This is a genomic window from Citrobacter sp. MNAZ 1397 (assembly GCF_023613995.1).
Lineage (GTDB): Bacteria > Pseudomonadota > Gammaproteobacteria > Enterobacterales > Enterobacteriaceae > Phytobacter > Phytobacter ursingii.
The window spans coordinates 345,495-460,837 of record NZ_JAKIVH010000002.1 but is presented as its reverse complement, the minus strand read 5'-3'; the positions used below and the strand labels follow the sequence as shown (position 1 = coordinate 460,837).

At 52.9% G+C, this 115,343-nt stretch carries 96 protein-coding genes and 1 riboswitch (2 of these 97 cut by a window edge); of the genes, 44 read left to right on the top strand and 52 right to left on the bottom strand.

Annotation, left to right across the window (positions count from 1 at the left end; genetic code table 11):
- The 6 genes from acnB to pdhR form a co-directional block, all read right to left on the bottom strand.
- A protein-coding gene (acnB, locus tag L2097_RS16850) for a bifunctional aconitate hydratase 2/2-methylisocitrate dehydratase (protein ID WP_250353333.1) crosses the window boundary here: on the bottom strand, window positions 1-474 show its 5' portion. The gene continues 2,124 nt to the left of window position 1, outside the view; only the first 474 of its 2,598 coding nucleotides appear in the window; its start codon is at window positions 472-474; the stop codon falls past the left edge of the window.
- 271 nt (window positions 475-745) lie between these two features.
- A complete protein-coding gene (locus L2097_RS16845; protein ID WP_223883562.1) occupies window positions 746-2,182 on the bottom strand; it encodes a hypothetical protein in 1,437 nt (478 codons plus the stop codon).
- Window positions 2,183-2,336: 154 nt separating this feature from the next.
- Window positions 2,337-3,761, bottom strand: a complete 1,425-nt coding sequence (gene lpdA / locus L2097_RS16840; protein WP_047373395.1) for a dihydrolipoyl dehydrogenase — start codon at window positions 3,759-3,761, stop codon at window positions 2,337-2,339.
- A gap of 196 nt (window positions 3,762-3,957) precedes the next feature.
- Window positions 3,958-5,856, bottom strand: coding sequence for a pyruvate dehydrogenase complex dihydrolipoyllysine-residue acetyltransferase (gene aceF / locus L2097_RS16835; protein ID WP_250353332.1), 1,899 nt, complete (start codon window positions 5,854-5,856; stop codon window positions 3,958-3,960).
- A 14-nt stretch (window positions 5,857-5,870) separates the two neighbouring features.
- Window positions 5,871-8,534: a pyruvate dehydrogenase (acetyl-transferring), homodimeric type gene (gene aceE, locus L2097_RS16830; RefSeq protein WP_039078391.1), complete on the bottom strand. Its 2,664-nt coding sequence runs from the start codon at window positions 8,532-8,534 to the stop codon at window positions 5,871-5,873.
- Between the two features lie 285 nt (window positions 8,535-8,819).
- Window positions 8,820-9,584 (bottom strand): pyruvate dehydrogenase complex transcriptional repressor PdhR, encoded by a 765-nt coding sequence (gene pdhR / locus L2097_RS16825; protein WP_039078390.1) that lies wholly within the window; start codon window positions 9,582-9,584, stop codon window positions 8,820-8,822.
- A 534-nt stretch (window positions 9,585-10,118) separates the two neighbouring features.
- Here pdhR and aroP point away from each other — a divergent pair.
- The 3 genes from aroP (at window position 10,119) to L2097_RS16810 (ending at window position 14,013) form a co-directional block, all read left to right on the top strand.
- Window positions 10,119-11,492, top strand: coding sequence for an aromatic amino acid transporter AroP (gene aroP, locus L2097_RS16820; protein WP_120785413.1), 1,374 nt, complete (start codon window positions 10,119-10,121; stop codon window positions 11,490-11,492).
- Window positions 11,493-11,659: 167 nt separating this feature from the next.
- Window positions 11,660-13,066: a glycoside-pentoside-hexuronide (GPH):cation symporter gene (locus L2097_RS16815; RefSeq protein WP_250353331.1), complete on the top strand. Its 1,407-nt coding sequence runs from the start codon at window positions 11,660-11,662 to the stop codon at window positions 13,064-13,066.
- Window positions 13,063-14,013, top strand: coding sequence for a glycoside hydrolase family 43 protein (locus L2097_RS16810; RefSeq protein WP_250353360.1), 951 nt, complete (start codon window positions 13,063-13,065; stop codon window positions 14,011-14,013). The genes L2097_RS16815 and L2097_RS16810 overlap by 4 nt, the downstream gene beginning before the upstream one ends.
- A gap of 141 nt (window positions 14,014-14,154) precedes the next feature.
- Here the strand turns inward: L2097_RS16810 and ampE are convergent, their stop codons facing one another.
- A complete protein-coding gene (gene ampE, locus L2097_RS16805) occupies window positions 14,155-15,009 on the bottom strand; it encodes a beta-lactamase regulator AmpE (protein ID WP_047371808.1) in 855 nt (284 codons plus the stop codon).
- Window positions 15,006-15,569, bottom strand: a complete 564-nt coding sequence (gene ampD, locus L2097_RS16800; RefSeq protein ID WP_047371809.1) for a 1,6-anhydro-N-acetylmuramyl-L-alanine amidase AmpD — start codon at window positions 15,567-15,569, stop codon at window positions 15,006-15,008. Before ampD ends, ampE begins: the two co-directional genes overlap by 4 nt.
- 142 nt (window positions 15,570-15,711) lie before the next feature.
- On the opposite strand from ampD, the gene nadC reads away from it, so the two are divergent.
- The 4 genes from nadC to hofC all read left to right on the top strand — a co-directional run bounded on the left by nadC (window position 15,712) and on the right by hofC (window position 19,865).
- Window positions 15,712-16,605: a carboxylating nicotinate-nucleotide diphosphorylase gene (gene nadC, locus L2097_RS16795; protein WP_047371810.1), complete on the top strand. Its 894-nt coding sequence runs from the start codon at window positions 15,712-15,714 to the stop codon at window positions 16,603-16,605.
- Between the two features lie 235 nt (window positions 16,606-16,840).
- The gene (gene ppdD / locus L2097_RS16790; protein WP_250353330.1) at window positions 16,841-17,278 is read left to right on the top strand and encodes a prepilin peptidase-dependent pilin; all 438 of its coding nucleotides are present in this window, start codon (window positions 16,841-16,843) and stop codon (window positions 17,276-17,278) included.
- Window positions 17,279-17,287: 9 nt separating this feature from the next.
- Window positions 17,288-18,673 (top strand): type II secretion system protein GspE, encoded by a 1,386-nt coding sequence (gene gspE / locus L2097_RS16785; RefSeq protein WP_250353329.1) that lies wholly within the window; start codon window positions 17,288-17,290, stop codon window positions 18,671-18,673.
- Window positions 18,663-19,865, top strand: a complete 1,203-nt coding sequence (gene hofC, locus L2097_RS16780) for a protein transport protein HofC (RefSeq protein ID WP_250353328.1) — start codon at window positions 18,663-18,665, stop codon at window positions 19,863-19,865. Before gspE ends, hofC begins: the two co-directional genes overlap by 11 nt.
- A 32-nt stretch (window positions 19,866-19,897) precedes the next feature.
- Here the strand turns inward: hofC and L2097_RS16775 are convergent, their stop codons facing one another.
- Window positions 19,898-20,941, bottom strand: coding sequence for a GMP reductase (locus L2097_RS16775; protein ID WP_085005549.1), 1,044 nt, complete (start codon window positions 20,939-20,941; stop codon window positions 19,898-19,900).
- A 328-nt stretch (window positions 20,942-21,269) separates the two neighbouring features.
- On the opposite strand from L2097_RS16775, the gene coaE reads away from it, so the two are divergent.
- Genes coaE through yacG form a run of 3 tightly spaced genes read left to right on the top strand, consistent with a single transcriptional unit; the run spans window position 21,270 to window position 22,837 of the window.
- Window positions 21,270-21,890, top strand: a complete 621-nt coding sequence (gene coaE, locus L2097_RS16770; RefSeq protein ID WP_047373396.1) for a dephospho-CoA kinase — start codon at window positions 21,270-21,272, stop codon at window positions 21,888-21,890.
- Window positions 21,890-22,633, top strand: a complete 744-nt coding sequence (gene zapD, locus L2097_RS16765) for a cell division protein ZapD (protein WP_250353327.1) — start codon at window positions 21,890-21,892, stop codon at window positions 22,631-22,633. The genes coaE and zapD overlap by 1 nt, the downstream gene beginning before the upstream one ends.
- 9 nt (window positions 22,634-22,642) lie before the next feature.
- Window positions 22,643-22,837 carry a DNA gyrase inhibitor YacG gene (yacG, locus tag L2097_RS16760; protein WP_039078377.1) on the top strand — a complete coding sequence of 65 codons (195 nt, stop codon included), beginning with the start codon at window positions 22,643-22,645 and terminating at the stop codon, window positions 22,835-22,837.
- 36 nt (window positions 22,838-22,873) lie between these two features.
- On the opposite strand, the gene mutT is transcribed toward yacG, so the two are convergent.
- The 23 genes from mutT to leuO form a co-directional block, all read right to left on the bottom strand.
- Complete coding sequence (gene mutT / locus L2097_RS16755) at window positions 22,874-23,263, bottom strand: 8-oxo-dGTP diphosphatase MutT (protein ID WP_142516599.1); 390 nt, start codon at window positions 23,261-23,263, stop codon at window positions 22,874-22,876.
- Between the two features lie 58 nt (window positions 23,264-23,321).
- Window positions 23,322-26,027, bottom strand: a complete 2,706-nt coding sequence (gene secA, locus L2097_RS16750) for a preprotein translocase subunit SecA (protein ID WP_047371817.1) — start codon at window positions 26,025-26,027, stop codon at window positions 23,322-23,324.
- Window positions 26,028-26,085: 58 nt separating this feature from the next.
- Window positions 26,086-26,586: a secA translation cis-regulator SecM gene (gene secM / locus L2097_RS16745; RefSeq protein WP_229220483.1), complete on the bottom strand. Its 501-nt coding sequence runs from the start codon at window positions 26,584-26,586 to the stop codon at window positions 26,086-26,088.
- Window positions 26,587-26,873: 287 nt separating this feature from the next.
- Window positions 26,874-27,791, bottom strand: coding sequence for a UDP-3-O-acyl-N-acetylglucosamine deacetylase (gene lpxC, locus L2097_RS16740; RefSeq protein ID WP_047371819.1), 918 nt, complete (start codon window positions 27,789-27,791; stop codon window positions 26,874-26,876).
- A gap of 100 nt (window positions 27,792-27,891) precedes the next feature.
- Window positions 27,892-29,043 (bottom strand): cell division protein FtsZ, encoded by a 1,152-nt coding sequence (gene ftsZ, locus L2097_RS16735; RefSeq protein WP_047371820.1) that lies wholly within the window; start codon window positions 29,041-29,043, stop codon window positions 27,892-27,894.
- Window positions 29,044-29,103: 60 nt separating this feature from the next.
- Window positions 29,104-30,360, bottom strand: coding sequence for a cell division protein FtsA (gene ftsA, locus L2097_RS16730; RefSeq protein ID WP_039078371.1), 1,257 nt, complete (start codon window positions 30,358-30,360; stop codon window positions 29,104-29,106).
- Window positions 30,360-31,190 (bottom strand): cell division protein FtsQ, encoded by an 831-nt coding sequence (gene ftsQ / locus L2097_RS16725; protein ID WP_047371821.1) that lies wholly within the window; start codon window positions 31,188-31,190, stop codon window positions 30,360-30,362. The genes ftsA and ftsQ overlap by 1 nt, the downstream gene beginning before the upstream one ends.
- A 1-nt stretch (window position 31,191) precedes the next feature.
- Window positions 31,192-32,112, bottom strand: a complete 921-nt coding sequence (locus L2097_RS16720; protein WP_047371822.1) for a D-alanine--D-alanine ligase — start codon at window positions 32,110-32,112, stop codon at window positions 31,192-31,194.
- Window positions 32,105-33,577, bottom strand: a complete 1,473-nt coding sequence (gene murC, locus L2097_RS16715; protein ID WP_142516604.1) for a UDP-N-acetylmuramate--L-alanine ligase — start codon at window positions 33,575-33,577, stop codon at window positions 32,105-32,107. Before murC ends, L2097_RS16720 begins: the two co-directional genes overlap by 8 nt.
- 56 nt (window positions 33,578-33,633) lie before the next feature.
- Complete coding sequence (gene murG, locus L2097_RS16710) at window positions 33,634-34,701, bottom strand: undecaprenyldiphospho-muramoylpentapeptide beta-N-acetylglucosaminyltransferase (RefSeq protein ID WP_250353326.1); 1,068 nt, start codon at window positions 34,699-34,701, stop codon at window positions 33,634-33,636.
- Window positions 34,698-35,942, bottom strand: a complete 1,245-nt coding sequence (gene ftsW, locus L2097_RS16705; protein WP_047371825.1) for a cell division protein FtsW — start codon at window positions 35,940-35,942, stop codon at window positions 34,698-34,700. The genes murG and ftsW overlap by 4 nt, the downstream gene beginning before the upstream one ends.
- Entirely contained in the window at window positions 35,942-37,258 is a 1,317-nt protein-coding gene (gene murD, locus L2097_RS16700; RefSeq protein ID WP_047371826.1) for a UDP-N-acetylmuramoyl-L-alanine--D-glutamate ligase, read from the bottom strand. The genes ftsW and murD overlap by 1 nt, the downstream gene beginning before the upstream one ends.
- A 2-nt stretch (window positions 37,259-37,260) precedes the next feature.
- Complete coding sequence (gene mraY / locus L2097_RS16695) at window positions 37,261-38,343, bottom strand: phospho-N-acetylmuramoyl-pentapeptide-transferase (protein ID WP_039078364.1); 1,083 nt, start codon at window positions 38,341-38,343, stop codon at window positions 37,261-37,263.
- The gene (gene murF / locus L2097_RS16690; protein ID WP_250353325.1) at window positions 38,337-39,695 is read right to left on the bottom strand and encodes a UDP-N-acetylmuramoyl-tripeptide--D-alanyl-D-alanine ligase; all 1,359 of its coding nucleotides are present in this window, start codon (window positions 39,693-39,695) and stop codon (window positions 38,337-38,339) included. The genes mraY and murF overlap by 7 nt, the downstream gene beginning before the upstream one ends.
- Window positions 39,692-41,179 (bottom strand): UDP-N-acetylmuramoyl-L-alanyl-D-glutamate--2,6-diaminopimelate ligase, encoded by a 1,488-nt coding sequence (gene murE / locus L2097_RS16685; protein WP_250353324.1) that lies wholly within the window; start codon window positions 41,177-41,179, stop codon window positions 39,692-39,694. The genes murF and murE overlap by 4 nt, the downstream gene beginning before the upstream one ends.
- The gene (gene ftsI / locus L2097_RS16680; protein ID WP_085005539.1) at window positions 41,166-42,935 is read right to left on the bottom strand and encodes a peptidoglycan DD-transpeptidase PBP3; all 1,770 of its coding nucleotides are present in this window, start codon (window positions 42,933-42,935) and stop codon (window positions 41,166-41,168) included. Before ftsI ends, murE begins: the two co-directional genes overlap by 14 nt.
- Window positions 42,936-42,950: 15 nt before the next feature.
- Window positions 42,951-43,316, bottom strand: a complete 366-nt coding sequence (gene ftsL, locus L2097_RS16675) for a cell division protein FtsL (protein ID WP_039078360.1) — start codon at window positions 43,314-43,316, stop codon at window positions 42,951-42,953.
- Window positions 43,313-44,254 carry a 16S rRNA (cytosine(1402)-N(4))-methyltransferase RsmH gene (rsmH, locus tag L2097_RS16670; protein WP_103281670.1) on the bottom strand — a complete coding sequence of 314 codons (942 nt, stop codon included), beginning with the start codon at window positions 44,252-44,254 and terminating at the stop codon, window positions 43,313-43,315. Before rsmH ends, ftsL begins: the two co-directional genes overlap by 4 nt.
- A 2-nt stretch (window positions 44,255-44,256) precedes the next feature.
- Entirely contained in the window at window positions 44,257-44,715 is a 459-nt protein-coding gene (mraZ, locus tag L2097_RS16665) for a division/cell wall cluster transcriptional repressor MraZ (protein ID WP_047371830.1), read from the bottom strand.
- A gap of 607 nt (window positions 44,716-45,322) precedes the next feature.
- Window positions 45,323-46,327, bottom strand: a complete 1,005-nt coding sequence (cra, locus tag L2097_RS16660; protein ID WP_085005538.1) for a catabolite repressor/activator — start codon at window positions 46,325-46,327, stop codon at window positions 45,323-45,325.
- Between the two features lie 182 nt (window positions 46,328-46,509).
- Window positions 46,510-47,001, bottom strand: a complete 492-nt coding sequence (ilvN, locus tag L2097_RS16655; protein WP_047371832.1) for an acetolactate synthase small subunit — start codon at window positions 46,999-47,001, stop codon at window positions 46,510-46,512.
- A 2-nt stretch (window positions 47,002-47,003) separates the two neighbouring features.
- Window positions 47,004-48,728 (bottom strand): acetolactate synthase 3 large subunit, encoded by a 1,725-nt coding sequence (ilvI, locus tag L2097_RS16650; protein WP_085005537.1) that lies wholly within the window; start codon window positions 48,726-48,728, stop codon window positions 47,004-47,006.
- A gap of 386 nt (window positions 48,729-49,114) precedes the next feature.
- The gene (leuO, locus tag L2097_RS16645) at window positions 49,115-50,059 is read right to left on the bottom strand and encodes a transcriptional regulator LeuO (RefSeq protein WP_085005536.1); all 945 of its coding nucleotides are present in this window, start codon (window positions 50,057-50,059) and stop codon (window positions 49,115-49,117) included.
- A gap of 629 nt (window positions 50,060-50,688) precedes the next feature.
- On the opposite strand from leuO, the gene leuL reads away from it, so the two are divergent.
- From leuL to aroD, 9 genes are all read left to right on the top strand, one after another.
- A complete protein-coding gene (gene leuL, locus L2097_RS25810; protein ID WP_350029007.1) occupies window positions 50,689-50,781 on the top strand; it encodes a leu operon leader peptide in 93 nt (30 codons plus the stop codon).
- Between the two features lie 91 nt (window positions 50,782-50,872).
- The gene (gene leuA / locus L2097_RS16640; protein ID WP_047371835.1) at window positions 50,873-52,444 is read left to right on the top strand and encodes a 2-isopropylmalate synthase; all 1,572 of its coding nucleotides are present in this window, start codon (window positions 50,873-50,875) and stop codon (window positions 52,442-52,444) included.
- A complete protein-coding gene (gene leuB / locus L2097_RS16635; protein WP_047371836.1) occupies window positions 52,444-53,535 on the top strand; it encodes a 3-isopropylmalate dehydrogenase in 1,092 nt (363 codons plus the stop codon). The genes leuA and leuB overlap by 1 nt, the downstream gene beginning before the upstream one ends.
- Window positions 53,536-53,537: 2 nt before the next feature.
- Complete coding sequence (gene leuC, locus L2097_RS16630; protein WP_047371837.1) at window positions 53,538-54,935, top strand: 3-isopropylmalate dehydratase large subunit; 1,398 nt, start codon at window positions 53,538-53,540, stop codon at window positions 54,933-54,935.
- Window positions 54,936-54,947: 12 nt separating this feature from the next.
- Entirely contained in the window at window positions 54,948-55,553 is a 606-nt protein-coding gene (leuD, locus tag L2097_RS16625) for a 3-isopropylmalate dehydratase small subunit (protein WP_047371838.1), read from the top strand.
- A gap of 399 nt (window positions 55,554-55,952) precedes the next feature.
- Window positions 55,953-57,986, top strand: coding sequence for an oxidoreductase (locus L2097_RS16620; protein ID WP_085005534.1), 2,034 nt, complete (start codon window positions 55,953-55,955; stop codon window positions 57,984-57,986).
- A gap of 10 nt (window positions 57,987-57,996) precedes the next feature.
- Window positions 57,997-58,860: a shikimate dehydrogenase gene (locus L2097_RS16615; protein WP_085005533.1), complete on the top strand. Its 864-nt coding sequence runs from the start codon at window positions 57,997-57,999 to the stop codon at window positions 58,858-58,860.
- Between the two features lie 11 nt (window positions 58,861-58,871).
- Window positions 58,872-60,083, top strand: a complete 1,212-nt coding sequence (locus tag L2097_RS16610; protein WP_047371841.1) for an MFS transporter — start codon at window positions 58,872-58,874, stop codon at window positions 60,081-60,083.
- A 30-nt stretch (window positions 60,084-60,113) separates the two neighbouring features.
- Entirely contained in the window at window positions 60,114-60,869 is a 756-nt protein-coding gene (aroD, locus tag L2097_RS16605) for a type I 3-dehydroquinate dehydratase (RefSeq protein ID WP_085005532.1), read from the top strand.
- A gap of 35 nt (window positions 60,870-60,904) precedes the next feature.
- On the opposite strand, the gene L2097_RS16600 is transcribed toward aroD, so the two are convergent.
- Window positions 60,905-61,801, bottom strand: a complete 897-nt coding sequence (locus tag L2097_RS16600; RefSeq protein ID WP_047371843.1) for a LysR family transcriptional regulator — start codon at window positions 61,799-61,801, stop codon at window positions 60,905-60,907.
- Window positions 61,802-62,032: 231 nt separating this feature from the next.
- On the opposite strand from L2097_RS16600, the gene L2097_RS16595 reads away from it, so the two are divergent.
- The gene (locus L2097_RS16595) at window positions 62,033-63,343 is read left to right on the top strand and encodes an MFS transporter (protein ID WP_250353323.1); all 1,311 of its coding nucleotides are present in this window, start codon (window positions 62,033-62,035) and stop codon (window positions 63,341-63,343) included.
- Window positions 63,344-63,386: 43 nt separating this feature from the next.
- Here the strand turns inward: L2097_RS16595 and L2097_RS16590 are convergent, their stop codons facing one another.
- On the bottom strand, window positions 63,387-64,565 hold the full coding sequence (locus L2097_RS16590; protein WP_085005531.1) for a sugar efflux transporter: 1,179 nt from the start codon (window positions 64,563-64,565) through the stop codon (window positions 63,387-63,389).
- A gap of 100 nt (window positions 64,566-64,665) precedes the next feature.
- Window positions 64,666-64,818 (bottom strand): glucose uptake inhibitor SgrT, encoded by a 153-nt coding sequence (gene sgrT, locus L2097_RS16585; RefSeq protein ID WP_071845930.1) that lies wholly within the window; start codon window positions 64,816-64,818, stop codon window positions 64,666-64,668.
- Window positions 64,819-64,905: 87 nt separating this feature from the next.
- Between sgrT and sgrR the strand changes: the two genes are divergently transcribed.
- The 4 genes from sgrR to thiQ all read left to right on the top strand — a co-directional run bounded on the left by sgrR (window position 64,906) and on the right by thiQ (window position 70,020).
- The gene (gene sgrR / locus L2097_RS16580; RefSeq protein WP_085005530.1) at window positions 64,906-66,561 is read left to right on the top strand and encodes an HTH-type transcriptional regulator SgrR; all 1,656 of its coding nucleotides are present in this window, start codon (window positions 64,906-64,908) and stop codon (window positions 66,559-66,561) included.
- A gap of 76 nt (window positions 66,562-66,637) precedes the next feature.
- Window positions 66,638-66,738: riboswitch (TPP riboswitch) on the top strand.
- 33 nt (window positions 66,739-66,771) lie between these two features.
- Window positions 66,772-67,755 carry a thiamine ABC transporter substrate binding subunit gene (thiB, locus tag L2097_RS16575; protein ID WP_047371847.1) on the top strand — a complete coding sequence of 328 codons (984 nt, stop codon included), beginning with the start codon at window positions 66,772-66,774 and terminating at the stop codon, window positions 67,753-67,755.
- Complete coding sequence (thiP, locus tag L2097_RS16570) at window positions 67,731-69,341, top strand: thiamine/thiamine pyrophosphate ABC transporter permease ThiP (RefSeq protein WP_250353322.1); 1,611 nt, start codon at window positions 67,731-67,733, stop codon at window positions 69,339-69,341. The genes thiB and thiP overlap by 25 nt, the downstream gene beginning before the upstream one ends.
- Entirely contained in the window at window positions 69,325-70,020 is a 696-nt protein-coding gene (gene thiQ, locus L2097_RS16565; protein ID WP_047371849.1) for a thiamine ABC transporter ATP-binding protein ThiQ, read from the top strand. Before thiP ends, thiQ begins: the two co-directional genes overlap by 17 nt.
- Here thiQ and L2097_RS16560 read toward each other — a convergent pair.
- Entirely contained in the window at window positions 70,013-70,777 is a 765-nt protein-coding gene (locus L2097_RS16560) for a DedA family protein (protein ID WP_047371850.1), read from the bottom strand. The genes thiQ and L2097_RS16560 overlap by 8 nt on opposite strands.
- Before the next feature lie 127 nt (window positions 70,778-70,904).
- A complete protein-coding gene (gene araC, locus L2097_RS16555) occupies window positions 70,905-71,750 on the bottom strand; it encodes an arabinose operon transcriptional regulator AraC (RefSeq protein WP_039078339.1) in 846 nt (281 codons plus the stop codon).
- A 335-nt stretch (window positions 71,751-72,085) separates the two neighbouring features.
- Between araC and araB the strand changes: the two genes are divergently transcribed.
- From araB to rluA, 7 genes are all read left to right on the top strand, one after another.
- A complete protein-coding gene (gene araB, locus L2097_RS16550; RefSeq protein ID WP_047371851.1) occupies window positions 72,086-73,780 on the top strand; it encodes a ribulokinase in 1,695 nt (564 codons plus the stop codon).
- A gap of 10 nt (window positions 73,781-73,790) precedes the next feature.
- Entirely contained in the window at window positions 73,791-75,293 is a 1,503-nt protein-coding gene (gene araA, locus L2097_RS16545; RefSeq protein WP_047371852.1) for an L-arabinose isomerase, read from the top strand.
- 51 nt (window positions 75,294-75,344) lie between these two features.
- Window positions 75,345-76,040 carry an L-ribulose-5-phosphate 4-epimerase gene (gene araD, locus L2097_RS16540; RefSeq protein WP_085005525.1) on the top strand — a complete coding sequence of 232 codons (696 nt, stop codon included), beginning with the start codon at window positions 75,345-75,347 and terminating at the stop codon, window positions 76,038-76,040.
- Between the two features lie 192 nt (window positions 76,041-76,232).
- Window positions 76,233-76,856: a YdcF family protein gene (locus L2097_RS16535; RefSeq protein WP_502799311.1), complete on the top strand. Its 624-nt coding sequence runs from the start codon at window positions 76,233-76,235 to the stop codon at window positions 76,854-76,856.
- Between the two features lie 110 nt (window positions 76,857-76,966).
- Window positions 76,967-79,324 (top strand): DNA polymerase II, encoded by a 2,358-nt coding sequence (gene polB / locus L2097_RS16530; protein WP_250353321.1) that lies wholly within the window; start codon window positions 76,967-76,969, stop codon window positions 79,322-79,324.
- Between the two features lie 286 nt (window positions 79,325-79,610).
- Window positions 79,611-82,517 (top strand): RNA polymerase-associated protein RapA, encoded by a 2,907-nt coding sequence (rapA, locus tag L2097_RS16525; protein ID WP_047371856.1) that lies wholly within the window; start codon window positions 79,611-79,613, stop codon window positions 82,515-82,517.
- Window positions 82,518-82,528: 11 nt separating this feature from the next.
- Window positions 82,529-83,188: a bifunctional tRNA pseudouridine(32) synthase/23S rRNA pseudouridine(746) synthase RluA gene (gene rluA / locus L2097_RS16520; RefSeq protein ID WP_047371857.1), complete on the top strand. Its 660-nt coding sequence runs from the start codon at window positions 82,529-82,531 to the stop codon at window positions 83,186-83,188.
- A 326-nt stretch (window positions 83,189-83,514) separates the two neighbouring features.
- On the opposite strand, the gene djlA is transcribed toward rluA, so the two are convergent.
- On the bottom strand, window positions 83,515-84,330 hold the full coding sequence (gene djlA / locus L2097_RS16515; RefSeq protein WP_047371858.1) for a co-chaperone DjlA: 816 nt from the start codon (window positions 84,328-84,330) through the stop codon (window positions 83,515-83,517).
- 195 nt (window positions 84,331-84,525) lie between these two features.
- Between djlA and lptD the strand changes: the two genes are divergently transcribed.
- From lptD to apaH, 6 genes are read left to right on the top strand one after another with little or no spacing between them, the layout of a single operon-like run.
- Complete coding sequence (lptD, locus tag L2097_RS16510; protein ID WP_250353320.1) at window positions 84,526-86,883, top strand: LPS assembly protein LptD; 2,358 nt, start codon at window positions 84,526-84,528, stop codon at window positions 86,881-86,883.
- 45 nt (window positions 86,884-86,928) lie between these two features.
- A complete protein-coding gene (gene surA, locus L2097_RS16505) occupies window positions 86,929-88,215 on the top strand; it encodes a peptidylprolyl isomerase SurA (protein ID WP_047371860.1) in 1,287 nt (428 codons plus the stop codon).
- Complete coding sequence (gene pdxA, locus L2097_RS16500) at window positions 88,215-89,201, top strand: 4-hydroxythreonine-4-phosphate dehydrogenase PdxA (protein ID WP_047371861.1); 987 nt, start codon at window positions 88,215-88,217, stop codon at window positions 89,199-89,201. Before surA ends, pdxA begins: the two co-directional genes overlap by 1 nt.
- Window positions 89,198-90,019 (top strand): 16S rRNA (adenine(1518)-N(6)/adenine(1519)-N(6))-dimethyltransferase RsmA, encoded by an 822-nt coding sequence (gene rsmA / locus L2097_RS16495; protein ID WP_047371862.1) that lies wholly within the window; start codon window positions 89,198-89,200, stop codon window positions 90,017-90,019. The genes pdxA and rsmA overlap by 4 nt, the downstream gene beginning before the upstream one ends.
- A gap of 3 nt (window positions 90,020-90,022) precedes the next feature.
- Entirely contained in the window at window positions 90,023-90,400 is a 378-nt protein-coding gene (gene apaG / locus L2097_RS16490; RefSeq protein WP_039078326.1) for a Co2+/Mg2+ efflux facilitator ApaG/CorD, read from the top strand.
- Window positions 90,401-90,404: 4 nt separating this feature from the next.
- Window positions 90,405-91,253, top strand: a complete 849-nt coding sequence (gene apaH, locus L2097_RS16485; RefSeq protein WP_047371863.1) for a bis(5'-nucleosyl)-tetraphosphatase (symmetrical) ApaH — start codon at window positions 90,405-90,407, stop codon at window positions 91,251-91,253.
- A gap of 47 nt (window positions 91,254-91,300) precedes the next feature.
- On the opposite strand, the gene folA is transcribed toward apaH, so the two are convergent.
- The 9 genes from folA to L2097_RS16440 form a co-directional block, all read right to left on the bottom strand.
- On the bottom strand, window positions 91,301-91,780 hold the full coding sequence (folA, locus tag L2097_RS16480) for a type 3 dihydrofolate reductase (protein WP_047371864.1): 480 nt from the start codon (window positions 91,778-91,780) through the stop codon (window positions 91,301-91,303).
- A gap of 189 nt (window positions 91,781-91,969) precedes the next feature.
- Entirely contained in the window at window positions 91,970-93,832 is a 1,863-nt protein-coding gene (kefC, locus tag L2097_RS16475) for a glutathione-regulated potassium-efflux system protein KefC (protein WP_250353319.1), read from the bottom strand.
- The gene (gene kefF / locus L2097_RS16470; RefSeq protein ID WP_047371866.1) at window positions 93,825-94,355 is read right to left on the bottom strand and encodes a glutathione-regulated potassium-efflux system oxidoreductase KefF; all 531 of its coding nucleotides are present in this window, start codon (window positions 94,353-94,355) and stop codon (window positions 93,825-93,827) included. The genes kefC and kefF overlap by 8 nt, the downstream gene beginning before the upstream one ends.
- Window positions 94,356-94,590: 235 nt before the next feature.
- Window positions 94,591-94,824: a YgdI/YgdR family lipoprotein gene (locus L2097_RS16465; protein ID WP_047371867.1), complete on the bottom strand. Its 234-nt coding sequence runs from the start codon at window positions 94,822-94,824 to the stop codon at window positions 94,591-94,593.
- A gap of 103 nt (window positions 94,825-94,927) precedes the next feature.
- Window positions 94,928-96,259, bottom strand: a complete 1,332-nt coding sequence (locus L2097_RS16460) for an MFS transporter (protein ID WP_047371868.1) — start codon at window positions 96,257-96,259, stop codon at window positions 94,928-94,930.
- Window positions 96,260-96,398: 139 nt separating this feature from the next.
- A complete protein-coding gene (fixX, locus tag L2097_RS16455; protein WP_047371869.1) occupies window positions 96,399-96,686 on the bottom strand; it encodes a ferredoxin-like protein FixX in 288 nt (95 codons plus the stop codon).
- Window positions 96,683-97,969 (bottom strand): FAD-dependent oxidoreductase, encoded by a 1,287-nt coding sequence (locus tag L2097_RS16450; protein ID WP_250353318.1) that lies wholly within the window; start codon window positions 97,967-97,969, stop codon window positions 96,683-96,685. Before L2097_RS16450 ends, fixX begins: the two co-directional genes overlap by 4 nt.
- Before the next feature lie 50 nt (window positions 97,970-98,019).
- Window positions 98,020-98,961, bottom strand: a complete 942-nt coding sequence (locus tag L2097_RS16445) for an electron transfer flavoprotein subunit alpha/FixB family protein (RefSeq protein WP_250353317.1) — start codon at window positions 98,959-98,961, stop codon at window positions 98,020-98,022.
- 15 nt (window positions 98,962-98,976) lie between these two features.
- Window positions 98,977-99,747, bottom strand: coding sequence for an electron transfer flavoprotein FixA (locus L2097_RS16440; protein ID WP_047371872.1), 771 nt, complete (start codon window positions 99,745-99,747; stop codon window positions 98,977-98,979).
- Between the two features lie 478 nt (window positions 99,748-100,225).
- On the opposite strand from L2097_RS16440, the gene caiT reads away from it, so the two are divergent.
- The 6 genes from caiT (at window position 100,226) to caiE (ending at window position 107,325) form a co-directional block, all read left to right on the top strand.
- On the top strand, window positions 100,226-101,743 hold the full coding sequence (caiT, locus tag L2097_RS16435; RefSeq protein ID WP_250353316.1) for an L-carnitine/gamma-butyrobetaine antiporter: 1,518 nt from the start codon (window positions 100,226-100,228) through the stop codon (window positions 101,741-101,743).
- 30 nt (window positions 101,744-101,773) lie between these two features.
- Window positions 101,774-102,916: a crotonobetainyl-CoA dehydrogenase gene (gene caiA, locus L2097_RS16430; protein WP_103280514.1), complete on the top strand. Its 1,143-nt coding sequence runs from the start codon at window positions 101,774-101,776 to the stop codon at window positions 102,914-102,916.
- A 60-nt stretch (window positions 102,917-102,976) separates the two neighbouring features.
- A complete protein-coding gene (caiB, locus tag L2097_RS16425; RefSeq protein WP_085005516.1) occupies window positions 102,977-104,197 on the top strand; it encodes an L-carnitine CoA-transferase in 1,221 nt (406 codons plus the stop codon).
- Between the two features lie 72 nt (window positions 104,198-104,269).
- Window positions 104,270-105,826, top strand: a complete 1,557-nt coding sequence (caiC, locus tag L2097_RS16420; protein ID WP_250353315.1) for a crotonobetaine/carnitine-CoA ligase — start codon at window positions 104,270-104,272, stop codon at window positions 105,824-105,826.
- A gap of 110 nt (window positions 105,827-105,936) precedes the next feature.
- Window positions 105,937-106,722 (top strand): crotonobetainyl-CoA hydratase, encoded by a 786-nt coding sequence (gene caiD, locus L2097_RS16415; protein ID WP_085005514.1) that lies wholly within the window; start codon window positions 105,937-105,939, stop codon window positions 106,720-106,722.
- 6 nt (window positions 106,723-106,728) lie between these two features.
- Window positions 106,729-107,325, top strand: coding sequence for a carnitine operon protein CaiE (gene caiE / locus L2097_RS16410; RefSeq protein ID WP_047371878.1), 597 nt, complete (start codon window positions 106,729-106,731; stop codon window positions 107,323-107,325).
- Between the two features lie 40 nt (window positions 107,326-107,365).
- On the opposite strand, the gene caiF is transcribed toward caiE, so the two are convergent.
- The 5 genes from caiF to L2097_RS16385 form a co-directional block, all read right to left on the bottom strand.
- Window positions 107,366-107,761, bottom strand: coding sequence for a carnitine metabolism transcriptional regulator CaiF (gene caiF / locus L2097_RS16405; RefSeq protein ID WP_047371879.1), 396 nt, complete (start codon window positions 107,759-107,761; stop codon window positions 107,366-107,368).
- Window positions 107,762-108,033: 272 nt separating this feature from the next.
- The gene (gene carB, locus L2097_RS16400) at window positions 108,034-111,258 is read right to left on the bottom strand and encodes a carbamoyl-phosphate synthase large subunit (RefSeq protein WP_047371880.1); all 3,225 of its coding nucleotides are present in this window, start codon (window positions 111,256-111,258) and stop codon (window positions 108,034-108,036) included.
- A gap of 19 nt (window positions 111,259-111,277) precedes the next feature.
- Window positions 111,278-112,426 carry a glutamine-hydrolyzing carbamoyl-phosphate synthase small subunit gene (carA, locus tag L2097_RS16395; RefSeq protein WP_085005513.1) on the bottom strand — a complete coding sequence of 383 codons (1,149 nt, stop codon included), beginning with the start codon at window positions 112,424-112,426 and terminating at the stop codon, window positions 111,278-111,280.
- 456 nt (window positions 112,427-112,882) lie between these two features.
- The gene (gene dapB, locus L2097_RS16390) at window positions 112,883-113,704 is read right to left on the bottom strand and encodes a 4-hydroxy-tetrahydrodipicolinate reductase (protein ID WP_250353314.1); all 822 of its coding nucleotides are present in this window, start codon (window positions 113,702-113,704) and stop codon (window positions 112,883-112,885) included.
- 270 nt (window positions 113,705-113,974) lie between these two features.
- The gene (locus L2097_RS16385; RefSeq protein WP_250353313.1) at window positions 113,975-114,601 is read right to left on the bottom strand and encodes an alanyl-tRNA editing protein; all 627 of its coding nucleotides are present in this window, start codon (window positions 114,599-114,601) and stop codon (window positions 113,975-113,977) included.
- A gap of 91 nt (window positions 114,602-114,692) precedes the next feature.
- On the opposite strand from L2097_RS16385, the gene L2097_RS16380 reads away from it, so the two are divergent.
- Window positions 114,693-115,343, top strand: the 5' portion of a protein-coding gene (locus tag L2097_RS16380) for a LysR family transcriptional regulator (RefSeq protein ID WP_250353312.1). The gene runs 270 nt beyond the window's last position; 651 of the gene's 921 nt are visible here — the first part of the coding sequence; its start codon is at window positions 114,693-114,695; its stop codon lies off the right edge, out of view.

Below are 115,343 nucleotides of genomic sequence, written 5' to 3'. Positions count from 1 at the left end.
GCTCAGGAACCACTCGGCATCCGCCCAGGATTTCAGTACCTGCTGCGCGTATGCATTGCCCGCCTTCGCTTTTTCTTCGACATCATAGAAGTTATCGAACATCAGCAGTGTAGAAGAGAGCGCTTTAGCGGCAATCGGTGCCAGTTTGTCGTTATCCAGCGCGTCAATCAGCGGATGAATGTTGTAACCACCCTGCATGGTGCCGAGCAGTTCAATGGCTTTTTCAGGAGTAACCAGTGGGGAGGTGGCTTCGCCTTTGGCGATAGCAGCAAGGAATCCGGCTTTTACGTAGGCAGCTTCATCTACACCAGGCGGTACGCGGTTGATCAACAGATCTAACAGGAATTCTTCTTCGCCCTTAGGCGGGTTCTTCAGCAGCTCGACGAGCGCGGCCATTTGGGTTGCATCTAAAGGTTTGGGTACAATTCCCTCGGCGGCACGTTCTGCTACGTGCTTACGGTATTCTTCTAGCACGACGGTTCTCCTCGCTCTCATTGTCATAATGCGGCAGGCGATTCTCTTCACGCTCCTGTGAGACAGCAGTTTGTAGGGTAAATCCGCAATACCGCAACGGGCAGGATAGCAGGATTTTCAGGGGGTGTTAATCTGTTTACAAAAAAGCAACATTAAAAATTGGCTGAATCGTTAAGGGCAGGATAAAGCAGAGGAAATCGTCTTTTAAAGACAGAGAAAAAACGGTAGAAACCACGCAATACGGCCCCGCAGGGCCGTACCAGAAGAAACGTTACTTGTCTTTTGACATATTGAGTAAGTTATTGCGCTCATACTTTTCTGGGGTGATGGTTTTATCCACCAGCTCGCCCAACACATACTTACGCACCGTTTCGACGTTATTCACCTGCGTATGGTTACCGATACTGGTCAGGAAGCCTTTCGCATTGTAATTGAAGGTGGTGGCATTGGTTTCTTCATTATCCACCGTATGGTACAGATAATTCTGTGAATTTTTGCTTGAATTAAGCGAAAGCGGCGTGGCCGGGTCCAGCGCCTGATACCAGGACGCGGTCAGGTGGGTATGCAGCGTCTGCTTAACGCTCAACGAACCATCATGCGACGTACTCTCTTGTGTCGATTGCGATGCCTGGTACGCGAAGCTCTCTTTCTCATCCATACGATACGGGTTAATGGCTTTCTCCGTTTCCGTCAGCGACAGGGAGAAATCACTCAGACCGCGGATCTGTACCTTGCCATCGCCGCCCATCTGAATTGCGCCCGTTGAGCTCGCCTTGCTGCTCTCTTTGGGCTGCGTCTTATTCAGCGCATGGAAGGCGGATTTAAGCATCGCCATTTGATCGCTATCGCCGTGGCCATCACGACGTGCTTTATCAAACTTGCTATCCCAGGCGTTTAAGGCCGCCTGTTGTTCCGCCGCATTGCCCACCAGAGACGGATTAGACGTATCGCTGGTCATTTTCAGCGAGAAATTATTGTCCTGATAGCCAATCCAGCGTTCACTCCCATCCGCATGGAAGTTAAGGGATTGCTGTGACAAATCGCCACGGCTGAGATCGGTTTTCAGATCGACGGATTTGATAAGAGAGCTGTCAAACTGCGTCAGGCCAGAAACGTCCATTCTCGGAGGCTTCTCGCTCAAACCGTTAAGCGCAGACTGGAAAGCATTGCCTAATTTCGCTATCTCTGCCGCTTCGTCATTGCTGGCTTTGCCGCCTTCGGTTGTGAGTTCCACGGCAATACCATCACTCTGACGCGTCAGATTCAGATGGACAACAGAACCTGATTGCGTCGTGATATTCAGCGACACGGCAGATTTAGTGGGGAAAGTTATGTTGTTATCCAGCCCGAGGCTGGTCAGCGCCTGACTCACATCGCCCTGATTATCGGCGTAGTTACTGAGCAGTAACCCCCCCAGCCCACTTAACGAGGATACGCCTTCACTGCTCAACCCCAGATGCATCAGCCCCGAAAGCGCACTGTCCGCTTGCGTTGACGCTTTCGCAGCATCGCTAATTTTGGTTGGCGACATGGAGTACACGGCGGCAATTTCTGCCGTCTGGCTGCCGAAAATCACTTTCGCAGAAGCGGATGCCGCGGCAGGCAATGCCGAGCCGTTGGATTTCACTGTCGGTGAGGAGTTGCCGACAGAAGACGCCAGATGTGACAGCGTGGTCAGAAACGTCTTGTTGTTGATGCCAGTGATCATGACGATGAAACTCCCTCTCTCATCGATAAGGTATGGAGTATATACATCGGCAGATCGCGCGCATTATTTATACCAAAATGGAGAAATTATGAATTTATTCTCAAACGGCGGGCAAAAAAAACGCCTCCGAAGAGGCGCTTAACAGGAAGCGAAATTATTTTTTCTTCGCTTTCGGGTTCGGCAGGTCAGTGATGCTACCTTCGAACACTTCGGCTGCCAGGCCTACAGACTCGTGCAGCGTCGGGTGTGCGTGGATGGTCAGCGCGATGTCTTCTGCGTCACAGCCCATTTCGATAGCCAGACCGATCTCACCCAGCAGCTCGCCGCCGTTGGTACCAACAATCGCACCACCGATGACACGGTGAGTCTCTTTGTCGAAAATCAGTTTGGTCATACCGTCTGCACAGTCAGAAGCGATTGCACGGCCAGAAGCAGCCCACGGGAAGGTGGCGGTTTCGTAGCTGATGCCTTTCTCTTTCGCTTCTTTCTCAGTCAGGCCTACCCATGCCACTTCTGGTTCGGTGTAAGCAATAGACGGGATAACTTTCGGGTCGAAATAGTGTTTTTTACCGGCGATAACTTCGGCGGCAACGTGACCTTCGTGAACACCTTTGTGCGCCAGCATCGGCTGACCGACGATATCGCCGATAGCATAGATGTGCGGTACGTTGGTGCGCAGCTGTTTGTCAACGCGAATAAAGCCACGCTCGTCAACTTCAACACCCGCCTGGCCTGCATCAAGCAGTTTGCCGTTCGGTACGCGACCGATAGCCACCAGCACCGCATCATAACGCTGTGCTTCCGCAGGCGCTTTTTTGCCTTCCATGGAAACGTAGATACCGTCTTCTTTCGCTTCAACGGCAGTCACTTTGGTTTCCAGCATCAGGTTGAATTTCTGACTGATGCGTTTGGTGAAGACTTTCACGATGTCTTTATCAGCAGCCGGGATAACCTGGTCGAACATTTCAACCACGTCAATTTCTGAACCCAGCGCATGGTAAACGGTACCCATTTCCAGACCGATGATACCGCCACCCATAACCAGCAGGCGTTTAGGAACGGTTTTCAGTTCCAGTGCGTCGGTGGAGTCCCATACGCGCGGATCTTCATGCGGAATGAACGGCAGTTCGATCGGACGGGAACCTGCGGCGATGATCGCGTTGTCGAAGTTGATCACGGTTTTGCCGTTTTCGCCTTCAACTTCCAGGGTGTTTGCCCCGGTGAATTTACCCAGACCGTTGACCACTTTCACTTTACGACCTTTCGCCATGCCTGCCAGGCCGCCAGTCAGTTGAGTGATAACTTTTTCTTTCCAGGTACGGATTTTATCGATATCAGTCTGCGGCTCACCAAATACGATACCGTGAGTCGCCAGCGCTTTCGCTTCTTCGATGACTTTCGCTACGTGCAGCAGCGCTTTAGAAGGGATACAGCCGACGTTCAGACAAACACCGCCGAGGGTGTTGTAACGTTCTACGATGACGGTTTCCAGACCTAAATCAGCGCAACGGAAGGCAGCAGAGTAACCTGCCGGGCCTGCCCCAAGTACCACGACCTGAGTTTTGATTTCAGTACTCATCATGACCTCTTATTGATTTCCGGCAGTCAGGTACTTGTCGCCCTTTATCCACCGGGACGTTCTATCCGCCCGCAGTTTACAAAAATGTTAACAATTTTGAAACAACAAACGGCTCACGAATGCTCGTTTCGCTAATAACCTCACAGACATTATGAGGTTAAAAGGAAAAAAGCCGGCCGTCAGGCCGGCCTTTCGATTACATCACCAGACGACGGATGTCAGACAGCATGTTGTTGATGATGGTAATAAAGCGCGCACCATCAGCACCGTCAATCACGCGGTGGTCGAAGGACAGAGAGATCGGCATCATCAGACGCGGAACGAACTCTTTACCGTTCCAGACCGGCTCCATCGCAGACTTGGAGACACCCAGAATAGCCACTTCCGGCGCGTTAACAATCGGTGCGAAGTGGGTCGTGCCCAGGCCGCCGATGCTGGAGATGGTGAAGCAACCGCCCTGCATTTCGCCAGCCGTCAACTTGCCATCACGCGCTTTTTTGGAAATCACCGTCAACTCGCGAGACAGCTCGGTAACACTCTTCTTATTCACGTCTTTAAAGACCGGAACAACCAGACCGTTCGGGGTATCAACCGCAACACCGATGTTGATGTATTTCTTCAGGGTCAGGCGCTGACCGTCTTCAGACAGAGAGCTGTTGAAGCGCGGCATCTGTTCCAGAGCGGCGGCAACGGCTTTCATGATGAAGACAACCGGGGTGAATTTCACGTCCAGTTTACGTTTTTCAGCTTCGGCGTTCTGCTGTTTACGGAACGCTTCCAGATCGGTGATATCGGTTTTATCAAAGTGCGTAACATGCGGGATCATCACCCAGTTACGGCTCAGGTTGGCACCCGAGATTTTCTGGATACGGCCCAGCTCCACTTCTTCGATTTCGCCGAACTTGCTGAAGTCGACTTTCGGCCACGGCAGCATGCCCGGGATACCGCCGCCAGCGGCAGCAGCAGGTGCGGCTTCTGCGCGCTTGATAGCTTCTTTGACGTAAGTCTGGACGTCTTCGCGCAGGATACGACCTTTACGGCCAGTGCCCTTCACTTTCGCCAGGTTCACACCAAATTCGCGCGCCAGGCGGCGAATCAGCGGAGTCGCGTGAATGTAAGCGTCGTTTTCTGCAAACTCAGATTTGCCTTCTGCTTTGGCAGCAGGCGCAGCAGCCGGTTTAGCAGCCTGAGCCGGTGCAGCAGCAGGGGCTGGAGCAGCCGCGGCAGCCGGAGCTGCGGCAGGCGCAGCGCCTTCCACTTCGAAGACCATGATCAGAGAGCCGGTAGAGACTTTGTCGCCTACGTTAACTTTCAGCTCTTTCACCACGCCCGCGAACGGAGCAGGGACTTCCATAGAAGCCTTGTCGCCTTCAACGGTGATCAGTGACTGTTCAGCGGCAACTTTGTCGCCCACTTTCACCATCACTTCAGTCACTTCAACTTCATCACCGCCGATATCCGGTACGTTAACGTCTTTTGCACCGCCAGCCGCAGCTGGAGCAGCGGCAGGTGCCGGAGCAGCCGCCTGAGCCGGGGCAGCAGCAGGCGCAGCGCCCGCCACTTCGAAGACCATGATCAAAGAACCGGTAGACACTTTGTCGCCGGTGCTGATTTTGATCTCTTTCACCACGCCCGCAAACGGCGCCGGTACTTCCATAGAGGCTTTATCGCCTTCTACGGTGATCAGAGACTGCTCAGCGGCAACGGTGTCGCCCACTTTCACCATAATTTCAGTGACTTCTACTTCGTCGCCACCGATGTCAGGTACGTTAACGTCTTTTGCCGCTGCCGCAGCAGGTGCTGCTGCCGGAGCCGCTTCTTTCTTCTCTTCTGCCTTAGCAGGTGCAGCGGCTGCTGCACCGTCGGCGGAATCGAAAATCATGATCAGTTTGCCAGTCTCGGTTTTGTCGCCAACAGAGACTTTGATCTCTTTAACAACGCCAGCCTGCGGAGACGGGACTTCCATAGAGGCTTTGTCGCCTTCTACGGTGATCAGCGACTGTTCTGCTTCAACCTTGTCGCCCACTTTGACCAGAATCTCGGTGATTTCAACTTCGTCAGACCCGATGTCCGGTACTTTGATTTCGATAGCCATTATCTCTTTACCTCTTACGCCAGACGCGGGTTAACTTTTTCTGCATCGATGTTGAATTTGGTAATTGCTTCCGCAACCACTTTCTTATCGATTTCGCCACGTTTAGCCAGTTCGCCCAGTGCTGCAACAACCACATAAGAAGCATCAACTTCGAAGTGGTGACGCAGATTTTCACGGCTGTCAGAGCGGCCGAAGCCGTCGGTACCCAGTACGCGGTAATCATCCGCCGGTACATAAGTACGAACCTGCTCTGCGAACAGTTTCATATAGTCAGTAGACGCAACAGCCGGGGCATCGTTCATCACCTGAGCGATGTACGGAACGCGCGGCGTTTCCAGCGGGTGCAGCATGTTCCAGCGCTCACAATCCTGGCCATCACGCGCCAGTTCAGTGAAGGAGGTGACGCTGTATACATCAGAACCTACGCCGTAGTCTTTCGCCAGGATCTGTGCCGCTTCACGTACGTGACGCAGGATAGAGCCGGAGCCCAGCAGCTGAACTTTACCTTTGCTACCTTCGAGGGTTTCGAGTTTGTAGATACCTTTACGGATACCTTCCTCGGCACCTGCTGGCATCGCCGGCATGTGGTAGTTTTCGTTCAGGGTGGTGATGTAGTAGTAAACGTTCTCTTGTGCTTCACCGTACATACGGGTCAGACCGTCATGCATGATGACCGCCACTTCGTATGCGTAAGACGGGTCATAAGAGATACAGTTCGGGATAGTCAGAGACTGAATGTGGCTGTGACCATCTTCGTGCTGCAGACCTTCGCCGTTCAGGGTCGTACGACCGGAAGTACCACCGACCAGGAAGCCGCGAGCCTGTTGGTCGCCTGCCTGCCAGCACAGGTCACCGATACGCTGGAACCCGAACATGGAGTAGTAGATGTAGAACGGGATCATCGGCAGGTTGTTGGTGCTGTAAGAGGTCGCAGCAGCCAGCCAGGATGCGCCTGCGCCCAGCTCGTTGATACCTTCCTGCAGGATCTGACCTTTCTCGTCTTCTTTATAGTAAGCAACCTGCTCACGGTCCTGCGGGGTGTACTGCTGGCCGTTCGGGCTGTAGATACCGATCTGACGGAACAGACCTTCCATACCGAAGGTACGCGCTTCGTCGGCGATGATTGGAACCAGTCTGTCTTTGATCGACTTGTTCTTGAGCATCACGTTCAGGGCACGCACGAAAGCAATAGTGGTAGAGATCTCTTTGTTCTGCTCTTCCAGCAGTTGAGAGAAGTCTTCCAGCGCAGGCAGTTCCAGCTTCTCGGTGAATTTAGGCTGACGAGCAGGCAGGTAGCCTTTCAGCGCCTGACGACGTTCGTGCAGGTACTTATACTCTTCAGAGCCTTCCGGGAAGGTCAGGTAAGACAGATTTTCAACCTGCTCATCGGTGACTGGAACATTGAAACGGTCGCGGATATAACGCACGCCGTCCATGTTCATTTTCTTAACCTGGTGAGCGATGTTTTTACCTTCTGCAGTATCACCCATGCCGTAACCTTTGATGGTGTGGGCCAGGATAACAGTCGCTTTACCTTTGGTTTCACGCGCTTTTTTCAGTGCAGCGTAGACTTTCTTCGGATCGTGACCACCGCGGTTCAGAGCCCAGATCTGCTCATCAGTCCAGTCTGCAACCAGGGCTGCGGTTTCAGGGTATTTGCCGAAGAAGTGCTCACGAACGTAGGCGCCGTCTTTGGATTTGAAGGTCTGGTAGTCACCGTCAACGGTTTCGTTCATCAGTTGGATCAGTTTACCGCTGGTATCTTTACGCAGCAGTTCATCCCAACGACCGCCCCACATGACTTTGATCACGTTCCAGCCAGCACCCGCGAAGATGCCTTCCAGTTCGTTGATGATCTTGCCGTTACCGGTTACCGGACCATCCAGACGCTGCAGGTTACAGTTGATGATGAAGCACAGGTTGTCCAGCTTCTCGCGGGTCGCGATGGTGATAGCACCTTTGGATTCCGGCTCGTCCATTTCACCGTCGCCCAGGAAGGCGTAAACAGTCTGCTCAGAGGTGTCTTTCAGGCCACGGTGTTCCAGGTATTTCAGGAATTTAGCCTGATAGATCGCACCAATTGGGCCCAGACCCATCGATACGGTCGGGAACTGCCAGAATTCAGGCATCAGTTTCGGGTGCGGGTAAGAAGACAGACCTTTACCGTGAACTTCCTGACGGAAGTTGTTCATCTGCTCTTCAGTCAGACGACCTTCCAGGAAGGCGCGTGCATAGATGCCCGGAGAGATGTGGCCCTGGAAGTACACCAGATCGCCGCCGTCTTTCTCATTGGCTGCACGGAAGAAATGGTTGAAGCACACTTCGTAAACAGTTGCGGAAGACTGGAAGGACGCCATGTGGCCACCCAGTTCCAGATCTTTCTTGGAAGCGCGCAGAACGGTCATGATGGCGTTCCAGCGAATTGCCGAGCGAATACGACGTTCCAGCTCCAGATTACCCGGGTATTCCGGTTCATCTTCAACGGCAATAGTGTTGACATAGTTGCTAGCTCCGGTACCAGCGGCGACTTTCACGCCCCCTTTACGGGCTTCGGAAAGCAGCTGGTCAATCAGATACTGAGCACGCTCAACACCTTCTTCACGGATTACCGATTCGATCGCCTGTAGCCAGTCGCGAGTTTCAATCGGATCCACGTCATTTTGGAAACGTTCTGACATGGGGGGTATTCCTTATCTATCTAATACGTTGATTTAGCTGGAACCTGTCCCATTGCACTCTTTGTTCTTCATCCTTCTGGCTGTCTCTTTGTTGGCTTCGCTTCCTCACCCCAGTCACATAGTTCACTATGCTCCTGTGGATTCGCACGCTTGCCGCCGCGATACAGCCAAAATTATTTTGAACAACTAAAAGTGCAATAAGACAGGTTCTGCGTTTAGTTGCCGCGCTCTAAATTTTTGGCGCTCCGGTTACAACTCTTCCGGCACAAACTCCACCAGAAAATGCTAATTCTTTCTCTGTTCCAGCCGACGGAGCGAGCGTTCACGACGGCTCTGCTCACGACTGCGGTCCAGCAAGATCTCTTCGATAAAGGCCAGGTGGCGATGAGAGGCTTCACGCGCTTCTTCAGGTTCGCCCGCCATAATGGCTGCAAAGATACTGCTGCGGTGCTTGCTCACCAGCGGCAGCATTTCGCGGCGCGCATAGAGCAACTCGAAATTCTCACGAACATTCTGTGCCAACATGGGTTCCATGCAACGAAGCAGATGTAAAAGCACAACATTATGTGCCGCTTCGGTTACAGCGATTTGATATTGCACGACAGCGTTCGATTCCGCGTCGAGGTCGCCGGATTGCTGCGCCAGCTCAATGGCCTGATGCAGTTCACCAATGCGTACCTTGTCTTCGTCCGTGCTACGTAATGCGGCGTAATAAGCGGCAATGCCTTCCAGTGCGTGACGCGTCTCAAGCAAATCAAACTGGGATTCGGGATGATCGGAGAGCAATTCAACCAGCGGATCGCTGAAGCTCTGCCAGAGGCTGCTTTGAACAAACGTACCGCCACCCTGGCGACGCAGCAGAAGCCCTTTCGCTTCGAGGCGTTGGATGGCCTCACGCAGAGAAGGACGTGAAACGTCGAACTGTTTGGCCAGTTCGCGTTCTGGAGGCAATTTTTCACCGGGGCGTAATGTCCCCTCAAGAATCAAAAACTCCAGTTGCTGCTCAATCACATCGGATAGTTTTGGCTGGCGGATTTTGCTGTAGGCCATTGTTCCCTGTCTCTACCATTCGCCCGGAGTAAATTGGTCTTACCAATTTCATATTCGTGACGCTAAAGTAACAAAGTATTCACCTTATGTCCATACAGGTTTTGATTGAAATCAGTAAACACTGCACATTTTAACAACGTTACAGAAATAACGTTTCAAACATGTAACCTTGCACAAATGACTCGTTTACCCCCAAAGAGGCAGTTTTAACTTTATTGAAACGCGCTCAAACAAATCTGAACCGATTCAGTGTGAATAATTTTGCATATTTAAACTAAATTTCTGCATAAAAACGCAGAAGATTACAAAACAGCCGAAAACGAGGCGATTTACAAATGGTTTCTTTTTATGCAAGTCGTCATCTCTCTTTCACAAAGCAGGTGCAAACGCCTGCGCTTACCACTATTCTGAGCTTCACGAAAGGGATGAGTGCAAATTCATGTCAGCATTTCGTAAATAAAAAAATACAATAAATGGAATTTCTTTCTTACACGCAGACAACAGCGTAGACATAATAACCACACACGAGGTTTCATGATGGAAGGTCAACAGCACGGCGATCAGCTTAAGCGCGGCCTTAAGAACCGCCATATTCAGCTTATTGCGCTGGGCGGCGCTATCGGGACTGGCCTGTTTCTGGGCAGCGCTTCAGTCATCAATTCCGCAGGGCCAGGTATTATCCTGGGCTACGCCATTGCAGGTTTCATTGCTTTTCTGATTATGCGTCAGTTGGGCGAGATGGTCGTTGAAGAGCCGGTTGCCGGCTCATTCAGCCACTTTGCGTACAAATACTGGGGTAATTTCGCGGGTTTTGCTTCCGGCTGGAACTACTGGGTGCTGTACGTGCTGGTTGCGATGGCGGAACTGACCGCGGTTGGTAAATATATCCAGTTCTGGTGGCCGGAAATCCCAACATGGGCCTCCGCGGCGGCCTTCTTCGTTGTTATCAACGCCATTAACCTCACAAACGTCAAAGTGTTTGGCGAGATGGAGTTCTGGTTCGCCATTATTAAAGTGGTTGCTGTGGTCGCGATGATCCTGTTTGGCGGCTGGCTGCTGTTCAGCGGCAGCGCGGGCCCACAGGCAACCGTACGCAACCTGTGGGAGCAAGGCGGGTTCTTGCCGCACGGTATCTCAGGACTGGTAATGATGATGGCTATCATCATGTTCTCCTTCGGGGGTCTGGAGCTGGTGGGGATCACCGCCGCAGAAGCAGACAACCCGGAGCAGAGCATTCCAAAGGCCACCAACCAGGTTATCTATCGCATCCTGATCTTCTATGTGGGTTCACTGGCTGTCCTGCTTTCTCTGCTCCCGTGGACACGCGTTACCGCTGATACCAGCCCGTTCGTACTGATTTTCCATGAACTGGGTGACACCTTCGTGGCGAATGCATTGAACATCGTCGTGCTGACGGCCGCGCTGTCGGTTTATAACAGTTGCGTATACTGTAACAGCCGTATGCTGTTCGGCCTGGCGCAACAGGGTAATGCGCCGAAAATGCTGCTTTCCGTGGACAAACGTGGCGTTCCGGTTAATACCATTCTGGTTTCCGCTGTGGTGACTGCGCTGTGCGTGCTGATCAACTATATGGCGCCTGAATCTGCATTTGGCCTGCTGATGGCGCTGGTGGTATCTGCCCTGGTTATTAACTGGGCGATGATTAGCCTGGCGCACATGAAGTTCCGTAAGGCTAAGCAGCAACAGGGCGTGACGCCGCGTTTCCCGGCGCTGTTATACCCGTTAGGTAACTGGATTTGTCTGCTGTTTATGGCGGCCGTACTGATCATTATGCTAATGACTGACGGTATGGCTATCTCCGTCTACCTGATTCCGGTATGGCTGGTCGTTCTCGGCATTGGCTATATGTTCAAAGAGAAAAGCGCAAAAACGGTGAAAGCCCACTAATTTTGCCTGCCCCTCTCCCGCCCGGGAGAGGGGTGTTATTGAAATGTAATCAAACTCACACTTTCCCCGATGTAGCTGTTTTGTCCATATTCCTGCCAACATCCTGTAACGCAAATTTCCTTTAGCAGGCAAATAATTATTCCCACAACTCACCGGGAGTAGCGTCAATGGACAACAGCAAACTGTCTGTTAAAGAGAAAATCGGCTACGGCATGGGCGATGCCGGATGTAACATCATTTTTGGCGCCATCATGCTGTTTGTTAACTATTTTTATACGGATATTTTCGGTCTGGCGCCTGCGCTGGTAGGCGTGTTATTGCTTTCAATACGCGTGATAGATGCCATCACCGACCCAATCATGGGGGCGATTGCCGACCGCACACAAAGCAAGTACGGACGCTTCCGTCCATGGCTTTTATGGATTGCCTTACCTTATGCCGTATTCAGCGTGTTGATGTTTACCACGCCGGACTGGACCTACAATAGCAAAGTTATCTATGCCTTTATTACTTACTTCCTGCTCTCGCTGACCTATACCGCGATCAACATCCCCTACTGCTCGTTAGGCGGCGTCATTACCAACGATCCGAAAGAGCGAGTGGCCTGCCAGTCTTATCGCTTCGTGATGGTGGGCATTGCCACTTTGCTTCTGTCTCTGACATTACTGCCGATGGCCGAATGGTTTGGCGGTGAAGACAAAGCCAAAGGCTACCAAATGGCGATGACGGTGCTGGCGTTTATCGGCATGTGTATGTTCTTGTTCTGTTTCGCTACGGTTCGCGAGCGTGTTCGTCCGGCGGTGCCTACCAATGACGATATGAAAAAGGACATGAAGGATGTCTGGAAGAACGATCAATGGGTGCGCATTTTGCTGCTCACGTTGTGTAACGTTTGCCCTGGCTTTATTCGCATGGCCGCCACCATGTATTACGTGACCTGGGTCATGGGGCAAAGCACACACTTTGCCACGCTCTTTATCAGCCTGGGCGTTATCGGAATGATGCTCGGCAGTATGCTGGCAAAAGTCCTGACGGACCGCTGGTGCAAGCTGAAAGTCTTCTTCTGGACAAACATCGCGCTGGCAATTTTCTCCTGTGCTTTCTACTTTTTCGATCCGAAAGCCACGGTCATGATTGTGGTGCTCTACTTCCTGCTGAATATTCTTCATCAGATCCCTTCCCCGCTGCACTGGTCGCTGATGGCGGATGTGGACGACTATGGCGAATGGAAAACAGGCAAGCGTATTACCGGCATCAGCTTCTCCGGCAACCTGTTCTTCCTGAAAGTTGGGCTGGCGGTTGCAGGCGCGATGGTGGGCTTTTTGCTCTCCTGGTACGGTTACGATGCAGGCGCCAAAGCGCAAAGCACCAGCGCTATCAATGGCATCATACTGCTGTTTACCGTTATACCAGGCGTGGGTTATCTGATTACCGCAGGGGTTGTACGCTTGCTGAAAGTGGATCGGGAACTGATGAAAACTATCCAGGCCGACCTGGAAAAACGCCGCGTCAATTATCATGAACTGAGCGAGAACCAGAGCGTTCCCGTGGGTGAACACGTAAGGAAAGCATAATGAACTGGCCGAACCCCTTTATTGAGCAGCGTGCCGACCCGTATATTTTGCGTCATGACGGCAACTATTATTTTGTCGCCTCGGTGCCAGAATATGATCGCCTGGAAATCCGCCGGGCCAGCACCCTTGAGGGATTGTGCATGGCTCAAGGTGTCACTGTCTGGCGCAAACCCGCCAGCGGCCCGATGAGCGAGCTTATCTGGGCACCTGAGCTGCACCACATTGACGGGAAATGGTATCTCTATTTTGCCGCCGCCGGGACGAAAGCGCTGGATGCACTGAATATGTTTCAGCATCGGATGTTTGTGCTGGAGTGCGCCGATGCCGATCCTCTTAGCGGGGCCTGGATCGAAAAGGGCCAGGTGAAAACACCCTTCGATACCTTCGCACTGGATGCCACGACCTTTGTTCATCAGGGTAAACGCTGGTACCTGTGGGCGCAGAAATCACCGGCAATTGCGGGTAACTCAAACCTCTATCTCGCTGAAATGGAAAATCCGTGGACGCTAAAAGGCGAGCCTGTATTACTGAGCAAACCGGAGTACGACTGGGAATGCAGAGGTTTTCTGGTAAACGAAGGTCCGGCGGTGCTGTTTCACGGCAACAGGCTGTTTATCAGTTACTCTGCCAGCGCCACAGACGAAAACTACTGTATGGGGCTGTTGTGGATTGATATTAACGCTAACCCGCTGGTGGCGGCGAACTGGCATAAATCACCGCAACCGGTATTCCGAACCAGTTATGAGAACCGGCAATATGGCCCCGGCCACAACAGCTTTACCCAAACCGCAGACGGTAAAGATGTGCTGGTTTACCATGCGCGAAATTATACAGAGATTGAAGGCGACCCGCTTTACGATCCGAACCGCCATACCCGTCTCAAACTGATTCGCTGGCAAGATAACGGGATGCCCGATTTCGGCATCCCGCCTGCGGATACGCTGTAAGTTTATTCTCTACATAATTCTGGTCGCAGGAAGGCGGCAAGTCAGTAAGTCCCCAGGAGCATAGATAACGATGTGACTGGGGTGCGCTGGCGCAGCCAACGCACATGCAGCCTGAAGAATGACGAGTATAACGGCACGCAGTTACATCAGCGTGCCGTAAATGGTTAACAGCGCCACCACGACCACCATCACAAACGAGGTCTTTTTGGCCATTGATACAGCAGCTTTTGGTGTTGCGACTTTATCCATATGCGGTTCGCGGGCCAGCGAGAACTGAGCAAGGCGCGTTAGTACATGATATTGGGAAGAATGTCGGTCGGTCAGCGAGGCAAACCACGCCGGTAGCGCCTTCTCTCCATGACCAATTAATGCATAAACCACACCCGCCAGGCGCACCGGGATCCAGTCCAGCACGTGCAAAATAGCGTCGATTCCGGACTGCTGGCGTTCATTTGGGGTCTCATAACGTGCCAGCCACGACTGCCATGCACGTAAAAAGCCATAGCCAACCAGCGTCACAGGCCCCCATACTCCGCCGACAATAAACCAGAACAGCGGTGCCAGATAATAACGAAAATTGATCCACAAAAGCGCATTTTGCAGCTCACGCAGATACTCCCGTTCATTACAGCCCGGCGGTATACCGTGAATCAATGTGAGTTCATTCGCCATCGCGTTATGGGCGTGACTGTCATTGCGCGCCGCCGCTTTAAGGTAAGCATGGTAATGCAGGCGCACTTTCCCGGCGCCGATGCACAAAAGCCCCAGCAGGATCCACACAACCAGCAGAGGCACATTGAAAAATAGCCCTTCCAGCAACTGTAGAATGAGGAACGCCACCAGCATGGTGAGCACAGTCATCAGGAGCGTTCTTAGCATAGAGTAATGTCTGACCCGGCGGAACAACACCTCCAGGCGATGATCCAGTTGCCAGTGTTCTCCGAGTTTAAAAAGCCGCTCGGCAATAAGAACCAGCAGCATGGTAAACAGTGTCATGGCATCTCCTTATCTGATTCTCCCGCCACCAGTCCGCGAAATCTGGGCCAGTCAAACGCCGGGCCGGGATCGGTTTTGCGCTCAGGGGCAATATCGCTGTGCCCGGTCATGTTGTTGGCAATCCGGGGATAAAGCGCAATCAAAGCGTGGGTAACGTTCGCCAGTTGCTGGTATTGGGCGTCGGTATAGGGCTGATTGTCAGTGCCTTCCAGCTCAATACCGATGGAAAAATCATTGCAACGTTCCCGCCCATGATAATTCGACACCCCTGCATGCCAGGCACGCTTATCAAACGGAACATACTGAACGACTTCACCGTCACGGCGAATCAGGCAATGAGCGGAGACGCGCAGATGAACGATCCCGGCAAAAAAAGGATGGGCGTCAGGATCCAACGTACCGGTAAACAGTGCATCGATCCACGGCCCGCCAAATTCGCCGGGGGGCAGGCTGATATTGTGGACCACGAGCAACGAAGGCGTTTCACCATCCGGACGGCAATCAAAGTGCGGAGAAGGTACGCGCCGCGCATTCGCCAGCCAGCCCTCATTTAACTGCATGCAGGATCTCCTTAATTATGGTGCTCAAACACGCTCTAGAGTAGCATGTTCAGACGCTGTCCGGTCATTGTACGTTGACGAAACTCGCAATGACAGGACACTGTCTAACTTTTTGATTCGTTACCCTTTTTGGAGTTTTATCATGCCGCCTCGCCGTTACAACCCCGATCTTCGACGTGACGCGCTTTTGCAACGCATTGAACTGGACATCCCCGCTGCCGTCGCGCAGGCCCTGCGCGAAGATTTGGGTGGCGAAGTGGATGCGAACAACGATATTACTGCGCAATTATTGCCACCGGATAACCGCTCCCATGCGGTGATCATTACCCGCGAAGAAGGCGTATTCTGCGGCAAGCGTTGGGTCGAAGAGGTCTTTATTCAGTTGGCTGGCGATGATGTTCGCATTACCTGGCATGTCGCCGATGGCGATGCGGTGACGCCGAACCAGCCATTATTTGAACTGGAAGGTCCCTCCCGCGTTCTGCTCACCGGTGAACGTACGGCGCTTAATTTTGTGCAAACGCTGTCCGGCGTTGCCAGTGAAGTACGCCGCTATGTCGCCTTACTGGACGGAACCAAAACACAGTTGCTGGATACGCGTAAAACCCTGCCAGGCCTGCGTACCGCGCTGAAATATGCGGTTCTGTGCGGCGGCGGCGCGAATCATCGACTGGGGCTGTCCGACGCGTTCCTGATTAAAGAAAACCACATTATCGCAGCAGGCTCCGTTCGCCAGGCCGTCGAGAAAGCTTTCTGGCTGCATCCTGACGTTCCGGTTGAAGTAGAAGTGGAAACGCTGGAAGAGCTGGATGACGCGCTGAAAGCCGGTGCCGATATCATCATGCTGGACAACTTCGATACGCCGATGATGCGCGAAGCGGTTAAACGTACCCATGGCCAGGCGCGTCTGGAAGTTTCCGGCAACGTCACGTTTGAGACTATCCGTGAATTTGCCGAAACGGGTGTCGATTTCATCTCTGTCGGTGCGCTGACCAAGCACGTCCACGCGTTGGACCTGTCGATGCGTTTTCGCTGATTCCCACTGGCCCGATGGTCTCTGTCTGTCGGGCTTATCCTTCTCTGTTTCCTCAGCCGGGTAAAGCGCTTACGCCACTTTGTGACTCGTTTTTCGTAAAGCCTCGCAAACCTTTTGTTCAGTTCTGCAATCTGTTCAATTACGGCTGAAGACCCGTTCCCGTTTCGTTTTTTGTCCCTCGCGGGTCATTCCTTATGTTTGCCAAAGTAACGCCAGCTAACTCAAGGAGCGAACAATGGACAAACAACGGGGCTTCACCCTTATCGAACTCATGGTGGTTATTGGCATTATTGCGATTTTGAGCGCGATCGGTATTCCGGCATACCAGAACTACCTTCGCAAAGCCGCACTCACCGACATGCTGCAAACCTTTATCCCCTATCGAACGGCCGTTGAGCTATGCGCACTGGACCGTGGTGGCGTCACGGGTTGCGATGGCGGCACTAACGGCATTCCTGCCCCCGCCACCACCCGCTATGTTTCCGCCATGACCATCAGCAAAGGAGTCATTACCCTCACCGGACAGGAAAGCCTTACTGGCCTGAGCGTCGTCATGACGCCGCAGTGGAATGCGGGCAACGGTATGTCGGGCTGGACGCGTAGCTGCACGGTGGCCGATAACGGTACGCTGAAACAGGCCTGTGAAGATGTCTTCCGTGGAAACAGTAACTGAGGATAGCCCATGCGCCAAGATAAACTCACCACGCTGTGTAAACGCCACCATGCCTGTCTACTTAACTGTGACGAAAAGATGCTGACCATTGCCGTCGTGGGCGACCCCTCATCAGAGCTGCTGGAAGCACTACGTTTCGCGACACAAAAACGGATTGATATCGAATGCTGGACGCAGGAACAGATGGACAGCCACCATCAACAGTCGGCAGAAGTACAACCACTTCTGCCCGTCGAGGATTCAGGTTCAGCGGTCGAATTGCTTGACCAGACGCTGCAACAGGCTCTTAGCCAGAGGGCATCCGATATCCATTTTGAACCGGCAGAACAGACCTATCGCATCCGGCTTCGCGTTGACGGCGTACTACATGCTCTGCCTCTGGTTTCCAGCGCGCTCGCCAATACGCTGACTGCACGGCTGAAGGTCCTGGGCAATCTGGACATTGCCGAACGCAGGCTGCCGCAAGACGGGCAGTTTAGCATCGCGCTTAACGGGCAGAATGTCTCATTTCGCATAGCCACTCTACCGTGCCGACATGGCGAAAAAATAGTACTGAGGTTGTTGCAGCAGGTGAGTCAGGCGCTCGACCTCCGACAGCTTGGAATGACCCAACACCAACTGGCGCAATTTCAGCAGGCGTTGAACAAACCTCAGGGGTTGCTGCTGGTGACTGGCCCCACGGGCAGTGGAAAAACCGTCACTCTGTACAGTGCGTTGCAGGCTCGCAATAAGCCTGATATCAACCTTTGCAGTGTGGAAGATCCGATAGAGATCCCGCTTAGCGGCCTGAATCAGACGCAGATTAACCCACGCGCCGGGCTGACCTTCCAGAGCGTGTTACGGGCCCTTTTGCGCCAGGATCCGGATGTCATTATGGTCGGCGAGATCCGTGATGGCGAAACGGCTGAAATCGCCATCAAGGCCGCACAAACCGGGCATCTGGTCCTCTCGACACTGCATACCAACTCGACAACAGAAACACTGGTGCGTATCCAGCAAATGGGGGTTGCCCGCTGGATGATCTCCTCCGCGCTCTCTTTGGTTGTTGCACAGCGCCTGGTACGAAAACTGTGCCCCCATTGCCGCAGCCGTGAGCATGAGGATATTAATCTGCCGACAGCATTCTGGCCGCGCTCATTACCGCGCTGGGTATCAAAGGGCTGTGAGCGTTGTTATCACGGATTTTATGGACGAGTCGCGCTATTTGAAGTCCTGGAAATAGACGGTGTACTGCGTCAGGCTATTGCCAGCGGACTCCCCGCCAGCGGCATTGAAAAGCAATCACGCTCGGCAGGTATGACGACACTCTTTCAGAATGGCTGTCTGGCGGTAGAAAAAGGGATTACCACTTTCGAAGAGTTGGTTCGCGTATTGGGTATGCCCGATGGCGACTAAACAACTCTGGCAATGGTCCGGGCTGGACGACAACGGTGAGCGGCACAATGGCGCCTTTTGGGCGGAACAGCGTGGCGATGTCCTCTTCGCGTTGCAACAGCAAAGCCTGCACCCACTCTCTCTGCGTCGTCGCCCGGTACGTCAGGCACAGTGGCGCGGAGAATACAGTAGCCAGGTCATCCATCAGCTTGCCACACTACTGCAGGCAGGCCTGACGTTGCCGGATGGCTTGCAGTTACTGGCCAAACAACAGTCTTCTGTGCAATGGCAGGCGCTGTTACAGACGCTGGCGGAAAATCTGGCCCAGGGCGAGACATTCTCCGGTGCGCTGTCACACTGGCCGGAGGTCTTCCCGCCGCTTTACCTGGCAATGATACGAACGGGCGAGCTGACGGGAAAGCTGGACGAGTGCTGCTTTAAGCTCGCCACACAGCAAAAAACGCAGCTTGCCCTCGTGCGGAAAGTGAAAAAAGCGCTGCGCTATCCGCTTATTGTTCTGATATTGGCATTCATCGTGGTGCTGGCGATGGTCTATTTCGTTCTCCCGGAATTTGCCACGATATACCAGACATTTAATACGCCGTTGCCTGCACTCACGCGTGGAGTACTGGCGTGTGCGGATATCCTCCAGCAAGGCAGCCTTCCCTTAGCCATTATCAGCCTGATGCTGGCCATTCTGCTCAGTCGCTTACAGAAACATTCAGGCTGGCTGCGTTATCAGCAACGTATCCTGCTGGCGTGCCCAGTGACAGGACAGCTTGTTCTGGGACAGAAACTCAGTCAGATCTTTACCGTGCTATCGCTGACGCAGCAAGCTGGAATCGCCTTCTTACAAGGTCTGGAAAGCGTCAAAGAAACGCTCACATGCCCATGGTGGCGAGAAATCGTTACTGCAATACATCAGGATATTACCCAGGGTTTGTCGATTTCAGCGGCATTCAGCGCCAGAGGGGTTTTTACGCCGCTATGCATTCAACTGGTCAGCACGGGGGAAGCTTCAGGCGCGCTGGACGCAATGTTACTCAATCTGGCAAAACATCATAGTGAACATACGCAGCAGCTGGCTGACGGTCTGGCGTCCATACTGGAACCCATACTGCTGGTGGTGACAGGTCTTATTGTCGGCACGCTGATTGTGGCTATGTATCTGCCGATTTTCCATCTGGGAGATGCAATGAGTGGAATGGGATGAGACAGGCGCAGCGAACTGCGCCTGTAAGCCGATTAGAGGCTATTGAAAACGCGGTTTTCTTGCTCCTGCACGCGGATAAAGGTGGTACGTTTGGTCAGCTCTTTCAGGCGAGATGCGCCCACATAAGTGCAGGCTGAACGCAAGCCACCGAGGATATCGCGCGCGGTATTTTCGACCGGGCCACGTAGTTTCAACTTAACGGTCTTACCTTCTGCCGCACGGTACTGAGCCACCCCACCAACGTGACGGGTCATCGCCGACTCAGAACTCATACCGTAAAACAGCATGAATTTTTCACCGTTTTCTTCAACTACGGTACCACCGCTTTCTTCATGTCCTGCCAACATCCCGCCAAGCATGACAAAATCAGCGCCACCACCAAAGGCTTTCGCCACGTCGCCTGGTACGGTACAGCCGCCATCGCTAACGATTTGACCGCCCAAACCGTGCGCCGCGTCGGCACACTCAATAACAGCAGAAAGCTGAGGATAACCCACACCGGTTTTCACACGAGTGGTACATACAGAACCTGGGCCGATGCCCACTTTTACAATATCCGCACCGGAGAGGATCAGCTCTTCACACATTTCGCCAGTCACGACGTTGCCTGCGCAAATCGTTTTATTCGGCCAGGCTTCACGTGCTTTCGACACGAACTGCACGAAGTGCTCGGAATAACCATTGGCAACATCAATACAGACGAAATTCAGTTGGGAGTGCAGCGCCAGAATCTGTTTAGTCTTTTCGAAGTCGGCATCTGAGGTGCCTGTCGATACCATCACGTGGCGTAATACATCGTCAGACTCGCGCTGAATAAATGCTTTCCAGTCTTCGACGGAATAATGTTTATGCACCGCAGTCAAAATATCGAACGACGCCAGCGCTTTCGCCATGGCAAAGGTACCAACGGTGTCCATATTGGCAGCAATTACCGGTACGCCAGACCAGTTCTGTCCTGAATGCTTAAAGGTAAACTCGCGCTCCAGCTCAACATCGGAACGGCTTTTGAGGGTAGAGCGTTTAGGGCGGATAAGAACGTCTTTAAAACCTAATTTCAGATCTTCTTCAATACGCATGTGCGGATTCCTGGGGTTAATGGCGAACAACGCAGACTTGCAAACACACAACTCCAGTGACGCTATCATACGCACTAATCAGGACTCCGCAAGACTGCGAAATTCTCTTTTTTTACGCTACAATCCTATAAATTTACCTGGTGAAAGGGCAAGATTAGCCGCATTTGCGTAAGTCCATCTTGCACAAATTATAACCTGCTGATTCAGATGAAAAATGCATAGTTATTTTTCCGCGTTTCGCTTACTGACGACCTGAGTTAAGCAAACTGGCAAAATTGAAAATGTGTGGGTTATGATTTTTTCACCGACTTTTTTGAGATCAGACTCTATGGGGTATACGGTCGCGTTAACCGGCGGTATTGGTAGCGGCAAAAGCACGGTCGCGGATGCCTTCGCCCGTTTTGGTGTGGATATTGTCGATGCAGATGTTATTGCCCGTCAGGTTGTTGAACCGGGCTCTGTTGCATTACAGGCCATCGCAGAACATTTTGGTTCAGACATCCTCACACCAGAGGGCTCACTGAACCGTCGCGTATTACGCGAAAGGATTTTTGCTTCCCCGGCCGAGAAAACCTGGCTCAATGGTTTGCTGCACCCATTAATCCATCAGCAAACCCAGCGACAAATTGCCGGAGCTACCTCCCCCTATGTATTGTGGGTTGTTCCTTTGTTGGTTGAAAACCACTTACAGAGCAAAGCCGACCGGGTATTGGTTATCGACGTCTCTCCGGAGACGCAAATTTTGCGAACGATGCAGCGTGACGGCGTAAGCCGTGAAAATGCTGAGCATATTCTGGCGGCGCAAGCGACACGTGAAGCACGCCTTGCCGTTGCGGATGATATTATTGACAATAATGGCGCACCAGATGCAATTGCATCGGATGTTGCCCGCCTGCATGCGGCTTATCTGAGTTATGCATCGCAGGCAGTTTCACAGGAAAACCTTTAATGCAGACCCACGTCCTATTTGAACACCCGCTCAACGAAAAGATGCGCACATGGCTGCGTATCGAATTTCTGCTCCAGCAACTGACCGCTCGCCTCCCTCTTGCCGATCATGCGGACGCGCTGCATTTCTTCCGTAATGCCGGTGAGCTACTGGATATTTTCGAGCGTGGTGACACGCGTACCGAATTGCTTAAAGAACTGGAACGCCAGCAACGTAAATTGAAAGCCTGGGCCGAAGTGCCTGGCGTTGATCAGGGACGTATCGATGCCATTCGCCAGCAGTTAAAAGAGACCAGCACTATGCTGATGGCGGCCCCCCGCATTGGGCAACTTTTACGTGAAGACCGGTTAATCGGCCTGGTACGCCAGCGTCTGAGTATACCGGGCGGCTGTTGCAGCTTTGATTTGCCCACCCTGCATGTCTGGCTGCACCTGCCGCAAGCTCAGCGTGACGAGCAGGTGAATATCTGGCTGGCCAGCCTGACACCGCTCAATCACACGTTATCACTGATTCTGGATTTGATCCGCAACTCAGCCCCGTTCCGTAAGCAAACCAGCCTGAACGGTTTTTACCAGGATAATGGTGAAGATGCCGATCTGCTTCGTCTGCATCTGGATTTAGGCAGCCAGTTATTCCCGCAGATTTCGGGACATAAAAGTCGTTTCGCCATTCGTTTTCTGCCGCTCGACAGCGAAAATGGCATCGTCCCGGAACGGTTGGATTTCGAACTGGCTTGTTGTTAAGGAGAAATGATGTCAGACGCAACGCGTGTTAATTGCCCAACCTGCGGCAAAAGCGTGGTATGGAGCGAAACCAGCCCATTCCGTCCATTCTGTTCAAAACGCTGCCAGTTAATAGACCTGGGGGAATGGGCTGCGGAAGAAAAACGCATCCCCAGTGCGGGCGACCTTTCCGACAGCGACGACTGGAGCGAAGAGCAGCAGTAAATAGTTCGGTGGCGGGGAGCCCCGCCCCCTGCACGATCAGGCGCTTGCCAGTTTTGAGATGACGGGTTCATTGGCTGGCGGGAACTCCTCCGCCAGCAGTTGAGTCTGGTGAACCCAACGTCCAGGCTGCCCCTCTTTTCCCCACGGCTCACCTTCCCACTGTTCAATAAGATAAAACCAGAGCGTAATGTGGCGGTCAGGGAAGTGATATTCCAGCTTATCGAACAGAGTTGCCGCACCAGCGTTGATCCCCACTTCTTCGTGCAACTCACGGACAACCGCTTGTTCAGGCGTTTCGCCTTCTTCGATCTTGCCGCCAGGAAACTCCCATTTATTAGCCATATGCGCATCGGCTGCGCGCTGGGTAATAAAGATTTCACCCTGTGAGTTGCGAATAATGCCAACGGCGATTTGCAGTATTTTCATTGTCGTTACTCCATAAAAAAGGCGCAGATATCTGCGCCTTTCTTTATTTATTCGTACCTTAGCTCAGACGACCGTGGCACTGTTTGTATTTTTTACCTGACCCGCATGGACAAGGGTCGTTACGACCAACTTTGCGATCGCCGGTCTGCGCAGCCAGCGCTGCCGCCGCCTCAGACTCATCATCACGGTGGCTAAGTTGCTGCATTTGTGCCAGACGCTCTGCTTCTTCGCGGCGTTGTTGCTCCATTGCTTCAACTTCTTCCGGCATACGCACCTGAACTTTACTCAGGGTGCTGATCACTTCATATTTCAGCGACTCCAGCATCGCGGCGAACATTGAGAAAGATTCACGCTTGTACTCTTGCTTCGGATCTTTTTGCGCATAGCCACGTAAATGGATCCCCTGACGCAGGTAATCCATCGCCGCCAGGTGCTCTTTCCACAGTGAGTCAAGCGTTTGCAGCATGACGCCTTTTTCGAAGTGGCGCATCATCTCGGCGCCAACAACCTCTTCTTTGCGACCATAGACTTCGATTGCCTGAGCCAGGATACGCTCACGCAGGGTCTCTTCATGCAATTCCGGCTCTTTATCCAGCCATTCAGCAATCGGCAGATCGAGGTCGAAATCATTTTTCAGGCGTTCCTGCAAGCCAGGAATATCCCACATTTCTTCCAGCGACTGCGGTGGAATATGGGCGTCAATGGTCGCCTTGAACACATCCTCACGAATACTGTTAATGGTCTCGCTCACATCAGACACATCCAACAGTTCATTACGCTGGGTGTAGATTGCACGACGCTGATCGTTCGCTACGTCATCGTATTCCAGCAGTTGTTTACGAATATCGAAGTTACGGCTTTCCACTTTACGTTGGGCGTTGGCAATCGCCTTGGTCACCCACGGGTGTTCAATCGCTTCGCCCGGTTTCATGCCCAGTTTACGCATCATGCTTGATACGCGATCTGAGGCAAAAATACGCATCAGCGCATCTTCCATAGACAGATAGAAGCGGGATGAGCCCGGGTCACCCTGACGACCAGAACGGCCACGCAGCTGGTTATCGATACGGCGTGATTCGTGACGTTCGGTACCGATGATATGCAGACCACCCGCAGCCAGTACGGCATCGTGACGCACCTGCCAGTCAGCTTTGATCTGCGCGATCTGTTCCGGCGTCGGGTCTGTCAGCGCTGCGACTTCTGCCTGCCAGCTACCACCCAACACGATGTCGGTACCACGGCCAGCCATGTTAGTTGCGATTGTTACCGCTGCGGTATAACCCGCCTGCGCAACAATATCTGCTTCTTTGGCGTGGAACTTCGCGTTCAGTACGTTGTGTTTGATACCCGCTTTCGTCAGCTCATTTGAAACCACTTCGGATTTCTCAATGGAGATCGTACCCACCAGCACCGGCTGGCCTGCAGCAGTACGCTCACGAATATCTTCAATAATCGCCTGAATTTTTTCCGCTTCGGTCATGTAGACCAGATCCGGCATATCTTTACGGATCATCGGACGGTTGGTCGGCACCACCACGGTATCGAGTTTGTAAATAGAACTGAACTCGAATGCTTCGGTATCAGCAGTACCGGTCATCCCCGCCAGTTTCTCATACAGACGGAAGTAGTTCTGGAAGGTAATCGAAGCCAGAGTCTGGTTTTCGTTCTGAATATCCACACCTTCTTTGGCTTCCACAGCCTGGTGCAGACCATCAGACCAGCGACGGCCCTGCATGGTACGGCCAGTGTGCTCATCAACGATGATAACTTCGCCGTCTTTAACAATGTAATCCACATCACGGGTGAACAACGCGTGCGCGCGCAGCGCTGCGGTAACATGGTGCATCAACATAATGTTACCCGGAGAGTACAGGGACTCACCTTCGTCCATGATGCCTTCGTTAACCAACAATTCTTCAATCAGCACCAGGCCACGTTCGGTCAGGTTCACCTGGCGCGCCTTTTCATCAACAGAGAAGTGCCCTTCGCCCTGGAAGGTATCGGAATCTTCCTTCTCCTGACGGATCAGGTGCGGGATGATTTTGTTCACTTTTTTGTACATTTCCGAGCTGTCTTCAGCCGGGCCGGAAATGATCAACGGTGTACGCGCTTCATCGATGAGGATAGAGTCCACCTCATCCACCAGCGCATAGTGCAGTTTGCGCTGCACGCGTTCTTCAGGGCTGAACGCCATGTTGTCGCGCAGGTAGTCAAAGCCGTATTCGTTGTTAGTACCGTAGGTGATATCTGCAGCGTAGGCTTCACGCTTCGCTACAGACGGCATACCCGGCAGGTTGATCCCGACGGTCATACCCAGGAATTCGAATAAGGGACGGTTGTTTTCGGCGTCACGTTGCGCCAGATAGTCGTTCACGGTAACCACGTGAACACCTTTGCCGCTCAGGGCGTTTACATACGCAGGCAGTGTCGCGGTCAGCGTTTTACCTTCACCGGTACGCATCTCTGCGATGCAGCGTTCATTCAATACCATGCCGCCGAGTAACTGAACGTCGAAGTGACGCATACCGAAGACACGTTTACTGGCTTCGCGCACGACGGCAAACGCTTCCGGGATCAAGCTTTCAACCGTTTCGCCTTTTTCCAGACGGCCACGAAATTCCGCTGTTTTTGCTTTCAGTTCGTCGTCTGACAGCTTTTCCATTTCCGGCTCCATCGCATTGATGATGCCGACTGCTTTGCGCATACGACGCAGTGTACGATCGTTACGACTACCGAATACTTTTGTTAATAATTTGATAAGCATAATAAAATCTCAAACGCCCCGCTCTGCGGAGTCACAAATGTAGTTGAAGGATAATTTTTCAGCTAAGGCGTTGAGGTCCCGCGCGGATGCCCTGAACCTGGCTAATCCAGGCCCGGACGCTAAACGCGCAATGGGTGGGGAAATCGGTACCACATGTCTGGCTATCAATTGCCGGCGGTCTCTGCTCCTGGGTTAGCAGCGCGCTGAGCGTATCCAGGAGAGCGAGGTGGTGAGCCTGCAAAGGCAGTGGTTCTTCCACGACGGGTAACGCCTGCGGCGCCATCGCGAAAGAGAGGTGGCGAATAACGGTACGGATGGCATGCTGATGCCAGTAATCAACAGTGAAGCTCGGACGGCGCGTCCCTTCAAGCAGCGCAAGATTAGTGAAGTTAACGCTACCAGCGCCTTCATGATTACGTGTCGTCGCTTTAGCCGGTTCAGTGTGGTTGCTGTTGCTGAGCGCAGGCATGCCGAAGCTTGCCGCGACCATCCCCAATAAGAGATGCGGCCAGAAATAACGTCTGCCAAGTTGTCGCCAGCGCGTCAGAATTCCGCTCACTCAGTTCACCAAAAAAATCACTGTTGTCCGCTTTTTACTTCGGTATGCATTATTTTGCGCAAAGATATTACCATTAATGCAGCGGGAGGACAGCGATTATAAGGCGCTCCGGGGGATAAAAACGGCCAGGAAAGCAGCGATCGCGCTCATTGAGTGGTAAAAACAATCTTCATCAACCAAAGCGAGGCAAAAGTACAGATTTTAAAATAAAAAACGACTGGCACTCCTGGCAGGAGAGAGTGTGCCAGGTGGACCAGTCGAATTTAGGTCTTACTTATTGTCTGGTATTACGCCAGAACCATCGTCGGTGCTTTGAACGCCAGTGGCAGTTCTGCATCATCTTCGAAGGTCACATATTCCCAGGCTTCCTGTTTCGCCAGGACTGCCTGCAACAGTTTGTTGTTCAGCGCGTGACCCGATTTATACGCAGTAAACGCACCGATGATATTGTGACCACACATGAACAAGTCACCAATCGCGTCGAGCATTTTGTGACGAACGAATTCGTCTTCAAAACGCAGGCCGTCTTCGTTCAATACGCGATAATCGTCAACAACGATGGCACAATCGAAGCTACCGCCCAGGCACAAACCGCGGGACTGCAGATATTCGATATCACGCATGAAACCGAAGGTACGCGCGCGGCTAATCTGGCGCATAAACGCGTCGGCAGAAAAGTTCATCGCGTAACGCTGAGTGCTGGCATCAATGGCCGGGTGGTTAAAGTCGATAGTGAAATCGAGAGAGAAACCGTTAAACGGTCTGAACTCTGCCCATTTATCACCATCTTCAACGCGGACCGTCTCTTTGATTCGCACGAATTTCTTCGCACTGCGCAGTTCTTCGATGCCTGCATCCAGCAGAAGATAAACGAACGGTGCAGCACTGCCGTCCATAATCGGGATTTCCGGCGCATCGACTTCAACAATAATGTTGTCGATACCCAGACCGGCCAGAGCAGCATTAAGGTGCTCTACGGTTGAAATCCGTACGTCATGCTCGTTCACCAGACACGTACAGAGCATTGTATCACGCACAGATTTAGCATCAGCCGGGAAATCTACCGGTGGATTCAAGTCAGTGCGACGATAGATGACCCCGGTATTGGCCGGCGCAGGGCGCAACGTCAGTGTGACTTTCTTGCCGGTATGTAAACCGACACCAGTCGCCTGAACGATACGTTTAAGTGTCCTTTGTTTGATCATCGTATAATCTCGCCTAATTAACCATCCAACCGAAGTGTACTACACAATCGGTGGGGCAGTTTAGCACAAAGAGCGAAGATGCCCAACTTCCAGCGTATTCTTAATCAGCTTGCTTACGCAAAAACGCTGGAATATCCAGGTAATCCGGTTCTTTAGTCGTCTGCGGCGTATTGTCGTTGACCACTTTAGACTGAGGTTTCTGCTCCTGCTGCAGCGTCGACATACCGTGCTGCTGGTAGCGGTCCATTACCGGTTGCTGCTGCTGTTTGTTAGTCACAAGGGTAATTTCCGGACGTTTGTCCATACCAATACCGGTTGCTACAACAGTGACACGCAGCTCATCATTCATATCCGGATCCAGCGATGTACCAATAACAACAGTAGCATTGTCTGATGCGAATGCACGAATGGTGTTACCCACGGTTTCGAACTCATCCAGGCGCAGGTCGAAGCCCGCGGTGATGTTAACCAGCACGCCGCGCGCGCCAGACAGATCGATATCTTCCAACAGCGGAGAGGAAATCGCCATTTCCGCCGCTTCTTCTGCGCGGTCTTCGCCTCTTGCAACACCAGAGCCCATCATGGCGTAGCCCATTTCGGACATCACGGTACGCACGTCAGCGAAGTCAACGTTCATCAGACCCGGACGGGTAATCAGTTCGGCGATCCCCTGCACAGCGCCTTTCAGTACGTCGTTTGCCGCACCGAATGCATCCAGCAAAGAGATACCACGGCCGAGAACTTTCAGCAATTTATCGTTCGGGATAGTGATCAGCGAGTCCACATGTTTGGACAGCTCAGCGATACCCTGTTCAGCGAATGCCATTCGCTTCTTGCCTTCAAAGTTGAAAGGCTTGGTCACGACGGCAACCGTCAGGATACCCAAATCTTTAGCCACTTCCGCAACGACCGGTGCCGCACCCGTGCCGGTGCCGCCGCCCATACCCGCTGCGATAAAGACCATGTCAGCACCATCAAGCGCAGCGCGCAGTGCTTCACGATCCTCTTCAGCCGCATTACGACCTACTTCCGGGTTAGCCCCAGCGCCCAGACCTTTGGTGATACCACCACCGATCTGAATGGTCTGACCCACCGCGGTCTTACGCAACGCTTGCGCGTCGGTATTCACTGCGAAGAATTCAACACCCTCAATGCGCTCGCGCACCATGTGTTCAACGGCATTACCGCCGCCGCCACCGACGCCGATGACTTTAATCACCGCGTCGTTGGTCAGTTCCATAGGTTCAAACATAATTTCTCTCCGTTTTGTGCCTGTCGCCTGAGACCGCTAATGTTTTCCGGTCTCCGAAAATTAAAATTCTTTACGCAGCCAGCTGTTGATTCGTTTAAACCACGAGCCGACTGATGCACGTTTTTCCACTTCTGCTTCACCACTTAAATGGGTTTCTTTCCCGTAGTGCAGCAATCCCACCGCCGTTGAATAATACGGCTCCTGGGCGTAATCCGTTAAACCAGTAATATTGAGCGGCGCGCCAATACGCACTTGCGTATGGAATACACGCTGGGCACATGCCGCCAGACCTTCAATTTGCGCTGCCCCGCCCGTTAACACAATCCCCGCCGCCAGATGATGTTTCACCCCTTGCTGGCGAAGCTGCTCTTGTAACTGCAAAATCTCATCATTCACCAGATTGAGCAACTCGGTATAACGTGGCTCAATCACGTCGGCCAGCGTCTGGCGCTGTAAGCTACGCGGCGGACGCCCCCCCACACTTGGCACTTCAACACTCTCATCTTTACCCACGATGGAGCCCAGCGCACAACCATGACGAACTTTAATGGCTTCGGCGTCGCTTGGCGGCGTACCGAATGCATAGGCGATATCGCTGGTTACGACATTCCCTGCATACGGGATCACTTTCGTATGGCGCAGCGCTCCGCCTGTATACACAGCCATATCCATTGTACCACCGCCAATGTCTACAACGCAGACACCCAGCTCACGTTCATCCTCCGTCAACACGGAATAACTGGAGGCCAGCCCGGCGAAAATAAGTTGGTCAACTTTCAGACCGCAACGTTCCACCGCTTTAACAATGTTTTTCGCCATATCGTTATGGCAAGTGATCAGATGGACTTTCGCCTGCATACGTACACCCGAAAGACCTACCGGGTTTTTGATACCTTCCTGGTAATCAATGGCATATTCCTGAGGAATGACATGCAGAACGCGGTGTTCATCACGCACTCGCACCGATTTCGCCGTATGCACCACATTCTCTACATCTTCCTGCGTCACTTCTTCTTCTGAAATCGGCACCATACCAATTTCATTCTGGCAGCTAATATGTTTACCCGACAGTGCCAGATAAACAGAAGAAATCTGGCAATCGGCCATCAGTTCGGCCTGATCGATGGCGCGCTGAACGCATTTCACCACAGATTCCAGGTCGTTAACGCCACCTTTATCCATACCACGGGACGGGCAGCTTCCCACGCCGATGATATTGATCATACCGTCGGGCAGAACTTCCCCTACCAAAGCGGCTACCTTCGCGGTACCAATCTCCAGTCCTACTACCAGTTTTCTGTCCGTCGCCTTGATCATTATTGTTCTGCCTGTGCCTGATTCTGTTGCTGATTAGGGTCCTGAACTGGGGCCGGCTTCCAACCTACCGCCGCGCCAGAGTCATAGCGTAAATCCACGTAACTAATTTCTTTGCGATCCGCCTGCGCCTGCTGTTGCAGAACCGGGTACAATTCGACAAAGCGCGCCAGGCGTTTCATCGTATCGCCACGACCGAGGTTGAGCTTAATATCGTTATTAAGCGTCACCTGCCACGACCGCCGGGCAGTCATCGCCGCCTCTTTCAACGTGAATTTATCCTTCGCCAGCACCTGTCCCATGTCATGGAAGCCCTGTAAAACTTCGCTCTCACTCCCTTCCGGGCCATACAGCATGGGTAAAACCTGCTTGCTGGTTCGATCCGCAGGAACGCTGAACGAATTACCGTCCATGTCCACCATATGCTGATCATTCCAACGTGCTATAGGCACATATTCAACCAGATGAATCTTCAATTCATCAGGCCATTGCTTTCTGACACTTGCCTGCTTTATCCAGGGCAGACGCTCTATCTGGCTCTGGATTATATTGACATCCTGCGTCATAAACGTGCCGGGTGCGCCAAGCGCCAGAATAGACTGGCGAATATCGTCGTTGCGGGTGTAATGGCGATCGCCTGTCAACACCAGCTTCGACAATGGTAACCGTTGCGCATCTTCCATCCAGCCCAGGACTACCCAGCCGCTAGCCAACACGGTACACAACACCGTCAGCAGGAACAAAATTCCTGCAAGACGCGTTCCATTATTGCGGCGGGAGGATGGCATCTCCTCGACATCGCGATTTCGCGTGTTCAGCGCAGCCTGAGACATATCACTCCGCCAGTTCCAGAATTTGCACGACCAGTTGCGAGAAGGTTAATCCCGCCTGTCGCGCTGCCATCGGTACCAGGCTATGACTTGTCATACCCGGCGCGGTATTGGCTTCCAACAAATAAAACTGACCATCACTGTCTAACATGGCGTCAATTCGTCCCCAGCCCCGACATCCCAGCGCACGCCAGGCTTTCAGTACCAGGTTTTGTAAAGTGGCCTCATCGTTTGCTTCCAGACCTGACGGACAGAAATATTTCGTCTCATCAGAGAGATACTTCGCCTCATAATCATAGAAGGTTCCAGCGGGCTGAATACGAATTGAAGGTAAAATTTCTTTTCCGAGCATGGCAACTGTAAATTCGGGCCCACTTAGCCATTTTTCGATAAGAACTTCATCATCATGTTGAAAGGCAAGCGCTAACGCAGCCGTTAATGCACCAAATTCTTCAACTTTTGACATACCGACGCTTGAACCTTCGCGGCTCGGTTTAACGATAACCGGTAAACCTAACGCTTCAATGCGTTGAATAACGTCATTATTGAGCCCCGATTCAAATTCGTTGCGTGTTAAAGCAACCCACGGGGCAACAGGTAACCCCGCACCTTGCCAGAGCAATTTACTGCGTAATTTATCCATTGAGATTGCCGATGCCATAACGCCGCTGCCGGTATAAGGCACGCCTGTTAGCTCCAGCAACCCTTGCAGACTACCGTCTTCCCCGCCACGCCCATGCAGCGCAATGAATGCTTTATCGAAGCCCATCGCTTTCAGGCGAGTAACATCCACATCACGCGGGTCAATCGGGTGCGCATCAATGCCACCCTCACGTAAACCCGCAAGCACCGCAGCGCCGGAGTTTAATGACACCTCGCGCTCAGCAGAAATTCCGCCCAGCAGGACCGCGACTTTATCAGCCATTGCGCTCGTCCTCCTGTTGCGGCTTGAGTTTCGCTTCCGCCAACTGACGCGCAATCTTGCCAACGTTGCCCGCGCCCTGGATCAGAATTAAATCATTACCGGTCAGAACAGGAGCCAGCATAGCCGCGGTTTGAGCCGGATCGGATACCAGGATCGGATCGATTTTCCCACGGCCACGAATAGTACGGCACAGGGAACGGCTGTCCGCCCCCGGGATCGGCGTTTCGCCCGCAGAGTAAACATCCAGCATCAGCAGTGAATCGACCTGGGTCAGAACGTTGGCAAAATCGTCATACAGATCGCGCGTACGGGTAAAGCGATGCGGCTGGAAGACCATCACCAGATTTTTATCCGGCCATCCTGCGCGTGCCGCTTTAATGGTGGCATCTACTTCCGTCGGATGGTGACCGTAATCATCCACCAGCATCGCAGTCCCTGGCTTACCGTTAACGGACGCCAGCGGAAACTCACCCAGAAAATCAAAACGACGCCCGGTGCCCTGGAAGCTTTCCAGCGCGCTCAGAATATCTTCGTCATCGATACCTTCTTCTGTTGCCACCGCGACAGCTGCCGCTGCATTAAGCGCATTATGGCGGCCCGGCGCATTCAGCGTGACATGCAGTTCGGGTTTGTCCTGACGAATCAGGGTGAAATGCCCTTGTGCGCCTTCCTGCTGATAGTTTTCAATGCGCACATCCGCATCCTGGCTAAAGCCGTATGTGGTGAGCTGACGACCCACGCGCGGTAACAATTCGCGAATGACCGGATCGTCCACGCACATCACCGCGCGACCATAAAACGGCAGGTTGTGCAGGAAATTAATAAATGTCGTTTTTAAATTCTCGAAGTCGCCCTGGTAGGTATCCATATGGTCAGCTTCGATATTGGTGACAATCGCCACCATCGGTTGCAGGTGGAGGAATGACGCATCACTCTCGTCTGCTTCCGCGATTAAATAACGGCTATTGCCCAGACGCGCATGTACGCCTGCCGCTTTTACCAGACCACCATTCACAAAGGTAGGATCAAGCCCGCCTTCGGCATAAATGCTGGCAACCATAGCAGTCGTTGTCGTTTTGCCATGCGTACCGGCGATAGCAATCCCGTGGCGAAAGCGCATCAGCTCTGCCAGCATTTCGGCACGGCGAATCACCGGGATACGCGCTTCGTTAGCGGCGACGATTTCCGGGTTATCAGCTGCAATCGCGCTGGACACGACGACGACACTTGCATCGCTAACGTTCTCCGGGCGATGGTTGAAGTAGATTGTCGCGCCAAGCGACGCCAACTGCTGCGTTACCGGATTCGGCGCCAAATCAGAACCGCTGATTTGATAGCCTTCGTTAGCCAGAACTTCGGCAATACCGCCCATGCCAGCACCGCCAATGCCGACAAAGTGAATGTGCCGGACGCGACGCATCTCGGGCACGATTGAACGCAGTTTCGCCAGTTGTTGTGTATTCATTCTCTAAACGCCATCTACCACTTCAAATTCGCGCGACGCAAAAGGCGTCGCCAGTATTAAGCCTGTGCTGCAAGACTCACTTCTTTCGCCACTCGTTCAGTGGCATCGGGAATGGCAGCGGCACGTGCGCGCTCGGCCATTTCCAGTAATGCTTCCCGGTTCCAGCTCGCGAGCGTTTGTGCCACGGCATCGACCGTAAATTGCGGCTGCTCCAGAATCTTCGCGGCACCCGCTTTTTCCAGCGGCAGCGCATTCCAGTACTGCTGCCGATCCTTATGCTGGAACGGAACAAATAACGCTGGCAGGCCGGCGGCAGCGATCTCGCTTACCGTCAGCGCGCCGGAACGGCATACCACGACATCAGCCCAGGCGTAGGCCTGCGCCATATCATCAATAAATTCGGTCACTTTATGCTGAGGCTGCCCGGCATCGGCATAGGCCTGCTCAACGGCTTGTTGAGCGCCCTTTCCACTCTGATGCCAGATAGTCACCGCGCTGCCCAGTTTTGCCGCGACCTGCGGCATGGTCTGATTCAGTACGCGCGCCCCCTGCGAACCGCCCACGACCAGAACCCGTACTGGCCCTTCACGGCCCGGTAACCGTTCTTGCGGCAACGGCAGCGCCAGTACATCCACACGTACCGGGTTTCCTACCACGTCTGCTTTCGGGAATGCGCCCGGGAAAGCCTGCATCACTTTGGTGGCGATCTTTGCCAGCCATTTGTTGGTTAGCCCTGCAATGCCGTTTTGCTCATGCAGCACAACGGGAATGCCCAGCGACCATGCGGCTAGCCCGCCAGGGCCGGAGACATAACCGCCCATCCCCAACACGACGTCTGGCTTAAAGCGCTGCATAATGGCGCGCGCCTGACGCCAGGCGTTAAAAATTCTCACCGGCGCAAGCAGCAGAGCTTTTACACCTTTACCGCGAAGGCCGGAGATACGGATGAAGTCAATCTCGATACCGTGTTTCGGTACCAAATCGGCTTCCATGCGATCGGCGGTTCCGAGCCAGCGCACTTGCCAGCCCTGATCCATTAAATGGTGCGCAACCGCCAGCCCGGGGAAAACATGCCCGCCGGTACCGCCTGCCATCACCATTAACCGCTTCGGTTGACCGCTCATCGTGAACCTCGTGTAAACGCCTGGGCTTTTTCCAGACGCGTTTCATAATCAATTCGTAACAACAGCATGATCGCCGTCGACATAATCAATAAACTGGAGCCGCCATAACTGATGAGCGGCAGAGTCAGCCCTTTAGTCGGCAGCATACCTGCGGCAGCGCCAACGTTTACTAATGCCTGGAAGCTGAACCAAATGCCAATCGAGCAGGCCAGGAAACCAGAAAACCGTTGATCGATTTCCAGCGCTTTGCGTCCAATGGACATGGCGCGGAAAGCGACGAAGAATACCATTAAAAGTGCCAGTACCACACCGATATAACCCAGTTCTTCGCCGATGATGGCGAAGATGAAGTCGGTATGCGCTTCGGGCAAATACTCCAGCTTTTGTACGGAGTTCCCCAGTCCTTGCCCCCACAGCTCACCGCGACCAAATGCCATCAGCGACTGCGTCAATTGGTAGCCACTGCCAAACGGATCATCCCAGGGGTTCCAGAATGATGTCACACGACGAATACGGTATGGTTCAGCCAAAATCAGCAAAATCACCGCGGCGATACCGGAACCGATAATGGCGATGAACTGCCACAGTTTTGCCCCGGCCAGGAACAGCATCGCCAGCGTGGTAATAAAGAGCACCACCACGGTACCCAGGTCAGGCTGCGCCAGCAGCAGCACCGCAAGCACCATGATGACGCCCATCGGCTTGAGGAACCCGCGCAGGTTATTACGCACCTCATCAACCTTACGCACCAGGTAGTTCGCCAGATAACAGAACAGCGACAGCTTGGTAAATTCCGCTGGCTGGAAACGCATTACGCCCAGGTCAATCCAGCGCGACGCCCCGTTGATTGAGCTACCCACCACCAGAACAACCAACAGCATGACAATAGCGGCCACCAGCATTACCGAGCTCCAGCGCTGCCAGAACTCCATCGGCAGCCGCAGCGTTACCAGCCCCAGACAAAACGCCAGGAAAAGATACAGCGCATGGCGTTTGGCAAAGAAGAACGGGTCTGCGGTCAACCTCTGCCCCACCGGCATTGACGCCGACGTCACCATGATAAAACCGATCGCCGCCAGGCCCAGCGTCAGCCAGAACAGCGTGCGGTCGTACATGACCAGACTGTCGTTATCTTTCTGGCGTGAGCCCATCACCCAACCTTTTAATGCACCAAACAGCCAGCTCAGGATGCCAAATCCTGGCAGGTGCGGCATTCTCGGGCGGGGGAGACTTAAACGCATCAACCTAACTCCTGCGCCAGGCGGGTAAAGACATCGCCACGCTGTTCAAAGTTCTTAAACTGATCGAGGCTGGCGCAGGCGGGCGATAACAACACCATGTCGCCCGGCTGTACCCGCGTCGCGATCAGGCGCATTGCCTGTTCCATATCCTGCGTTTGCTCGGTAATTTCCGGACGCAGCGCAGCCAGTTCCGCACCATCGCGGCCAAAGCAATACAAGCGAACATTGCTGCCTTCGAGATAGCGTTTCAGTGGAGAGAAGTCTGCCGATTTACCATCGCCACCGAGCAGCAGATGCAGCGTGCCATCCACATGCAGGCCGTTCAGTGCCGCCTCTGTACTGCCGACGTTGGTCGCTTTGGAATCGTTAATCCAGCGCACACCATTGTGCTCCAGCGCCAGTTGGAAGCGGTGCGCCAGGCCAGTAAACGTGGTTAACGCTTTCAGGCTACTGGCGCGCGGCAATCCCACGGCATCGGCCAAGGCCAGTGCTGCCAGCGCGTTTGTATAATTATGCTGACCGCTAAGCTTCATCTCTTTAACGTTCAGAACCTTCTCACCTTTCACGCGCAGCCAGGTTTCCCCCTGCTGGCGATTGAGATGGTAATCGCCGACATCCACGCCAAAGCTAACGCAGCGCTCATCCGCGCCGCGCACTGGCATAGTCAGCGCGTCATCCGCATTGACTACACAAACTTTCGCATTTTCATAAACACGCAGTTTTGCCGCACGGTACTGCTGCAGACCAAACGGATACCGGTCCATATGATCTTCGGTGACATTGAGAATGGTCGCCGCGGCAGCATGCAGGCTGGATGTAGTTTCAAGCTGGAAGCTGGAAAGCTCCAGCACATAGAGATCGCAGGCAGATTCCAGCAGCATCAACGCGGGCAGACCGATGTTGCCCCCGACGCCCACATTCTTGCCAGCGGATTTTGCCATTTCGCCCACCAGCGTCGTAACCGTGCTTTTACCGTTCGACCCGGTGATCGCCACGATCGGCGCCTGCGCCTCGCGGCAGAAAAGCTCAATATCACCTACGATCTCGACACCCGCATCTGCCGCTGCGCTCAACGAAGGGTGCGCCAGCGCGATCCCTGGACTCGCGACGATCAGATCGGCCGCCAACAGCCAGTCATCATTCAGACCACCAAGATAGCGTTCCACCTCTTCCGGCAGCTTATCCAGCCCCGGCGGCGAAACGCGGGTGTCCATCACTTTTGGCGTAACGCCGCGCGCGCGGAAAAATTCCACGCACGAGAGTCCCGTCAGACCAAGACCAATAATGACGACTTTTTTACCCTGGTAATCTGCCATGATTAACGTACCTTAAGCGTTGCCAGACCAATCAGGACCAGCATCAGCGAAATAATCCAGAAGCGCACAATCACGCGCGGCTCCGGCCAGCCTTTCAGTTCATAGTGATGGTGAATCGGCGCCATACGGAAAATACGCTGACCACGCAATTTGAACGACCCAACCTGCAAAATCACAGACAGGGTTTCGACGACGAAGACGCCGCCCATAATGACCAACAGAAACTCCTGACGCAGTAGCACGGCGATAATGCCCAGTGCGCCACCTAACGCCAGCGAGCCCACATCCCCCATAAAAACCTGGGCCGGGTAGGTGTTAAACCACAGAAATCCCAGCCCTGCGCCCACAATTGCCGTACAGACAATGACCAGCTCGCCCGCATGACGCAGATATGGAATGTGCAGATAACTGGCGAAGTTCATGTTACCGGTCGCCCAGGCAACCAGTGCAAAGCCCGCCGCCACAAACACGGTGGGCATAATCGCCAGACCATCAAGGCCGTCAGTCAGGTTGACCGCGTTACCTGTCCCCACAATCACGAAATACGCCAGCAGGATGTAGAAGATGCCCAATTGCGGCATGACATCTTTAAAGAACGGCACCACCAACTGTGTAGCTGGCGTGTCGTTACCCGCAAGGTACAGCGCGAACGCAACGCCCAGCGCAATCACCGACATCCAGAAATATTTCCAGCGGGCAATCAGCCCCTTTGTGTCTTTACGCACGACTTTGCGGTAGTCATCGACAAAACCAATGATGCCGTAGCCAACCAGTACAACCAGAACACACCAGACGTAGGGATTGGACGGGTAAGCCCACAGGAGTACAGACACCACGATCGCGGTCAGAATCATGATGCCGCCCATAGTCGGCGTACCGCGTTTACTGAAATGCGACTCCGGGCCATCGTTACGTACGACCTGGCCAAATGAGAGTTTTTGCAGACGGGCAATCATGCGCGGCCCCATCCACAAAGAGATGAAGAGCGCAGTCAGCAGGCTGACGATGGCGCGAAACGTCAAATAGGAGAAGACGTTAAAGCCGGAATAATATTTGACCAAATGTTCGGCCAGCCAAACTAACATGCCCTTTTCTCCTGTAATGCGCGTGCAACCTCTTCCATGGCGGCACTACGTGAACCTTTCACCAAAATGGTAATAATTTGCTTCTCGGCAATCAGCGCCTCTAAACGCGCAACCATTGCCGCCTTATCATCAAAATGCTCACCGACTCCGCTGGCATCACTGATGGCTTTACTGATCTTGCCGACGCTTAACACACGATCGATACCAACAGCTTTTGCCGTTTCCCCCACCTGAACGTGACACGCCTGACTTTCATCACCCAATTCCGCCATGTCGCCGACAACCATGACCCGATAGCCCGGCATTTCGGCTAAAACATGTGCCGCCGCCGTCATCGATCCCACGTTGGCGTTGTAGCTGTCGTCCAGCAGTAATTGGTTTTCGCCAAGTTGCACCGGGAAAAGACGCCCCGGAACCGCTTTCAGATTAGCCAGACCCTTTTTCACTGCGTCATGCGGCGCCCCTACCGCCATCGCCAGCGCAGTTGCCGCCAGCGCATTCGCGATATTGTGACGCCCTGGCAATGGCAACGTGACATCTATACCGCCCGTTGGGGTTTGCAGCGTGAATTCTGTACCGTGCGAGGTCACATGAATATTGGTCGCGGTAAAATCGCTGTTGGCAGCATTTGGCGAGAAGCGCCAGACTTTGCGATTGCCGATGATGTTCTGCCAGTTCAGCCAGTCATTGTTATCGGCATTCATAATGGCAATGCCATTGTCCGGCAAGCCGGTATAAATCTCGCCTTTGGCCTTTGCCACTCCGGCCAGAGAACCAAACCCTTCCAGGTGTGCTGCCGCAAGGTTGTTAACCAGCGCCGCTTCCGGACGGGTCAGCGCCACGGTCCAGGCGATCTCGCCCTGATGATTAGCGCCAAGTTCAATCACCGCATACTGATGTTCTTTTGTCAGGCGCAGCAAGGTCATCGGCACACCGATATCATTGTTCAGATTCCCGGCGGTATAGAGCGTATTGCCACATTCACTGAGAATGGCGGCCGTCATCTCTTTCACCGATGTTTTGCCGGAAGAGCCGGTCAGTGCCACAACGCGAGCAGGTACCTGCTGACGAACCCAGGCTGCCAGTTCGCCAAACGCGAGACGGGTATCCTTCACCACCACTTGCGGCAGATCGATATCCAGTTTGCGACTGACTAACAGCGCGCCAGCACCGCCCTCCTTCGCTTTATCAGCGAAATCATGAGCATCGAAACGTTCACCTTTCAGCGCCACAAACAGGCAACCAGAGGTCAACTTACGGGTATCGGAAGTAACCGCTTCAATGGTTGCGTCTGCACCATGCAGTTCGCCGTGCAAAATGCCGCCGAGCTGGCTAAGCGTTACGCTAATCATGCGATCACTCCCAACAGACGCGCCGCGGTGACACGGTCTGAATAATCGAGACGGTGGTTACCGACAATTTGATAATCTTCGTGGCCTTTACCTGCGAGCAGAACAACGTCATCTTCTTTCGCCTGCATGATGGTGTTGGTGACCGCTTCTGCGCGGCCTTCCATCACATGTGCGCGGCCCGCATCAAGCATTCCCGCCAGGATATCGTCGATGATGGCTCGCGGCTCTTCGGTACGCGGGTTGTCATCCGTTACGACCGGAATATCGGCGAACTGCTCGGCAATAGCGCCCATCAGCGGACGCTTGCCTTTATCGCGATCGCCACCGCAGCCAAATACGCACCACAGTTTTCCGGTGCAGTGCAGTCGTGCCGCCTGCAACGCTTTTTCCAGCGCATCCGGCGTATGTGCATAATCCACCACCACGGTTGGTTTGCCCGGCGCGCTGAACACTTCCATACGCCCACAAACCGGCTGCAGACGTGCGCCAGTATTAAGTAAATCAGCCAGTGGATAACCCAGCGCCAGCAATGTCGCCAGCGCCAGCAGCAGATTGCTGACGTTAAAGGCGCCCATCAGGCGGCTTTCAATCTCACCCTCGCCCCAGGAGGAGGCAAAACGGATAGTCGCGCCGCTGTCGTGGTACACCACGTTGGTCGCTTTTAGCCAGCGACCATGACAATCAGGGTTGATATAGTCTTCCATCGACACGGCAACTGCATCAGGCAGTTTTGCTAACCAACGGCGTCCGACTTCATCATCAGCATTGACGATGGCCTGACCGAAATGGTGAGCAGAAAACAGCAGCCATTTGGCCGCTTCGTAATTGGTCATGTCGCCGTGATAGTCCAGATGATCGCGGCTCAGATTCGTAAAGACAGAGGCAGCAAATTTCAATGCCGCTACGCGGTGCTGAACCAGCCCGTGAGAAGAGACTTCCATCGCGGCGAACGTTGCGCCTTGCTGCGCAAGATTTGCAATCACATGCTGCACATCAACGGCGGAGCCAGTGGTATTTTCCGATGGGACCACTTTGCCCAACAGACCATTCCCCACAGTGCCCATCACCGCGCTGGTTTCACCAAGCAGTTGGCTCCATTGCGCCAGCAACTGTGTGGTGGTGGTTTTACCGTTAGTGCCAGTCACGCCAATCAGACGCAGTTGCTCAGAAGGCTCGTTATAAAAACGTCCGGCCAACGCAGAAAGACGCTCATTTAACTGGCTCAGATAGATAACCGGTACGCCATGCATCTCGCGAATTTCGCCGTCGGAGGCCTCATCTTTCGCCTCGGCAATAATGGCAGCCACACCTTGCGCAATCGCCTGCGGGATATATCGACGCCCGTCCGCCTGATGACCCACGACTGCAACAAAAAGATCACCCGACGCCGCTACCCGGCTGTCGAGTGTCATTTCTCGCAGTGCTCGCTCCGGCGCACCTGGCACCCACGGAGCAAGAAGGTCGCGCAAATTACGATCTGCCACCTGTTCCCTCGCCTTGATTAATTACGAATTCATTCTTATCGCCCGTTGTCAGCGCATCCGGTTCGATGTTCATGGTGCGTAAAACGCCGCCCATGATGGCACCAAACACCGGCGCAGAAACGGCGCCACCGTAGTATTTACCTGCTTGTGGATCGTTAATAACGACCACCAGCGCAAAGCGTGGATTACTGGCGGGCGCAACACCCGCGGTATAAGCAATGTATTTGTTGATGTAGCGGCCATCCGGCCCCACCTTCTTCGCCGTACCGGTCTTAATCGCGATGCGGTAGCCTTTAATCGCCGCTTTTACACCGCCGCCGCCAGGCAGGGCCACACTCTCCATCATATGTACGACATTACGTACGATAGATTCATTGAAGATGCGTTCGCCCGGAACAGGGGGATCAACTTTGGTTATCGACAGCGGACGGTAGACACCGTAGCTGCCGATAGTTGCATAGACTCGCGCTAACTGTAACGGCGTTACCATCAGCCCGTAGCCGAAAGAGAAGGTGGCCCTCTCTATGTCAGACCACCGTTGTTTTTGAGGAAATAAGCCACTGCGTTCTCCGACCAACCCCAAATTGGTCGCCTTTCCCAGCCCAAAACGTGAGTAAGTATCTACTAACGCTGAGGACGGCATCGCTAACGCCAGTTTAGAAACACCAACGTTACTCGACTTCTGTAGAACCCCGGTCAGGGTCAATTCGCTGTAGCGCGCCACATCTTTGATTTCGTGGCCGTTAATTCGGTATGGGATCGTGTTCAATACGGTGTTAGGCGTCACGACGCCACGCTGGAGCGCGGTCATCACCACCATGGGTTTCACCGTCGAACCTGGTTCGAAGACGTCGGTAATGGCGCGGTTACGCATGGCGTCTTTCGCGGTACCGGTGAAATTGTTCGGGTTGTAAGAGGGGCTGTTCGCCATCGCCAGCACTTCGCCGGTGTTCACATCCACCAACACGGCACTGCCCGATTCCGCTTTGTTAAATGCCACTGCATTGTTCAGCTCGCGATAGACCAGCGCCTGTAGGCGTTCGTCAATACTCAGCGCAAGGTTATGCGCCGCCTGGCTGTCGGTAGAGGAAATATCCTCAATCACGCGGCCATAACGGTCTTTACGCACAATACGCTCACCCGGCTGACCGGTAAGCCACTTATCAAAGCTTTTCTCGACCCCTTCGATACCTTCACTGTCGACGTTAGTGAAGCCGATGAGGTGAGCAGTTACTTCGCCCGAAGGGTAATAACGGCGGGACTCTTCGCGAAGGTGAATCCCCGGCAACTTAAGCTTTTTGATGTACTCGCCAAGATCGGGGTTCACCTGACGCGCTAAATAGATAAAGCGCCCTTTCGGGTTAGCATTAATGCGCGAGGAAAGTTGATCGAGCGGGATAGTTAATGCGTCAGAAAGGGCCTTCCAGCGATTATCGAGCGTTACGCCACCGGCATCCTGCACCTCTTTCGGGTCGGCCCAAATCGCTTTCACCGGCACACTCACTGCCAGCGGGCGGCCAGAACGGTCGGTAATCATACCGCGAGAGGTCGCGACTTCTTGTACGCGCAGCGAACGCATATCCCCTTCACGCACCAGCATATCGGGGTTCACAATTTGCAAGTACGCCACGCGACCCAGCAAAAAGCCCAGCGCCAGCAAAATGCAGCCGCAAAGCAAGGCAAAACGCCAGCTCACAAAGCTGGCCTGTTCTTCCTGGCGTTTCGGTTTTGGCGTTTTCACCGCTGCGGCTTTCATGCGTCGCGTGGTTCCTTATTTCTGTACAACAATGTTTTCCTGGGACGGATCGACATGCTGCATTTGCAGCTTCTCGGTCGCGATCCGCTCAACCCGGCTATGATCGCCGAGCGCATTCTCTTCAAGGATCAAGTTGCGCCATTCAATATCCAGCGCATCGCGTTCCAGCACGAGTTGTTCACGCTGAGCCGTCAACAAACGGGTATGATGCGAGGTGGTGACAACCGTCACCGCCGTCATAATGATGCAAATGAACAAGCAGAGTGGCAGTTTCCCAAATCGCAAAAGGTCGTCGCCGATCACGCCAGGCAAGGCATGGCGCTCGTTGCTTCCTAACGACACTTTAACTTTGCTAAGGGTCTCTGACACTCTGCCGATCATGCGTTCGTCCTCTCTGCAATACGCAGAACTGAACTACGGGCACGTGGATTCTCAGCCACTTCTTCTTCGCCCGGCATCAACTTGCCTAGTGCTCGTAACTGACGGCCACCCAGTTTCCTGAGTTGCTCTTCCGTCATCGGTAATCCTGCCGGAACTTGTGGACCGCGGCTTTGCTCACGCATAAAACGTTTTACAATGCGGTCTTCCAGCGAGTGAAAACTGATGATCGAGAGCCGCCCTCCCGGGGCCAGGACGTCGATCGAGCTTTTTAGCGCCAGCTCTATTTCCTCCAGTTCACTGTTTACCCAGATACGAACCGCCTGGAAGGTACGGGTCGCAGGATGTTTGAATTTATCTTTCACCGGTGTCGCTGCAGCCACCACCGCAGCCAGCTCTTTGGTGCGGGTCATCGGTTCTTCACGGTTACGTTCGACGATGGCACGCGCGATGCGTTTACCAAAGCGCTCTTCACCAAAGGTTTTTATTACCCAGGCGATATCGGCTTCATCGGCCGTTCGTAACCACTCGGCAGCAGACTGACCGCGCGTCGGATCCATACGCATATCAAGCGGACCGTCACGCATAAAAGAAAAACCGCGCTCAGCATCATCAAGTTGCGGAGAAGAAACCCCAAGATCGAGCAGAATTCCGTCGATCTTACCGGTGAGACCACGCTCGCTGACATATTCAGCCAACGCGGAAAAAGGACCATGCACAATGGAAAAGCGGGGATCATCAATCGTTTTTGCGACGGCAATCGCTTCCGGATCCCGATCAATAGCCAGCAGACGTCCTTCCGCACCCAGATGGGAGAGGATCAGGCGTGAGTGACCACCGCGGCCAAAAGTGCCATCAATGTAAATGCCATCCGGACGAATGTTCAGGCCATTAACGGCCTCATCCAGTAGCACCGTTGTGTGTTTAAAATTTTCCATCATCATTACAGAGACAAATCCTGCAATCGGTCTGAAAGTATTTCAGTGCCCGCTTGCTCAGCGTCGATATCTTCCTTGACCTGTTGATACCAGGTCGTTTCGTCCCACAGCTCGAATTTATTGAACTGTCCGACCAGCATCACTTCTTTCGTCAGCCCGGCATGTTGCCGTAAAACGGGCGCGATTAATAAGCGCCCTGCGTTATCCATCTGACATTCGCTGGCATGCCCCAGCAAGAGACGTTGTACCCGGCGCTCTTGTGGATCCATGCTCGACAGACGCGACAATTTTTGCTCAATAATTTCCCATTCGGGTAAGGGGTAAAGCAGCAGGCAGGTGTGACGGATGTCAATGGTACAAACCATTTGACCGGAAGCTTTCTCCAGCAGCAAATCCCGATAACGGGTCGGCACGGCTAATCGGCCTTTGCTGTCGAGATTGACTAATGTAGCTCCACGGAACATACCAGCCCCACCCCTGAGTGACCTATTTCACCACTTTATCCCACAAATCCCCACCAAAGGAGTTTACGGAGCGGAGGAAAAGCTTGTCAAGCCAGTGCAAAGGCTAACCAGAATAAAAGATCCCTTATTCGCGGTTACATTCCACTTTGGTGAAATACCGCTCAACTAATGAGGCAAATTAACGTCATGAATATTTGTAAGAAAAAAACTGAATATGCATTGGGGCGTTAAAAACCACTTATTTTATGCGCGCGAAATATAAAGTGTCAGTTTGCGACGCGGGCGGCATTTTAAGACATATTGCAGCCAGATAACAGTGCCAGATACCGCCTGCGCGGCGGGGGAACTCTAAGAATAGCCGCAGACATAAAGTCCGCATTCAAAAAGTGGTTGTTATTTCAACGATTACGCCGGGAGATGTAACAAAGTAATACGAGAGACACGTTCAGTTACGTCTTAATTACTTTAAAATGTGTCCTGAGTGAAATAAGGCAAATTAATTAAATTAACAGCCTTAAAAATAAGGATTTATCTGAATTGGCAATAAAATTAATTATCGCCTTTCATTCGCAACAAAAAGGCAGCGATTACTGCCTTTATTTGATCACTACACGCGGCTTAATACGCCACGACGGTAGAGGTTACGACGAATGCGGCTCAAACCCGCCTTAGGTTTACGCGGCTCGTCCAGACTGGCAAGCACAATCTCCAGCACGCGTTCAGCAACATCCCGATGACGCTGCGCCACCGCCAGGACCGGGCACTGCAGGAAGTCCAGCAACTCATGATCACCAAAAGTAGCAATGGCCAGGTCAGACGGTAACTTACCATCGCGGCGCAACGTAACATCCAGCACGCCTTGTAATAGCGCAAAAGAGGTAGTGAAAAGCGCCTGCGGCATGGTGTGCGTTTCCAGCCATTTTTCAAATAACTGCGCAGCAGCTTCGCGCTCATAGCTATTTGCATAGAGATAATCCACTTCACGCGGATCGTCCTTCCAGGCAGTACGGAAACCCTGCTCGCGCAGGAAGCTAACAGAAAGTTCAGGCAGCGCACCCAGGTAGAGTACTTTTTCTGCCGGGAATTTGCGTAATTCCGCCGCCAGCATTTCCGAGTCATCCTGATCGGCGCCGACAACGCTGGTGAAGTGTTCACGATCCAGAGCGCGGTCAAGTGCAACTATAGGAAAGGCATCATTGGCCCAACGCTGATAGAAAGGATGCTCCGGCGGCAACGATGTTGAAACGATAATGGCATCCACCTGGCGCTGCAGCAGATGTTCGATACAGCGCATTTCGTTATCTGGCTGATCTTCCGAGCAGGCGATAAGCAGTTGATAACCGCGTTGACGCGCCTGCCGCTCCAGATAATTTGCAATACGCGTATAACTGGTGTTCTCCAAATCAGGAATAACCAGCCCAATGGAGCGAGTACGTCCCGCTCGCAACCCAGCCGCCACCGCATTCGGGTGGTAATTATGCTCACGTACGACCGCCATAACTTTCTCGACGGTTTTGTCGCTGACACGATATTGCTTTGCCTTTCCATTAATGACATAGCTTGCCGTGGTACGTGAGACGCCGGCTAGCCGGGCGATTTCATCCAGTTTCACAATTGCCCCTCAAAAAATAAAAGATACTCCATAACCTTTTTAGGGATATAGGTTAAATTCCATAACATCTAAGCGCAGAATAGACACTGCGGCAACAGCTTTTGTGTTCGCTTCCGGCGGATTTCGCAAAAAAAAAGCCCAGCGGATAACGCCAGGCCAGGAAAATGACGTACGCGTAACACTTAACGCATGATTTTGTCGCCGCGCGATAAACCGACCACGCCAGACCGCGCCACCTCAACGATTTTAGCCACATCACGAATGGTCGCCAGAAAAGCATCAAGCTTATCACTGGTGCCTGCGAGCTGAACCGTATAAATAGAAGGCGTGACATCAATGATCTGCCCGCGGAAGATCTCCGCGTTGCGTTTGACCTCTTCACGACCATAACCGCTGGCCTGGACTTTCACCAGCATGATCTCGCGCTCAACATAGGCACCCTGCCCAAGCTCATTTACACGTAACACATCAACCAGCTTGTGCAGTTGCTTTTCAATTTGCTCCAGCACTTTGGCGTCACCGACCGTCTGAATCGTCATTCGCGAAAGTGTAGGATCATCTGTCGGTGCCACCGTCAGACTTTCAATGTTATAGCCACGCTGGGCAAAAAGGCCGATCACGCGCGATAACGCGCCCGATTCATTTTCCAATAATACAGATAATATCCGGCGCATAATCAGGTTCTCTCCGTTTTGCTCAACCACATTTCATCCATGCCACCGCCACGGATCTGCATCGGATAAACATGTTCACTCCCGTCGACGGTCACATCGACAAAGACCAGGCGGTTATTCTTCACCTGCTCAAGCGCCTCACTCAGCTTCGCTTCCAGTTCGTCCGGACGGGTAATAGTGATCCCAACATGACCATAAGCTTCAGCGACACGCGCAAAGTCAGGTAACGACTGCATATACGATTGCGAATGGCGACCTGAATAAATCATATCCTGCCACTGCTTCACCATACCCAAATATCGGTTGTTCAGGTTCAGTACCAGTACCGGAAGCTCATATTGCATCGCGGTAGACAGCTCCTGAATATTCATCTGGATACTGCCGTCGCCCGTAACGCAGATAACCGTTTCATCCGGGAGTGCCATTTTCACACCCAGCGCAGCTGGCAGACCAAAGCCCATCGTGCCCAGCCCGCCGGAGTTTATCCAGCGACGCGGTTTATCAAAGCGGTAATAGAGTGCCGCAAACATCTGATGCTGGCCGACATCCGAGGTGACATAGGCATCGCCTTTGGTTAAGCGCCAGATCGTTTCGATTACCGCCTGCGGTTTGATCTTCTCGCTTTGCGTATCGTATTTCAGGCATTGACGGGCACGCCATTGCTCAATCTGCAACCACCAGTCGCGAATGTCGTCTAAAGGCTGTTGAAACTCTTCTTGTCCCAACAACTCCAGCATCTGTTCGAGCACCAGCCGGGCATCCCCAACAATGGGCACATCGGCCTGCACAGTTTTCGAAATCGACGTGGGATCAATATCAATATGCAGCACGGTCGCATTTGGGCAGTACTTCGCCAGATTATTGGTTGTGCGATCATCAAAGCGCACTCCAACGGCAAAGATCACATCCGAGTGATGCATGGTCATGTTGGCTTCGTAAGTACCATGCATACCCAACATACCTAACGCCTGACGATGCGATGCCGGAAACGCCCCCAGCCCCATGAGCGACGAGACAACAGGGAGATTCAATTTTTCTGCCAGCGCGCTCAGTTGCGGTTCGCAGGCGGATGTGATTGCGCCGCCGCCGACATAGACAACGGGGTGTTTAGCCGCCACAAGCGTCTGCAAAGCGCGTTTGATTTGCCCTTTATGTCCGTGTGTTGTCGGGTTATAGGAACGCATACTGACTGAATCCGGCCATACGTAAGGCAGCTTATTAGCCGGATTGAGAATATCTTTTGGTAAATCGACGACGACAGGACCAGGACGACCAGTGGAAGCAAGCCAGAACGCTTTTTTCAGCACGCCGGGAATGTCTTCGGTCTGCTTAACCAGGAAACTATGTTTTACCACCGGGCGGGATATCCCCACCATGTCGCACTCCTGGAAAGCGTCATAACCGATGAGGGAAGTTGCCACCTGACCGGAAAGAACGACCAGCGGAATCGAGTCCATATAGGCTGTTGCAATCCCGGTGATAGCATTCGTGGCTCCCGGCCCGGAAGTGACAAGCACAACGCCGACTTCTCCCGTCGCCCTTGCCAGGCCATCAGCCATATGCACCGCTGCCTGTTCATGGCGTACCAGGACGTGATCGATTCCACCGACCGTATGTAGCGCATCGTAAATATCGAGGACCGCGCCCCCAGGATAACCGAATACTTGCTTCACGCCCTGATCGATAAGCGATCGGACGACCATCTCGGCTCCAGACAACATCTCCATGGTTTGCCTCCAGGCTTGGGTTTGGCGACTGACGACAGAACGCATTTCCGTCTTGTCGCTCTGTTCAGTACAGGAAGTCCCTGTATTCTGATTATGAATGGCAGTTACCATAACCGCTGAAAATCTGGCAGGCAATTAGCAAACGATTCACCGCATCCCGTCCCAAAAGAGAAAAAATAAGGTTAACAAGCGGGATTTAGTGAATTTGTCTGTAATAAGCAAAGACGATGACAATTCGTCATTCGAATCACTTCCTGCTCAGTAATTCATGCATTTTTACGGCGCGATTTGATGCGTCAGAGAAATATCTCAGCATAAAATTTCGCATCAATATGTACAAACAGAAGAAATCCGCTATCGACACACTCAGCGCATGGACTGCTTTTTTAATGGCGACATACCGAGACCAGTAATTCTTCCATCCATTGGTGGCCTTTATCCCGCCCCGCCGCTTCATGCCATGAAAGGTAACAGGTACGGCTATTCAGTTTTAATGGTAACGGTAAAATCTGGAGGTCTAATTTCCCCGCGAACTCTTCTGCTAACCAACGAGGGGCAATGGCCACAAGCTGAGTTTGAGAAACGACATTAAGCACACTCGTCAATGCCATTCCCTGATAAGCGACACAGGTTTGTTTATCTGTCGTGTCATACCATGGCTGGCTAAACGATGCATAACGGTCCAGTGAAACCACAGCATGCTGTTCACAATAAATATCACTTTCCCGAAGTGGCCCGTTAATACGTGGATGTTTTTTACTGGCTACCAGGACCATCTCGTCTTTAAACAACGGTACGCATGCGAATTCTGGTCGGCGAAATTCATCGTAACCAATGACAAATTCTATTTCCTGGTAACGAAGCTGGTGCTCGGTATTTTGATTTAATGATGATTTAAAGGCCAGATTGATATTCGGCGCAACCTCATTCACGCGATTGTAGATGACAGAGGTGAGGAGGTTATCGAGCGGACTACAAACGCAGAGATTAAAAATGCGCTCGCTGGTCACGGGTTCAAAACCCGACCCTGGTAGTTCATTTTGCACGAGTTGTAGCGCCTGTCGGACCGAACCAAACAGCTGAAAGGCACGCGCCGTAGGCTGTATCCCGCGACCATAACGTACAAACAGTTCGTCATTAAACATAACCTTAAGTCTGGCCAGGGCGTTGCTCACCGCCGGTTGTGACATCCCCAATGTATGGGCTGCTCGCGTAATATTTTGTTCCTGCATTACCGCATCGAAAATAGTTAACAAATTAAGATCAACTTTGCGAAGTTGCGGTTTCGTTATCTCATTAATATGAGCATTTTCAATATTCTCTTCTGACATGTCCTTCTCCAGTATCATGCAAAATTCCATTTATCCCGGCAGCAATAATCTAAAGAAATATGATTTATCACGCATATGAGATAAGGAAAAGAGGAATTCCAAAAAATAGGAATGTATAAAGATATTTCAATGACTGCTAATTGCATTCGCAAACAGAGACATTAAATCAAGTATTCCCGCTTAAATAAAACGGCGTACCGGGATCAAAACATAATTAGAATGAATGTACAATACAACTTCACTAAGCAATAAATGCTCTGCGGCAGAAATATTTCACCATTGCAAACAAAATAATTTAACTTAAATTTTTCATTCCTCCATTTTGATTAAGAAAAACGATAACCCCAATAAATTAATCATGATTAATCATTGAGATAGAAAGCTGGTCTTAAAAGTGTGTAAATATAACCAACTGCAAAGAATTGTTCATCAAAGGTACAAACAACGTTAAGTATGAAATAGCACTAATACCTTATTTTGATTTTTCATCGAATTACAGCACGATTAACTAAAGAAAAACACGGTACCAAATCCGTTTTCATGCGCTTTTACGGGGCTAAGTGTTGACTTTGATTTCTGAATCCAGTACCACTAAAGGCATATCGCAGTTAATCACATTCATCTGGAGCATGGTCATGATTCGCAATGTTCGCTTCCTCGGTCTACTACTACTAAACGCATCCCATGTGCGCGGTAGACCGGTGGACGACGCTCAGCGTTAATCATCCTCCAGTTAACACTAAGAACCCGCGCCTTGGCGCGGGTTTTTTTATGCTCGTAGCAAGGCGACCGAAGAGAGACAAGGACCAAACCATGAGCCAGCAAGTCGTTATTTTTGATACAACCTTACGTGATGGTGAACAAGCGTTACAGGCAAGCCTGAGTGTGAAAGAGAAGCTGCAGATCGCCCTGGCGCTGGAACGTATGGGCGTTGACGTCATGGAAGTCGGTTTTCCGGTCTCCTCTCCGGGCGATTTCGAATCCGTACAAACTATCGCGCGTCAGGTTAAAAACAGCCGCGTCTGCGCGCTGGCACGCTGTGTAGAGAAAGATATTGATGTGGCGGCCGAATCGCTGAAAGTCGCCGAGGCGTTTCGCATCCATACCTTTATCGCCACGTCACCGATGCATATCGCCACCAAATTGCGCAGTACGCTGGATGAAGTAATCGAGCGTGCCATCTATATGATTAAGCGCGCCCGTAATTACACCGACGACGTTGAATTCTCGTGTGAAGACGCAGGCCGTACCCCGATCGCAGACCTGGCGCGTGTGGTTGAAGCCGCCATCAACGCGGGTGCGAAAACCATTAATATCCCGGACACCGTTGGCTACACCATGCCTTTCGAGTTCGCCAGTATTATTAGCGGCTTATACGAACGAGTGCCGAACATTGATAAAGCCATTATCTCCGTCCATACCCACGATGATTTAGGTCTGGCCGTCGGTAACGCGATTGCTGCCGTCCATGCCGGCGCGCGTCAGGTTGAAGGGGCGATGAATGGTATCGGCGAACGCGCAGGAAACTGCTCGCTGGAAGAAGTCATCATGGCTATTAAAGTGCGTAAAGACATCATGAATGTGCATACCGGCATTAATCACCATGAAATCTGGCGTACCAGCCAGACGGTGAGCCAGATTTGCAACATGCCAATCCCGGCGAATAAAGCGATTGTCGGCACCGGCGCCTTTGCTCACTCTTCTGGTATCCATCAGGATGGCGTGCTGAAAAACCGTGAAAATTACGAAATTATGACCCCGGAATCCATTGGCCTGAATCAGGTGCAGTTGAACCTGACCTCCCGTTCTGGCCGTGCGGCGGTGAAACATCGTATGGAAGAGATGGGCTACAAAGATACCGACTACAACATGGACCATCTGTACGACGCGTTCCTGAAACTGGCGGACAAAAAAGGCCAGGTCTTCGATTACGATCTGGAAGCGCTGGCGTTCATTAATAAGCAGCAGGAAGAACCAGAGCATTTCCGTCTGGATTACTTTAGCGTGCAGTCCGGTTCCAGCGATATCGCTACCGCCTCAGTGAAATTGGCCTGTGGCGAAGAAACGAAAGCAGAAGCCGCCAACGGCAACGGCCCGGTAGACGCCGTTTATCAGGCGATTAATCGCATCACCGGTTATGACATTGAGCTGGTTAAATATGATCTCAATGCTAAAGGTCAGGGCAAAGACGCGCTGGGTCAGGTGGATATTGTCGTCAATTACAACGGTCGCCGTTTCCATGGCGTGGGTCTGGCAACAGATATCGTAGAATCTTCCGCCAAAGCAATGGTGCACGTCCTGAACAACATCTGGCGCGCCGCAGAAGTCGAAAAAGAATTGCAACGCAAAGCTCAAAATAAAGAAAACAACAAGGAAACCGTGTGATGTCGAAGAACTACCATATTGCCGTGTTGCCGGGCGACGGCATTGGCCCGGAAGTCATGGCCCAGGCTTTAAAAGTACTGGACGCCGTTCGTCGCCGTTTCGATATGCGAATCACTACCAGCCACTATGATGTAGGCGGCATCGCAATCGATCGTCATGGCAACCCGCTGCCGCAAGCAACCGTGGAAGGTTGCGAGCAGGCAGACGCTATTTTGTTTGGTTCCGTAGGCGGCCCCAAATGGGAAAACTTGCCGCCAGCACAACAGCCGGAGCGTGGTGCTCTGCTGCCGCTGCGTAAGCATTTTAAATTATTCAGCAACCTGCGGCCGGCGAAGCTGTACCAGGGGCTGGAAGAGTTCTGCCCGCTGCGCGCTGATATTTCCGCTAACGGCTTTGACATTCTCTGCGTACGTGAGCTGACGGGCGGTATCTACTTCGGTCAGCCAAAAGGTCGTGAAGGCAGCGGTCAGCATGAAAAAGCGTTTGATACCGAGGTGTATCACCGTTTTGAGATTGAACGTATCGCGCGTATCGCATTTGAATCAGCACGTAAACGCCGTAAAAAAGTGCACTCCATTGATAAAGCCAACGTCCTGCAGACCTCCCTGCTGTGGCGTGAAATCGTCAACGAAGTGGCACAGGAATACCCGGACGTTGAGCTGGCGCATATGTATATCGACAACGCCACCATGCAGCTGATTAAAGATCCGTCCCAGTTTGACGTGCTGCTGTGCTCCAACCTGTTCGGCGATATCCTCTCTGATGAGTGTGCGATGATCACAGGCTCCATGGGTATGCTGCCGTCTGCCAGCCTGAATGAACAAGGTTTTGGTCTGTACGAACCGGCTGGCGGCTCCGCGCCGGATATCGCGGGCAAAAATATTGCCAACCCGATAGCCCAAATCCTGTCTCTCGCATTGCTGTTGCGTTACAGCCTGGATGCCGATGACGCGGCAACCGCCATTGAAAGCGCTATTAACCGCGCATTAGAAGAAGGTGTGCGTACCGGTGATTTAGCCCGTGGCGCCGCAGCTGTTAGTACCGATGAGATGGGTGACATCATCGCCCGTTATATCGCAGAAGGGGTGTAATCATGGCTAAGACGTTGTACGAAAAATTGTTTGATGCGCACGTCGTGTACGAAGCGCCAAACGAAACCCCATTGTTATACATTGATCGTCATCTGGTGCATGAAGTGACTTCGCCGCAGGCATTTGACGGTCTGCGCGCGCACAACCGTCCGGTACGTCAGCCGGGCAAGACCTTCGCGACCATGGATCATAACGTCTCCACGCAGACCAAAGACATCAATGCCTCCGGCGAGATGGCGCGCATTCAGATGCAGGAACTGATCAAGAACTGCAAAGAGTTCGGCGTTGAGTTGTATGACCTGAACCACCCTTATCAGGGCATCGTGCACGTGATGGGACCGGAACAGGGTGTCACCCTGCCGGGCATGACCATCGTCTGCGGTGACTCCCACACCGCCACCCACGGTGCATTTGGCGCACTGGCCTTTGGTATAGGTACCTCCGAAGTTGAGCACGTGCTGGCGACGCAAACCCTGAAACAGGGCCGCGCCAAAACGATGAAGATTGAAGTCAAAGGCAAAGCGCCGGCAGGCATCACCGCGAAAGACATCGTGCTGGCGATTATTGGTAAAACCGGCAGCGCAGGCGGTACCGGGCATGTGGTTGAATTCTGTGGCGAGGCTATTGCGGCGCTGAGCATGGAAGGCCGTATGACCCTGTGCAACATGGCTATCGAAATGGGCGCCAAAGCGGGTCTGGTCGCACCGGATGAAACCACGTTTAACTACGTGAAAGGCCGTCTGCATGCGCCGAAAGGCAAAGACTATGACGACGCAGTAGAATACTGGAAGACGCTGAAAACCGATGAAGATGCAACTTTCGATACGGTTGTGACACTGCAGGCCGAAGAGATTGCCCCGCAGGTCACCTGGGGAACCAACCCGGGTCAGGTGATCTCCGTTAATGACAACATTCCGGACCCGGCTTCTTTTAGCGATCCGGTTGAGCGAGCCTCCGCAGAAAAAGCGCTGGCCTATATGGGCCTGCAACCGGGTGTGCCTCTGACCTCCGTTGCTATTGATAAAGTCTTTATCGGCTCCTGTACCAACTCACGCATTGAAGATTTACGCGCCGCCGCAGAAATTGCCAAAGGGCGCAAAGTCGCGCCAGGCGTACAGGCGCTGGTGGTTCCAGGCTCTGGCCCGGTGAAAGCCCAGGCTGAAGCCGAAGGGCTGGACAAGATCTTTATTGAAGCCGGTTTCGAGTGGCGTTTACCGGGCTGTTCTATGTGCCTGGCCATGAATAATGACCGCCTGAATCCGGGCGAGCGTTGCGCATCCACCAGCAACCGTAACTTTGAAGGTCGTCAGGGCCGTGGCGGTCGTACCCATCTGGTCAGCCCTGCAATGGCAGCCGCTGCTGCGGTCACCGGTCATTTCGCTGATATTCGCAGTTTGTAAGAGGAGATAATCATGGCAGAGAAATATACACAGCATACCGGCCTGGTTGTCCCACTGGATGCCGCCAACGTCGATACGGACGCCATTATTCCAAAGCAATTTTTGCAGAAGGTCACGCGTACTGGCTTTGGTGCGCATCTGTTTAATGACTGGCGTTTCCTGGATGATAAAGGCGAAGTACCAAACCCGGACTTCGTTCTGAACTTTCCGGAGTATAAAGGAGCCTCGATTCTGCTGGCGCGTGAAAACTTCGGTTGCGGTTCATCGCGTGAACATGCGCCCTGGGCATTGACCGACTACGGCTTTAGAACCGTTATCGCCCCAAGCTTCGCGGATATCTTCTACGGCAACAGTTTTAACAACCAGTTGCTGCCCGTGAAGTTGAGCGATGAAGAAGTGGATGAGCTGTTTACACTGGTACAGGCCAATCCGGGTATCTCGTTTGAGGTGGACCTGGAAGCGCAGGTGGTGAAAGCCGGGGATAAATCCTACCCGTTTGTCATCGACGCGTTCCGCCGCCACTGCATGCTGAACGGTCTCGACAGTATTGGTCTGACCCTGCAGCATGAAGATGCCATCTCCAGCTACGAGGAAAAACAGCCCGCGTTTATGAACTAAACGCGGCTGCGGTCGCTCTTGCCCGGTCTTTTGGCCGGGCATTTTACGTTTTTCAATGATACGCAGATCACAAATTTCGATAATCACCTCGCCAATATTTAAGGATATTTGAAAATATAAAAATTAATGACCCGTCATAATGCTCTTATTCTGTGCAATTCCGCTCTTTTTTTGTATAAACCAGGCAACACAAGTAAAAATACAGTTCAAGTATTTAATATAAGAATACAAGCATGTGAAAAAACGGTTAATTGCATAGAAAGACCCTATGGTTTTATGCAAAAAAAAGCATTATTTTTCCCCTCCTTCGCTCGTTATCTTTCCCACAGAAACATTTTAACTTTGGATATATCAGGGCCTCCGCATGTCGGCCTCCTGGATTTCCCGTGGAGAGAGCAAATGAGCCACTACCAACACCTTTTCACCCCGTTAACCATTAACGGGATGACGATAAAAAACCGGATCATCATGCCACCAATGGGCACCAATCTGGCGAGCCTGAACGGCGAAGTCTCTCAGGAACAGCTGGAATACTACGAACTGCGGGCAAAAGGGGGGACTGGTTTAATTACAATTGAGAATATCTGTATCGATTTCCCGTTTGCCTCGAATGGCACAACGCAACTGCGTATCGATAACGATCAGTATATTCCCGGACTTTTCAAATTAACCGAGACACTGCATAAACACGGTGCCTGCGTCTCTATTCAGCTAAATCATGCGGGCGCTTCTGCTTATGCTTATCGCCTGAATGGCGAACAGCCGCTCTCTTCTTCGAATACACCGTCGAAAAAGAACGGCAATATTCCTCGCGCCATGACCCATGACGAAATATATCATGCAGTTAATAAATTTGGTGAAGCGGCAGAGCGTGTTAAACGTGCAGGATTTGATTGCGTGGAAATTCACGCAGGCCACTCTTATCTAATCAGTCAGTTTTTATCGCCGCTGTTTAATAAACGTACCGATGAATTTGGCGGTTCCCCTGAAAATCGCGCCCGCATTTTAACGCTGGTGGTTGATAAAGTGCGTGCCTGCGTCGGGCCACGTTTCCCAATTAGCCTGCGTTTCAGTGCCGATGACTTCCTTAAGGGCGGTAATACGCTGGAAGACACGCTGCGTATGCTGGCACTCTGCCAGGATAAGGTCGACATTCTCAATGTTTCGGCCGCGCAAAACGATAACCTGAATCTGCAGATTGATCAGATGTCGCTGGAAGATGGCTGGAAACGTTATCTCTCCCGCGCCGTACGCGATACGTTTAATAAGCCGACGGTTATCGCCGGCAATATTCGCTCACCGAAAGTCGCCGAAGACATTATCGCAACGGGCGATGCGGATCTGATTGCTATTGGCCGGGGCCTGATTGCCGAACCGGAATGGGTGCAAAAAGTCCAGAGCGGCAATGAACGCCTGATGCGCAAATGCATCTCTTGCAATATTGGCTGTGCCGATCACCGTATCGCCCGCTCTCGTCCGCTGCGTTGTTCCATCAATCCGGACATCATTCATGGCGACGCTTATAAACGGCGCAGGGTAAATCGCGATACCCGTGTCGTGGTTATCGGTGCGGGAACCGCAGGAATGGAAGCCGCCTGTACCGCCGCAGAAGTCGGCTGCCATACCTGGTTGCTGGAGAAGAAAAATAGCCTCGGCGGACTCGCCTCTGAAATCTCGCGCCTGCCGGAGAAGAAGCGTATCGCCGACTTCCCACAATTTATGAAAAACCGGATGGCCGGATTAGACAATTTAATGCTGATGGTTGGTCAGGAGGCCAATGTTGAGCGCATTGCCGGGCTGCGGCCGAACCTGATTGTTAACGCTACGGGTTCCACGCCGCTGCTCCCACCGATTAACGGGCTGAAAGAGTGCATCGATGTCGAGGGCGGCAACGTCTTCTCCATCATGGGCATGATTCATCACCTGGACCAGTTCGCGGACGTAGAAGGAAAACGCATTGCCGTTGTCGGCGGCGGAGCCGTCGGTCTGGATGTCATCGAATATTTCTCTGCACGCGGAGCACGTACCACGCTCATTGAGATGCAGGATGGCCCGGGCCGCGACCTGGACATCATAACCAAAAACGCCATGTTGACCATGCTGGATGAACACCATGTGGAACAGCACATGCAAACACAACTCGTCGCCGTTCACCCGACACACTTTAGCGTCAAGCAAGCCGACCGTGCTTACGACATTCCTTTTGACTACGGCTTTGTTTGCCTGGGAATGCGTGCCAATACCACCGGTCTCAATGAAATTGAGCAATGGGCCAGAGCCAATAACGTAAAAATAATGAACATCGGCGACAGCCTGATGGCCCGGCGAATCATTGATGGCGTGCGCGAAGGGCGCAACGTGCTGGACACCCTCGAAGATATGGGTGCTCTGGGCAACCGCGAATCCGCAAAAATTCCACTTCTAACATATTAAGGACTTTATCATGGCTGAACGTATTACGGGTCACACTGAACTGATTGGACTGATTGCAACGCCGATTCGTCATAGCATGTCGCCGACAATGCATAATGAAGCCTTTGCGCATCTGGGTCTGGATTATGTCTATCTGGCATTTGAAGTAGACAACCAGGAATTGAAAGATGTGGTACAGGGTTTCCGGGCGCTCAAACTGCGCGGGTTTAACGTCTCCATGCCGAACAAAACCGCTATTTGCCAGTACCTGGATAAACTCTCTCCGGCGGCAGAGCTGGTCGGCGCGGTGAATACCGTGGTCAATGACAATGGTGTGTTAACGGGTCATATCACTGACGGTACCGGTTATATGCGCGCACTGGCCGAAGAAGGCATCGACATTATTGGCAAGAAAATGACGGTCCTGGGCGCGGGTGGCGCGGCAACGGCGCTCTGCGTTCAGGCTGCGCTGGATGGCGTGAAAGAGATCTCCATCTTCAACCAGAAAGACAAATTCTTCGCCAATGCGGAGCAAACTGTCGCTAAAATCCGCAATAACACCCACTGTGAAATTCATCTCTACGATCTTGCCGATCATGACAAACTGCGTCAGGAAATCGACAGCAGCATGATCCTCACGAATGCTACCGGCGTTGGCATGAAACCGTTTGAAGGCCAGATGCTGCTGCCGAACGACAGTTTCCTGCGCCCTGATTTGATCGTCTCTGACGTAATTTATAACCCACGCAAAACCCATCTGCTGCAAGTTGCTGAGAAGAAAGGCTGCCGCACCCTGAACGGCCTGGGAATGATGCTCTGGCAAGGGGCGAAAGCCTTTGAAATCTGGACAGGTAAAGAGATGCCGGTCGATTACGTCAAAAACGTCCTTTTCTGAGGCCCGGCACGATGAAAAATAGATATGTCCCAACTGCGGCTGGGCTGTATCTCAACTACCTGATCCATGGCATGGGGGTATTGTTAATTACCCTCAACATGGCGAATTTACAGGAACAGTGGGGAACAGACAGAGCCGGCGTTTCGATTGTTATTTCGTCTTTGGGTATCGGTAAACTCGCCACCATCGTGACGGGTTTCCTTTCTGACCGCTATGGTCGTAAGCCCTTTATCTATCTGGGTATTCTGAGCTATTTGCTGTTTTTCTTCGGCATTTTGCTGACCAAAAACATCTATGCTGCCTATTGTTTTGGCATCATGGCCGGTCTGGCGAACAGCTTCCTCGACTCCGGAACCTACCCGGCGCTGATGGAATCTTTCCCGAACTCAGCAAGCCGTGCGAACGTGTTAATCAAAGCGTTTGTCTCGGCCGGGCAATTTCTGCTGCCGTTCATTATTAGCCTGTTGATTTGGGCGAACCTGTGGTTTGGCTGGTCATTTATCATCGCGGCTGTGTTAATGATTCTTAGCGCCCTCTATTTGATCAAAATGCCCTTCCCTGACAACCGGGCGAAAAAAGAGACGTCTGAAAAACCTGCCGCGACAACAACGCCGCAGTCTGATGCCGGTACGATGGATATGCTGGTGTTCACGCTGTACGGCTATATTGGTATGGCGACCTTCTACCTGGTCAGTCAGTGGCTCGCACAGTACGGCCAGTTCGTTGCGGGTATTCCCTACGAATCAGCCATCAAGTTACTGAGTATCTATACGGCGGGCTCGTTGACCTGTGTATTTGTCACCGCAACCTTTGTGAAAAACGTCATGAACTCTGCCGTTGCAATGATTCTCTACACTGGCATCTCGATGATTTCATTGCTGATTGTATGTATGTTCCCGACGCCAATGATCGTGACCGGTTTCGCTTTCGTGATCGGTTTCTCGGCAGCGGGTGGCGTACTGCAACTGGGCGCAACCATCATGGCGATGAGCTTCCCGAACGGGAAAGGCAAAGCCACCGGGATCTTCTACACCGCCGGCAGTATTGCCAGCTTCACTATCCCGTTGATTACGGCGAAACTGTCCAAAATCAGCATTGCCAGCATTATGTGGTTTGATTTAATTATCGCCATAATCGGCTTTGTGATTGCGTTGTACATCGGTTATCGTCAGTTTCAGGCTCGCGCTGCCCAAAAAACGGTCCGCGCAACCGCCACTGCCTGACGGTTCGGCGAGAAAATTATGGATACCAAAATGACGAAAGCAGTAACGGTTAAAAATATCACCTTTCAGGAAGGGACCACACTTATCTGTGTGCCGCTGATCGGCAAAACGCTCGACGAACTGAAAGCAAATGCCCGGACGCTGGCCACCGCCGGTGCCGATCTTATCGAATGGCGTATCGACCACTTTACGCACGTTCGCGAACCGCAGCATGTGCGCCAGGCGCTTAGCGACCTTCGCCAGATTCTGGCTGACATTCCGCTCTTGTTCACCTTCCGCAGCAAAAAAGAAGGCGGCGAAACGGAAATCAGCGATGAAGCCTATTTTGAGCTTAATCGTCAGGCAGCGCTCAGTGGTCTGGTCGATCTTATTGATATTGAGTTGTTCAACGATGAAGCACAGATTCGTGCGGTGATTGATGTGGCCCATGGCGCGGGTGTTAAAGTAATCATGAGTAACCATGATTTCCACAAAACACCGGCACAGGAAGATATCATCTACCGTCTTCGCCGCATGCAGGATTTGGGCGCAGACCTGCCGAAAATTGCGGTAATGCCGCAAACGCCGCAGGATGTGCTGACGCTTCTCGCCGCCACGCTGACCATGAAAGAGAAATATGCGACGCGCCCCATTATTACCATGTCGATGGCAAAAATGGGCGGCGTCAGTCGCGTGACAGGTCGCCTGTTTGGTTCAGCGATGACGTTTGGTACCGTAGGTCAGGCCTCGGCACCAGGACAGATCGCCATCAAAGAGCTGCGTGAACTGATGGATATTCTGTACTAAAACAAAAGGCCCGGAGCCTGTCTCCGGGTTTTTTGTCAGCGCTTTTGCTGGCTGTCATCAATGATGAAGTTTCTAAATGACTGAATTGCTGGTGAAAGTACGCGATCTTTCATGGTCGCCAGATAGATATAACGCGGCGGGATCTTATTTTTTATCGCCAGAATATGGACGTTATAATACGAGAGTGCAGAAATTCTTGGCATGATCGCAATACCGTAATCAATACTGACCAGCCCCGCCATCGCCGTATCCTCATCAACATAACAGGCAATATCAGGCACCAATTTTTGCTGCATAAAGACATTATCGATAAACGGCCGCAGGCCGCTGTTCTCCGAAAAGTAGATATACGGGTAGTGAATCGTCTCCACAAGATCCACTTCATTTTGATACAAACGCGCCAGTGGATGATCTTTTGCAGTAACGACCACCAACTCCTGCTGAATAATAGGAATAAAATCGATATCCGGTTCATCAGGTATATATGAGCAAATCGTTAAATCGCTCTTGCCGGCTTTCAGTTCCTGCAATAAAGTCAGTGAGGTCCCTTGAGTAAAGGAGAAGGTCACATTGTGTCGGGAAGGAAGAGTAGAATATTTGTGAATTAACTGCGGAACAACATATTCACCCATTGTATATATAAAGGCGATGCGAATGTTCTCCTTATTTTCCAGCCCACTTTTCTGCAAGGTCATTCGACCATTTTCCAGCGATGTCAGCGCATCTTCGACATAGGGGAGAAAGCGTTTTCCATTTTGCGTAATTTCAACATTTCGCCCCTTTCTGGCAAACAAGGATACGCCAAGCTCCTTCTCCAGCTCAGAGATAGCGTGACTTAAGGAAGGTTGAGTAATGAAGAGGCTGGAAGCTGCCTCAGTGTAATGCTCCGTTTCTGATAAACGCTTAAAATAATAAAGTTGCTTTAGGTTCATTATTTTTGACCGTATAATATAAGATTAAAGATATTGCGTTAAATATAGCACAGCAGAGATAATCCTCAGGGGGTAAAGCATCAATTCTTGGGCAATATCAAATATTCATATGATGCGGTAAATAATATGTTAAGCGTTAGTTTATAGCGTGAAAATAAACAGCGAGAAAATAAAATGTTTCTGCATATTGAGGAATATGCAAAAATATTTTAAATATTAAAGGAAAATAACATGAGGACAAGTATCAGCCGGGAAAGTGCTGTGCCCCTGGTGGGCCAACAGAGACGAACCAAAGCCCGAATTGTAATTTTATTGTTATTATCTATTGGTACGATGATCAATTATCTGGATCGTACCATCTTAGGTATTGTCGCTCCCGCACTAAGTAATGAGATCCATATCGATCCCGCTATGATGGGTATCGTCTTCTCCGCCTTTGCCTGGACCTACGCACTGGCACAAATTCCCGGAGGAATGTTTTTAGATCGCTTCGGAAACAAAATAACCTACGCCCTTTCTATCTTTTTCTGGTCAACGTTTACCTTACTGCAAAGTTTTTCGCTAGGGTTAAAGTCTCTGCTGCTATTTCGTTTAGGTCTGGGGATCAGTGAAGCCCCCTGTTTCCCGGTTAACAGTCGCGTCGTAGGAACATGGTTCCCACAACATGAACGCGCCCGGGCAACCGCAACTTATACAGTTGGAGAATATATTGGCCTGGCTGCCTTCTCCCCAGTTTTATTTTTAATCCTTGAACATCATGGCTGGCGAACATTATTTTTTATTACCGGTTCGCTTGGCATCGCCTTTACATTTGTATGGTGGAGATTTTATAAAGAGCCGCATGAATCAACAACAGCAAATAAAGAAGAGCTGGAATACATTGGGGTTGGAAATAAAGAAAAAGGCAGCGAGAACATCCCTTTTAACTGGTCGGATGCAAAAAAACTACTGTGCTGCCGACAGGTCATTGGCGCTAGCTTAGGGCAATTTGCGGGTAACACCACGCTGGTGTTCTTTCTGACATGGTTTCCCACGTATCTCGCTCACGAGCGGCATCTCCCGTGGCTACACGTCGGCTTTTTTGCGACCTGGCCGTTTCTCTCGGCGGCGGTGGGAATCATTTTTGGCGGATGGATTTCAGATAAGTTATTGAAAAAAACCTCCTCTGTAAATATCAGCAGAAAGCTACCGATCATCTCTGGCTTGCTGCTCTCAAGTTTTATTATTGCAGCGAATTGGGTATCGAATAATACGCTGGTGATCGTAATTATGTCGGTTGCCTTTTTCGGACAAGGCATGGTTGGACTAGGCTGGACGTTAATTTCCGATATTGCTCCCAAAAATATGGCAGGGCTAACGGGCGGGATCTTCAATTTCTGCGCCAACATGGCATCGATTATTACGCCGTTGATTATTGGCTTTATTATCTCCGGTACCGGGAATTTCTTCTACGCACTTATCTATATTGGCCTGACGGCGTTGATTGGCGTTGTCGCTTATATTTTTATCATTGGTGATATCAAACGCATTGTACTGAAATAACCCACTGCTCCCGGCAACAGTCTGTCGGGAGCGGTTTTTCACATCACACGTCTTTAACCCGGCTGGTCAAAAAGAGCGTCACCAGCGAGAGCACCGCAATCACCCAGTACACCTTCGCATGGCCGAAACTTTGCGCCAGTGCGCCCTGTATAACCCCGGCGAGGATCACCCCCGTAGAGATACTGTTGGTGAACAGCGTTGTCGCGGACCCGGCACGGCCAGGCATCAGATCCTGGAACCATAGCATGCCTATACCGGCAATAATCCCAATAAAGATAGCGTTAAAGATCTGCAGCCCAAGCAACGCTTCACGGCTATGGAACACGATAAGCCCAACGTAAAAGACCACCCCCGCCGCCACCGCGCTGACCATCATCTTGCGCTTACCAAAACGCTTAACGTAGTAGCCCGCGAGGATCATTGCCGGGATCTCCAGTCCTGCGGCCGTTCCCATCAACACCCCCGCCAGACTGTCCGGTAAAGCCAGCTCGCTGCTGATCCACAGTGGCATATCAATGATGTACATCGTGTTGCAGGTCCACATCATCGTCGAGGCGATAAATAACATACGGACGTTCTTATTGCCCCAACCGCTGACTTCCGTCACGGCGATATCTGCAGGCTGTTCGATCCGCTTCACGGAGGGCAACCACAACGCCACCAGCACCAGGCTTATCACGAAGATACCGGCGGCGATCGCGTACATAGCGGTAAAGCCATAGTTAAGCGCCAGCATAAACGCCATCGGCGGCCCAACAACCCATGCCACCGAAATTTGCGCACGCATGATCGAGCTGAACATCACCACTTCACGCGCTGAGCTATCCGCATATTCCCGCGCCAGCGCGAAAAGTTGCGGCATAGCGGTACTCGCCAGCGACGCCAGCATCACGCCACAAGTGATAAGGGTCAGATAATGGCGATTGAAGGCAAACAGAAGGGCGTTTCCCACCGCCATCAGGCAGCAAAACATAATCAGTTTTTTGCGATCGCCCTGCTGGTCAGAGCGTTTTGCCAGTCCGAGGCTGACCAGAATCCCGGCAATGGCGTTAACGGTATAAAACAGTCCAACCCAAAACGGTTGCGCCCCCACCTCACGACTCAGAAAAAGACTCAGCGTCGGGGCCTGCAAAGCACCGGCAACACCGATCATAAACGCGACGATCATAAAAGCGATGAAGACCCCGTTCAGGCGACGTCCCATCGTGACTAACCAGAGCATAAAGATCCCTTGCACGCGAAAGAAACGAAAAAAGCCAGCAGATAATAACTGCTGGCGTGGTGATAAGCACCAATACTCAGTCACACATGATGGACGCGTTTCAGGGTTCAGAGACCGGGATTGTCACTTCCCACTGCATTAATTCTTCGAGCATTTTCAGCCGCTGGTTCGTACTCAGACGAAAGAGTCGGGACGCATCCTGCGTCGCGCGAAAATACGCTAAGTAAAATTGCCGTGTAGACGATCTCTTCATAGCCACCTCCTCGCTTCATCACGGAGGATTATTGGCTTAATATAGGGATAAATAAATTGCTGACTTTTCATCAGGAGTTCCCCTTTTATGCCATCAGGTCGCCTGCAACAACAGTTCATTCGTCTATGGCAATGTTGTGACGGGAAATCTCAGGAGACAACGCTCAATGAGTTGGCCGATTTGCTGAGCTGTTCCCGTCGCCATATGCGCACCCTGCTCAATACCATGCAAGATCGTGGCTGGCTGACCTGGGAGGCAGAAGCCGGACGCGGCAAACGTTCGCGCCTGACATTTCTCTATACCGGTCTCGCCTTACAGCAACAGCGGGCAGAGGACTTACTGGAACAGGATCGTATCGAGCAACTGGTTCAACTGGTGGGCGATAAGAGCGCAGTCCGCCAGATGTTGATCTCGCATTTGGGCCGTAGCTTCCGCCAGGGGCGGCATATTCTGCGGGTTTTGTACTACCGTCCACTGCGTAATCTGCTGCCAGGCACCGCCCTGCGGCGCTCTGAAACCCACATGGCGCGGCAGATTTTTAGCGCGCTGACACGCATAAATGAGGAAAATGGGGAACTGGAAGCCGATATCGCGCATCACTGGAAAGCGATCACGCCGCTCCACTGGCGTTTTTATTTGCGCCCCGGCATCCATTTTCACCATGGGCGTGAACTCGAAATGCGCGATGTCATCGCCTCCCTCGAACGCGTCTGTACACTGCCGCTCTACTCGCATATCACCCAGGTTATCTCTCCGACGCCCTGGACGCTGGATATTCACCTGTCGCAGCCGGACACCTGGCTGCCCTGGCTGATGGGACATGTGCCCGCCATGATCCTGCCGCAGGAGTGGAACTCGATGGACAATTTCTCCAGCCATCCTGTCGGCACTGGGCCTTATGCGGTCACGCGCAATAATAATAACCAGCTGAAAATTCATGCGTTTGATGACTACTTCGGTTATCGCGCGCTTATCGATGAAGTCAATGTCTGGGTACTGCCGGAAATTGGCGATGAACCGAATGGCGGCCTGACCATTGACGGGCCAACCGACGGGGAAAAAGCGGTCGAAAGCCGCCTCGAAGAGGGCTGTTACTATCTGCTCTTCGATGCCCGCTCACACCGGGGCGCAAACCAGGCCGTTCGCGACTGGATAAGCCAGGTTCTCTCCCCCACCCGGCTGCTCTACCACGCGGAAGAACATTATCAACAGTACTGGTTCCCGGCGTACGGCCTGCTGCCGCGCTGGCACCATGCGCGACCTGGCAGTGGTGAAAAACCTGCGGGGCTGGAATCACTCACCCTGACTTTCTATCGCGATCACAACGAGCATAAAGCGATTGCCAACACCATGAGCAAGCTACTGGCGCAACATGATGTGCGCCTGGAGATACAAGAAGTGGATTACGAAGAGTGGCACCGCGGCGATATCGTCAGCGATATCTGGCTCAATAGCGCCAACTTCACGCTGCCGCTCGATTTTTCCCTCTTTACGCATTTGTATGAAGTCCCGCTGATTCAACACTGCGTCCCGCTGGACTGGCAGGCCGATGCTGAGCGTTGGCGCGCCGGAAAGATGAATCTGGCCGTCTGGTGTCAGCAGTTACTGGCAAGCAAAACCCTGGTTCCGCTGATTCATCACTGGCTGCGGATTCAGGGTCAGCGCAGTATGCGCGGTCTGCGTATGAACACCCTTGGCTGGTTTGACTTCAAATCCGCATGGTTCGCCCCGCCCGACCCGTAATCGTTCAGATTCTGGCGCTTCCTGCTGAATGATAAAGGGGCGCTTTCAGAAAACTTACAAAATCATTACAATGGCGCAGTGCTCAACGGGGTGCTGCGCCAAAAGCGTGTGCTGAGAAAATACCCGTCGAACCTGATCCGGATAACGCCGGCGAAGGGATTTGAGGCTATCGCTTAAAATCCTCTTTGCCACCCATTTTTGAGGTGCAAAGTGCTTAAAAAAGTTCTGCCATTCCTGCTGCTTGCCGCAGCTCCCGCTTTCGCGAAACCGACCCTGACCGTTTACACCTACGACTCCTTCTCTGCGGAATGGGGACCGGGACCCGCGGTAAAAAAAGCCTTCGAAGCCGACTGCAACTGTGAGTTGAAATTTGTCGCGCTGGAAGATGGCGTATCACTGCTTAACCGTCTGCGTATGGAAGGCAAAAACAGCAAAGCGGATGTGGTGCTGGGGCTGGATAACAACCTACTGGAAGCCGCCACACAAACCAAACTGTTCGCCAAAAGCGGCATTTCCCCGGACGCCGTTACCGTGCCTGGCGGCTGGAAAAACGACACCTTCGTTCCGTTTGACTACGGCTGGTTTGCGTTCGTTTATGACAAAAACAAGCTGAAAAACCCACCGAAAAGCCTGAAAGAACTGGTAGAAAGCTCACAGAAATGGCGCGTGATTTATGAAGATCCGCGGACCAGTACGCCAGGTCTCGGCCTGTTGCTGTGGATGCAGAAAGTGTACGGCGATAAGGCCCCGGACGCCTGGCAAAAACTGGCGGCCAAAACCGTCACGGTCACCAAGGGCTGGAGTGAAGCCTACGGTCTGTTCCTGAAAGGAGAAGGTGACCTGGTGCTGAGCTACACCACCTCTCCGGCTTACCACATCATTGAAGAGAAGAAAGACAACTACGCCGCCGCGGCCTTTAGCGAAGGTCACTACCTGCAGGTTGAAGTGGCTGCCCGAACCGCTGCCAGTAAGCAGCCGGAACTGGCAGAGAAATTCCTGAAATTTATGGTCTCTCCGGCATTCCAGAACGCCATCCCGACTGGCAACTGGATGTACCCGGTCAGCAATGTCTCTCTGCCCGCCGGATTCGATGCGCTGGTGAAACCACAAACCTCGCTGGAATATACCCCGCAAGACGTCGCAACCCAGCGCGGCGAATGGATTAATGCATGGCAACGCGCCGTCAGCCGCTAACCTTCGGCTGGCTGGTTCCCGGTCTGGCCGCCGCCACACTGATGGTGGTGGTGGCCATCTCCGCGTTTCTCGCACTCTGGCAAAACGCCCCTGCGGCCGATCTGACAGCACTCCTGCACGATAGCTATCTGTGGCACGTGGTACGTTTTTCTTTCTGGCAGGCCTTTTTATCGACGCTGCTTTCCGTCGTGCCGGCCATTTTTCTCGCTCGCGCGCTCTATCGGCGACGCTTCCCAGGTCGTCTTGCCCTGCTGCGCCTGTGCGCGATGACGCTGATCCTCCCGGTACTGGTTGGGGTATTTGGTATTCTGAGTGTCTATGGCCGCCAGGGCTGGCTTGCCTCCGCGTTTCGCGCGGCAGGTCTGGACTGGACATTTTCACCGTACGGGTTGCTGGGCATTTTGCTGGCGCACGTTTTTTTTAACCTGCCGATGGCCGCCCGTCTGCTGTTACAGACTCTGGAGCAGATCCCCGGCGAGCAGCGACAATTGGCCGCTCAGCTCGGTATGCGCGGCTGGTCTTTCTTCCGTTATGTCGAGTGGCCCTGGCTGCGTCGACAGATCCCGCCTGTCGCGGCCCTTATCTTCATGCTCTGCTTTGCAAGTTTTGCCACCGTGCTGTCGCTGGGCGGAGGCCCGCAAGCGACGACGATTGAACTGGCTATCTACCAGGCATTGAGTTACGACTTCGACCCTGGCCGCGCGGCACTGCTGGCACTCATTCAGATGATCTGCTGCCTGGGGCTGGTTCTGCTCAGCCAGCGCCTTAGCAAAGCCATATCCGTTGGCAGCCATCAGATCCAGGGCTGGCGCAACCCGGAAGATCGTTTTTTCAGCCGTTTCGCCGACTACTCACTCATTCTACTGGCGCTCCTGCTACTGTTGCCGCCCCTGCTGGCGGTCATTGTCGACGGCCTGAACCTGAGACTTTTTCATGTGCTTGCCCAGCCCGTGCTCTGGCAGGCAATCTGGACCTCCGTGCGCATTGCGCTGGGAGCGGGATTGCTGTGCGTCACATTGACCATGATGTTGCTCTGGAGCAGTCGTGAGTTACGCTCGCGCCAGCATCAACTGGCCGGGCAAACGCTGGAGATGAGCGGCATGCTGATTCTGGCGATGCCGGGCATTGTGCTGGCGACCGGCTTTTTCCTGCTGCTTAGTAACAGCATCGGCCTGCCCTCATCCGCCGACGGTATTGTGATTTTCACCAATGCGCTGATGGCGATTCCCTATGCAATGAAAGTACTGGAAAACCCCATGCGTGACGTCACAGCACGCTATAGCCTGCTCTGTCAGTCGCTGGGGATTGAGGGGTTTAGCCGCTTACGCGTCGTGGAGCTGCGTGCCCTGAAAGCACCGCTGGCGCAGGCGCTGGCATTTGCCTGTGTGCTGTCGATTGGCGATTTTGGCGTCGTGGCGTTGTTTGGCAATGATGATTTCCGTACGCTGCCGTTCTGGCTTTATCAGCAGATTGGCTCTTACCGCACGCAGGACGGCGCCGTTACCGCGCTGATTTTGCTGCTTCTGTGCTTTTTACTGTTCACCCTTATCGAAAAACTTCCGGGCCGCCATGCTAAGACTGATTGATGTAACCTGGCTGTATCAGCATTTACCCATGCGTTTTACGCTGTCGATTAAACAGGGTGAGCAGGTCGCCGTGCTTGGTCCGAGCGGGGCCGGGAAAAGTACACTGCTGAATTTAATCGCCGGTTTTCTCTCGCCAGCCAGCGGCGTCATCATGATTGAGGATAGCGATCACACCGGCACACCGCCTTCGCGGCGCCCGGTGTCAATGCTGTTTCAGGAGAACAACCTCTTTACCCATCTCACCGTCAGGCAAAATATTGGTCTGGGGCTGGACCCGGGCCTTAAACTGTCCACGGCGCAAAATACAAAGCTTGCGACCATTGCCTGTACGATGGGTCTGGATGCGTTGCTTGACCGCATGCCGGATCAGCTTTCTGGCGGCCAGCGCCAACGCGTGGCGCTGGCCCGTTGCCTGGTTCGTGAACAACCGGTGCTCTTGCTGGATGAACCTTTTTCCGCGCTCGATCCGGCCCTTCGCCTGGAGATGCTGGCGCTGGTAAAAGAGGTGTGCCATCGCCAGCAGTTAACGCTGTTGATGGTGTCGCACAATGTGGAAGATGCCGCCCGCATCGCATCGCGTGCGCTGGTGATTGCCGATGGACGTATCGCCTGGGACGGGAAAACAGACGAATTGCTCAGCGGCAACGCGCCTGTCTCTACCCTGCTTGGGATCAGGTAACTACTTTTTGCAAAATAGACAGGTAGATGGGCATTAGCGGGTGGCGAACCAGTATCGTCACCGCAACCAGTGCCCCTGCCGTCAGGAGTGGCGCCAGCCAGAACAATCGACGACGCGGCAGCCAGGCCGTTAAACGATCCAGCCCTGCTTTACCGCTGCGCCACAGGCGCCAGCACATCCAGAACGCCAGCCAAAGCAGCACCGCCGCCAGTAACAGTAGCCATTTAAAATTACCGCTCTGCTCTCCCGCCGGAATATCAATCGCTGCCCCGGCAAGAATGCCAGGCAGGAAATAAAAGGGCGGCCACAACAGACAGCCAAGGATGTTGGGAGGGATAAATTTCGTGACCGGTAAATCCAGCATGCCTGCAACCATTGGCACAACCGGGCGTGTCGGGCCGACAAAGCGCCCAACCAGGATAGTGAACATACTGTGCTGATGCAGCGCATGCTCGGTTTTATCCAGCAGCGCTTTGTTCTTACGAATGAATGACCAACGGTGCAGCGGCTTTTTGAAACGCCAGCCGAGCCAGAATGAGATCCAGTCCCCCAGCAGACACCCCACGATCCCCGCCATCCAGGCGTACCAGAAATTCACTTCGCCGCTGCCAATCAGCGCACCGAGCGCCGCCATCATCACCGTGCCGGGAAGAATCAACCCCACCAGCGCCAGCGACTCCAGGAAAGCCACGAGCGCAATCGCAATCAGCGTGTAGGCCGTAGATTGGGTAACAAAGTGTTCCAGCAATGCTTGCATACGTTTTCCGGTCAAAAAATGAAGCTGGCATTCTCCAGGCGCATACCTTGAGGGTCAAGCTTCAATTATCTGAATATTTTGCCGGTTATGACAGGTTGCCGGGCCACTCCTTGCCTATCTTTACGCTCTATTCACATCCTGCACGAAATTCACTGGGGCTGGCGCCGGTACATTTTTTGAAGACCCGCGAGAAATAGAGCTGATCTTCAAAGCCGACATTGCGCCCCACGCTGGCAATCGGCATACGTGTCGTACTCAACAGCAACTTCGCCTGACTGATACGCTGATCCTCGCGCCAGCTCAGCACGCTCACCCCTAATTGCTGACGGAACAGGTGTGAGAGACGGGACGGTGAAAGACACACATGTTGCGCGACGCTGGCAATATCAAAATGGTTGTCCGCCAGATGATCGCTAATGTACTGGCAGGCATCGCGCACGCGGTTATCCAGGGGAGGATGCAGAGATTCATTGATGGCATCCATACGGCGCAACAACAGCTGCTCGAGGAGATTTATCGCCAGCAATTCAGCGTAACGTCCCCCGCTCTGACCGGCATCGATAATTTGCCCAAAGAGCTCGCTAAACTGCGCCAGCCAGGGCTCTTCCGGGCGAAAGAAACCGGTTTGCGCGAAAATAGTCGGCCAGCTTAGCCACTCATGCCAGTAGGCGCGCGGGCGAAAGTAGACCCACTGGTGATACCACTCTTTGGCATCCGGGTGGCGGCCATAGTGATGAATTTCTCCCGGTGGAAACAAAATCATATCGCCGGGGCGGCAAACGTACTGTTTCCCGTGGTTATTGATGACGCCCTCACCGCGGATGGTGAAATTGAGAATGTATCCCTTCATTCCCAGCGGACGATCGATAAAAAAATCGAGATAGCCCTCAGACTCGATTGGGGTCAACCCCGCCACCAGATGGGCGTTAAACGAGTAACCAGGCAACAGAGGATCATTTTGCGACTCAGCCATAAACTCGATACTCCGGGCATCATGAAGGAAACCAATTGTCCATATTGATACGCTTTTCATTAATCAGGCGTTTTGACCAGGCACAAGGAAAACACCGTCACTTTTAACCCCGCCAGATAAAAGCAATTACGCCATTTTTATGACGCCAGGGGGTTAAAAAGGGTCAACCAAAGTGTCTATAAAGGCGATTAAAATGTCCACATGGAATTTTTGCACACGGTCACACTTTGCACTCCCATAGCATTTTCGTCCATAAGATTAGCGAATCCTGCCTGACGCTTTTTGCAGCCGATCACTATGTTTCTCCATAAGGTTATTCTTCATGGAGCAACACGATGGCAATCACAATTGGCCTCGATTTTGGCAGCGACTCCGTTCGCGCACTGGCGGTGGACTGTACCTCTGGGGCAGAAATCGCCACCAGCGTGGAGTGGTACCCTCGCTGGCAAGAGGGACGTTACTGCGACGCGGCACATAATCAATTCCGCCACCATCCCCGGGACTATATCGAGTCGATGGAAATGGCGCTTAAAAGCGTGCTGGCAGAGCTGTCGCCTGAACAGCGTGCCCAGGTCAAGGGTATTGGCGTGGACAGCACCGGTTCGACACCCGCGCCCATCGACGCAGAAGGTCGCGTTCTGGCGCTGCGTCCGGAGTTTGCAGACAATCCCAATGCGATGTTTGTGCTGTGGAAAGATCATACCGCGGTGGAGGAAGCCGAAGCGATCACCGCCCTGTGCCACGCAACGGGTAAAGTCGACTATTCACGTTACATCGGCGGGATTTATTCCAGCGAATGGTTCTGGGCAAAAATCCTGCACGTAACCCGCGCCGACAATGAGGTCGCCCAGGCTGCCGCATCGTGGATTGAACTGTGCGACTGGGTACCTGCCCTGCTCTCCGGAACCACCCGTCCACAGGATATCCGCCGCGGTCGCTGCAGCGCCGGGCATAAATCCCTGTGGCATGAAAGCTGGGGTGGCTTACCACCGGCCAGTTTCTTCGACGAACTCGATCCGATCCTCAATAAACACCTGCCGTGCCCGTTATTTACTGACACCTTCACCGCAGATATTCCGGTTGGCACGTTGACGGCGGAATGGGCGCAACGCCTTGGTTTACCCGAAACGGTGGTCATTTCCGGCGGCGCGTTTGACTGCCATATGGGCGCAGTAGGCGCCGGTGCACAGCCCAACACGCTGGTCAAAGTCATTGGTACTTCCACCTGCGACATCCTGATTGCTGATAAACCCAGCGTCGGCGATCGTGCGGTGAAAGGTATCTGTGGTCAGGTGGACGGCAGCGTGGTGCCCGATTTTATTGGTCTGGAAGCGGGCCAATCCGCGTTTGGCGATATCTACGCCTGGTTTGGTCGCATCCTCGGCTGGCCGCTGGAACAACTGGCGCAACAGCATCCGGAACTGAAAACACAAATTAAAGCCAGCCAGAAACAGCTGCTGCCTGCCCTGACAGAAGCCTGGGCGCAAAACCCGTCGCTGGAACACCTGCCGGTGGTACTCGACTGGTTTAACGGTCGCCGTACACCGAACGCGAACCAGCGCCTGAAAGGGGTCATCACCGACCTGAATCTTGCCACGGATGCCCCGGCGCTCTTTGGCGGGCTGATTGCCGCTACCGCCTTTGGTGCCCGCGCCATTATGGAATGTTTCACCGAGCAAGGTATCGCGGTGGACAACGTCATGGCGCTGGGCGGTATCGCCCGTAAAAACCGCGTCATCATGCAGGCCTGCTGCGATGTGCTTAATCGCCCGCTGCAAATTGTCGCCTCGGATCAGTGTTGTGCGCTCGGCGCGGCCATTTTTGCCGCCGTCGCCGCAGGCGTTCACACCGATATTCCCGCGGCGCAACAGCAAATGGCCAGCCAGATCGAAAACACGCTGCAACCTGTGCCTGCGCAGGCTCAACGCTTTGAACAACTCTATCGCCGCTACCAGCAATGGGCGAAAAGCGCCGAGCTTCACTATCTCCCTGTAACTGCGCCAGCAACGCAGGCAGCGCTCTCTCACTAAGGACACAATAATGACGATTTTTGATAATTATGAAGTTTGGTTTGTGATTGGCAGCCAACACCTTTACGGACCCGAAGCCCTGCGTCAGGTGACGCAGCATGGCGAGCAAGTGGTGAACGCGCTGAATGCAGAAGCCAAATTACCCTGCAAACTGGTGCTTAAGCCGCTCGGCACCTCGCCGGATGAGATAACCAATATCTGCCGGGACGCCAACTATGACGACAAATGCGCCGGTATGGTGGTGTGGTTACATACCTTCTCACCCGCAAAAATGTGGATTAACGGCCTGACTATCCTTAACAAACCGCTGCTGCAATTCCACACCCAGTTTAATGCTGCCCTGCCATGGGACAGCATTGATATGGACTTTATGAACCTGAACCAGACCGCGCACGGCGGCCGTGAGTTCGGCTTTATCGGTGCCCGCATGCGCCAACAGCATTCAGTGGTAACCGGTCACTGGCAGGATAAAAAAGCGCACCAGCGTATTGGTGCCTGGATGCGTCAGGCCGTGTCCAAACAGGATACCCGTCATCTGAAAGTATGCCGTTTCGGCGACAACATGCGTGAAGTCGCGGTGACCGACGGCGATAAAGTGGCCGCACAAATTAAATTCGGATTCTCCGTCAACACCTGGGGTGTGGGCGACCTGGTGCAGGTAGTGAACAGCATCAGCGAAGGCGATATTAACGCACTGGTCGACGAGTATGAAAGCAGCTACCGCCTGACTGCTGCCGCGCAGGTGAACGGCGACAAGCGTCAGAATGTGATTGATGCCGCACGCATTGAGTTGGGTATGAAACGCTTCCTGGAACAGGGCGGCTTCCATGCCTTTACGACCACCTTTGAAGATTTACACGGCCTGAAACAACTGCCAGGGCTGGCCGTACAACGCCTGATGCAACAGGGCTACGGCTTTGCTGGCGAAGGTGACTGGAAAACCGCCGCTCTGCTTCGCATCATGAAGGTGATGTCGACCGGTCTGCAGGGCGGCACCTCTTTTATGGAGGACTACACCTATCACTTCGAAGAGAACAACGATCTGGCACTCGGTTCACACATGCTGGAAGTGTGCCCGTCCATCGCGCTGGATGAAAAACCGATCCTCGATGTTCAATACCTCGGCATTGGCGGTAAAGCCGATCCGGCACGCCTGATCTTCTCCACCAAAACCGGCCCGGCCATTAACGCCAGTCTGATCGATCTGGGGGATCGCTTCCGCCTGCTGGTGAACTGTGTTGATGCCGTTAAGACGCCGCACGATCTGCCGAAACTGCCGGTTGCTAACGCATTGTGGAAAGCGCAGCCGGATCTGCAGACGGCCTCCGAAGCCTGGATTCTGGCGGGCGGCGCGCACCATACCGTGTTCAGCCACGCTCTGAACCTCGATGACATGCGCCAGTTCGCTGAGCTACACGGGATCGAAATTGTGACTATCGATAACGACACCCGCCTGCCTGCCTTTAAAGACGCTTTGCGCTGGAACGAAGTGTATTACGGCTCCAAACGTTAACAGGGGAACATTTGGCCTGCTCCGGCAGGCCGCTTTTTCCTGGAGGAAAGCATGTTAGAAGCATTGAAACAGCAAGTGCTGGAAGCCAATCTGGCGCTGCCAAAACACAATCTGGTGACCCTCACCTGGGGGAATGTCAGCGCCGTTGATCGCGAACGTGGCGTACTGATAATTAAACCGTCCGGCGTCGACTACAGCGTCATGACTGCCGAGGATATGGTGGTGGTCAGTCTTGAAACCGGAGAAGTGGTGGAAGGTAAAAAGAAACCCTCTTCCGACACCCCAACACATCGCTTGCTCTATCAGGCGTTCCCGACCATTGGCGGCATTGTGCATACCCATTCGCGCCACGCCACCATTTGGGCGCAGTCTGGCCAGGCGATTCCGGCAACCGGAACAACTCACGCCGATTATTTCTACGGCACCATTCCCTGTACGCGCAAAATGACCGATGCCGAAATTAACGGTGAATACGAGTGGGAAACCGGTAACGTGATTGTTGAAACGTTCAGGACGCAGCAGATCGATCCCGCGCAGATGCCTGGCGTACTGGTGCATTCCCATGGGCCGTTCGCCTGGGGGAAAAACGCCGATGACGCGGTGCACAACGCTATTGTGCTGGAGGAAGTGGCCTATATGGGTATTTTCTGCCGCCAGCTCGCCCCTGAACTGCCGGATATGCAGCAGACACTGCTGGATAAACACTATCTGCGCAAACATGGTGCGAAAGCCTATTACGGGCAGTAAGTTTTCTCCTCTCCCGGCCCCCTCTGCCAACCCGTAGCCCGGCTAAGCCTTGCGCCAGCCGGGACATTTTCGGGTCGCTCATTTTTAATTTCTTAATTTTCCGCCTTACATCCTGCCTGTCGTTGCCATTTCGCTGCAAACTGACAATGCTATGCGGTAAGGCAATCGGCAGAATCGGCAGGAGAAAAGCCAGTGAAAATAAAAGGGGCAGGAAAATGGATACTGCTGGGACTCGTCACGGCGGCGTTCGTAATAGTTTATAACGCCATCGCTATTTACCGCTTTAGCCAACAGGACCAGACACGCAAAGCCGACTGCGCGATTGTTGCCGGAGCTGGTATCACTGAAAAATCCCCCAGCCCGGTTTTTACCGCCAGATTAGACCACGCGATGTGGTTATATCAGGAAGGCAAGGTGAATTCGCTTATCCTGACGGGGGGGCGCAGTAACGGGGCAAGCGAATCCGATGCAGCTATCGCCCGACATTATCTCTTAAACCGGGGCGTTCCCGAGGCCGTCATTTTTATCGACGAGCAGTCTACCGTTACCCGTGAAAATATTCATAACGCCAAAATAATCATGGCGCGCCAGCATATGCAAACCGCGCTACTGGTCAGCGATCCTTTGCATATGCTGCGTATGCGCCTCATCGCATACGATAACGACATGGTGAGCTGGTCATCGCCCACCACGACAAGCCGGTACCGTTCATGGCAAACGCAACTGCCTTTTCTGCTGAGGGAAGCGTTCTACTACACCGGTTATCGCATCCTGCGTTATTTACCGGCTATTCCGCCAGAGAACAACGCGCCGTAGTCCGGCTACGCGCAGTACTGATCACGCACCCGCACACCTGTACAAAAAGTCAGTATTTTCGGGCAAACCAGGCTATAATCTCGCCGATAATGACCCAATGAGAGAACGGTGTGACGCAAGCGCGAGAAGGCTTTTTACTGACCCGACACTGGCGGGACACGCCACAAGGAACCGAGGTGGAATTCTGGCTGGCGACAGACGACGGGCCGCTACAGGTCTTTTTGCCGCCACAAGAATCGGTTGCGTTTATCCCCAGCGCGCAGGTCAGCCAGGCACAGCGTTTACTCGCCACAGAAAACCAGTATCGCCTCACGCCGCTGCAACTTAAGGATTTTCAGCGCCAGCCCGTCCACGGGTTATATTGTCGCGCCCACCGCCAGTTGATGCGCTATGAAAAGCTGCTGCGCGACGGTGGCGTCACGGTCTATGAAGCCGACATCCGCCCGCCAGAACGCTTTCTGATGGAGCGCTTTATTACCGCGCCGGTATGGGTGGATGGCGAGCCGCGCGGCGAGCAGTTGATCAATGCACGCCTTAAACCCAGCCCACAATACCGCCCGCCCCTTAAATGGGTGTCACTGGATATCGAAACTACCCGTAATGGTGAACTTTACTGTATCGGTCTGGAGGGGTGCGGCCAGCGCACGGTCTATATGCTCGGTCCGGAAAACGGTGATGCCAGCGGGCTGGATTTTCATCTCGAATATGTCGCCAGCCGTCCGCAACTGCTGGAAAAGCTCAACGCCTGGTTTGCGCAGTACGATCCTGATGTAATTATCGGCTGGAACGTTGTGCAATTCGACCTGCGCGTACTGCAGAAAAGCGCGGAGCGTTATCGCCTGCCTTTATTGCTCGGGCGTGGCAATCAGCCGCTTGAATGGCGGGAGCACGGTTTTAAAAACGGCGTCTTCTTCGCCCAGGCAACCGGCCGGGTGATTATTGACGGGATTGAAGCGCTAAAATCCGCTTTCTGGAACTTCTCCTCTTTTTCGCTGGAAACGGTATCGCAGGAGCTATTGGGAGAAGGCAAAGCGATCGATAATCCCTGGGATCGCATGGACGAAATCGATCGCCGTTTTGCCGAGAATAAACCTGCTCTTGCGACCTATAACCTGAAAGATTGTGAGCTGGTAACGCGCATATTCCACAAAACGGAGATCATGCCTTTCCTGCTGGAGCGCGCCACGGTGAACGGTCTGGCAATCGACAGACATGGCGGCTCAGTGGCGGCGTTTAGCCACCTCTATTTTCCGCGCATGCACCGGGCGGGCTATGTCGCGCCAAACCTCGGCGACGTACCGCCGCAGGCAAGCCCCGGCGGCTATGTGATGGATTCGCGCCCCGGCCTGTACGATTCCGTACTGGTGCTGGATTACAAAAGCCTGTATCCCTCGATCATCCGCACCTTCTTAATCGATCCGGTTGGTCTGGTGGAAGGGATGGCGCATTCGGATCCCGAACACAGTACCGGTGGTTTTCTGGGGGCGCGCTTTTCCCGGCAGATCCACTGCCTGCCGGAGATCGTCGGGCAAATCTGGCACGGGCGCGATGAAGCCAAACGGCTGGGAAACAAACCGCTATCGCAGGCGCTTAAGATCATCATGAATGCTTTTTACGGCGTGCTGGGTACCAGCGCCTGCCGCTTTTTCGATCCGCGTCTTGCTTCATCGATCACCATGCGCGGCCATGAGATTATGCGTCAGACCAAAGCGCTGATTGAGTCTCAGGGCTATGACGTCATTTATGGCGATACGGATTCCACCTTTGTCTGGCTTAAAAAAGCGCATAACGAGGCTGATGCGGCGCGTATTGGTCGCGAACTGGTGTCCTATGTTAACAACTGGTGGTCGGCACATCTGTCCGCTGAGCAATTAACCAGTGCGCTGGAGCTGGAATTCGAAACCCATTTTTGCCGTTTTTTGATGCCGACCATTCGTGGCACGGAGCAGGGAAGTAAAAAGCGCTACGCCGGGTTGATACAGGAAGGTGAAGAACAACGGATGGTGTTCAAAGGGCTGGAAACAGTACGCACCGACTGGACGCCGCTGGCGCAACAATTTCAAAAGACGCTCTATTTACGTATCTTTCGCAACGAACCCTACCAGGAGTATGTGCGTGAAACGATCGATAAGCTGATGGCAGGCGAACTGGATGAGCTGCTGGTCTACCGCAAGCGCCTGCGTCGCCCGCTGGCCGATTACGAGCGTAACGTCCCGCCCCACGTTCGCGCGGCACGACTCGCAGATGAACAAAATCTAAAACGCGGCCGCCCGGCGCAGTATCAAAATCGGGGGACCATCAAATATGTCTGGACGACGCAGGGCCCGGAACCTGTTGATTATCAGCAAGCGCCTCTGGACTACGATCATTATCTGACCAAACAACTTCAGCCGGTCGCGGAAGGAATACTGCCCTTTACTGACGATGATTTTGCTACACTACTGACAGGGCAACTGGGATTGTTTTGACTTCGTATCTGGCTGGCGTGCTAACAGAGTGCCAGCCATAGCGCTTCTGGATTGCAGGTTGCTTCCCGGTCAGCGTTGAGTTCGTTTTCTGGCATATAACGAACAAGATGTTCAACGATCCAACAACGCGGTGACTTGCAAAACAACGGGCATAACGAGAGTGACGAAAGCATTGCCATCCAGTACCATAGCGCCCTTTCTATTCCTGGCCCCAAACTGAAACGTCCACCTGATTCTCAGGCGGTGACGAACTATTGCCTGCAATTTGAGATATAGAGTTCAATTTATGCCCTTTACACTTGGTCAACGCTGGATAAGCGACACGGAAAGCGAACTCGGACTGGGTACAGTCGTAGCGATGGATGCGCGAACCGTCACTCTGCTTTTTCCCGCGACGGGAGAAAATCGTCTGTATGCACGCAGCGATTCCCCCGTTACACGCGTCATGTTTAATCCTGGCGATACGGTAACCAGCCACGAAGGCTGGCAACTGACTGTTGAAGACGTAAAAGAAGATAACGGTCTGCTCGCCTATATCGGTACGCGCCTGGATACGCAGGAAACCAACGTCATGCTGCGTGAGGTCTTTCTCGACAGCAAACTGGTTTTCAGTAAACCGCAAGATCGCCTGTTCGCCGGGCAAATCGACCGTATGGATCGTTTCGCGCTGCGTTTTCGCGCGCGCAAATATCAAAGCGAACAGTACCGTATGCCGTGGAGCGGGTTACGCGGCCAGCGCACCAGCCTTATCCCTCATCAGTTGCATATCGCCCATGATGTTGGCCGTCGCCATGCGCCGCGCGTCCTGCTGGCGGACGAAGTAGGTTTAGGAAAGACTATCGAAGCCGGGATGATACTGCACCAGCAGTTACTGTCTGGCGCAGCGGAACGTGTATTGATCATCCTGCCGGAAACCCTGCAGCATCAGTGGCTGGTTGAAATGCTGCGTCGCTTCAATCTGCGTTTTGCGCTGTTCGACGACGAACGGTACGCCGAAGCGCAACACGATGCCGACAACCCATTCGAAACAGAACAGCTGGTGATTTGCTCACTGGACTTCGTGCGCCGTAATAAGCAGCGCCTGGAGCACCTGTGCGACGCCGAGTGGGATTTAATGGTGGTGGATGAAGCCCATCACCTGGTATGGAGCGAAGAGGCGCCAAGCCGCGAATATCTGGCTATTGAACAGCTTGCCGAGCGCGTACCGGGCATTTTGTTGCTTACCGCAACGCCTGAGCAGCTGGGCCTTGAGAGCCACTTTGCGCGCCTGCGCCTGCTGGATCCTAATCGTTTCCATGATTTTGCCCAGTTTGTTGATGAGCAACAGAACTATCGTCCGGTCGCCGATGCGGTCGCCCTGTTACTGGCAGGCAAGCACCTGAGCGATACCGAGCTCAATACGCTGAGCGATCTGATTGGCGAGCAAGATATCGAGCCTTTACTGCAGGCAGCCAATAGTGACCACGACGGCGCTGAGACAGCGCGTCAGGAATTGATTTCGATGTTGATGGACCGCCACGGCACCAGCCGCGTGCTGTTCCGTAACACCCGTAACGGCGTGAAAGGCTTCCCGAAACGCGAACTGCATACCATTAAGCTGCCGCTGCCCACACAGTATCAAACGGCCATTAAGGTCTCCGGGATCATGGGGGCGCGTAAAAGTGCAGAAGACCGCGCCCGCGATATGCTCTACCCGGAACAGATTTATCAGGAATTCGAAGGCGATAGCGGAACCTGGTGGAATTTCGACCCACGCGTCGAATGGCTGATGGGCTATCTCACCAGCCATCGTTCACAAAAGGTTCTGGTGATCTGCGCCAAAGCGGCCACCGCGCTGCAACTGGAACAGGTCCTGCGCGAGCGTGAAGGTATCCGTGCCGCGGTATTCCATGAAGGCATGTCGATCGTTGAACGTGACCGCGCGGCGGCCTGGTTCAGCGAAGAAGACAGCGGCGCACAGGTACTGCTGTGTTCTGAAATCGGCTCTGAAGGACGTAACTTCCAGTTTGCCAGCCATCTGGTGATGTTTGATCTGCCGTTCAACCCGGATCTGCTCGAACAACGTATCGGCCGCCTGGACCGCATCGGCCAGGCGCACGATATTCAGATCCATGTGCCTTATCTGGAAAAAACCGCGCAATCCGTATTGGTACGCTGGTATCACGAAGGCCTGGACGCCTTCGAGCACACCTGCCCAACCGGGCGGACGATTTACGACGAGGTCCACACTGAACTGATTAATTACCTTGCCGCGCCGGAAAATACCGAGGGCTTTGATGATCTGATCAAAGCCTGCCGCGAACAGCACGACGCGCTGAAAGCACAGCTTGAGCAAGGGCGAGACCGTCTGCTGGAAATCCACTCCAACGGCGGTGAAAAAGCCCAGCGGCTTGCCGAAAGCATTGAAGAGCAGGACGATGACACCGGGCTTATCAATTTCGCCATGAACCTGTTCGATATCATCGGTATCAACCAGGACGATCGCGGCGATAACATGATTGTGCTGACGCCCTCCGATCATATGTTGGTACCGGATTTTCCGGGCCTGCCGGAAGATGGTTGTACCATCACCTTTGAGCGTGAGGTGGCGCTGTCCCGTGAAGATGCCCAGTTTATTACCTGGGAACATCCACTGATTCGCAACGGCCTGGATCTTATCCTCTCTGGCGATACCGGTAGCAGCACCATTTCATTGTTGAAAAACAAGGCGTTGCCTGTCGGTACGCTACTGCTGGAGCTGATTTACGTCGTTGAGGCCCAGGCGCCGAAACAACTGCAGCTTAACCGCTTCCTGCCGCCGACGCCGATTCGTCTGCTGGTGGATAAAAACGGCACAAACCTTGCCGCTCAGGTTGAGTTCGAGAGCTTCAACCGTCAGCTCAGTGCGGTTAACCGCCACACCGGCAGCAAGCTGGTGAACGCCGTACAGCAGGATGTCCACACCATTCTGCAAAAAGGCGAAGCGCAGGTCGAGAAAGCCGCGCAGGCACTGATCGACGCCGCGAAGAGCGAAGCGGATGAAAAACTGTCAGCAGAGCTGTCGCGCCTCGAAGCCCTCAAAGCCGTTAACCCGAATATTCGTGATGACGAGCTGAGCGCTATTGAGAGCAACCGCCTGCAGGTGCTGGAAAGCCTTTCTCAGGCAGGCTGGCGTCTTGACGCGCTGCGTCTTATTGTTGTGACGCATCAGTAACGGAGCAGGCTATGGTAATGGAGTCCTACAATCCGCCTCAGGATCCCTGGCTAACCATCCTCTATCAGGATGAGCACATTATGGTGGTCAACAAGCCGAGCGGCCTGTTGTCCGTGCCGGGGCGTCTTGAAGAGCATAAAGATAGCGTGATGACGCGTATTCAGCGCGATTTCCCGCAGGCGGAATCCGTGCATCGCCTGGATATGGCGACCAGCGGCGTGATTGTGGTGGCTCTGACCAAAGCGGCGGAGCGCGAGCTCAAACGCCAGTTCCGCGAGCGCGAGCCGAAAAAGCAGTATGTGGCGCGTGTCTGGGGACATCTGGCGGAAGAAGAGGGGCTGGTGGATCTCCCTTTGATTTGCGACTGGCCGAATCGGCCGAAGCAGAAAGTGTGCTTTGAGACCGGTAAACCCGCGCAAACGCAGTATGAAGTACTGGAACTCGCCGCCGACAATACTACGCGCGTGCGGCTCAAGCCGATTACCGGTCGGTCGCATCAATTGCGTGTGCATATGCTGGCGTTGGGGCATCCGATTCTGGGCGACAGGTTCTATGCGACGCCAGAGGCTCTCGCTCTGGCGCCACGTCTGTTACTGCATGCGGAAACGTTGACAATAACCCACCCGGCGTATGGCAACAGCATGACGTTCAGGGCGCCGGTGGATTTTTAAATTAACGTGGCTTGCGGCTCCGCCTTATCCGGGCAACCGTCAAGCCAGCGACGGCGGGCGTCAGCGGCGCAGGCAGATTATTCACGGCCTGCGCACAGCAACCGGAGCGCAATCAAATCAGGTAGCCCGGGCGAGGCGTTTTACGTCGACTCCCGGGATTATTGCGGAGCCTACCGTCAAGCCATCGACGGCGGGCATCAGCGGCGCAGGCAGATTATTCACGGCCTTCGCACAGCAACCAGAGCGCAATCAAATCAGGTAGCCCGGGCGAGGCGTTTTACGCCGACTCCCGGGATTATTGCGGAGCCTACCGTCAAGCCCGCAACTTACTTAAACCCTTTCTGCTCTTTAATCAGCTCGTAAGCCTTCTGAATCTCCTGCGCTTTCTGCTTCGCCATCTCCATCATCTCCGGCGGTAAACCTTTCGCCACCAGCTTATCCGGGTGATGCTCGCCCATGAGCTTACGATAGGCGCGCTTAATGGTGGTGGCATCATCCGTTGGTTTCACGCCCAGCACATTACAGGCATCCTCCAGCGTTGGACCGCGTTGCGCCTGCTGCTGCCAGCCGCCACCCGCTTGCTGCTGATAGCCACCGCCAAACTGCGCCCCGCCCTGCATCATGCGCAAAAATTGATCGAACTGGCCGCGAGAGATCCCCAGTTCTTCGGCAATGACGTACAACACTTCACGCTCATTCGGGTGCAGCGAACCATCTGCAAATGCCGCCTGAATCTGGATTTCCAGGAACATTCTGATTAAATCAAAGCGTCCGAAGCAAACACTGCGAAATTGACGCATTTTGTCACGTAAGGGGTAATTGTCCGCTTTGCCTACGCGAAACGCCTGCTGCGCCGCCGCACGTGAGTCGCCGTGCAGGTTCATCCGGTCCATAAACAGACTGGCAACCTGAATATCAGCCTGCGTCACGCGACCTTTGGATTTAGTTAAATGGCCCATCACCTCGAAGGTGGTGGCAAAAAAGAGCGTCTGACGTTCCCGTTGATTGGCAAACCACGCCATTTTTCTGCTGCGAGCCTTATCAAACATATGGCCGATTAACAGTCCGAGAACCGCGCCCCAAAAGCCTCCGCCCATGATCAGAGCGAAAACCACACCAACCACTTTTCCCCAATACTGCATATACTCCCCAAATCGTCATGCCGTCGGCTAAAATTTGCTTTATCATACCCGTCATTCTATGCCGTGCACAGGCACAGTCTTCTCTGACCTGGCTCGAAAACGGGCAGGATTAACTAGCGCTGCGAAGATGAGTACGTTAGTCTCTGACCGTTTGCCAGCGTAAAGCCACAGATGACGGAACAACAAATACAACGTATGAAAAAACGTATTCCCACCCTCCTGGCCACAATGATCGGCACAGCCCTTTATAGTCAACAAGGGATGACAGCCAGTCTCGCCTCGCAATGTATGCTTGGCGTTCCGAGCTATAACCGCCCATTGGTGAAAGGCGATACTAACAATCTGCCGGTGACCATCAATGCCGATGACGCCAAAGGTAACTACCCTGACGACGCCAATTTTAAAGGCAATGTGGATATTAATCAGGGTAATAGCCGTCTGCGTGCGGATGAAGTTCAACTTCATCAGAAACAGGTGGAAGGCCAGCCTGACCCGGTGCGTACAGTGGATGCACTGGGTAATGTGCACTACGACGACAATCAGGTCATCCTGAAAGGTCCGAAAGCCTGGTCAAATTTAAATACGAAAGACACCAATGTCTGGCAAGGCGACTACCAGATGGTGGGGCGTCAGGGACGTGGTGATGCAGACCTGATGAAACAGCGTGGCGAAAACCGTTACACCATCCTCGAAAACGGTTCTTTCACCTCCTGCTTACCGGGTTCTAATACCTGGAGCGTCGTGGGGAGTGAAGTCATCCACGATCGTGAAGAACAGGTTGCCGAAATCTGGAATGCGCGCTTTAAGCTTGGCCCGGTGCCGGTTTTCTACAGCCCGTACCTGCAATTGCCGGTGGGTGACAAGCGCCGTTCTGGTTTCCTGATTCCGAATGCTAAGTACGGCACAAGCAACGGCTTTGAGTTTTATTTACCGTACTACTGGAATATTGCCCCCAACTTTGATGCGACGATCACACCGCATTACATTCAAAAACGCGGCAGTACACAGTGGCAGAACGAATTCCGCTACCTGACACAAGCGGGAACAGGCCTCGTCGAATTCGACTATTTGCCGTCGGATAGCGTCTATCAGGACGACTATCCTGCCGAGTCGAATCGCCATCGCTGGTTATTCTACTGGAATCACTTTGGCGTGATGGATCAGGTTTGGCGTTTTAACGTCGACTACGCCAAAGTCAGCGATCCGTACTACTTTACCGACTTTTCGTCGAAATACGGTACCAGTACTGACGGTTACGCCACGCAGAAATTCAGCATGGGGTATTGGCTGGAGAATTTTAACGCCACCGTATCGACCAAACAGTTCCAGGTATTTAACCGACAGAACAGTAATTCCTACGCCGCTGAGCCACAGTTAGACGTGAATTACTACAAAAACGACCTGGGTCCGTTCGATGCGCATCTCTATGGCCAGGCGGTACATTTCGTTAACACCAACGGAACTTACCCGGAAGCCACGCGTGTTCACCTTGAACCAACGTTAAATCTACCTCTATCGAACAACTGGAGTAGCCTCAATACGGAGGCGAAGCTGATGGCGACGCACTATCAGCAGACCAATCTTGATGCTTACAACGCAGCTAACAAAAAGGATTATAAAGATTCCGTTAACCGTGTGCTGCCGCAGTTTAAAGTCGACGGGAAGCTGATTTTCGAGCGTGATATGACCCTGGCAGAAGGGTATACCCAGACGCTGGAGCCAAGGGCACAATATCTCTATGTGCCGTATCGTAACCAGAGCGGCATCAAAAACTACGACTCATCCTTGCTGCAATCCGACTACAGCGGCCTGTTCCGCGACCGTACCTACGGCGGTCTGGATCGCATTGCTTCGGCAAACCAGGTTACTACCGGCGTCACATCGCGTATTTATGATGATGCCGCCGTTGAACGTTTTAACGTTTCTGTTGGTCAAATCTACTATTTCACGGAGTCGCGCACTGGCGATGACAACATAAACTGGGAGAAAGACAACAAAACGGGTTCACTGGTGTGGGCAGGAGATACCTACTGGCGCATTTCGGATCGCTGGGGCTTACGTGGCGGCGTGCAGTATGACACGCGTCTGGACAATATCGCTAACAGCACCGCGTCAGTTGAATATCGCCGCGATGAAGACCGTATGGTACAGCTCAGCTATCGCTATGCCAGCCCGGAATACATTCAAGCGACACTTCCAAGAGACCAAAATGATACAACATGGACCCTGCCGCAGTATAAAGACGGCATTTCGCAAGTTGGTGCTGCAGCAAGCTGGCCGATCGTCGACCGCTGGTCTGTCGTCGGGGCTTACTACTACGATACCAATATAAGCAAGCCTGCCGACCAGATGTTAGGTCTGCAGTATAACTCCTGCTGTTATGCGATTCGCGTTGGGTATGAACGCAAAATCAACGGCTGGGAAAACAACCAAAGCAAGTATGACAACGTCATCGGTTTCAACATTGAGTTGCGCGGTTTGAGCTCGAATTACGGCCTGGGCACGCATCAAATGCTGCGCTCGAACATTCTGCCGTACCGTAGCTCGTTATGATGTGGTTGATTTGCAAAGTTATCGGTTAATTGAAATGGAAAAAGTATGAAGAACTGGAAAACGCTGCTTCTCGGTATCGCTATGGTTGCGAATACCAGTTTCGCTGCACCGCAGGTTGTCGATAAAGTAGCTGCCGTCGTGAACAACGGCGTGGTGCTCGAAAGCGACGTTGATGGTTTGATGCAATCCGTGAAACTTAACGCGGGCCAGGCGGGTCAGCAGTTGCCTGATGACGCTACGCTGCGTCATCAGATTCTTGAACGTCTGATCATGGATCAAATCATTCTGCAGATGGCGACGAAAATGAACATCAAGGTGACCGACGATCAACTTGATCAGGCCATCGCAAATATCGCCAAACAAAACAATATCTCTATGGATCAGATGCGCAGCCGTCTGGCTTACGACGGTGTGAATTTCAACACTTACCGTAGCCAAATCCGCAAAGAGATGATCATTTCCGAAGTTCGCAACAACGAAGTTCGCCGCCGCATTACCGTGCTGCCGCAGGAAGTTGAAGCGCTTGCTAAACAAGTGGGCAATCAAAACGACGCCAGTACCGAACTGAACCTGAGCCACATTCTGGTTCCGCTGCCTGAAAATCCAACCTCCGACCAGGTGAATGAAGCAGAAAACCAGGCACGTTCTATCGTTGACGAAGCGCGTAAAGGCAGCGATTTCGGCAAACTGGCCATTACCTACTCTGCCGATCAACAGGCGCTGAAAGGCGGCCAGATGGGCTGGGGACGTATTCAGGAACTGCCGTCAATCTTCGCTCAGGCGCTTAGCACGGCGAAAAAAGGCGATATCATTGGCCCCATCCGTTCAGGCGTTGGCTTCCATATTCTGAAAGTGAACGATCTGCGTGGCCAGAGCCAGAGCATTTCCGTGACCGAAGTTCACGCACGTCACATCCTGCTGAAACCGTCGCCGATCATGAGTGACGACCAGGCACGCGTGAAACTGGAACAGATCGCGGCTGACATCAAGAGTGGTAAAACCACTTTTGCTGCGGCAGCGAAAGAGTTCTCCCAGGATCCAGGTTCTGCCAATCAGGGCGGTGATATGGGCTGGGCGGCAGCGGATATCTACGATCCGGCATTCCGTGATGCGTTGATGAAGCTCAGCCGTGGTCAGATGAGCGGTCCGGTACACTCCTCCTTTGGCTGGCATCTGATTGAGCTGCTGGATACCCGTAACGTCGATAAAACCGATGCTGCGCAAAAGGATCGTGCTTACCGCATGCTGATGAACCGTAAATTCTCCGAAGAAGCGGCAACCTGGATGCAAGAACAGCGCGCCAGTGCTTACGTTAAAATCCTGAGCAACTAATGAACGCACATCGTGTCGTTATCACTCCCGGCGAACCCGCCGGGATTGGTCCTGATTTGGTCGTACAACTCGCCCAGCGTGACTGGCCTGTCGAGCTGGTTGTGTGTGCAGATCCTATGCTGCTCACCGAACGTGCGGCGCTATCAGGCTTGCCCCTCATCCTGCGCGAGTACCGCGCAGGACAACCGGCTGTTGCACAACAGGCCGGCAGCCTCACCGTATTACCCGTCGCACTCAAAACGCCAGTAGTGCCAGGCGAGCTGAACGTCCAGAATGGGCCATACGTGGTCGACACGCTGGCGCGCGCCTGCGATGGCTGCCTGAGCGGCGAGTTTGCGGCGCTGATCACCGGCCCCGTGCATAAAGGGGTGATCAACGACGCCGGTACGCCGTTTACCGGACATACCGAGTTCTTCGAGGAGCGTTCACGCGTCAATAAAGTTGTGATGATGCTGGCAACAGAAGAACTGCGCGTCGCGCTGGCCACCACTCATCTGCCCATCAAAGCGGTTGCAGACGCCATCACGCCAGATTTGCTGCGCGACGTCATCACCATTTTGTACACCGATTTGCAGCAAAAATTTGGCATCCGCCAGCCACATGTTCTGGTGTGCGGCCTGAACCCCCACGCCGGGGAAGGCGGACATATGGGAACCGAAGAGATTGATACGATCATTCCGGTTCTTGATGAAATGCGCGCTAAAGGCATGAACCTCAGTGGTCCATTGCCTGCCGATACGCTTTTTCAGCCTAAATATCTTGATAATGCCGACGCCGTACTGGCGATGTACCACGATCAGGGCCTGCCCGTGCTAAAATACCAGGGCTTTGGCCGTGGCGTGAATATCACGCTCGGTTTACCTTTTATTCGTACATCTGTTGATCATGGCACCGCGCTGGAACTGGCGGGCCAGGGAAAAGCTGATGTCGGCAGTTTTATCACGGCGCTTAATCTCGCCATCACCATGATTGTTAATACTCAATGACTAATCGAGTCCATCAGGGCCACTTAGCCCGTAAACGCTTCGGGCAAAACTTCCTCAACGATCAGTTTGTGATCGACAGTATTGTTTCGGCTATCAATCCGCAAAAAGGCCAGGCGATGGTTGAAATCGGCCCGGGCCTTGCCGCGCTGACCGAGCCAGTAGGCGAACGTCTGGATAAACTCACCGTTATCGAACTGGACCGCGATCTGGCCGCTCGTCTGCAAACACACCCGTTTCTCGGGCCAAAGCTGACGATTTTTCAGCAAGATGCGATGACCATGAATTTTGGCGAGCTCTCGCAGACCATGGGGCAACCGCTGCGTGTATTCGGCAACCTGCCCTATAACATCTCCACGCCGCTAATGTTCCATCTGTTTAGCTATACTGATGCCATTGCCGACATGCACTTTATGTTGCAAAAAGAGGTCGTCAATCGTCTGGTTGCAGGGCCAAACAGTAAGGCGTATGGTCGTTTAAGCGTCATGGCGCAATACTATTGCCAGATTATTCCGGTACTGGAAGTGCCGCCATCAGCATTTACCCCACCGCCTAAGGTGGATTCTGCTGTTGTGCGTCTGGTGCCGCACAGCACGTTGCCGCATCCGGTGAAAGAAGTCCGGGTGCTGAGCCGGATCACCACGGAAGCCTTTAACCAGCGCCGTAAAACGATCCGCAACAGCCTTGGGAATCTCTTCTCCGTTGAGGTATTGACGGAGTTGGGCATTGATCCGGCGATGCGTGCTGAAAACATCTCTGTTGCGCAGTATTGCAAGATGGCGAACTATCTGACTGATAATGCGCCGCCGAAGGAGAGTTAAGTCATGATCAATTCGCCCCGAGTTTCTGTTCAGGTGCAAAGTGTCTATATTGAATCGCAATCTTCACCCGATGAAGAACGCTATGTTTTCGCTTACACCATTACTATCCGGAATCTGGGGCGAGCGCCGGTCCAGTTGCTTAAACGCTACTGGCTTATCACCAACGGGAATGGCCGTGAGACTGAGGTTCAGGGTGAAGGTGTTGTCGGCGTTCAGCCGCACATTGAACCCGGCGGAGAATATCAGTATACCAGCGGTGCGGTAATTGAAACGCCGTTCGGTACCATGGAAGGCCATTATGAAATGATCGATGCGCAAGGGAAGGCGTTCCGCATCGCTATCCCGGTCTTCCGACTTGCCGTTCAAACACTAATCCACTGAAACAATGTCTACATACCTTATTGGCGACGTTCATGGTTGCTATGATGAACTGCTCGCATTGTTAAACCAGGTGCATTTTGTACCTGGGCAGGACACCTTGTGGTTGACGGGTGATTTAGTCGCGCGCGGTCCCGGCTCGCTGGATGTATTGCGCTACGTAAAATCACTGGGCGACAGCGTTCGCCTCGTCCTCGGCAACCACGATCTGCACCTGCTGGCGGTGTTTGCCGGCATTAGCCGTAATAAACCCAAAGACCGGCTTAATTTACTGCTGGAAGCGCCCGATGCCGACGACCTTATCAACTGGCTGCGTCGCCAGCCGCTGTTGCAGGTTGATGAGGAGAAAAAGCTGGTGATGGCCCATGCGGGTATCACGCCGCAGTGGGATCTGGAGACCGCTCAACAGTGCGCACGCGACGTTGAAGCTATCCTCTCCAGTGACTCTTATCCCTTTTTCCTCGACGGGATGTACGGCGACTATCCGAACAGCTGGTCAACGGAACTGAGCGGAATGGCACGGCTGCGTTTTATCAGCAATGCATTTACGCGGATGCGCTACTGCTTCCCGAATGGGGAGCTGGATATGTATTGCAAAGATGTGCCGGAATACGCGCCTGCACCATTGAAGCCATGGTTTACCATTCCCGGCCCTGTCTCGCAGGAGTACAGCATCGTGTTTGGTCACTGGGCGTCGCTGGAAGGAAAAGGCACGCCAGAGGGCATTTACGCGCTGGATACCGGATGCTGCTGGGGTGGAACACTGACCTGTCTGCGCTGGGAAGACAAAGCCTGGTTTGTACAACCGTCAAATCGTCAGATGGATTTAGGTGAAGACGAGGCGGTCGCCTCTTAACCGGTATGATGTCGCCCCGGTACGCATCGCGCCGCCGGGGCAGACAATTACCGACGTTCCAGAATCTCGAAGCAGTAGCTGTGAGAATTCTGCTCATCCGCATCGTTAAACTCGCTAAATACCGACTCCCAGTCGTCCGGATCGTAATCCGGGAAATGGGTATCTCCTTCGACTTCGGCATCAATATGCGTCAGGTAGAGCTTTTGTGCCTTCGGCAGGAACTGCTCATAGACACGGCCACCGCCGATCACCATGATCTCTTCCGCGTCGCCGCACGCGGCAATCGCCGCGTCGACCGAGCTGACCCACTGCACGCGATCGTCAGTCCCCGGCTTGCTGCTGATGACAATATTTTTACGGCCTGGTAGCGGGCGTCCAATCGACTCCCACGTCAGGCGTCCCATAACCACAGGTTTGTTTAGCGTATTGCGTTTAAACCAGGCGAGATCGGCAGGTAGGTTCCACGGCATGGCATTCTCCATGCCGATCACGCGATCCACCGCTAACGCCGCAATCAGACTGATCATTGATAATTTCCCGGATGCAAAAAATTGTCGCCACTATACGGAAAGCGCATTCTTTCGTCGACTGGCGGCAGGGTAAAGAGACAGAAAATTTTCGTAATCTGTAAGCAAACCCACGCCGCACGATCGCACACCTTGCTTTCCACTTTCTCGCGAATCAAACCGTTCACCGCCACTCAGTCTTAACATGCGCTATGGCTGTGGTTTCGCCTCTGGTTCATCAGCGATATCCCCCGTATGTCGGCCCTCTTTGGTTCCCTGCCAGCCATGACGCTGAACCACGGACAGATGCGCCCGGTCTTCGCTGATAATCTCCGTCAACATTGCGCTGGTCCGCTTAAAGACATCCGCTCTGGCCTGAGCGGTGTTATCCACCCCGGCCATTTCCTCGACCATCTGAGTATTGAACTGGCGGAAAAGATCGGCCCGCTCACGCGCTTCATAAGGCCCCAGTCCGAGCCCTTCGAGCGCCAACCGCCCGGCTTTCAGCGCCGCTTCAAACGTTTCACGCTCCGGCTTCTCAACGCCCGCCTGACGCAAGCGAATGTAGTGATCGACATCACGGGCACGGGCAATAATACGCAGCGTCGGGAAATGGGTTTTCGCCAGCTCAGTCAGTTGCAGGTTAGCCTGCGGATCGTCAATCGCATTGATCAGCACTTCGGCTTTTCCGGCACCGGCTGACTCCAGCAGATCCACGCGCGTCGCATCGCCATAAAAGACCTTCATGCCGAATTTGCGCAGCGTTTCGATATGATCCGGGTCGTGATCGAGAACGACCATTTTGACTCCACTAGAGAGTAGCAGACGCCCGGCAATTTGGCCGAAGCGGCCGAATCCGGCCACAATGACCCGCGGTTCATCTTCGTCAATCTCATCGGCTTCCCGCGCTTGTCCGGTTGCTGCGCTTTCCAGACGCGTCAGCAGGACTAACAGCACAGGCGTTGCCGCCATGGACAAAGCGACCGCCAGCGTCAAGGCTTTGACCCATTCCGGGTCGAGCACGCCTGCCATTTGTGCTGCACCAAAAACCACAAACGCGAATTCACTCCCCTGCCCCAACAGCGCCGCAAACCAGCGACGTTGCTTACCAGGGACGTTCAGCGGGCGGGCAATCAGCCAGAGGACCACGGTTTTAATCACCAGGAAACCGACCAGCAGAAGCAGGATACGCAGCGGATGAGTGACCAGGGTGCCAAAGTCTATCGACATGCCGACGCCGATAAAAAAGAGCCCCAGCAGCAGGCCTTTAAAGGGTTCGATATCGCTTTCCAGCGCATGACGGTATTCCGAGCTTGCCAGCAGCACGCCCGCCAGGAACGCCCCCATCGCCATGGAAAGCCCGGCCTCTTCCAGCAATAAACCGAAACCAAACACCAGAAACAGTGCCACGGCGCTGAATACTTCACGTAATCCGGAGCGGGCAACAAAACGCAGTGCCGGACGCGCGACATAGCGCCCCAGCACGACCACCAGCGCCAGCGCGCCAACCACTTTCAACGCCGACAGGGCAAACGCCCCCACCGTTGTGGATGCGCCACTGCTGACCAAAAGCGGGATCATCGCCACCAGCGGAATGGCCGCGATATCCTGGAAAAGCAACACAGAAAAGGCACTACGCCCCATTTGCGAGACGGTCAGGTTACGCTCATTCATCGCCTGCATGGCAATCGCGGTTGAGGAGAGCGCCAGCGTCAGGCCGATAAGCAGCGCCACCGGCCAGTCGAGCCCCAGTACCATACAAAACGCCCCCAACAAAACGCCGCAGGAGGCCATCTGCAACGCGCCGCCGCCAAAGACCGACACGCGCAACTTCCACAGTCTCTGGGGATCCAGCTCAAGGCCAATCACAAACAGCATCAACACCACGCCGATTTCCGCGAAGTGGAGAATAGATTCAGCGTCAGTCACCAGCCGTAAGCCCCACGGGCCAATAATACAGCCGGCGATCAGATACCCCAGCACGGACCCCAGCCCCAGGCGTACCGCGATCGGCACGATGAGCGCGGCCGCCCCCAGGTAAATCAGCGCCTGAATCAGCGTATGACTATCCATGGTGGGCCTCCTGCCAGTCGAGCAACACTTGTTTGTAGTGGCGAGCCTGCGCCTGCAGGGTTTCGTCGTCGCAAATGAAGGTACAGTGGGTCGCAAACGGCGGCAGCCATTTCATACCGCAATAGAGCGCCGTGGCCTGTAAGGGCTGCCCCAGCACATCAAACCCAGGGTGTGAACCGATATCAAAGTGTTGATCCCCACCCCCGGTGGTGACCGCCCACAACAGGCTTTTCCCCTGCAGCGCGCGTGCGCCATGACCATAGGCCCAGCCGTGCGCCAGGACTTTATCAATCCAGAGTTTAAGCAGCGGCGGTACGCTGTACCATTGCATGGGATGTTGCCAGACAACCAGCTCGGCGCGGCTCAGCGCCTCCTGCTCGGCGGCAATATCAATATTGAAGTCGGGATAGAGATGATAAAGAGAGCGGATTTCCACCCCCTCCAGAGTCCCTGCATGCTCAATCATCCGCTTATTCGCATGGGAATAGTGCGGATAGGGATGGGCATAAATTATCAGAATCATCGATTAGCCTGTTTTCACTGCCTACTTTTTTGTTTGAGTGTAGACAGTTAATCGTCGTGCTAACAGCGACAATCTGTGCGGGATTGGCTGACACCAACGCAGTGCCTGCCAGAATCGCGGTTAAAGCCGCGCAGGCGCGAGCGTCGGCATAATGCCTGAGCGGTGGCTTACGGATCTGAGTAAGTCAAAAAAAATCCCGCGCAAATGGCGGGATGCTTTCTGTCATAGAGCGGGATTAATTATCCAGTTCACTCATGTTTTTCACCTGATCGCGGTTAATCTGCTCGGTTTTACCGGTTTCCGCATTTTTGTAAGAGACCAGGCCGGTGTCACTATCGATTTCCGGTTTGCCATCAGTCACGATAGTTTTGCCATCGGTGGTTTTAACGGCCTGGTTAGACGAACAACCGGCAACGGTAAAGAGTGTGGCGGCAGCAAACAGTGACGTTAATAACAGTTTCGATCGCATGGTGTTCTCCCCTGCTTTTCAGTCGTTTTCAGTTAAATACAGGTTTATTGTAGATTAACTGACTGACCTTAAAAGAAAATGCAGAACACTCTGAAGGTTTACCTCAGTATAAAGACTTGCGACGAATCGTCATGCTACTCGTCTGGGTAAGCGTCAATCCTCGTGTCTCCGGTGCAAAAGCGATGGAAATGAGCAGGCCAAAAAGCGAAATTCCCGCCCCCATTAGCATGACGTAATTGATCCCATATTTAGTGATAAAAATCGGCAGCGCCCAGGTAGAAAGAATGGTGCCAATTCGGCTCAGGGACATAATGACGCCAACGGCAGAGGCGCGAATATCGGTCGGGAACAGCTCATTCGGGTAAAGCCACTGGAGGTTTCCCGGCCCGCCGGAGAAAAAGGCATAAGCCGCAAATGCCGCTACCACCAGCCAAATCCCCATGTCAGGAATCAATCCCAGCACGGCCAGCGCGAGTGTCATCACCATAAAGCTGCCGATCAGTAATGGTCGCCTTCCCATGCTGTTCAGCCAGTACATCGGCGGAATGCAGCCCAGCATAAAGAACAAGCTGATGACCACATTGCCCAGCGCCGCGCTTTTCCCGACACCCAGCCCCAGCAGGCCGACAATCTGCGGACCAAAAGTATAGATGGCAAACATTGGGATCACCTGACACGTCCAGATGGCGGCAACAAACAGAACAAATGGGAAGTGACGGCGATTAAACAGCTGTAAGAAGCGAGTTTCTTGCGGCGGTTCGTCATCAAACGCCACAGGTTCGCCAAACAGTTTAATCATCATCTCCTCACACTCTTTCACCCGCCCTTTACGCAAAAGCCAGCGCGGAGATTCCGGGAGATCAAAACGGCCAATCAGGATCATGATGCAAGGAATCGCCGCACTCCCCAGCATCCAGCGCCATCCGCCTTCCACATCGTACAACCAATATCCGACCAGGTCGGCACAGGTCGCGCCGACGTACCACATCGCAGCGATAAAGCTGATTGAAAACGCGCGCTGGCGGGTACTGGAAAACTCGGTGATCATCGAGGTGGCGATAGGATAATCGGCGCCTATTACCACGCCAATCAACACGCGCATCACCAGCAACTCCATGGGGGAAGAAACAAACATCGTCGCCACCGATATCACCCCAATGGCGATGATATCAATGAGGAACATTTTTCGTCGTCCCACTTTGTCTGAGATGTAGCCAAACAACGATGTGCCGACAAACAGCCCCGCCAGCGTCCCCGCCCCCAGCAGCCCCAGCCATTGGGCATCCAGCTTCAGTGCAGGCGTGAGCTGTTCCAGCGCAACACCAATCATCACCAGCACATACCCATCCAGGAAAGGTCCGCCGCTGCCCCACAGCATGATGCGACGGTGGATAGATGAGAACTGGATATCATCAAAATTTCTGGGCTGCTGCATAGCGACTTCCTGTTTCAATACGGCAAAGCGTCATTTGTCAGCCGAATAACGCATTTACGCCGCCATCCGATAAAGGTCATTGCCGGATAGCGACACGGTTGTGCCTTATCCGGCCTGTGGGTGCGTAAACCTGTACTCGTTATCCGTAGCGAAACTCAACACCAAAGGTACCGCGTGGGTACTCCCACTTCTCCAGCGCCCCATCAAGCCCCAGAATCCGACACGTGCCGCACTCCAGGCATCCGGCGTAATCGAAGCGCACGCTGCCGTCATCCTGCTTTTTATACAGCCCGGCGGGACACGCTTTAATAAGCACCTCCAGCACCTGCTTATCCGGAGACGTTTTCAGAATGATGTGTGGATTCTCTTCATCCACATTGAATTTGTTGACGCCCAGTTTGACGTCCACATTAACGGGGGAAGTCATAGTACGCTCGCTCCTTTGATGCCATCCTTCATCAGATTGATAAAGCCGACCTTCTTCGCATGGCGCAGGATTTTCTTACGCATCGGTACCGGCGCGCTACCGTCAACGGTAAACAGATCGCGGGCGATGCCCACTGCCATTTCCGGATAGCGGCTAAACATACGCGGATTATCGAGGAAGGCCGGTAAACGCTGATACATACGCATATCCCGCATCGGGCCGTTATCAAGATGCTGACGATACGCCGCGAGTCCCTGACGGCTGAAATCATGGTTTTTCATGGCGCAAAGCACTGTTTTCGCTGCGGCCTCTCCTGCCGCTACGGCCAGATCCATCCCGCGAATGGTGAACCCGAGATTCATACACATTCCGGCGGCATCGCCAGCGATCAGCACGCCGTCGCCCACCAGCTCAGGCTGCATGTTCATTCCCGCTTCCGGAACAACGTGTGCGGCATACTCCACCATCTTACCGCCTGCGATTAACGGTGCGACTGCCGGATGCTGTTTAAAATCTTCCAGCATTTGCGGAACCGATTTCTTCGCGTCTTTCAGATGATGAAGACCACAAACCAGCCCCAGTGAGAGGGTAGTTTTATTGGTATAGAGGAAGCCGCCCCCCATCAGACCATCGGTAGGAGAACCCGCGAACAGACAGGCGGCACCTTCATTTCCCTGTAACCCGAAGCGATCCATAATGACCGATTCAGGCAATTCGATAAGTTCCTTCACCCCCACCGCAACGTGTTCAGCGCTAACGCGTTTCGCCATGCCTGATTTTTCTGCCAGCAGGGAGTTGACCCCGTCAGCCAGGATCACCACGTTGGATTCGATAATGTCGCCGTCGGCCTCAACGCCAACGACCTTACCGTCGCGCTGAACAAGATTATCCACGCGAATACCGGTGATTAGCTGTGCCCCGGCCTCTTCCGCCTGCGCCATCAACCAATTATCGAATTTACCGCGAAGCACTGAGTAAGAGGCTTGAGACGGCACGGCCTCCTCGCCATTGAGATAGTCCACGGTCATCGCCCCGTTATCGGTCATAAAGGCGAGTTTTTCATGGGTAATTATTCGCTCAATGGGGGCCTTCTCTGCAAAGCCCGGAATAATGCGCTCCAGGCTATGAGCATAAATACGCCCGCCGGTGACATTCTTCGCGCCGGCGGAATTACCCCGTTCGATCACTAAGACTTGCGCCCCTTCACGGGCAAGAACCAGCGCCGCGACCGAACCGGCGAGTCCGGCACCCACGATGATGGCATCAAAGATATCTTCGGACATACTCACTCCCTGTCAGCGGCAGAGCCAGCTTCCGGCTCTGCCCAAATAGATCAACGCGTCAGTGCCGTTGTCAGCGCAGGCAGGATCTTCATTGCATCCCCGACGATGCCATAGTCTGCGTACTGAAAGATCGGTGCGTTCTTATCTTTATTAATGGCAAAAATAGTCTGTGCGCCGTTAGCCCCGACCATGTGCTGGATCTGCCCGGAGATCCCCACGGCCAGGTACAGTTCCGGTTTAAGCATCAGATTTGAGATGCCAACATAACGCTGGTGCTCCATCCATTTCTCGTTTTCAGCCACCGGACGGGAGCAGGCCAGTTCCGCACCAATGGCCTGACATAATGCCTGCGCCAGAGAAATGTTCTCCTTGCTGCCAATACCGCGTCCAACGCTGACCACCAGCCGCGCTTTGTCGAGATCAACGCTGTTGCTCTGACGGGCCTGCGTCGCCGTACGCGTTACAGCAACGTCCGGCGTCTGCCATTGCACACTATGCGTTTCGCCACGGCGTGAAGTGTCCGGTTGCTGCGCTTCAAACGTACCGCTGCTCAGGGTCATCACGGCAAAAGGGGAATGAATGGTTTCTTCACCCATGGCCAGACCGCCATAAACCATATGTTTAACCGTTACGTGGCCATCCTGCTGTGTCACGGCACTGGCGTCATTCGCAATAGCCGCGGCGAGGCGATAACCCAGCTTTGCCGCCAACAACTTGCCGCGACGGGTATTGGGGAGCAGTACCAGGCCTGCATTGCTCTGCTGGCGAATGGTCTGCGCCATCACGCCCGCAAAGTCTTCCACGAGGCGATCGTCTGGTTTACCGCTGAGTTGCCATACATGATTCGCACCCAACTGGATGGCTGTCGTGCCTTCTGCATCGCTTTGTACAAACGTATTAATTTGTTCACCTAACGCCTGCGCACCGCTCATCAGTTCCGGCAGACGAGAAGGGGTATCACTGAATACCCAGACATGAGAAAACGTGTTCATACTATCCCCTGATTATTAAATGACTTTGCGCAGACTATCGACAAACGCGGCGATCTGTTCTTCACCATCCCCTTCAATAACAATGCGTTGACGCTCACGCTGTTTTGGTGCTGCGACCTTCTGCGTGGAGTACACGCCAGGCGCGCTGAAACCGATATCTGCCGCAGACCAGACCTGCACCGGCTTTTTCGCGGCATTCAGAATCGCTTTCATTGACGGAATCTGTGGAGCATTAATGTCTGTCGAGACCGCCACAACCGCAGGAAGAGGAATCGTCAGGGTTTCAATTTCATCTTCCAGTTCACGCTCAACGGTAAGCGTACTTTCCGTCAGGGAGAGAATTTTATTCACGCCGTTAATAGCAGGAATGTTAAGCATTTCGCCCACTAACAGACCGACCTGCTGTGCGTAAAGATCGGAAGATCCATCGCCGCAGATAATGAGGTCAAAGCCAGATTTTTGTGCAGCGGTAGCCAAAGCGGCGGCGGTAGAGTGTGGGAGCGCCTGTTCAAACTGCTCATCAATCACAACAATCAGCTCATCCGGGCCGCGCGAAAGTACGTCTTTACGTCCTTTCACATTGGTCAGTGCCTTGCCGCCCACGCTCATGGCGATCACTTGCGCTTCTCCGGCCTGCTGTTTTAACTGACAAGCGGCTTCAATGGCATTCAAATCGTATTGGCTAATTTTGGCATCCGCTTTACTAATATCTAACGAACCATCCGCGTTATTGATCGCAATATCCTGTTCATCAGGTACGCATTTGTAACAAGTAATTATCTTCATTGCCTCTCCAGAAATCATGAAGGAATCGTCGTCCATATCGGTGATGGTAAATACAGATATCACATCATTTAATTACGGGATAAAACATTAATCACCAATATTGAAAATGTCACACACTGATAAATGGGACTTTCAATATTGCTAGCTACTTCACCAATATTGAAAAAACGATTCCAGCATATAAATTTCAATATTGTTTCAGGGATCACCAATATTGAACATTGAGGGGATAAAAAAACAACAAAAACCCACACAACATATTGTTTTAAAACAAATAAAAAACCAAAACAGGCGAAGCGAAAACCGACAAAAAAGTGTGATTAAAATAACAGAATACACTGTAACGAATACCCATCATGGAGTACTTCCCGAAGTATCCCTGAGGTTAAAAAGTCGGTAAATAAACGCTCACAAAAATGAACATAAATATAACAAATGGGAACGAAATATAAATCCATTATGATACTGGAATTCGAAAATGAAAAATGACAAGAGAAAATCAGGTATAGAGCCAAAGGTTTTTTTTCCACCACTCATTATCGTCGGAATACTTTGCTGGCTAACTGTTAGAGACCTTGATGCCGCAAATGTAATTATTAATGCGGTATTTTCGTACGTAACAAATGTCTGGGGATGGGCATTCGAGTGGTATATGGTCGTGATGCTCTTTGGCTGGTTCTGGCTGGTTTTTGGTCCCTACGCTAAAAAAAGATTGGGCGACGAGAAACCCGAATTCAGCACCGCCAGCTGGATCTTTATGATGTTCGCCTCCTGTACCTCCGCAGCCGTGCTGTTCTGGGGATCGATAGAGATCTACTACTATATCTCTACGCCACCGTTTGCCTTAGCACCCAACTCTACCGGCGCAAAAGAGCTTGGCCTTGCCTACAGTTTGTTCCACTGGGGACCGCTACCATGGGCTACCTATAGCTTCCTGTCCGTCGCTTTCGCCTACTTTTTCTTTGTTCGCAAAATGGATGTGATCCGCCCCAGCTCAACGCTTGTGCCCTTAGTTGGCGAGAAGCATGTGAAAGGGTTATTCGGGACTATTGTCGATAACTTCTATCTTGTGGCACTGATCTTCGCAATGGGCACCAGCCTCGGTCTGGCTACGCCGCTGGTCACCGAATGTATGCAGTATCTCTTCGGCATCCCGCATACGCTGCAACTGGACGCGATCATTATTACCTGCTGGATCATTCTGAATGCTATCTGCGTGGCCTGTGGTCTGCAGAAAGGGGTGAAGATCGCCAGCGACGTGCGTAGCTACCTGAGCTTCCTGATGCTCGGCTGGGTGTTCATCGTCAGCGGCGCCAGCTTCATCATGAATTACTTCACCGATTCTGTCGGTATGCTGTTGATGTATCTGCCCCGTATGTTGTTCTACACCGATGCAATCGGCAAAGGCGGCTTCCCGCAAGGCTGGACCGTTTTTTACTGGGCCTGGTGGGTAATATACGCCATCCAGATGAGTATCTTCCTTGCCCGTATATCTCGTGGCCGTACCGTTCGTGAGTTGTGCTTCGGAATGGTGCTGGGCCTGACGGCCTCCACCTGGATCCTGTGGACCGTGCTCGGCAGCAACACGCTTCTGCTGATGGATAAAAACATCATTAACATTCCGAACCTCATCGCTGAGCATGGTGTGCCACGCGCCATTATCGAGACCTGGGCCGCCCTGCCCCTGAGTACGGCAACAATGTGGGGCTTCTTTATTCTCTGCTTTATTGCCACCGTCACGCTTATCAACGCCTGTTCTTACACGCTGGCCATGTCGACCTGTCGCGAAATACGCGACGGTGAAGAGCCGCCTCTGCTGGTACGTATCGGCTGGTCGATTCTGGTTGGCGTTATCGGGATTGTGCTGTTGGCTCTCGGCGGGCTGAAACCGATACAAACAGCGATCATCGCCGGTGGCTGCCCTCTCTTCTTCGTCAACATCATGGTCACGCTGTCCTTTATTAAGGACGCCAAAGTGTACTGGAAAGATAATTAATAGAAATCAACCCTATCAAGAGGTTAAAAGATGGACTTTAACTTGAATGATGAGCAGGAGCTGTTCGTCGCCGGTATTCGTGAATTAATGGCCAGTGAAAACTGGGAAGCCTATTTTGCAGAGTGTGATCGCGATAGCGTCTACCCTGAACGTTTTGTAAAAGCACTGGCCGATATGGGCATTGATAGCCTGTTGCTCCCGGAAGAACGTGGCGGTCTGGATGCCGGCTTCGTTACCGTGGCGGCGGTATGGATGGAATTAGGCCGCCTGGGCGCACCAACCTATGTTCTCTATCAACTTCCCGGCGGCTTCAACACGGTGTTACGCGAAGGCACTCAGGAACAGATCGATAAGATCATGGCGTTTCAGGGAACAGGTAAACAGATGTGGAACTCCGCGATCACGGAACCGGGAGCCGGATCGGATGTTGGCAGTCTGAAAACCACGTATACCCGCAAAAATGGTAAGGTTTATCTTAATGGCAGTAAGTGCTTTATCACCAGTAGCGCTTATACCCCTTATATCGTGGTAATGGCACGTGACGGTGCGTCTGCGGATAAACCCATTTACACCGAATGGTTTGTCGATATGAGCAAGCCAGGCATCAAAGTTAACAAACTTGAGAAGCTCGGTTTGCGCATGGACAGCTGCTGCGAAATTACCTTTGACGATGTTGAACTGGATGAAAAAGACATGTTCGGCCGTGAAGGTAATGGGTTTAACCGTGTGAAAGAAGAGTTTGACCATGAACGCTTCCTCGTTGCTCTGACGAACTACGGTACCGCAATGTGTGCCTTTGAAGATGCGGCGCGCTACGCCAACCAGCGAGTGCAATTCGGCGAAACGATCGGTCGCTTCCAGCTGATTCAGGAGAAGTTTGCCCATATGGCAATCAAATTAAACTCCATGAAAAACATGCTGCTCGAAGCCGCCTGGAAAGCAGATAACGGCACGATCACCTCTGGTGATGCCGCAATGTGTAAATACTTCTGCGCCAACGCGGCATTTGAAGTCGTTGACAGTGCGATGCAAGTCCTCGGTGGCGTCGGGATTGCGGGCAACCACCGTATTACCCGCTTCTGGCGCGATCTGCGCGTTGACCGGGTGTCAGGCGGTTCCGACGAAATGCAGATCCTGACACTGGGTCGCGCAGTGCTCAAACAGTACCGTTAATCGGGTGATAACCCCATCGCGCTGTGATGGGGTTCCAGGGATGCCACACAGGAGTATGTCATGAGTCATCGTTTACCAATGCCCGTGTTCGGACCCCTTGCGGGTGTGCGGGTTGTGTTCTCCGGTATCGAAATTGCCGGGCCCTTCGCCGGACAAATGTTTGCCGAATGGGGAGCAGAAGTTATCTGGATTGAAAATGTCGCCTGGGCCGACACTATTCGTGTCCAGCCCAATTATCCGCAACTCTCGCGTCGCAATCTTCACGCCCTTTCGCTGAATATCTTCAAAGATGAAGGGCGAGAAGCATTCCTTAAGTTGATGGAAACCACAGATATTTTTATTGAGGCCAGTAAAGGTCCGGCATTCGCGCGTCGGGGCATTACCGATGAGGTGTTATGGGAACACAATCCGAAGTTGGTTATCGCCCATCTGTCTGGTTTTGGCCAGTTTGGGACAGAGGAGTACACCAACCTTCCGGCTTATAACACCATTGCACAAGCCTTCAGTGGTTACCTGATTCAGAATGGCGACGTTGACCAGCCGATGCCTGCCTTCCCGTACACGGCAGATTATTTTTCCGGCATGACGGCGACAACCGCTGCACTTGCAGCGCTGCATAAAGTACGTGAAACGGGCAAAGGGGAAAGTATTGATATTGCGATGTATGAAGTCATGTTGCGCATGGGCCAGTACTTCATGATGGATTACTTCAACGGCGGCGAAATCTGTCCGCGCATGACCAAAGGTAAAGACCCCTACTATGCCGGATGTGGTCTGTATAAATGCGCGGATGGCTACATCGTGATGGAACTGGTCGGCATTACGCAAATTGCCGAGTGTTTTAAAGATATCGGGCTGGCGCATATTCTCGGCACGCCAGAAGTCCCGGAAGGAACGCAGCTCATTCACCGCATCGAGTGCCCTTACGGCCCACTGGTAGAAGAGAAGCTGGATGCATGGCTGCTGGCGCACACCATTGCCGAAGTGAAAGCGCGCTTTGCTGAGTTGAATATTGCCTGTGCAAAAGTGCTGACCATTCCAGAACTGGAAGGCAACCCGCAGTACGTTGCCCGCGAATCCATCACCCAATGGCAAACCCTGGATGGCCGCACCTGCAAGGGGCCAAACATTATGCCGAAATTCAAAAACAACCCCGGAAAAATCTGGCGCGGCATGCCTTCACACGGCATGGATACCTCCGCCATCTTGCAGAACATAGGTTACAGCGAAGCAGATATTAAGGAACTGGTAAGCAAGGGGCTGGCCAGGATTGAGGATTAAATGCGTAGCGCTAACGGGATCTTGTAACCACCCGGTTAGCGCTTACGTCTACTTTCAGTGGATAAAAGTGCGATGGATGTTATTGGCGATCAAAACTTACGTCAGATGTGGGACGACCTGGCAGAAGTCTATGGCGATAAAACGGCGCTGATTTTTGAGTCATGCGAAGGTGAAGCGCAGCAATTCAGCTACACCTTCCTCAATGAGGAAATCAATCGCACAGCGAATCTGTTCAACGGACTGGGGATCCAAAAAGGCGATAAAGTCGCGTTGCATCTGGATAACTGCCCCGAGTTTTTCTTTTGCTGGTTCGGACTGGCAAAAATCGGTGCCATCATGGTGCCGATTAACGCCAGGCTATTGCATGATGAAAGTCTGTGGATCCTGCAAAACAGTCGGGCGCGTTTGTTGGTGACCACTGAAAACTTTTATCCCCTTTACCGTCGGATTCATCAGGAAGGTAAAACGCAGCTCAATCATATCTGTCTTATCGACCGCAATTTCTGCGTCTCCGATACTGCGGTGAGTGATTTTTACCAACTTAAGCGTGCACAACCCGCTGTCCTTAACTATTCGCCAATGTTAAGCACTGACGATACTGCAGAAATCCTTTTCACCTCAGGTACCACATCACGGCCGAAAGGCGTGGTCATAACCCAATATAACTTACGCTTTGCGGGTTATTACTCTGCCTGGCAGTGCGCATTACGTGAAGATGATATTTATCTGACTGCTATGCCCGCGTTTCATATTGATTGCCAGTGTACGGCGGCAATGGCTGCCTTCTCCAGCGGCGCCACCTTTGTACTGCTTGAGAAATACAGTGCACGTGCGTTCTGGAACCAGGTGCGAAAATACCGTGCTACCGTCACCGAATGCATTCCTATGATGATTAGAACCCTGATGGTGCAACCGCCGATGCCGGAGGATAATCAACACTGCCTTCGTGAAGTGCTTTTCTATCTCAATCTTTCCGTGAAGGAAAAAGATGCGTTTATTGAACGCTTCGATGTGAGGTTGCTGACATCGTATGGCATGACGGAAACCATTGTCGGTATTATCGGCGACAGACCCGGTGATAAACGGCGCTGGCCGTCAATTGGACGCACGGGTTTTTGTTACGAAGCGGAAATTCGTAATGATAAAAATCAGCCCCTTCCTCCCCATGAAATCGGTGAAATATGCGTCAAAGGTATTCCGGGAAAAACGCTTTTTAAAGAGTATTTCGAACAGCCGAACGCAACCGCCGCAGCCCTGGATACAAGCGGCTGGTTACATACTGGTGATTCAGGCTACTACGATGAAGAGGGCTTTTTTTATTTTGTCGACAGACGCTGCAATATGATTAAGCGCGGCGGTGAAAATGTCTCATGCGTCGAACTGGAAAATATTATTTCAACCCATCCCAAAATTCAGGATACCGTGGTTATTGGCGTTAAAGACACTATCAGGGATGAAGCTATAAAAGCCTTTATTGTTCTTCATGAAGGCGAAACATTAAGTGCTGAGGAGTTTTTTTCTTTTTGCGCACATAATATGGCGAAATTTAAAGTACCCACTCTCGTTGAATTCAGGAGCGATCTGCCACGCAACTGCTCAGGGAAAGTGATTAAAAAGAATTTAACGTAACTTATTTGGGTGAACGTTAGTTCTTCCAGATAAAAATAACGTAAACATTTCATATGTTGCAGAGGTTACATGCCTCTGCAAAGCATAAACATATTTAAAAGGAGTAAAATATGAGTGAATCATTACATCTGACCCGCAATGGACATATTCTGGAAATTACGCTGGATCGCCCTAAAGCCAATGCTATCGATGCCAAAACCAGTTTTTCCATGGGTGAAGTCTTCCTGAATTTCCGCGATGACCCTGAACTGCGCGTAGCCATTATCACTGGTGCTGGCGACAAATTCTTTTCCGCTGGCTGGGACTTAAAAGCTGCGGCTGAGGGCGAAGCGCCGGATGCCGACTTTGGGCCCGGCGGATTTGCAGGGCTGACCGAACTTTTTGACCTCGATAAACCGGTCATTGCCGCCGTTAACGGCTATGCCTTTGGCGGTGGATTTGAACTGGCGCTGGCCGCAGATTTTATTATCTGCGCGGAAAACGCCAGTTTTGCCCTGCCAGAAGCCAAACTCGGTATCGTGCCCGACAGTGGTGGCGTCCTGCGATTACCTAAACGCTTACCGCCTGCCATCGTCAATGAGATGGTGATGACCGGCAGACGTATGAATGCGGATGAAGCCCTGCGCTGGGGTATTGTCAATCACGTTGTCAGCCAGGATGCATTGATGAACAAGGCGCGAGAACTGGCGCAACAACTTATTCAAAGTGCGCCGCTGGCTATTGCCGCACTCAAAGAGATAACCCGCACAACACGGGAAATGCCGGTTGAGGAGGGCTATCGTTATCTCCGCAGCGGTGCGCTGAAACATTATCCGGGCGTCCTGCACTCCGAAGATGCAATCGAAGGGCCGCTGGCATTTGCAGAAAAGCGCTCACCGGTATGGAAAGGACGTTAATGACACATGAGTTATTACGCCTTTGAAGGCTTGATCCCGGTCGTCCATCCCGAGGCGTATATACATCCGAGCGCGGTGTTGATTGGCGACGTGATTGTAGGCGCGGGAGTCTACGTCGGCCCCCATGCTTCACTTCGCGGTGACTATGGCCGCCTGATTCTGGAACCCGGTTCTAATCTGCAGGATGGATGCATCATGCACGGCTACTGCGATACCGATACCATCGTATGTGAGAATGGACATATTGGACACGGTGCGATTCTGCATGGCTGCGTGATTGGCCGGGATGCGCTGGTCGGCATGAATAGCGTCATTATGGACGGCGCGATCATTGGCGAAGAGAGTATTGTTGCCGCCATGAGCTTTGTAAAAGCCGGATTTATCGGCACAGCAAGACAATTATTGGTGGGAACACCGGCCCGCTTTATCCGTGAGGTAACCGAAAAAGAGTTGCAGTGGAAGCAACTGAATACCCGGGAATATCAGGATCTGACTCTCCGCTGTCGCTCATCATTATATGAAACGCAACCGTTATGTCAGCCAGAAAAAAACCGACCACGGCTGAAAGGCACAACAGAGGTGAAGCCGAAATCAGTTCAATGATTTTATCAAATGGCGCACCTGCGCCATTTGATAATCGCGCCTAACGGCGCAAACTTTTTGACAACATCATTTGCCATTTCTGTTCCGTCTTCAGTTCTGCCGGAAGAACTACAGGCATATGAGATGTTTTCGTTGCACTGAGAATTTTTTCCTGCGCATTATTTTTCAGCCTGCTATAGATTTGCGCATCAATATTTTTTACGCGCACCAGGCGCTGACACTGGCAACCTCTTCCCTGCAGTTGATTTGGAATTGTCTTGGTCTCACAGCTAATTTCTTCTACCTCAGAAAGAATATAAGAAACCGTATTGATCGCTTTACAGTGGTCCATGTCAAAATGCCTGGCAATCTCTTTGGCGCTGACCCAACGGTTTTCCGCCATTACCCAATCGGCAATTAACAAATAAAGGGGTTTTTCAACATATTCTTTACTCATAAGCACACCATTTTTACAAATTAAAGATCTTGTTATGGTCATGTTTGCCCGAATATCGGCAAACCCATTAACCACATTAAATCTACGGTCAATAAGAAATAGTATGCAGGTTTGATGTTCATTAGTGTGAGCAAAATCGTGCTTGTTACATTAGAAAAAAGGGTAAAAATGACGGACACATGCAGTACGAATGTTATGTATAAAAAAACGGTTCCTGTACAGGAACCGTTTTTATTTAATCGGTAATGCTATGCGCTTGTCTGCGCAGCGCGTTACGGCTTAATCTGCGCGTGCATTTCCTGAACGGAGGTGACCTTCTCGGTGGCATCAGCGTTCAGCGCCATCGCGGTAGCAAAACCACCGTTCAGCGTGGTGTCGTAATGCACTTTGTACTGCAGCGCGCTGCGGCGAATCAACTTGGAGTCTTCAATCGCCTGACGACCTGCGGTGGTGTTAATGATGTAGGTGTATTCGCCATTCTTGATACGATCCTGAATGTGCGGACGACCCTCATGTACCTTGTTCACCAGACGCGGGTTAATACCGGCTTCGCCCAGCACAATCGCCGTACCGTGGGTCGCATCCAGTTCGAAACCGAACTTGAGCAGCTTCGCCGCAAGGTCAACCACACGCTCTTTGTCTCCTTCACGCACAGAGAGCAACGCGCGACCGTATTTCTTCATGGTCGAGTTACTGCCCAGTTGCGCTTTGGCAAACGCTTCGGCAAAGGTACGTCCGACGCCCATCACTTCCCCGGTCGAGCGCATTTCTGGCCCTAACAGCGGGTCAACGCCCGGGAATTTGTTGAACGGCAGCACCACTTCTTTCACCGAGTAGTACGGCGGGATGATTTCTTTGGTGACGCCCTGCTGTGCCAGCGTCTGGCCAACCATCACGCGTGCCGCCACTTTCGCCAGCGCAACGCCGGTCGCTTTGGAGACGAACGGTACGGTACGCGCTGCTCGCGGGTTCACTTCAATCAGATAAACTTCGTTATCTTTCACCGCAAACTGGACGTTCATCAGACCACGAACCTGCAGCTCGAAAGCCAGTTTCTGCACCTGCTGGCGCATCACATCCTGAATCTCCTGGCTCAGCGTATACGCTGGCAGGGAACACGCGGAGTCGCCGGAGTGCACGCCCGCCTGCTCGATATGCTCCATAATGCCGCCAATCAGCACCATTTCGCCGTCGCAGATAGCATCCACATCCACTTCTACCGCGTCGTCGAGGAAGCGGTCCAGCAGGACTGGCGCATCGTTGGAAACGCTGACTGCGGTCTGGAAGTAACGGCGCAGGTCGGCTTCGTCGTAGACGATTTCCATCGCGCGGCCGCCGAGCACGTAAGACGGGCGCACCACCAGCGGATAACCAATCTCTTTCGCTCGATCAACGGCTTGTTCGATAGCCGTTACGGTAGCATTCGCTGGTTGTTTCAGTTTCAGACGGTCAACCGCCTGCTGGAAACGCTCACGGTCTTCGGCACGGTCAATCGCGTCCGGGCTGGTACCGATAACCGGCACGCCTGCCGCTTCCAGCGCGCGCGCCAGTTTCAGCGGCGTCTGGCCGCCGTACTGCACGATAACGCCTTTCGGTTTCTCAATGCGCACGATTTCCAGCACATCTTCCAGGGTTACCGGCTCAAAGTAGAGACGGTCAGAAGTGTCATAGTCGGTGGAGACTGTTTCCGGGTTACAGTTGACCATGATGGTCTCGTAACCATCTTCACGCAGCGCCAGCGAGGCATGTACGCAGCAGTAGTCAAATTCGATACCCTGGCCAATACGGTTCGGGCCGCCACCCAGTACCATGATTTTATCGCGGTCCTGATTTGGGTTCGCTTCACACTCTTCTTCATAGGTGGAGTACATGTAAGCGGTGTCGGTCGCGAATTCTGCCGCACAGGTGTCCACACGCTTGTAGACCGGGTGCAGGTTGTACTGGTCACGCAGCTTGCGAACTTCCGTTTCACGTACACCGGCCAGTTTAGCCAGACGCGCATCGGCAAAGCCTTTACGCTTGAGCAGACGCAGGAAGTCCGCGTCGAGGCCATTAATGCCCACTTCGGCTACTTTCTCTTCCAGACGCACCAGCTCTTCAATCTGTACCAGGAACCAGCGGTCAATATTGGTCAGGTTGAAGACGCCATCAACGGACAGGCCCGCGCGGAAGGCATCGGCGATGTACCAGATACGCTCGGCACCAGCATCTTTCAGCTCGCGACGGATTTTGGTCAGCGCTTCCGGGTCATCCAGACTCACTTTCGGGTCAAAACCGGTCGCGCCCACTTCCAGACCACGCAAGGCTTTCTGCATGGATTCCTGCTGTGTACGGCCAATCGCCATCACTTCACCGACCGATTTCATCTGTGTGGTCAGACGGTCGTTTGCACCCGCGAATTTCTCGAAGTTAAAGCGAGGAATTTTAGTCACAACGTAGTCGATGGAGGGCTCGAAGGACGCCGGGGTACGACCACCGGTGATGTCGTTCATCAGCTCGTCGAGGGTATAACCTACCGCCAGTTTCGCCGCCACTTTGGCAATCGGGAAGCCAGTGGCTTTGGAAGCCAGTGCGGAAGAACGGGAGACACGCGGGTTCATTTCGATAACAATCAGACGGCCGTTTTTCGGGTTAACCGAGAACTGCACGTTAGAACCGCCGGTTTCCACGCCGATTTCACGCAGTACCGCCATCGAGGCGTTACGCATGATTTGGTACTCTTTGTCGGTCAGGGTCTGGGCCGGCGCAACGGTGATGGAGTCACCGGTGTGGATACCCATGGCGTCGAAGTTTTCGATGGAGCAGACGATAATGCAGTTATCGTTCTTATCGCGCACCACTTCCATCTCATACTCTTTCCAGCCAATCAGCGATTCATCAATTAACAGCTCATTGGTCGGTGACAGATCCAGGCCACGGGCGCAGATCTCTTCAAACTCTTCACGGTTATAGGCAATACCGCCGCCGGTGCCGCCCATGGTGAACGATGGACGGATGATGCACGGGTAGCCCACGTCAGCCGCAACGGCCAGCGCCTCTTCCATATTGTGCGCAATACCGGAACGCGCGGTTTCCAGACCGATTTTCTTCATCGCCACGTCGAAACGGCGGCGGTCTTCTGCTTTATCAATTGCATCAGCGGTCGCACCAATCATGGTGACGCCGAACTCAGCCAGAACGCCCTGACGTTCCAGCTCCAGCGCACAGTTCAGTGCTGTCTGGCCGCCCATGGTCGGCAGAACCGCATCCGGACGCTCTTTTTCGATGATCTTGCGTACCACTTCCCAGTGGATCGGCTCAATATAAGTTGCATCCGCCATTTCCGGGTCGGTCATGATCGTCGCCGGGTTGGAGTTCACCAGAATGACGCGGTACCCCTCTTCACGCAGCGCTTTACACGCCTGCGCACCGGAGTAGTCGAACTCACACGCCTGACCGATGACAATCGGACCGGCGCCAAGGATCAGGATGCTTTTTATGTCTGTACGTTTTGGCATGGCTCTTTTTCGCTCCTGATTATTTAGCAGACTGACGGTATTGCTCAATTAACTCGATAAAATGGTCGAACAGCGGCGCTGCATCGTGCGGACCGGGGCTCGCCTCAGGGTGGCCCTGGAAGCTGAATGCCGGTTTGTCCGTGCGATGAATCCCCTGCAGGGTGCCATCAAACAGCGACTTGTGCGTAACGCGCAGGTTGGCAGGCATGGAGGCTTCATCTACCGCAAAACCATGGTTCTGTGCGGTAATCATCACCGTGTTGTTATCGATATCTTTTACCGGGTGGTTGCCGCCGTGGTGACCGAACTTCATCTTCACGGTTTTTGCGCCGCTCGCCAGCGCCAGCAGCTGATGGCCGAGGCAGATGCCGAATACCGGGATATCGGTCTCAAGGAATTTCTCGATCGCGTCAATGGCGTAATCACACGGTGCCGGGTCGCCAGGGCCGTTAGAGAGGAAGATACCGTCCGGATTCATTTTCAGGACGTCTTCTGCGGAGGTTTTCGCCGGGACCACCGTCAGGCGGCAGCCGCGGTCCACCAGCATACGCAGAATGTTACGTTTCGCGCCGAAATCGTAGGCCACCACGTGCAGCGGCAGCTCATCTTCTTTTTTCGCTTCCGGCAGTTCGCCTTTCAGTGTCCAGCTCCCCTGCGTCCAGCTATACGGCTCGGCAGTCGTCACCTCTTTCGCCAAATCCATACCGTTCAGCCCCGGGAAGCTTTTCGCTTTTTCCAGCGCCAGCGCAGCATCCAGATTGTCCCCGGCGATGATGCAGCCGTTCTGCGCGCCCTTTTCACGCAGCAGACGCGTTAATTTACGGGTATCGATATCGGCAATCGCCACGATGTTGTGGCGTTTCAGGTATGAAGAGAGATCTTCGGTATTGCGGTAGTTGCTGGCAATCAGCGGCAGATCGCGAATGACCAGACCTTGCGCATGTACCTGAGAGGATTCTTCATCAGCGGCATTGGTGCCGACATTGCCGATATGAGGATAAGTAAGGGTGACGATTTGGCGGGAGTAGGAAGGATCAGTGAGGATTTCTTGATAACCGGTCATTGAAGTATTGAAAACGACTTCCCCAACCGCCGAACCTGTTGCCCCTATGGCCCGACCGTAAAACTGGGTTCCGTCTTCCAGAACCAATAGCGCTGACTTAATCAAAACATCCTCCAGAGAATATTCACTCACTTTATTTGCATATTAATTCAATTATGAGCCTTGAATCAATGCAAATTTGCGTAACCGCGAATTTTTTGCAAACGGCGGCATTCTGGAGACATGAAGGGTAAAAGTCAACTTATAGCGCATCTTTTTCATGTCTTTTTGCGCCCCAGAAAAGAATAGCATGATTTAGAGGGCAAAAAGATCACATTTCCGGAGAGAGGAAAACGCTTGCGTCGCCATAAAACTGGTTATCTCTAGCTTGCCTTCATAAAATGTGGACCAGACGGTCAAAATTTACATTTCAGCAACTAAAATAAGAATTAAGATGGATATTAATGGAGATCTAAATGAGGAAATATGAAGAAACAGGCAAAATAAAAGGGCAATAAAATATTGCCCTATGCAATCAAGATATTACGACTGCAACAACCACATCACGATGGGTAATAACTCTTACAAATTGTTCAGATCCAGCACATCTCGCATATCAAAAAGGCCGGTTTCTTTGTTTTTTAGCCATAAAGCTGAGCGAACGGCGCCATTGGCAAACGTCATTCGGCTTGACGCTTTATGACTAATTTCAACACGTTCGCCGAGATCAGCGAACATCGCTGTATGTTCGCCGACAATGTCGCCCGCACGGACGGTAGCAAAACCAATTGTGCCCGGTACGCGTTCGCCGGTATGGCCTTCACGTGCATAAACAGCACAATCTTTTAAATCTTTATTCAGCGCATGGGCAATAGACTCTCCCATGGCCAACGCGGTCCCCGACGGCGCATCCACTTTATAGCGATGATGAGCTTCGATAATTTCAATATCGGTGTAATTCCCCATCACCTTCGCCGCTTTTTCCAGCAGCTTAAGCATCACGTTCACGCCAACGCTGAAATTCGCGGCGAAGACAATGGCAATCTCTTGCGACGCATCGCGAATTGCCGCTTTACCTGCGTCGTCAAACCCGGTTGTACCGATAATCATCCCTTTGTGGTGCTGGCGACAAAACGCCAGGTGTACCAGGGTCCCTTCCGGACGGGTGAAATCGATCAGTACATCAAAATCGTCTTTTACCGCCTGCAAATCACTGCTCACAGTAACGCCTGTGGTACCCACGCCAGCGAGCTCTCCTGCATCGCTACCCAGCAGGGAAGAACCTTCTCGCTCCAGCGCTGCGCCAAGCGCGACGCCATCCATCTGCAGGGTTGCCTGAATTAACTGGCGGCCCATACGCCCACCGGCGCCCGCGATGGCTACGCGGATTTGTGCATCATGCATAGTTGTACTCTTTTGTTAATGAAATGCTGAAAATCGTTCTCAGATTAACCAGCCCACGTCGGGGCTACCAGCCGAAAACACCGATAATTAGAATTAAATGATAAACAGCGGGAAATATCAGTAAAAGACATGAGTTCGCATGTTGCGATTTGACCAGCAAAACCCACAGAAGACGCTGAGCATTGGTATTCTAATAAGATTTTCCGCTGCGGCGGTGCGCTATCACCTCGTATATTGCTGAGCAATAACTCACTGCACGTCAGCGAACGGTCAGCTTTCGTCCACCGTATAGCTGACAACCAGCTGTCCTTTTTTCATTTTGACACCGGTAAGCGTGATTTGCCCGATGTCACGCAACGAGCAAACATGGGTACCGCCACAGCCATAGGCGGGCAATTCGCCAAAGCGAACCTGCCGCTTCCCTTCATAAAAATCAATGTGTCGCGGCAAATTTTCATCTATCCATGCGCTGATTTTTCCCGTCAGCAGCTCCGCAGTGATACTCCCGCGACCGCTAAATGTGATGCGTCCTTCCCCAGGCCAGTGATGGGCTTTAACAGGTTGCCAGCCGAACGCTTCGCCTGCCGTGCCAATCAGATGCCCCGCCGAATGCCAGCGCGCATGAACGTGACGTAATTCCCCGTCGACACAAAGTGTAACCGGGCCTGGCGCGACTGGCGTGGCAGTACGATGCCATACGGTCTCACCGTTAGTGAAAACCCGCTGTACGGGCACGCCACCAATGGTGCCGCCGTCAGAAGGCTGCCCGCCGCCCTGTGGATGAAAGAGCGTGGCATCCAGCTCAATCAAAAAGCCGCCCTCTCCATCGGGAATGCATTGCATAACGTTGGCCTGGCCGTGCGTCTCATCGCTGGTGTAGTAATTTCGTGTTGTCATTTTTTCCTCCTGATTACGCAACCAGTATATTATTTTCACGGACTATGATAATCCGTTATGCTTTCAACACACTTTTGCCTGGCAGACACAAATGAATACCACCCTGCTTCCCGATCTCGCGACTTTTGTTCTGATTGTCGATCAGGGCAGCTTCTCAGCCGCCGCACGTATTTCCGGTGCGACACCATCGGCAATGAGCCGCTGCGTTTCGCGCCTTGAACAGGCATTGGGCAATAAATTATTGCACCGCACAACGCGAAAACTGCGGTTAAGTGAGTCTGGCCTTAGCGTGTACGAACATGCACAGATGATGCTGGAAGCCGCCAGGCAGGCGATGAATGCCGGCAGCAGCGTGCAGGATAGTGCGCAAGGCACCCTGACCCTCAGCGTACCGAAAGCCGTGGGTCGATTTGTTATCCATCCACTCATGGGCGAATTTCTTATTCGCTACCCGCAGGTCGATGTACGGCTGCGTCTGGAAGATCGTTATATGGATTTAATTGATGACGGCGTCGATCTGGCACTGCGTATTACCAACTCACCTTCTCCGGGCCTGCACGGTAAGCCGTTGATACCAATTAACCATCTGATTTGCGCCACACCAGAATATCTACGCCAGCACGGCACACCCGAGAAGCCGGGAGATTTACGCCAGCATAGCTGCATCAGTCTTGGCGAAACGCCCGCTGATTCACGCTGGAAATTTCGTAAGCGCGGCAAAAGCGAAACCATTCAGACCCAT

Coding starts and splice junctions, on each gene's coding strand:
- L2097_RS16845 (WP_223883562.1), bottom strand. CDS start 2,182: ATGATCACTGGCATCAACAACAAGACGTTTCTGACCACGCTGTCACAT.
- lpdA (WP_047373395.1), bottom strand. CDS start 3,761: ATGAGTACTGAAATCAAAACTCAGGTCGTGGTACTTGGGGCAGGCCCG.
- aceF (WP_250353332.1), bottom strand. CDS start 5,856: ATGGCTATCGAAATCAAAGTACCGGACATCGGGTCTGACGAAGTTGAA.
- aceE (WP_039078391.1), bottom strand. CDS start 8,534: ATGTCAGAACGTTTCCAAAATGACGTGGATCCGATTGAAACTCGCGAC.
- pdhR (WP_039078390.1), bottom strand. CDS start 9,584: ATGGCCTACAGCAAAATCCGCCAGCCAAAACTATCCGATGTGATTGAG.
- aroP (WP_120785413.1), top strand. CDS start 10,119: ATGATGGAAGGTCAACAGCACGGCGATCAGCTTAAGCGCGGCCTTAAG.
- L2097_RS16815 (WP_250353331.1), top strand. CDS start 11,660: ATGGACAACAGCAAACTGTCTGTTAAAGAGAAAATCGGCTACGGCATG.
- ampE (WP_047371808.1), bottom strand. CDS start 15,009: ATGACACTGTTTACCATGCTGCTGGTTCTTATTGCCGAGCGGCTTTTT.
- ampD (WP_047371809.1), bottom strand. CDS start 15,569: ATGCAGTTAAATGAGGGCTGGCTGGCGAATGCGCGGCGCGTACCTTCT.
- nadC (WP_047371810.1), top strand. CDS start 15,712: ATGCCGCCTCGCCGTTACAACCCCGATCTTCGACGTGACGCGCTTTTG.
- ppdD (WP_250353330.1), top strand. CDS start 16,841: ATGGACAAACAACGGGGCTTCACCCTTATCGAACTCATGGTGGTTATT.
- gspE (WP_250353329.1), top strand. CDS start 17,288: ATGCGCCAAGATAAACTCACCACGCTGTGTAAACGCCACCATGCCTGT.
- hofC (WP_250353328.1), top strand. CDS start 18,663: ATGGCGACTAAACAACTCTGGCAATGGTCCGGGCTGGACGACAACGGT.
- L2097_RS16775 (WP_085005549.1), bottom strand. CDS start 20,941: ATGCGTATTGAAGAAGATCTGAAATTAGGTTTTAAAGACGTTCTTATC.
- coaE (WP_047373396.1), top strand. CDS start 21,270: ATGGGGTATACGGTCGCGTTAACCGGCGGTATTGGTAGCGGCAAAAGC.
- zapD (WP_250353327.1), top strand. CDS start 21,890: ATGCAGACCCACGTCCTATTTGAACACCCGCTCAACGAAAAGATGCGC.
- yacG (WP_039078377.1), top strand. CDS start 22,643: ATGTCAGACGCAACGCGTGTTAATTGCCCAACCTGCGGCAAAAGCGTG.
- mutT (WP_142516599.1), bottom strand. CDS start 23,263: ATGAAAATACTGCAAATCGCCGTTGGCATTATTCGCAACTCACAGGGT.
- secA (WP_047371817.1), bottom strand. CDS start 26,027: ATGCTTATCAAATTATTAACAAAAGTATTCGGTAGTCGTAACGATCGT.
- lpxC (WP_047371819.1), bottom strand. CDS start 27,791: ATGATCAAACAAAGGACACTTAAACGTATCGTTCAGGCGACTGGTGTC.
- ftsZ (WP_047371820.1), bottom strand. CDS start 29,043: ATGTTTGAACCTATGGAACTGACCAACGACGCGGTGATTAAAGTCATC.
- ftsA (WP_039078371.1), bottom strand. CDS start 30,360: ATGATCAAGGCGACGGACAGAAAACTGGTAGTAGGACTGGAGATTGGT.
- ftsQ (WP_047371821.1), bottom strand. CDS start 31,190: ATGTCTCAGGCTGCGCTGAACACGCGAAATCGCGATGTCGAGGAGATG.
- L2097_RS16720 (WP_047371822.1), bottom strand. CDS start 32,112: ATGGCTGATAAAGTCGCGGTCCTGCTGGGCGGAATTTCTGCTGAGCGC.
- murC (WP_142516604.1), bottom strand. CDS start 33,577: ATGAATACACAACAACTGGCGAAACTGCGTTCAATCGTGCCCGAGATG.
- murG (WP_250353326.1), bottom strand. CDS start 34,701: ATGAGCGGTCAACCGAAGCGGTTAATGGTGATGGCAGGCGGTACCGGC.
- ftsW (WP_047371825.1), bottom strand. CDS start 35,942: ATGCGTTTAAGTCTCCCCCGCCCGAGAATGCCGCACCTGCCAGGATTT.
- murD (WP_047371826.1), bottom strand. CDS start 37,258: ATGGCAGATTACCAGGGTAAAAAAGTCGTCATTATTGGTCTTGGTCTG.
- mraY (WP_039078364.1), bottom strand. CDS start 38,343: ATGTTAGTTTGGCTGGCCGAACATTTGGTCAAATATTATTCCGGCTTT.
- murF (WP_250353325.1), bottom strand. CDS start 39,695: ATGATTAGCGTAACGCTTAGCCAGCTCGGCGGCATTTTGCACGGCGAA.
- ftsI (WP_085005539.1), bottom strand. CDS start 42,935: ATGAAAGCCGCAGCGGTGAAAACGCCAAAACCGAAACGCCAGGAAGAA.
- ftsL (WP_039078360.1), bottom strand. CDS start 43,316: ATGATCGGCAGAGTGTCAGAGACCCTTAGCAAAGTTAAAGTGTCGTTA.
- rsmH (WP_103281670.1), bottom strand. CDS start 44,254: ATGATGGAAAATTTTAAACACACAACGGTGCTACTGGATGAGGCCGTT.
- mraZ (WP_047371830.1), bottom strand. CDS start 44,715: ATGTTCCGTGGAGCTACATTAGTCAATCTCGACAGCAAAGGCCGATTA.
- ilvN (WP_047371832.1), bottom strand. CDS start 47,001: ATGCGCCGGATATTATCTGTATTATTGGAAAATGAATCGGGCGCGTTA.
- ilvI (WP_085005537.1), bottom strand. CDS start 48,728: ATGGAGATGTTGTCTGGAGCCGAGATGGTCGTCCGATCGCTTATCGAT.
- leuO (WP_085005536.1), bottom strand. CDS start 50,059: ATGTCAGAAGAGAATATTGAAAATGCTCATATTAATGAGATAACGAAA.
- leuL (WP_350029007.1), top strand. CDS start 50,689: ATGGTCATGATTCGCAATGTTCGCTTCCTCGGTCTACTACTACTAAAC.
- leuA (WP_047371835.1), top strand. CDS start 50,873: ATGAGCCAGCAAGTCGTTATTTTTGATACAACCTTACGTGATGGTGAA.
- leuB (WP_047371836.1), top strand. CDS start 52,444: ATGTCGAAGAACTACCATATTGCCGTGTTGCCGGGCGACGGCATTGGC.
- leuC (WP_047371837.1), top strand. CDS start 53,538: ATGGCTAAGACGTTGTACGAAAAATTGTTTGATGCGCACGTCGTGTAC.
- leuD (WP_047371838.1), top strand. CDS start 54,948: ATGGCAGAGAAATATACACAGCATACCGGCCTGGTTGTCCCACTGGAT.
- L2097_RS16620 (WP_085005534.1), top strand. CDS start 55,953: ATGAGCCACTACCAACACCTTTTCACCCCGTTAACCATTAACGGGATG.
- L2097_RS16615 (WP_085005533.1), top strand. CDS start 57,997: ATGGCTGAACGTATTACGGGTCACACTGAACTGATTGGACTGATTGCA.
- L2097_RS16610 (WP_047371841.1), top strand. CDS start 58,872: ATGAAAAATAGATATGTCCCAACTGCGGCTGGGCTGTATCTCAACTAC.
- aroD (WP_085005532.1), top strand. CDS start 60,114: ATGACGAAAGCAGTAACGGTTAAAAATATCACCTTTCAGGAAGGGACC.
- L2097_RS16600 (WP_047371843.1), bottom strand. CDS start 61,801: ATGAACCTAAAGCAACTTTATTATTTTAAGCGTTTATCAGAAACGGAG.
- L2097_RS16595 (WP_250353323.1), top strand. CDS start 62,033: ATGAGGACAAGTATCAGCCGGGAAAGTGCTGTGCCCCTGGTGGGCCAA.
- L2097_RS16590 (WP_085005531.1), bottom strand. CDS start 64,565: ATGCTCTGGTTAGTCACGATGGGACGTCGCCTGAACGGGGTCTTCATC.
- sgrT (WP_071845930.1), bottom strand. CDS start 64,818: ATGAAGAGATCGTCTACACGGCAATTTTACTTAGCGTATTTTCGCGCG.
- sgrR (WP_085005530.1), top strand. CDS start 64,906: ATGCCATCAGGTCGCCTGCAACAACAGTTCATTCGTCTATGGCAATGT.
- thiP (WP_250353322.1), top strand. CDS start 67,731: ATGGCAACGCGCCGTCAGCCGCTAACCTTCGGCTGGCTGGTTCCCGGT.
- thiQ (WP_047371849.1), top strand. CDS start 69,325: ATGCTAAGACTGATTGATGTAACCTGGCTGTATCAGCATTTACCCATG.
- L2097_RS16560 (WP_047371850.1), bottom strand. CDS start 70,777: ATGCAAGCATTGCTGGAACACTTTGTTACCCAATCTACGGCCTACACG.
- araC (WP_039078339.1), bottom strand. CDS start 71,750: ATGGCTGAGTCGCAAAATGATCCTCTGTTGCCTGGTTACTCGTTTAAC.
- araB (WP_047371851.1), top strand. CDS start 72,086: ATGGCAATCACAATTGGCCTCGATTTTGGCAGCGACTCCGTTCGCGCA.
- araA (WP_047371852.1), top strand. CDS start 73,791: ATGACGATTTTTGATAATTATGAAGTTTGGTTTGTGATTGGCAGCCAA.
- araD (WP_085005525.1), top strand. CDS start 75,345: ATGTTAGAAGCATTGAAACAGCAAGTGCTGGAAGCCAATCTGGCGCTG.
- rapA (WP_047371856.1), top strand. CDS start 79,611: ATGCCCTTTACACTTGGTCAACGCTGGATAAGCGACACGGAAAGCGAA.
- rluA (WP_047371857.1), top strand. CDS start 82,529: ATGGTAATGGAGTCCTACAATCCGCCTCAGGATCCCTGGCTAACCATC.
- djlA (WP_047371858.1), bottom strand. CDS start 84,330: ATGCAGTATTGGGGAAAAGTGGTTGGTGTGGTTTTCGCTCTGATCATG.
- lptD (WP_250353320.1), top strand. CDS start 84,526: ATGAAAAAACGTATTCCCACCCTCCTGGCCACAATGATCGGCACAGCC.
- surA (WP_047371860.1), top strand. CDS start 86,929: ATGAAGAACTGGAAAACGCTGCTTCTCGGTATCGCTATGGTTGCGAAT.
- pdxA (WP_047371861.1), top strand. CDS start 88,215: ATGAACGCACATCGTGTCGTTATCACTCCCGGCGAACCCGCCGGGATT.
- rsmA (WP_047371862.1), top strand. CDS start 89,198: ATGACTAATCGAGTCCATCAGGGCCACTTAGCCCGTAAACGCTTCGGG.
- apaG (WP_039078326.1), top strand. CDS start 90,023: ATGATCAATTCGCCCCGAGTTTCTGTTCAGGTGCAAAGTGTCTATATT.
- apaH (WP_047371863.1), top strand. CDS start 90,405: ATGTCTACATACCTTATTGGCGACGTTCATGGTTGCTATGATGAACTG.
- folA (WP_047371864.1), bottom strand. CDS start 91,780: ATGATCAGTCTGATTGCGGCGTTAGCGGTGGATCGCGTGATCGGCATG.
- kefC (WP_250353319.1), bottom strand. CDS start 93,832: ATGGATAGTCATACGCTGATTCAGGCGCTGATTTACCTGGGGGCGGCC.
- kefF (WP_047371866.1), bottom strand. CDS start 94,355: ATGATTCTGATAATTTATGCCCATCCCTATCCGCACTATTCCCATGCG.
- L2097_RS16465 (WP_047371867.1), bottom strand. CDS start 94,824: ATGCGATCGAAACTGTTATTAACGTCACTGTTTGCTGCCGCCACACTC.
- L2097_RS16460 (WP_047371868.1), bottom strand. CDS start 96,259: ATGCAGCAGCCCAGAAATTTTGATGATATCCAGTTCTCATCTATCCAC.
- fixX (WP_047371869.1), bottom strand. CDS start 96,686: ATGACTTCCCCCGTTAATGTGGACGTCAAACTGGGCGTCAACAAATTC.
- L2097_RS16450 (WP_250353318.1), bottom strand. CDS start 97,969: ATGTCCGAAGATATCTTTGATGCCATCATCGTGGGTGCCGGACTCGCC.
- L2097_RS16445 (WP_250353317.1), bottom strand. CDS start 98,961: ATGAACACGTTTTCTCATGTCTGGGTATTCAGTGATACCCCTTCTCGT.
- L2097_RS16440 (WP_047371872.1), bottom strand. CDS start 99,747: ATGAAGATAATTACTTGTTACAAATGCGTACCTGATGAACAGGATATT.
- caiT (WP_250353316.1), top strand. CDS start 100,226: ATGAAAAATGACAAGAGAAAATCAGGTATAGAGCCAAAGGTTTTTTTT.
- caiA (WP_103280514.1), top strand. CDS start 101,774: ATGGACTTTAACTTGAATGATGAGCAGGAGCTGTTCGTCGCCGGTATT.
- caiB (WP_085005516.1), top strand. CDS start 102,977: ATGAGTCATCGTTTACCAATGCCCGTGTTCGGACCCCTTGCGGGTGTG.
- caiC (WP_250353315.1), top strand. CDS start 104,270: ATGGATGTTATTGGCGATCAAAACTTACGTCAGATGTGGGACGACCTG.
- caiD (WP_085005514.1), top strand. CDS start 105,937: ATGAGTGAATCATTACATCTGACCCGCAATGGACATATTCTGGAAATT.
- caiE (WP_047371878.1), top strand. CDS start 106,729: ATGAGTTATTACGCCTTTGAAGGCTTGATCCCGGTCGTCCATCCCGAG.
- caiF (WP_047371879.1), bottom strand. CDS start 107,761: ATGAGTAAAGAATATGTTGAAAAACCCCTTTATTTGTTAATTGCCGAT.
- carB (WP_047371880.1), bottom strand. CDS start 111,258: ATGCCAAAACGTACAGACATAAAAAGCATCCTGATCCTTGGCGCCGGT.
- dapB (WP_250353314.1), bottom strand. CDS start 113,704: ATGCATGATGCACAAATCCGCGTAGCCATCGCGGGCGCCGGTGGGCGT.
- L2097_RS16385 (WP_250353313.1), bottom strand. CDS start 114,601: ATGACAACACGAAATTACTACACCAGCGATGAGACGCACGGCCAGGCC.